This is a genomic window from Cohaesibacter marisflavi (assembly GCF_900115225.1).
Lineage (GTDB): Bacteria > Pseudomonadota > Alphaproteobacteria > Rhizobiales > Cohaesibacteraceae > Cohaesibacter > Cohaesibacter marisflavi.
The window spans coordinates 356703-472045 of the sequence record NZ_FOVR01000003.1 but is presented as its reverse complement, the minus strand read 5'-3'; the positions used below and the strand labels follow the sequence as shown (position 1 = coordinate 472045).

The window sequence follows — 115343 nt, the reverse complement described above, 5'->3', positions numbered from 1 at the left end:
GTCAGCATGTTTGCCGCCTCCCTTCTGACCGCAGTGTCTATCTCGTTTCTCGGTATCATCGGCTTTGTCGGTCTCGTGGTGCCTCATATGGTGCGCAGGGTCATCGGAGCGGATCATCGCTTTCTTTTGCCCGCCAGCCTGATTGGCGGAGCGCTCTTGTTGCTGGTTGCCGATACGGCCGCGCGTCTGGTGCTGTCGCCCAATGTTCTGCCGGTGTCTGTGTTAACCTCCTTTCTCGGCGTGCCGGTGTTTCTATGGCTCATTTTACGCGGAGGACGACATTGATGCTCGACGTTCAGGATATCCATTTTGCCTATCGCAACAGAGCCATTCTCAATGACATCGCCTTTGACCTCAAGCCCGGCCGCATTCTTGTCATTCTCGGTCCCAATGGCGTGGGCAAGACGACCTTGCTCAAGTGCCTTAATGCAATCCAGAAGCCCAAAGCTGGAAGCGTTTTGCTCGATAGCGAAAATCTGCTTTCGCTGACGCCACCACAATTGGCCGCAAAGGTGGGCTATGTGGCGCAGAAATCGCAAACTGCCCGTCTTACGGTGTTTGATGCCGTGCTGATGGGGCGCAAGCCGCATATGGGCTGGCGCGTGAAGGATCATGATCTCGCTATCGTGGGAGAGACCATTGCGCGTCTGGGCCTTGAGGCGCTGAGTTTACGCTATCTCGATGAGCTTTCAGGGGGAGAGTTGCAAAAGGTCTCAATCGCCAGAGCCTTTGTTCAGCAACCGCGCCTGCTGTTGCTAGACGAGCCAACCAGCGCGCTTGATATGCGCAATCAGTTCGAGCTCTTGTCGCTCCTGTTTTCTGTTGTGAGAGAGCGCAAAACGGCCACCGTTGTAACAATGCATGATCTCAACACGGCCCTTCGCTTTGCAGATGAATTCCTGCTTCTCAAAGACGGGCGCGTTCTGGCGCGCGGGGCCGTCGAGGAGATTTCTCCAAAGCTCATCGAGGCGACCTACGATATCCCGGTTAGCATTCACACCATCGATGGTGCTCCCGTCGTCGTGCCAAAACCGACAGAAACCCCTACAGCCACAAGGCCAACCATTTTGGCTGAGTGACGCCGTTATGTGAAAGTTTGATGGAAAGAAAGGAAGAGAACCATGTCAGAACAGCTCCCCCCATTCACCCTGCAACCGATTGGCAAAATATGGACCGGCTTCAAAAGTCGCGAAGAATGCCCGCGCAACAGCCGCTTTAACGAGAGTGAAAGCGTGATCGAGGTCGATCCTGCTTTTGCCGATGCCTTTCTGGGTCTTGAGGTCGGGCGCCATATTGCCGTGCTCTATTGGTTCGACAAGGCCGATAGAACAAAATTGCAGACGACTCCGCCCAATGCTGAAAAGCAATATGGTGTTTTTGCCACACGTTCGCCCCATCGGCCCAACCCGATTGCTCTGAGTGCCGTCAAGATCCTCGCGATTGAAGGCACGAAACTGACGGTCAGTGGGCTTGATTGCATCGATGGCACGCCGCTGCTTGATATCAAGATCTATGTCCCGATGATTGATGCTCCTGAAGGAGCGACCGAGGCTTTGCCATGGGCACATAAGCACTGAGGTCTGGAGTGGCAAGGCAGCATCATTCTCTTATCGCCATTTCTTAGGAATAAGCTGCGAGGCCATTCTATTGGAAGGGCCATTCCTGCCTTTTCCGTTTCTTTCCCGGCAGAAATGCTTCTAAGCGCAATAGAATTTATTGACTAGATCGTTCGTTCTAATTTATGTCTAAAAATTAGAACGAACGATCTAATTGCGTGTAGGAAACCAGATGCCCGATGACCATGAAGCAGAAAAGACCGAAGCACGCCTGTTGCAGGTGGCGCTTAGGCAGTTTGGCGAAAATGGATTCCAAGGGGTTTCCATCCGCTCTCTTTCCAAGGCCGCCAGCAGTAGCGTGTCTGCAATCGACTATCATTATGGTGGTAAACTTGGCCTGTATCTGGCAACCGCAGAATATGCCGGGTCGATTATCGGTGAAAGGCTGAGTGCCGCTCTTACGGGCGCGGTTCCAGCGACCGATTTGACGGTTGATGCGGCATGCAGAGAGCTGGAAACGATTCTTGTCACCTATCTGCGGTATTTTCTTTCCCCCGATAGTGATGCCATGTCGCTGTTTGTCATGCGCGAGCAAATGCAACCGACAGAAGCGTTTGACATTCTCTACGAGCGAACCTTCCGGCCCATTGCGGACCGGATTATTGCATTGATTACGCGCATCTCGAACGGTGCAATCAGTGACGAGCAAGCTCGCATGCGCTTTTTGTTGATGTTCGGTCAGGGGTTGATGTTCCGGGTTTCCCGCCAAAGTGCTCTGCGCATCATGGGATGGAATGCGATCACTGAAGATTATGCTGCCAGCATTGAACAAACGCTGCAAGCCCATTGCAAAGCTATTCTTGATGCTCTGAGGGCGGAAGGCGAAATGCACGCGATATAAGGGCCTGAGGGCTGGTGGTCGGAAAATTCACGAGAGGATGAAGGCATAAAAGCATGACCGAGATGCCTCTTCTCCGACGGATAAGGAAGCTGGAAAAATGAGCGCAGAAAAGTCCCCCGCCGATCCGGCACAACGCGAAGAACGCGCCCCTTCAGGGCAATCAAGGCCCGGGGCCAAGCGACGAACAATTTTCAAGGTCATCGGCCTTGCTGTCCTCGTGGTTGCCGCTTGGCTGGGATATGAATGGTGGACGGTCGGCCGTTTTGTCGAAAGCACGGATGACGCCTATGTGCGCGCTGATATCATCACCTATTCGGCTGAGGTATCTGGCTCCGTCCAGTCCATTCCCATCGAGGATAACCGCCCCGTGAAGAAGGGAGATCTTCTGGTGCGGATTGATGACACGGCCTATCTGGCAAAACAGGATCAGGCGAAGGCGGGTCTGGCATCGGCAGAGGCTGCGCTGGCCAATCTCGATGAACAGATCGGGTTGCAACATACACAAGTGATGTCTGCCGAGGCGGACCTCTCATCGGCAAAGGCGCAGCTCACCTTTGCAAGAGCGAATGCTGAGCGTGGACGCAGACTGCTGGCCAAAGGATCTGCGACCCGGGTGACTGTCGAGCAGAATGACATGAATCTGGAAGCTGCTGAAGCCGCCTTCAACAAAGCCTCCGCAGCGCTCAAGTTGGCCAAGGGGCAATTTGATGTGCTCGCTAGCCAGCGCCAACAAAGGCTGGCGTCTGTTTCCGATGCCCAGGCGACACTCAAGCTTGCCAAAAACGATCTGGCCCATGTCGAAATCCGGGCCGGGTATGACGGCGTGATTGGCAACAGGGGGATTGATCAGGGGGAATATGTAACCACGGGCACCAGGCTGCTCAGTCTGGTTCCCTTGCAGGATATCTATGTTGAGGCCAATTTCAAGGAAACTCAGGTGCGTCATTTCCGAGAAGGCATGAAGGTTTCTGTTAGCGCGGACATGTTGGGAGGCATCGAGTTGAAAGGGCATATCGATAGCCTTTCTCCTGCAACCGGTTCGGAATTCGCGCTTATGGCGCCACAAAATGCGACCGGCAATTTCACCAAGATCGTTCAGCGTATTCCCGTTAAGATCCTCATCGACACACCGGATACAGGCGAGGCCCCTGCCTTACGTCCGGGAACCTCCGTGGTGGTTGAGGTCGACACCCATCAGGATGAGGACTGATGGCCAAGACTGCAGACAAGGCGGCTCCATCTCCCGCCCCGCATGACGATATGGAACCAAAGGGAGGGCTATTTGGCTTTTTCCTGATGGTGATCGGCATGTTCATGGCGATTTTGGATATTCAGGTGGTGGCCAGCTCGCTGCCGCAAATTCAGGCGGGCATTTCCGCCTCGGCCGATGAAATTACCTGGGTGCAGACAGCCTATCTGGTGGCCGAAGTGGTCATGATTCCGCTCTCGGGCTGGTTGGCCCGGGTGATGTCTTCGCGCTGGCTTTTTGCGGCCTCGTCAGCCGGCTTTACCATCATGAGCCTTGCTTGCGCCATGGCGTGGGATACTTCATCAATGCTTGTTTTCAGAGCGATGCAGGGATTTCTGGGAGGCGCCATGATTCCGACTGTGTTCGCCTCCATTTACAAGCTGTTGCCACCCGAAAAACGCATCATGGGGACGGTTGTGACCGGATTGACGGCCTCTGTTGCACCCGCACTGGGACCAACGCTTGGCGGCTATCTGACCGACATGTTTTCATGGCATTGGCTGTTTCTGGCCAATGTTGGGCCGGGGATCCTGATCACCATTCTCGTGCCGATCATTGTCGATTTTGATCGGCCCAATTGGCGCCTTGTCTACAAGATCGACTTCATCGGCATTTTGCTTGTGGCCGGATTTCTGGGCGCGTTGGAATTTGTCCTTGATGAAGGGGCGCGCAATGACTGGTTCGAAAGCCGGATGATCGTGGGCTTTTCCATTCTATCGGCCGTGTCCGGCATCCTGTTGATTTGGCGGGAGACATCCATCGAGCATCCGGTCATAGAGCTGAGGACATTTGGAAACCGGAATTTCACCATTGGCTGCATTCTGTCCTTTGTGTTGGGCATGTGCCTGATCGGGCAAACCTACATGCTGCCCCAGTTCCTTTCCCATGTCCGTGGCTACAGCTCTCTGCAAGTGGGAGAGGTCATGGCTGTAACCGGAACCGTTATGTTCATCGGGGCTCCTATTGCAGGCAAGATCGGGCACACAGTCGATCCGCGCAAGATCCTGCTGGTCGGATTCGCTATTGTCAGCTGTGGTCTCTATCTCAACAGCCACATGACCACCGAGGTTGGCTTTGACCAGCTTGTCTTGCCGCAGGCCACAAGAGGCTTCGGGCTGGTACTCAATCTGGTTACCATTACCGCCGTGGCCTTGGGCACCTTACCCAGACATCTCGTCAATATGGGCTCCAGCTTGTTCAATGTCTTCCGCAATATGGGGGGAGCGGTGGGGCTTGCTCTCATCAACACACAGTGGGATGGGCGCTATGACCGGCATTATTGGTGGATCGTCGAGAAGATGTCCGATACGAACCAGCTTTTCGTGAGCCAAATGCAAAATATGACGCGATATTTTGCACAATTTCCAACCATCGGTGGAACAGCTCAAGAAGCCGCTTTCCGTCAGCTAACTCTTCAGATACAGCAACAGGCATCCATTATGGCCTGGAACGATGTGTTCCTGCTCTTAGCGGCCATTTTCATCCTTATCATGCCCTTGACCTTTCTTTTGGCCAAACCAAGAGCGGCCGTGTCTGGCGGGCATTGAGACGATATAAAGGGTGCTCCTCAGGGCGCCTTCTGAAATGTAAAGCCCGAAGCAATGTCTCGAAGAGATGCAATCTGCTTCGGTTGAACGGAGTAATTGATGTCACAAGTGAAGATAGTCGTTTTTGCCGGTTCCGTTCGAACTGGCTCTTTCAATGCTAAACTGGCCAACCTGGCGCAAAAGCGTCTTGAAGCGAATGGTGCCATTGTCACCCGTGTCGATCTAAAAGATTATGAATTGCCCATCTATTGCGGCGATATCGAGGAACAGCAGGGTGTGCCGGAAGCGGCCAGAAAACTGCACAAGATCATTGCTGATCATGATGGCGTTGTTGTTACGAGCCCGGAATTCAATTCAAGCATTGGCCCGCTTCTGGTCAACACACTGAACTGGTTGTCTCGTGTTCCTGAAAATGGCGGCAAGGCTGCCATCTTTGGCAACAAGGTCTACGCCATCAGTAGCGCTTCTCCGGGCGGTTTCGGGGGCTATCGCGGTCTGATGGCTCTGCGTGGCTTCCTTGAACTCGGTGTTGGAGCTCATGTCTTGCCGGAAATGGTTTCTATTGCCTCCGCCCATGAAGCCTTTGATGAAGAGGGCGAACTGAAGGTGCCATTTGCCGACAGTATGCTGACAACCATGCTTGAAAAACTGGTTGAAAAGTCAGCGAAAACAGCCTGAATTCATGGGCTTGCCGGGGAACTTGGCTGCGTTGCCTGATACTCTGGCAAACGAGCAAGCTCACAAACAGACAGCCCCTGTGGCTTCCGGTTTGGTGGAAGCCACAGGGGCTAGTTATGTCCGGGATCTAGATTTTTTCTCCCTCAACCACCCACATGGTTGCTGGCCAGGAGAGAGGTAGGTTGAGGCCGTGAGTCATCAGGGCGGTGCCGGAAAGGACCAACGCGCCATCAACCAGAGCTGTGTGTCCGCGTGATTGTGGCGGCCGGTCTTCCGGGTTGATGAGGCGCACCCGATAGAGGGCATCAGGGTCAAGGCCAGCCAGCCTCTGGGCAAGTGGCAAAGTGTGACGCGGCGTCGCAAAGCGGCCCGCGAAAAGGACAAAACGCGTTCCGTCATTGGCCATCTGAAGCTCTGAAATGACGGAGTCATCGTCGCTTTCAAGCGGGAGCACATACCCTTTCATGCGCCAGTCGCGCGTTGCCTTCCACCAGTTGGTGACGCGCTGTAGAATGGTAAATTCTTCGTCTGTCAGCTCCCTTGGATCCATTTCGAAGCCCATATGGCGCTCGGCGGCCACCCATGCCCGGAAAGACATCGGCAAGATCCGTCCCGAAGAGTGGCATTTACGCGGGCCGACGTGGCTTCCGGTTACCGCGGGAGGAATGAAGAGGGCGGCCTCATGCTGGATGCGCAGGCGTTCAACAGCATCGTTGGAATCGGATAGCCATACCCGATGGGTGCGCGCGAGAATGCCTGCATCGATGCGACCGCCGCCTGACGCACAGCTTTCTATCTCCACCATGGGGTGAGCAGCCCGAAGCTGATCAAGAAGGGCATAGACCCCTTCGGTCTGGGCAGATGTCACCACGGGTAACAGCCGATTGTGGTCCCATTTGAGATAATCGATTTCGTACGCTTCCAGAAGATCACTGAGTGCAGAAAACAGATAGTCGCGGACCGCTGGTTTGGAAAGATCGAGCAGATGCTGGAAACGTCCGGTCAGCTGATCAGCCGGACCAAGCAGCCAGTCCGGATGGGCGCGATAAAGATCGCTGTCCATATTGACCATTTCCGGCTCCACCCACAGGCCAAAAGCCATGCCTTCGGCATGCACCTTGTCGATGAGCGGAGTAAGACCATCTGGCCATTTTCTGGTGTCGATCGTCCAGTCTCCCAGCGAGCTGGTGTCATCATCCCTCTGGCCGAACCAGCCATCATCGAGCACGAAGCGTTCGGCCCCCAGCGCCGCAGCACGCTCGGCAATCTGGGACAGGGCTTCAAGGGAATGCTCGAAATAGATCGCTTCCCAGCAGTTATAATGCACCGGGCGAGGGCGGTCCGGGTCTGGCCATGTCACCACATGATCCCGAATATAGCGTTGATAGGCGCGGGCTATGCCGGCTTCTCCTTCGCTGGAGCAGGCAAGGATCAGCTCGGATGAGTGAAACTGGGTGCCATATCCTTCTGAGTCCCAGGTTCGGCCCATCTGAAGTTGCCGCCGCCCGTCAGGGAGTTCCTCGGCAATGAAGCGATGCCCTCCGGACCAGGCAAGTTGTAGAGCGAGAACATGGCCTTGTGTTCTGGTGGCGCCACGAAGCGGGATCATGGCAACTGGTGGATGCTCATGGCCTGAGCGGCCCGTTCGGGCCTCTCGCATACGGATGCCTGCCGACCAGGGCGTCTTCTGGCGCTGGAATTCCTTGAGCCATGTTCCATGCCAGTCGAGGATGTCATCAGACATATGTGGCGCTGGCAGAACCGGCGCAGCCAGCCAGTGGCAGAGAACAGGGGCGTCTGACGAGAGAGCGGCCGAAGCAATGATGACATCGCCAATCGGTGCAAACTGCGCGACATAGCGCAACCCATGTATGGCGTCAGAAAAGAAGAGCTGTAACCCTTCGCCGCGCTCGGCCTTTTCAAACCTGAAGCGAGGCAGAATGGTCTTTTCTCCGCTTGAGAGAGAAAGCCCGACCTGACCGGGAAAAGGAGCTCTGGCTTCCGGGCAGATGGAAAGTGGAATGGTTGCATCCAGCATGCCACCGCCCAGATCAATCGCATGGGCCTTTGACAATTGTGCCAGATCCTCTGCGTCGGGCAGGCGCTCCCCCCAATAAATGGCCTCTGCCATACGGTTATCTTCTATACGCAGGACAAGGGTTTGGGTTGGCGTATCCAGTCTATGATGGATGGAAGTCATGGATCAGTCCGCTTTGGTTGCTCTTGAGTATCGGGTTGTCAGGGCGTGTTGGCAGCTAGCGCAGGCGCATGCCCGCAGCGTCGAACAGGAAGGCCTTTTCCTCATCGAAGGCTGCCACTATGGCTTCACCCGTTTTGAACTGGCGGGCATCGGCCAGCTTCATGACGATGCGCTGACCGGTCTGCGTACGGGCGTAAATGTAGGATTCACCGCCCAGATGCTCGACGATGTCTGTGGTGAGCTTTAGCTGCACGGACCCTTCCGGAGAAAGAAACTCAGGCCGGACACCAACGGTCAGCTTGTCTCCCTCAGCAGGCAAAGCCCCTTTAAGTTCCATGGTGAAAGGCGTCGCCTCGACCCCATCAAGGTGAAGCGTTACACGCTGGCTCGTCACGGCCTGCACCGTGGCTTCAAGAAAGTTCATCTTGGGCGAACCTATGAAACCGGCAATGAAAAGATTGTCCGGATCATCATACAGGGTGAGGGGGGCTCCGACCTGCTCAATACAGCCCGCGCGCAAAACAACGATCTTGTCTGCCAATGTCATGGCTTCCACCTGATCATGGGTGACATAGATGATTGTCGTGCCCAGCTCTTGATGCAGGCGGGCGATCTCGACACGCATATTGACCCGCAATTCCGCATCAAGGTTGGAAAGGGGTTCATCGAACAGGAAGACATTGGGCTTGCGCACAATGGCGCGACCGATGGCAACGCGCTGACGCTGACCGCCGGACAAGGCCTTCGGCTTTCGGTCCAGCAGGCCATCCAGTTCGAGCACATCGGCAGCTTCATTGACCCGGCGAGTGATTTCTTCCTTGGGGGTTTTGTCAAATCGCAGACCAAAGCCCATATTTTCGCGCACCGTCATGTGGGGATAAAGCGCATAGCTCTGGAACACCATGGCGACACCGCGCTTGGCCGGATCCACATCATTCATTGGCTCACCACCGATGGCCAGTGAACCGCTTGAAATGTCTTCAAGGCCAGCGATCATACGTAGCAATGTTGACTTGCCACAGCCCGAAGGTCCAACGAAAACGCAGAACTCTCCGGCTTCGATTTTCAGGTTGACGTCGTGAATGATATGGGCTTCGCCATAGCGTTTGTTGACATCCTTGAGTTCCAGACTGGACATGCTCTCCTCCCGGGTTGGCCTGACCGGATTGCACTTCGGGCTCCGGCTGAAATAATGGGGCTGGGTGCCGCCGGACAGAAGGCTATCCGGCCGCGATGGGGCGCAGCGCCGCCCCCAGACGATGCTGCTCCCTGCAAAGATCGAACGATCAGAAAAGGCTGTTAATCTCTTCATTGGCATCGGTAAGGATTTCTTCGGGATTTTCCCGCCCCAGCATGACACTTTCGAGGGCTGCTTTCACGATGGAGGAAATCTCGTTGCCATAGTCGGTAATCGGCGGAGCAAACGTGGTCTCTTCAGTGGCAACCTTGGTGAAGGCAGAGACATCGACGCCCTTGTCCTCGAAGGCCTTGACGGTAGTCTCTATCTGGTCCTGCTGGGCAGGGAAGACCACGCCCGCTTTGGCAACGGTTGTCTGACACGCATCAGAGCCGAGATATTGCACCCACTTCCATGCGGCATCCTTGACTGGGCTGCCCGTCCAGATGGAATCCGCCAGCCCGTTGAACATGGTTTTGCGCCCTTGTGGCCCGGCAGGAATGGGGGCAAAGGCAACCGATGGCTTTGACTGGTGGTAGAGGCCCACAAGCCACGAACCGGTCACTGTCATGGCTCCCTTGTCGGAGAACATCAGCGTTTCTGCCCCCAGGCGTCCCGTCTGCTCCACTGTCGGCATCAGGTGGTGAACGCGAGCAAGATCCCTAATCCATGTCAGGGTTTTGGCGAGGCGGGGATCATCGAAATTATAGTGGGTCGACCATGGCTCATCGATGAATCTCCAGCCCGTGCTGGCTGCCAGATAGGCCCATTCGGTTTCCCCTTGCGGGCTGAGCGGGTTGAGAACGAGGCCAAAGGTGGCAATGGAATTGGGGTCAAAGCCCTCTTCATCTCCGCGCTTGCCGTTGGTGTCGACGGTGAGATGTGCGATGATCTTCTGGAAGCTGCCCCCATCTTCTGGGTTCCAGTTCATGTCAGCCAGATCAGATGGCTGAAGACCGGCAGCCTTCAATTTGTCCCGGTCATAGGCGACAGCGACGGTTGCCCAGTCTTTGGGAAGACCGTAGATTGCGCCATCCTTGGACCAGTTCTCCAGCAAGCCCGGCAGATAGCCCGATGTATCATAGGAGGCGTCAGCAAGAAGCGGAGTGAGATCCTCGATCATCTGGTTGGCGGCAAATTCTGGCAGGCGCATCAGGTGATTGACGAAAACGTCAGGGGCATCACCGGAAATGAAGCTGGTCGTCAGGTTCGTCCAATATTGATCCCAGCCCGTTTGCGTGATCTCGATATGGATGTCGCTGTTCAGTGCCTCGAAGTCATTCGCGCACTGCTGATAGACAGGTGCCTGTTGCCCATCCCACATCCAGTAGCGCACGGTGTCTTGCGCAAAAACGGTTGTCGGAGCCAGAATGGCTGCGGACACAAGAAGATAGTTCGTTAGGTTCTTCATAATTCTCTCTCCCTAGAAAATTCGAATATCGGCCTATTTCATGCCGCTTGTTTGCAAGGATTCCACGATACGGCGACCAAAGAAAACGAGCAGGATCAGCACCGGAATGATCGATAGCATCACGGCGGCCATCAGGCCGGTCCAATCCGGCTGACCTTGTCCGGTCTGGCTTTGATAGTTGGCGAGGGCAACGGCCATCACCTGTACATTTTCTTTCTGGCCCACGAGGAACGGCCAGAAGAAGTCATTCCAGGCCTGAATGGAAAGCAGGATGGCCAGTGTGGCCAGCGGTCCGCGCTGTAGCGGCAGGGCGATATGCCAATAGACCTTGAACCAGCTCAGGCCATCCAGCCGCGCTGCTTCTTCCAGCTCCTTGGGGGTTGAAAGGAAGAACTGACGCAGGAAAAAGACTGCGAAAGGCAGCATCAGGATGTTGGGAGCCACCATGCCCGCAAAGCTGTTGAGCAGGCCCAACTGGCGGATCAGGATGAAATTGGGAATGAACAGCACGATCGAAGGGATCATCGTCGCCGCGATGAAACTGTAGAAGAGCGCATCCCGTCCGGGAAAGCGCAGACGTGCAAAGGCATAGGCGGCCAGTGACGAAAAGAAGAGCTGACCGGTGACAAGAAGGCCGGTATAGACCACGCTGTTTCGAAGGGCGATCATGAAGTTGATTGGCGATCCTGAGTTGGCAGGCGGCGGTACATCACTGGGCAGGCCCAAAACGCGCAGGAAATTGCCGAAGACCGGATTGTTGACCCATAGACTATTCGCCGTGGAAAAGACATCTGAGGGCATGGTGATCGCTGTTTTGAGCGCCATCCAGATGGGCAACAGTGAGATGATGCAGAAAATGGCAAGGCCCGCATAGCCGAACAATTTGGGCAGGTTGAGTTTCTTTGACATGAGGCTTCTCCCTATCCCAGATCCGAACGGTCAGCATGCAGCAGGCGCATCTGCAACAGCGTTACCAAAATGAGGAAGACAAACAGCACCATGGACATGGCTGAGGCATAGCCCATGCGGCTGAACTGGAAGGCATTCTCATAGATGTACCAGAGCACGGCGCGGGTGGAGTTGGCAGGCCCCCCTTGCGTGGTCACGGCGATCACATCGAACACCTGGAAAGACCCGACCACGCTGGTCACCAGCACAAACACCATGACGGGGCGCAACAGCGGCAGCGTGATCATGCGGAACATGGCACTTTCGCTGGCACCATCCAGCCGCGCCGCTTCATAGAGATCGCGTGGGATTGACTGAAGACCGGCATAGAAGAGCAGGGCAGTGAAGCCCACATGGCGCCAGATCGAGATGCCGGCGACAGAAATGAGCGCCTGATCGGGTGAACTGAGAAAGGATTGTGGTGGGATGCCGATGCCGGTAAGAAAAGTGTTGGTCAGGCCGATTAGCGGGTCCAGCATGAGCAGCCAGACAAGACCGGCCACCACGTTGGAAATGAGATAGGGCGCTATGATCACGGCCCGGAACAGAACCGACTTGGCAAGCCTGTCTGCGAGCACGGCAATGATCAGGCCAAGCGCTGTTTGCAAGGGGATATTGTAGATCACATAGAGCAACGTGATCTGCATGGAGTCCCAGAATTTCCCATCGGCCCAGAGTTTGCCGTAGTTATCAAACCCGATCCAGTGCGCCGGGCGCATCAGGTTCCAGTTGGTCAGACTGATTTGCGCGGCCCGGATGGTAGGAAAAGCAAAAAAGGCAATCAGGCCGATAAGGGCTGGCAAAATGAAAAGATAGCCCGTCAGGGCTTCCTTCCTGCGCAGCCTGTTTCCAAACAGACCTGATTCTTTGTCCGCGTTGACCGTTTTATCGGTACTTCGTCGGGTCATCATGCTCCTCCCATCTTGAATGCTGAGCTGGATTGTAGGGTTCCTCTATCCCCAGCCAAGCCATACTAACACGTGTTAGTGTAGTTTTGAATTTGCATCTGTCAATGAAAAAAGTTCGACTAACACGCGTTAGTATGGTATCCAGTTGGAATGAAAGCAAAATCTGTCACCAGCCATGATGTGGCCAAACTGGCCGGCGTTTCCCGTTCGACCGTGTCTCTGGTTCTGAACGGTTCAAATGCCGTCAGTCTCAGCGAAGAAACCAAGGAGCGCGTGCGTGAAGCAGCGCGCATTCTGGGCTATCGTCCCAATTCTGCGGCGCTCATGCTGCGCAAGGGGCGAACGGATACGATCGGACTGGTGATCACGGAAACGCGCTCCATCCGTGTGGATGCCTATATCCCCATATTGCATTACGCGATTGCCGATGTTCTGAAAGAGGCGGGTTACAGCCTGCTATTGGAGACCTTCGAACGGAAGAAGGGCGTCAATCCCTATACGGATCTGGTCTTTTCCCATCGCATAGACGGGCTGATGGTGCTCAGCCCTCATGTCGAAGACAAGGATCTTCATGCCTTGCTGGATAGCGGCTTTCCCGTTGTGCAGATCGGCTCGATCGGACATCCGGAAGAGCTGAGTGTGACGACCTGCACCAGTGACAGCACAACGGAGGCAGTGCGCCATATCGTGGATTTGGGACACCGGAATATCGGCAGCGTTCCCTTTTCGCCCTCGGGCTTTTCCGCGACCGATTCCCGTTTGGAGGAGCTGCGCCAAGAGCTTTTAAAAAGCGGGATAATGCTCGACGCCGATTGCATCGAGTTCGGCGATTTCAGTGCAGAGAGCGGCTATAACGCAACCCTGCGCCTGATGAAGCGGCAGCCACGATTGACGGCCATATTTGCAGGCAATGACACCATCGCGCTGGGCGTGATCGGGGCGCTCAATAGCCTTGGGTTGTCGGTGCCCGGCGATGTATCCGTTGTTGGCTATGATGATCTGCCCTTCTCGGGCTTCATCTCGCCCCCCTTGACGACCGTAAAAATGAATGCGGACCATCAGGGCCGGCTTGCAGCGGACCTTATGGTCAAACGGTTGAAGGGTGAGACGATACCGCAAAAGCGGCTTGTCTTGCCTTCGCAAGTGGTTTTGCGCGCCTCAACAGCCAAAGCGCGAATGCAGGCCTCCGATCTGTAAAAGCCTTTGGCCCCATAGACTGAGGAGCCGGGAGAGGCTGATGGAAAGACCTTCCGACCCGGACTAGATGCTATAGCGCCTTGAGAGCAACCTTCTCGGCATTGATCTTTCGGGCGATCAGATCGCGTAGGAGGCGATTTCGAAGGCGGCATCTGCGATACCCTGACGAATGGCATGGGCCAGTTTCAGGGCATTGGGCGTATCGCTATGGACCAGAATGGAATCGATCTTGACAGGAATGACTTCCCCCGTCGTGAGCTTCAGCTTGCCTGATGACAGGGTTTCGGCAACTCTGAGGCGGATATCTTCAGGCTCATGCAGCAATGCACCAGCTGTGCCACGCGGTGCCAGACGGCCCGGAGCAGAATAACCCCGATCAGCCAGGAAGGAGTAGACAACCTCTATTCCCTCTTCCTCGGCTATGCGAGAGGCCTCGGTGTCGCCCAGCCCGATAAATTTGAGGGAGGGATCGAAGGACTTCATGGCCTTGATGAGTGTCCGCGCAACATCGGCGTCCGCAAAGGACAAGTTCCCCAGTGCCCCATGGAAATTGGCATGGGTGAGCTGTGCACCGCGGTGTGCGGCAATGGCTGCAAGTGCACCAAGCTGGGTGACGGTCATCAACTCAAGTTCTTTGAGCGTCATTGTCATCATCCGGCGGCCGAAATTCTCTCGATCTGGATAGCCAATATGAGCCCCGACCCGCACCTTGTTTGTTTGCGCAAGGGAAACGGTTTCATCCATGATCAGGGGATCGCCAGCGTGGGCACCGCAGGCAATATTGGCCGATGTGATCAACGGCATCAGATCGGCATCTGGCGCAATACGGTAAGGACCGAATCCTTCACCAAGATCGGAATTGACATCAATGCTTTTCATCAGAACTCTCCCTAGTGAAGGCGGGGTGTTGTTTGTTTATTCCAGATACCCGGGGCTGGTCTATATGGTAGTAAAGAGTGGTGCAGAACCGACCAAAGCTGCACAAGCCACTCTTGAAGACAAAGAGCCCGTTGGTTAGGGCGCCAAATGGAATGCTGCGCAGGTCCTGATTTCATCCAGCATCCGATTTTGCTTTTCGGTTGCCGCCTTTGCTTCCTCCAAAGCGCAAGGCACAAAGCGCACTGTGCTGCCAAGCCTTGCCTGTGCCAGAAGTGGCAGGTCTGCTTCAATCACGACACCCAGTTTGGGGTATCCACCCGCTGTATTGGCATCAGCCAGCTGAATGACAGGCTTGCCGGAAGAAGGAAGCTGAATGGTGCCGGGCAAGATACCGTGTGACAACAATTCCTTGCGCTCCATGGGGATGATTTCTTCCCCTTCGAGCCGATAGCCAATGCGGTTGCTGTCCTGTGAAATCTGCCAGGCCTGCTCTGTAAACAGCGTCTGGTTTTCCCGGTCATAATCTCCCCATTCTGCTGCCGGAATGAAGTGTAGGGGCTGAGGAATAGCCGTGCTTTCAAACAAGGATTGCCAGATAGTCGGGCTCAAGCCAAAGGCAAGGGGAGGCGAAAGAGTGGCCTTGTGGAGCGCTGCGAGGCGGTCTCCCCTTTGCAGGGCTCGCCCCTCAAGACCGCCAAAGCCGCCTTTCATATCAGTTGCGCGTGAACCTAGGATTTCAGGAACATTCAACCCGCCCCGCACAGCCAGATAGCTGCGCATGCCACTGGTGCAGAAGCCCATCTTGAGGGTCTGGCCGGGGCGCAGGCTTTGCACCCACCAGCGCGGCAACGGCTTGCCATCCAGCATGGCCTTGCAGTCGGCTCCGGCTAGGCAGATGTCAACCGGTTCCAGAATGCGACATTCAAATCCACCCAAGGTGATCTCTATGCCTGCGGCGGTTTCTTCGTTGCTCAACATGGCGTTGGCAATACGCAACGCCAATGCATCCATCGCACCGCTGCGGCCAACACCGAGTGATCCGAAGCCGGGGCGTCCGAGATCCTGTATGGTTGCCAGCAGACCCGGCGCAGAGATCTCGATCATGCTATCAACTCCTGAACAACGAACCGGATCCTGTCCCCGGGCATGATGAGGGAAGGGCTCTGTTTGGTTTCGTCAAAGAAGGAAAGCTCCGTCTTGCCGATAACATGCCATCCGGAAGGAGATGTCTTGGCGATGACGCCGGCCTGAGCGCCCCCGATCACCACACTGCCTTCTTGCACACTCAAACGGGGCTGGGCACGGCGAGGCGTGGTTAATCTCGAATTCATGCCACCAAGATAGGCAAATCCGGGCTGGCTACCGAGGGCAAAGGCGACATAGTCCGGTTCCGAGTGTAGGGCGACGACCTCATCAACACTGAGGCTGCAAGAGTCTGCCAGTTCGCTCAGATCCATGCCCGTCTCACCGCCATAGATAACCGGGATTTCGACAAGGCGCCCTTCGATCTGGCGCGGCTTTGTCCGCTGCCAAAGCTGTTCAAGCTCAACCTTCATGCGCATCGGGTCGCAGTCGGGTGTCAGATAGACCAGAAGGGAATGCATGCCCAATACGGTCTCAACCACGCCTTCAAGCGCTTTGCAGGCTTGATCATACGCCCAATAGCGGCTTTGTACATCAACCGAAAGAGGGCCGCCTGACTGCACCAGCAAAGCGGTGGCCCCCATATGGGAGATGCTTATGGATACGGAGGACGGCATTGTTTCTTTCACAGAAGGTGGCTTTCGGCTTGGACGTCTGTGCCCGTGTCTGTCAGGCACAAACGCGCTATTGGGGAACCCATTGATTGAGAGCTTTACCAAGGAATCTTAGTGACTTTCCCTACTTTGCATAGGCTCCGGTGTACGTGCCTGCAGCCACGGAAGCAAGAATTTCTTCCTCCTTTTTCTGCTGGGCGCGCGTATTGGCCAGAAGGGTTTCGGCTTCTTGCGGCGCAATGGCTACGACGCCATCGGCATCCCCCATGATGATATCACCCGGATGCACCATCATGCCGCCGATGCTGACCGGAATGTTGATGGCTCCCGGACCGTCTTTGTAGGGGCCCATATGGATAAAATCACGCGCGAACACCGGAAAGTCATTGCTCGAAATATTGTCAATGTCGCGGATCGCACCATCAATCACATAGCCCGCAGCCCCACGCGACTTGGCAATGGCCACCATGATTTCGCCGATGAGAGCCCGGTCGCAATAGCCGCCACCATCGACAACGAGAATTTCGCCCGGTTTTACAATGTCCAGTGCTCGATGGATGAAGCCATTGCTGCCCGGCACAACCTTGATTGTAAGCGCACGGCCGACCATGACGCCAGCCCGATGGAACGGCTTGATGCCCTTGGCGCCTCTCAGACGGTCCAGATTGTCGCTGACATTGGCGACAGCACAGGTTGCAAACTCGGCAATGAGGTGATCCAGTTTGTCTTCACTCGGGACCATTTTGGTCTTGCTCAACGCGGTCATTGGGCCGCCTCCTGATTTGTCGGGTTGTCAGCCAACTGTAGTTTTGACACGGCCTTGGAAATGGCAGTCATGCCCTCGGCGATGACCTTTTCTGAGGCCGCGAAGCTGAGACGCAGGAAGCCGGGAAGGCCATAGGATGTGCCGTCCATGAGGGCGACATGGGCCTCTTCAAGAAGGTAGTTGACCAGGTCCAGATCTGTTTCAATCCGTTCTCCGGCAGCCGTCTTGCTGCCCAGAAGGGCGCGAACATCCGGGAACACATAGAAAGCTGCATCCGGTGCCTTGCAGCGGATGCCGGGGACTGCGTTGAGGCCATCGACAATGGCTGCGCGTCGCTTTGTATAGAGCACCACCATATCGTCAACACAGGATTGATCGGCGTTTAGCGCGACCGTTGCTGCCGATTGAGAGAAGGAGCAAGCGCAAGTGGTGCTCTGTCCAAGCAGCTTGACGACTGCCTTGACCAGTTCAGGCGGGCAGACGGCGTAGCCTATGCGCCATCCAGTCATGGCATAGGCCTTGGACATACCATTCACAATGACGCAACGGTCAGCGACCGAAGGATCAACTGCCATCGGGGAATGGTTTTTTACGCCCTCGAAAGCGATATGCTCATAGATTTCGTCAGTCATTATGCCGACCTGCGGATGCTTTTTGAGCACCTCGATCAAGTCGAGCCATTCCTCGCGGGTATAAACGGCACCGGTCGGGTTTGACGGCGAGTTGATGATCAACCAGCGGGTGCGGCTGGTAATCAGTCCCTCGAGCATATCCGGCGTCAGCTTGAAACCCGTTTCCGGGCCACAAGCGACGATCTTCGGCTCACCACCGTTAAGAGAAACAATGTCCGGATAGCTCACCCAGTAGGGCGCAGGGATAATCACCTCGTCGCCTGGATCAAGAGTGGCAGAAAAAATGTCGAAAATCAGCTGTTTTGCGCCATTTGCCACCACAATTTGGCTCGCCGGAACGTTGATACCATTGTCCCGCTTGAGCTTGTCGGCAATAGCTTGCCGCAGTGCCGGAGTTCCTTGCGACCCCGTATAGTGGGTGTCTCCAGACAGCATCGACTGATGAGCTGCTTCGATAATATGTGCGGGCGTGTCAAAGTCTGGTTCGCCAAGGCAAAAGTCCAGAATTTCGACACCCTGAGCGCGCAGCTCATCCACTTTTTGTTTGGCAGCAATGCTCGCGGAAGGTCGCAGCTTGCGAACTTTTTGCGAAATTGTGATCGACATGCGATTAGACCTCTTAGACAAATTTGCCAAGAAGGTAGGCGGCAAGTCTCAGCAAAAAAAGCGAATTAAAATTATTCGAAAGGATCAATTTTGGGAATGCATAGGAGAATTGCGGATCTGTTGTTTAAAAAGGTAGGATGTGGAAAGACTTATGGATTGCGTTGTCTATGTCGTTGTTGTTCTCGCTTCAGTAGAAAAGTGATAGATCAGTAATTTTCTCACTATCAATTCCTTTTTCTCATGAGAAGAGCCGAATTTAATTCGCTTTCTTTTGTTGCTCAATGTGGCAAGTATGTGATCAAGTCAAAATAACACCAGCACCTGAGGAGACACTCCTATGATTACCCGCAGTAGTTTGGCATTTTTGCTCCTGGCCACTTCTCCCGCTCTGGCAGACAATTGGGATCTGCCTCTGGCATGGCCTGCCGACAACTATATCAGCGTAGGCGCTCAGTCCTTCGCAGACCGCGTTCGCGAAGAAACCGAAGGGCGCGTCGACATCACCTTGCACACCGGTGGCTCCCTTGGCTTCAAGGGCCCGGAAATGCTGGGTGCTGTGCGCGATGGCCTTGTGCCGATCGGCGACATGCTGATGAACCAGCAGATCGGTGATGAGCCAATGCTCGGCCTGACGTCTCTGCCTTACTTCCTGTCTTCGTTTGAAGAATTGCAGGCTTTTGAGAAATATTTCCGCGCCGACCTGGAAGACATCTTTGCGAAAAACAACCAAAAACTGCTCTACACCATTCCTTGGCCACAGCAGCAGATCTGGACCAAAAGCGAAGTGACCGATCTGGCATCCATCAAGGATATGAAGATCCGCTCTTATGACCGCTCTTCCACCGACGTGTTCGCCTCCGCTGACATGACTCCGGTTCAGCTGCCTTGGGGGGAAGTTATTCCGTCTCTCGCAGCAGGCACCATCAACGCTGTGGCAACCTCGTCTCCGTCTGCTGTAGACGGTTCCTTCTGGGAATTCCTGGACTATGGCTTCCCGACACGCCAGACCTGGAACATGAATGCCATGACGGTAAACATGGACAGCTGGAACGGGTTGAGCGATGAAGACCAGAAGGCTCTGACATCCATCGCAAACGAAATGCAGCCAGCTCTTTGGCAGTCTGCGCAGGATGAAGACACTAAAAACATGAAAATCCTCGCAGAACAGGGCATGACCCTTGCTCCGATCTCTGATGAGTTGCGTGCAATCCTGACCGAACGGGCAGAACCACTGCGCGCCGCTGCAATCGAAAAGATGGGTGCAAAAGCCAAGGACGTTGTCGAAGGTTTCAAAGCTAAATAAAAGCCCGGCAACAATAAACCAGCCAATTGAGGCGAGTGCTCTGTCATTCGCCTCAATCCTTATAAAACACTCTCACACCGGGAGTAGCATTGTGAAAATCTTGAGAGCCATAGATCGGTTTTCCATGGGGCTTTCGCTTTTGTCCGGCATTATGCTCGGATGCATGGCCCTGCTGATCGTTGCCGAAATCTTTCTGCGTAAATTTGCAGACATCAGCTTGCACTATGTCTGGGAAGTGAGCGTCTTTGCCCATATGGCGGCAGTCTTTCTGGGCGCTGGCTGGACCTTGCGCACCGGAGGGCATATCCGCGTTACCCTGTTGCTGGGCAAGTTGCCGCGATTGGGGGAATGGGTTGCAACATTGTTCGGCCTTGCCATCTCAGCCTATATGAGCAGTGCTCTCATCAAACTGGCATGGAGCTATTATGCCAGCGGCCGGACGAGCGGTTCAGTGACTGATACCCCGCTTGCAATCCCCGCCACGATCATCGCCTTCGGAGCCTCCATGATGACGCTGCAGATTCTCCTGCGCGCCCTGCGGCTTGTCCTTGGCGAAGCGCCTGATCTTGATACGACAGGCGAAGACGCCCCAGCCCCGATTATGGATTGAAGAGCCCATGCCCGCTTCTGTTATTCTCCCTCTCGTTCTGCTTGTTGTTATTCTGGGGTCTGGCGTCTGGATTGGCCTTGGTCTTGCCGGAATCGGCCTGATTAGCCTTGAGGTCTTCCGCAATGTGCCCGTTGACAAGCTCTTTTCTCAATCCATCTGGAACGGCCTGTCCTCGGCTGAATTGCTGGCCCTGCCTCTCTTCATTCTGATGGCCGAGCTAATCTATCGCTCCAAGTTTATCGATGGCGTTTTTGGTGCTCTCGAACCCTGGTTGCGCAATCTGCCCGGTGGCCTGTTGCATACCAACATTATCGGCTGTGCCCTGTTTGCGCTGATTTCGGGCTCCTCTGCTGCCACTACCAGCTCCATCGGCCGGATCACCGTCGGCGAATTGCGCCAGCGTGGTTATGATGAACGCATGACTATCGGCACACTGGCCGGAGCCGGTACGCTCGGATTTCTCATTCCGCCGTCCATCGTCATGATTATTTATGGCGTGCTGTCGCGCACATCGGTGCTCAAGCTGTTTGCTGCAGGCATCATTCCCGGCATCTTTCTCTGTGTTGCGTTCATGGGCTATGTTGCAATCGTCACCAAGTTGAATCCGGGCATGGTTGGCAAGGCTGAGCCAATGAGCAAGCCGGACTTGTGGCGTGCGCGTTTCAAGCAGCTTCCGCTGTTGTTGCCCTTTCTTTTGCTGATCGCGGCTGTTCTTGGCTCCATGTATGGCGGCCTTGCCAGCCCGACAGAAGCGGCAGCTTTTGCTGTGGTAGCAACCGTCGTTATCATGGCATTTGAGCGCTCCCTGACCATTGCCAACCTCAAGGATGCAGCAATTGGCACCTCTCGCACGGTCTCCATGTTGGGGTTGATCGTCGCAGCGGCTTCCTTCCTCTCTGTAGCTATGGGCTTTCTGGCGATTCCCACCACGATTTCACGTATCGTGACACAGATGGATCTTGCTCCATTTGCCTTGATCCTGCTGCTGATCGTCATCTACATGATCCTTGGAACCTTCCTTGAAGGGATGTCCATGATCGTCATGACCATTCCAATCGTGCTCCCTCTGGTGCAGTCAGCAGGCTATGACAAGATCTGGTTTGGTATTTTCCTTGTGATCATGGTGGAACTGGCCCAGATCTCTCCACCTGTAGGCATGAACCTGTTCGTGTTGCAAGGCATCACCAAAAAGCCACTTGGTGAAGTGGTGAAAGCGGCATTGCCATTCTTCCTGATCATGATGGCTTTTGTTTTGCTGCTGGCCCTATTCCCGCAAATTATCAGCTTCCTGCCCAATCTGGTGATGGCCTGAAGAAGGCGCTGAACAATCCAAAATGGGTAAGCAATGCAAAAAGGGTGGGCCGATTGTCGGCTCACCCTTTTGTTTTGAATAAATGGCTATAGGCAGCTCAGATCGTTGCGCCATAGATCGGCGAGACAGTGAAATCGCAATGGGCCTGTGCCAACTCCACAACTCGCAGTTTGAATTGCGACAGACGGTCATGCCGATAGAGCAGGGCATAGCGTACATGTGGCATCTGCGATTGCATGACCAAGCGCCTCAGACTTCCAGCCTGAATGAGAGAGCGCACAGCAGCGATCGGTAGATAACTCACCCCCAGACCGGACATCGTGAAGCCGATTTGTGCCAACAGGCTTTCGCAGTTGATGGTCTTGGAGGGTGTGATACCCTGACTTGAGAGCCACCTGCCATAAACAAGCCCGGTTCCGGATTTGTTGCCCTGGACGAGCATCGTGAAATTGGCCAGATCCGACAAAGAGAGAGGGGTGTCGGAGTCATCCAGATCGGGAGAGCACATCCATGCATTTTCAACCAGCCCCAGAGGCTCTGAAACGCATCGGGAATCGTTGAAGACATCGGGAATGACGATCATGTCGATCGTGTCTTCCATAAGTCTGTCAAACAGAGCTGAACTGGATTCGACAACAGGCTCGATGTTGATGCCGGAATAGTCTGCCTTGATGCTCTTGACCAGATTGGGCAACCAGGTCATTGCCGTCAATTCGGTTACGCCAAGACGAAATTGGCGGATGAGAACATCCTGCGAGCTGATCCGTTCTATGAACGTGTCTCGCCCTTCCAGCAACCCTCTGGCATAATCCAGCGCTTCGGCCCCCTTTTCGGTGAGGCGTGCAGACCGCTTGCTCCGGTCAAAAATCGCCACATTGAAAAGCAGCTCGAAATCCTGAACCCGTTTCGAGACAGCAGACTGCGTGGTGTTCAACTTGTCCGCCGCAGCGGCAAAGCTTCCAAGTTCAGCGATCCAATAGATTGCTTCCAGCTGCTTGAAGGTAATCAAGGCGTGCGATGTCCTATCGTGTCGACTGCTTGGGGGGGGGGCGATCTGCAAGCAGTGTCATTGTGTCTAAAATTTCTCGACATGATAGCACGAGTTAATAATGAGAATAAGTGATTAAATATGATGATATTGTATCAATAATTGGAATGGTATGCTGGTTTAATAAAGGGATCGCCTCTCGGCGCATCTGCAGCAAAGAGCGTGGCCATTCAGGCTGCGTCTCCTATCGAATTGCTCGCAGAGATGATTGACGCCTTGAGACAATGTGCGTTGTCTCTTGGAGTTTTATCTCGGCTCTCGATCCTCTGGGCATGTGCGGACATGAAAAATCAAGCCCAACAGACCACCCAGAAAAAGCGCCACCGCATGCCCGGGCTTAGGGTAACCCGCGGTCATGAAATCAAGCGCCAATCCGGGAACCAACGAAAAGGCGACCAAAACAGCCCCGCGCATCCGATTGACGTTGCGCTGAAAGATCAAAACGAGAGCAACAGCAGCCAACGCAAAGACGGCTTGAGAGGCTCCGGTTCCCGCGTCCCAGGGCGCCTTTATCCCAATCGGGCTGACATATGTGGCCAGTCCTCCTGCAAATAGCCAAATAGCGAGTGTCCGCAGTGAGCCTAACTTGCTCTCAACCAGACTGCCAACAAGCAAAAGACAAACCGCATTATAGAGCATATGGCCTTGTTTAACATGAATGAGCTGGGCAGTAATCAATCGCCATAGTTCAAGATTTGCAATATCTGCAAAAGTTGTCGCGCCATAGCCCCTGAGTGCAGAAACCCTGACTGTGCTAAACAGGCTTCCAGTTGCGTCATAGGCAACCCAGACTGAAGCTACGATGGTCGCCAAGGATAGCACCATGGATGCAGGTTTGATGGAAAGCTTAAGGATTTGGCGCATTTGAATATCCGGAATGTCTTCAGAGAACCTAGAATGTATATGTGATTTTGTTTGTTTTGAGGTTTGAAACGCAAATCGCGCTCAGAGCGCGTCGCATAGGTGTTGCTCAAGACAGAAAAAGGATAATAAAGCCACTCCGAACCGGATTAGATGGTTCGCAGCGCCTTGAGAGCAACTTGCTCGGCTCTCTTGCGGGCCGTCACATCCGGGCTTCTTATGGCTTTGTAAAGCACGATGGCATGTTCGGTGGCGGACAGTAGTGGCACTTTTTCCGGTTGGGCTACCGTCTCACGGAGCCGGTCTGCAAAATCAGGCAGCAGAAGCTCGATTTTTCTGACACCTCTGGCTTCAAAACCGGCCTGCTGCAACGCCAGTGGTCCCAAAACCTGCCCTCTCAGAAAGCCTAGAAAATCCGTTGCCTCGAAATATTCGCCGCGGCCTATTTTGCCAGCGCAGTAATGAATCCATGTCCAGAATCGGTCTTCGACCCATTGTTCATCAAGCCGTGGATAGGCGCCAACGCCCTTTTTGAGCGCGTCGGAAAGCTGGTTGTCTCTTTCCCATAGGACCGTTGGTTCGTCCACACGATTGCTGGCATCTGCAACTTTGACGAATTTGAAATCCACATGCAGGCCGTCCGGCCCAAAAAGCGCGATGACCAGCCTTGGCTCGCCCACATGCTCCCCTGTGAAAGCGGAGAGGAGATCCCCTAGACGGGCGACAATCTCCAGCCGTTCATTCTCAACGGCGGTATAGCAATCAGGAGCGATGGCAACCACAAAATCGAGATCGCTGTATGCATCAAGGGCATCTTCGCTGTAGGAGCCGGAGCAGGCCAGGCCAACGATGCGTGCATCAGCGCTGAGCGTTTCTATCGCCTGCCGGATAAAGGCGCGGTGTGTTGGGGTTGCTGTACTGGGAAAGTCCATCGTGAAATCCTGTTGCTAGGCTGTCGATTTCTGAGGGCAAATTGGGTTAGGCGGGCGAGGTGCGCTGGGGCATGGTAGCGCACGCGTCTATTCGCTTTTCGGGCTCTTGGTGGAGTCTCGCACCACCAGTTCCGTTGGCAGCGTGATCTGGTTGAACGGGACATCCAGACCGGCGATCATGGCCATCAGCATGTTGACCGCCGAACGACCCATTTGTTGCAGTGGCTGGTGCACGGTTGTCAGGGCCGGATGCATCTGTTCGGAAAGGGTAATATCGTCAAAGCCGACAAGGGAAATGTCCTCAGGCACTGAGAGACCGGCTTCGCGAATGGCAGACATGGCTCCTAGGGCGCTGACGTCGTTGGACGCGAAAATCGCAGTAGGCCGCTCTTTGAGCGCCAGCAGCTGTTTGGCTGCGTCATAGCCCCCCAGCTGCATATAGTCCCCCTCACAGATCAGGGAGGGGTCGGTATCCAGATTATACTGGGCGACCATATCCTGATAGGCTTTTAATCGACTGCGTGCTGAAAGCAGTTTGAGATTGCCGGTGATAAAGCCGATGCGCTTGTGACCCAACTCGATCAAATGGGTCATCGCCTGCCGGCCACCCTGATAGCCATCGGTAATCACGGCAGGGAAGGTGGGTTCGTCAAAAACGGTTTCCACCGTAACCACCGGTAAGGAGGCTTCGCGCAGCTTTTCCAGATAATCGGCTTCATAGGGCAACAGAACAATGATGCCGTCTGCGACCTGTTGCAACAGGTTGACCACGCTGGAAGGCGGCTGGGTGTCATTGTCCGGCAGGGAATAGACAAGCATCTCATAGCCCGCCCCGCGAATGGTGGTGCCTATACCCATAACCATCTCGCCGGTGAAAGAGGTGTGCAGCTGTGCCACGACGCCGATGATATGTGTGCGACCGTTGGAAAGCTTCTGCGCCAGAGGGTTGGCCACATAGCCCATTTCACTGGCAATGCGCTGGATATCTTCGCGCGTCTTGTCAGAAACACCCGGCTTGTCATTGAGCGCACGGGACGCCGTCATGCGTGAAACGCCTGCAACTTTTGCAACATCGGCGAGGGTGGGTTTTGGCATCTTCACTTGTAACCGTCTAGTTCAGCCCGAATTGGCAAATTGATCAAGAGACAACGCTATCGTGTAACGCAACAGCCTTCTCCGATAGGCGACTTTATACTTACACCGCTTGCTTCTCAGAAGCCTGCAGACAGATCACTCTTCGACTTTTGTATAGTTTTTTGTGGTTGTAGTCTCTATTTTCAGGCTACAACGGCAGAAAACAGCCTTTTTGTCGCAGGGTTTGACCTTCATACAGGCTTTTGCACTCTTTTCAAGTTTATTGACACGCAATAACGTTACCGGTAACGTAACATCTGTAAGATTGAAGGATCAAGCCTCGGGTCTGATCAACTCTTGAAATATGGGAGGAAAGGATGCAGCTAAAACTTTCAGGGCGCATCGCCGGTCTTCTGTGCGGTGTTGCCATGGCAGGCCTTCTGCCAATGAGCGCATCGGCTGACGACACAAAAATCATCACATCATGGGATTTGCAAACGCAGGAACGTACGGTTGCCACGATCCGCGACGCAGCGGACCGTTTCGAAGCAGCCAATCCCGGCTTCAAGGTCGAAGATGTGCACATCGCAAACGATGCCTATAAAACCAAATTGAAAATCGCGTTCGGTGCAAACGAAGCCCCTTGTGTCTTCACCAGCTGGGGTGGAGGCCCTCTGCGTGAATATATCAAGGCAGGCAACGTGACCAATCTGACGCCCTATCTGCAAAAGAACAAGGAATTCGCCGACCGGTTCCTGCCAGCCAGTTTCTCGCCAGCCAAATATGATGGCGATGTCTATGGCTTGCCCGTGATGGGCACCTCTGTGGCGGTGATCATCTACAACAAGGCCATCTTCGAGAAATTCGACATCAAGCCGCCAAAGACCTGGGCGGAACTGATGGATGTGGTCGAAACCCTCAACGAGCACAAGATCGCGCCCTTTGCGCTAGCCAACAAGGCCAAGTGGCCCGGCTCCATGTTCTTCGTCTATCTGGCAGATCGCATCGGTGGTCCGGACGTGTTCCAGAAAGCTGCCGACCGCGAGCCGGGTGGCTCCTTTGAAGATCCGACCTTCATCAAGGCCGGCAAGTTGCTTCAGGATCTGGTCAAGGCTGGCGGCTTTGCCCGCGGCTATAACGGGCTCGATTATGACATTGGCGGCTCGCGTCGTCTGCTTTATTCCGGCCGTGCAGCCATGGAACTGATGGGCAGCTGGGAATTCGGCTCTATCGAGAATGAAAATCCCGACTTTGCCAAGAATGTCGGTTTCTTCACCTTCCCGGCAGTGGAAGGGGGCAAAGGCGATCCGAACAATGCCATAGGCACCATGGGAGACAATTATATCTCCATCAACTCCGCTTGCCCCTATCAGGATAAAGCCTTTGAACTGCTGATGTATTCGACCGATGATACGGCTGCCAAACTGAAGATGGAAGACAACAAGATCTTGCCCATCAAGGACGCCGAGGTCGAAGATCCCTACCTCGCCGAGGTTATGGATGCCGTTGCCAAGGCTCCGAGCATCCAGCTCTGGTATGATCAGGAACTGGCACCATCGCTGGCTGAAATCCACAAGGATACCACACAGCAACTGCTGGGGCTCTCCATCACTCCGGAAGAAGCGGCCGCCAAGATGGAAGCCGCTGCCAAGGAACTCGCTGGCAAATAATCTCTCTTGAGAGACAATCCGTCGACATTGTGATCGATCTTTCCGGCCGCTGCCTTCCAGGGGCAACGGTCGGCTGCGGCCAAATGAAGGGATACTCCTCATGTCTGGTGGATCTCAACAATCCATGACACTTCGTTCAAGACAATCCTACCGGCGAGCGCAAAAGCTGGCCCCGTTTGTCTTCCTCGCTCCGGCAATCATCCTGTTGTCGGTCTTCCTCCTCTATCCGTTGATCTACAGTTTCCAGCTGTCGTTCCTGGATTGGAACGGGCTGGGCAATGGTGCCCGCTTCAACGGACTGGACAATTGGGAGCGGCTGCTCTCCGATGCCATATTCTGGCAATCGGCGCTGAACAACATCTATCTGGCGGTCTTCTCCGTGCTGATCCAGCTGCCCATCGCGGTGGTGCTGGCTGTGGTGCTGGATGAAGCGGCCAAGGGATCGCGGATACTCAAGATCCTCTATTTCATCCCGCTGCTCATGTCGAGCGTGGCGCTGGGAGTGCTGTTCAAGAACATCTTTGATCCCAACTTTGGCCCCATCAACGCCATTCTTGCAGAACTGGGTCTATATGACTGGACACAAGACTGGCTGGGCGATCCGGATCTGGCGTTGGGCTCGGTCATTGCCGTTGTCTGCTGGCAGAATGTGCCATTCTACATGGTGCTATTCCTCGCTGCCCTTTCCTCCTTCCCCCGGGAGATTGTGGAAGCGGCCAATCTGGATGGCGCCAGCCAGTCAACCATCTTCTGGCGATTGAAGCTGCCCCATCTGCAAGGCACGTTCCGTACGGCGGTGCTGCTCGCGGTCATCGGGTCCATGCGCTATTTCGACCTTGTCTATGTGATGACGGACGGTGGGCCTGAACATTCCTCGGAAATGATGGCGACCTACATGTACCACACCGTCTTCAACTCCTTTGAGATGGGCTATGGCAGCACCATTGCCTCGGCGATGTTCATCATCATCACCGTGATTGCCGCTATCTCCATGCGTCTATCCAAACGCTTTGAAACGGAGGTCTGAGCGATGCAAAAGAAACCGTTCAAATTCTCGAAAATCGCCTTTCCCGTGCTCGGCCTGTTCTGGCTTCTGGTCACCACGCTGCCCTTCATCTTCGTGGCTTTCACCAGCTTCAAGAGCTTGCAGGAGACCTACACCAATGCGGTCTGGATGCCGCCCGAGCATTGGAATTTTGACAATTACATCCAGTTGCTCAATGGATCCTTCTTGACCTATCTGCGCAACTCGATCTTTGTAATCTCCGTCTCTGTCATTCTCATCGTGCTTGTCAGCTCCATGGCGGCCTATGCGCTGGCGCGGCTCAAATTCCGCTTCAACAATCTGCTGTTTGGCCTCATCGTGGCAGGCATGATCGTGCCGCTGCATGTCACACTCGTGCCCATTTATCTGATGATCAAGAATATGGGCCTGTATGACACCATGTTTGCGCTCATCGGTCCCTATGTGGCTTGCAGTCTGCCGATTTCGGTGTTCATTCTCACCGAGTTCATGCGGCAGGTGCCCAAAGAGCTCGAGGAAGCCGCCTTTCTGGATGGCTGTGGCCCGTTCAAGATTTTCTTCAAGATCTTCTTCCCGCTGTCGGGGCCGGGCATCTCCACTGTGGCCATTTATAACGGCATCATGCTATGGAACGAGTTTGTCTTTGCCTATGTGCTGACCAGCTCGCCCGGCACACGCACCCTGCCGCTCGCCGTTTGGGATTTTCAGGGGCAATATGCCGCCGATATCCCGGCGATCCTTGCCGTGGTCACCCTCAGCACCCTGCCATTGATCATCGTCTATGCCATCGGTCAGGAAAAGATCGTCAACGGCATGATGGCCGGATCTTTGAAGGGATAGGCCATGGCAGAGCATCGACCCAACCAATTGAACCAAGCCTTTTTCCCTCGCCGCTTGACGCATCCCCTTGATGGGCAGGCGCCGCGGCGTACCAAAGACATCTCTGCAAAGAGGATCCATCAGTCATGACAAGCATTTCCCTAGACAATGCAGCCAAACGATTTGGCCGGGTGACCGTGCTGAATGACATCAATCTGGACATCGAGGATGGCAAATTCTGCGTCTTCCTTGGCCCTTCCGGCTGTGGCAAATCCACCCTTTTGCGCATGATCGCCGGCATCGAGACGCTCTCCGATGGCGAGCTGAAGATCGGTGGCCAGCGCATGAACGAGGCCTTGCCTGCCGAACGCCGTGTGGCGATGGTGTTCCAGAATTATGCGCTCTACCCCCATATGAGCGTGTTCGAGAATATGGCTTTCGGCCTCAAGCAGGCCAAGACGCCAAAGGATGAAATCACCAATCGGGTCAATGAGGCAGCTCACATCCTGCAAATTGAAAATCTGCTTGAGCGCAAGCCCAAGGAACTGTCCGGGGGTCAGCGCCAGCGCGTGGCCATTGGTCGGGCCATCGTGCGTCAGCCTGCGGTATTCCTGTTCGATGAGCCTCTATCCAACCTCGATGCCGCCCTGCGAGTGCATATGCGCACCGAGATTGCCAATCTGCATCGCAAATTCCCCGAAGCGAGCATGATCTATGTGACCCACGACCAGACCGAAGCGATGGCGTTGGCCGACAAGATCGTGTTGCTGCGGGCCGGGGACGATGTGATCAAGAAGGGCTCCATTGCCCAGATCGGTTCGCCGCTCGAACTGTATCACCGGCCGCAAAATCTCTTTGTGGCAGGGTTTCTCGGCTCCCCTTCCATGAATTTTCTACCCGTTACTCTTACAGGCGCGTCCAGTGAAGGGGCTACGGTCAAGCTGGAAAGTGGCGAAGAGCTGTTTGTGCCTGTTTCCGCCAGCCATCTGGCTGCGGGTACATCCCTGACGCTTGGCATCCGCCCCGAGCATATGCTGCCCGTTGGTGAGGACGTGAGCGAGCAGGTCTTTTCCCGACCCCTCAACGCGGTCGAGAATTTTGGTGAATATAGCTTCCTTTATCTCTCGAGCAATGCCGAGCAGCCGATGATTGCCAAGGTCTCCGACGAAGCCGTGGTGAATGTGCGCGGCGCCATTCGCTTCCATGTGCGTCCAGAGCTTTGCCATCTGTTCGACGGGGAAGGCGAAGCACTGACCCATCTCAACCCCGCCCCCAAATCTCTCAGCTTCGACGCTCTTTCGCTGTGATGCGTGCTTTCAAGGACTGACCATAATGACTGACATATTCAAAGACGCAACCCAAAGCCCAGAAGCGCGTGCGGATGATCTGTTATCCCGTATGACGCTGGACGAGAAAATCGGGCAGATGCACGCCGTTTGGCTGTTTCTCAACGAGAATGGCGAACATAATGTGCGTAGTGACCAGTTCACCGGCGAAAGCGATGCTGACACCCTGCGGCAGATGCTGGGGCGAGGACTGGGCCAGATCACCCGGCCGCTTGGCACCCGCAGCATAGACCCGGCAGAAGGCGTCCGGGCGCTCAATGCATTGCAAAAATTCATGCTAGAGGAAACCCGCCTCGGCATTCCGGTGATGTCGCATGAAGAATGCCTCTCGGGGCTGATGATCAAGGGCGCGACCCTGTTCCCCTCGGCGCTTGGCTATGGCGCGACATGGAATCCGGAACTCATCGAAGAAGTAGGCAAGATGATCGGCGAGGAAGCCCGGGCCGTGGGCTGCCATCAGGGCTTGGCTCCGGTGCTGGATGTGGCCCGCGACGCCCGCTGGGGTCGTACGGAAGAAACTTTCGGCGAAGACCCCTATCTCTGCGGGCTCATGGCGACCCATTATGTGAAGGGCCTGCAAGGCGAGAAGCGCGATCTGCTGGCCACTCTGAAGCATTATGCAGGCCATTCGGCCAGTGAGGGCGGACGCAACCATGCCCCGGTGCATATGGGCTGGCGCGAACTCAACGACATGTTCCTGCTGCCATTTGAAATGGCCGTGAAACTGGCCAATGCAGGCTCGGTCATGCCCGCCTATCATGACATCGACAATGAGCCGGTGCATGCCTCCCGTCATTTGCTGACCAAGGTGCTGCGCGAGGATTGGGGCTTTGATGGCCTGATCGTGGCCGACTATGTGGGCGTTTCTCTGCTGTATCAGCATCATGGCGTCGCAAGCGATGAAGCAGAAGCAGCAGCCTTGTCCTTCAATGCCGGTTTGGACATCGAACTGCCGGGGGATGACTGCGCCAAAGATCTGGAAGATGCCGTCAAACGCGGTCTCCTCACCGAGGAGACCATCAACGAAATAGTGAAACGGGTTCTCGTTGAGAAGTTCCGCATCGGCTTGTTCGAGAAACCTTACGCAGATGACAGCGCGGTTACGCTGCAAAGCGAAAAGGCCGTGGATGTGGCTCGTGAAGTGGCCGAACAGTCGGTCGTCATTGTGTCCAATGATGGCATCCTGCCGCTCAGCGGTCAGAAGAAAATTGCCGTCATCGGCCCGACGGCGGACGATCCATTGGCATTGCTGGGGGACTATAGCTTCCCGGTTCACCTCATTCATAATGACGAGGAAGAGGAAATCGGCAATGTCATCACCCCGCTTGCCGGGCTTAAGGAGCTCATTGGTGACAAGGTGGAAATCACCTATGCGCGCGGCTGCAACATCCTTGATGAACGCAAGGCCGGAGCGCCGGTCTTCCCCGGCGATGTGGACGACAGCACCAGTCTGGAACAGGCCTCAAGCCTGTCAACGCGGCTGGACATGATCCCCGATGCGGTAGCCGCCGCTGAGGAGGCTGATGTGGCCATCGTCTGCGTGGGCGACCTGTCCGGTATCTTCCAGACCGGCACCGTGGGCGAAGGCTCCGATGTCGACACCCTTAGGCTGCCCGCCGTGCAGCAAGAGCTGCTGGATGCGGTGGTTGCCACAGGCAAGCCGGTCATTGTGGTTCTGTCCTCCGGTCGCCCTTACAATCTGGGTGGTCTTGAAGACAAACTTGCAGCGCAGGTCATGACCTTCTTCTCCGGACAACAGGGAGGCACGGCTCTTGCCAATGTCCTCACCGGGGCGGTGGAGCCATCTGGACGTCTGACCCTGTCCATTCCAAAGAGTGCAGGGGCCGCGCCTTACTTCTATAATCACAATTTCAAAAGTTCGGGCACGCCGATCGCCCGCCACTTCGGCTCGGCTTACCCCTTCGGGCACGGCTTGAGCTATACCGATTTCGCATTCACGAACCTGTCTCTTGCCGAGGATCAGGTGGATTGCGAAAGCGGTGAAATCCGCCTGAGTTTCACCATCACCAATACGGGGCAACGGGCTGGCGTTGCGGTGCCTCAGCTTTATGTGCGAGATGAGCTGGCCAGTGTCGTTCGCCCCGTCAAGGAACTGAAGGCTTTCACGCGCATCGCGCTGGAAGCCGGTCAGACGGGTAAAGTAACCTTTGTGGTGCCAACCGACATGCTCTGCTTCACCGGTCCGCAAGGGCATAGGATCGTAGAGCCGGGACAGTTTGAACTGATGGTGGGCGCATCCAGCGGTGATATCCGCCTCAAGACAAAGGTAGCCCTGACAGGTTCGCTCCATACCCTTGCGCGTGATTGGCGTATGGTGAGCAAGACCGAGATCAGCTAAGACTTCATGAACCAGATGCAGGCGGGCATTGCCTGCCCCTTGTTTGTTCCTGCAAACGAAACCCTCATGGTCTTAAGGCCGTGAGGGTTTTCTGATTCTGAAGGGGCGTGACTTTTCGCGCCGTCACAAACGGGTGCGGTTTCATAAAAAAAAGGCTCCTCTGTTGCCAGAGGAGCCCTTGTAAATTGGACTTCCCGTTCATCCGTGCTGATGACAAACAGGGAAATCACAGCCTCAACACAAAAATAGGTTATAAAATACCACTTATATACACTTTAATCCAAAGTTGTACAATTCGAACGGATGACCTAAGTAAAAGTATCAATATTTGAACATTGTTGAACAAAATCTACATAAATACTCTTTCTGGTCGCCATTCAAATGCCAAAGTTGGCACTTATAAAACTCAATTTAAGCGGGATATTTGTGTTCAAAGTAAACCATAGCGTGCCTTATTTCGAGAGGCGTGTCCTATCGATATCTGAGCGACTGGATTCCACTTATAAAATATGAAACAAATGGAAATAATTGAGCGAACAGCCCTATCTAAAATGGCTGTATTTGCCCTGCGATATTGATAGAATTTAAAAACTGGAGAGAAATGAATGGTTTATCTATATATGGGGTATGGAAGTCTCGCCGCTCTTGACACATTGTTGGGTGACAATTTTTCAGATGCCAATACGAGCACACCTCAAGTCTATAACAATTACTATTTTGAGGGAGCCTACTATCAGTATTTTGCAACCGTATCGTCTTCAGCTTATCTCGGGGAACAACTCTATTCGGCATATCTCGCGATCGGGGGAAGAGATCTTGTCTATCAGGGGAACGTTCTGGAAGATGGTACCCTGCAGTTTTTAGACTTCAGAGTTAGAGAGTTCGGGGAGGCGACAACCGAGACATTGCTGAAGATATCCGGTATCTCCGTTCGGTATTCGGATGTTTATGCAATAGCGCAAACCGCATCGACAAAAGATGACGACGCTTACGTCAAATCAGTTTTGTCTGGCCATGATATTATCGACATTGGTGAATTGCAGCAACCGGTCTCGGATCAGGAAAGCGTGAGCCGGGATTGGGGCACGACGTTTTACAGCTATGCCGGCAATGATATCATCACGACCTACAATGGCGTTGATACGCTCTATGGTGGCCTTGGAAACGATACCATCAAAGCTGGCAACAATGGTGATTTCCTTTACGGCGGTGCAGGATCTGACAAACTCTTCGGACAGGCTGGCGCTGACAAACTCTTCGGCGGCCTTGGCGCGGATGTGCTAAACGGCGGTGCTGGCAATGACCGTCTGTTCGGCAACCAGCATGGTGACACGCTGATCGGCGGTCTTGGCAATGATTTGCTCGATGGTGGCATTGGTGCCGATACCATGTCTGGCAACCGCGGCAACGACACCTATATCGTTGACAATGTGGGAGACAAGGTCAGTGAGGCGGCAGGCCAGGGTATTGATCTGGTCAAAAGCTCGGTAAGCTTCTCCTTAAAGGCCCACAGTCAGAATATCGAAGCCCTGACCCTTTTGGGCAATCAGGCCATTGACGGTACGGGCAACGGCTTGGGCAATGCCATCACCGGCAACATGAAAGACAATGTGCTGAGCGGTCTGTTCGGCAATGATACGCTGACAGGGCGCGGTGGCAACGACACGCTGAATGGTGGCTTCGGCAATGACATTCTCAATGGCGGGTTCGGAGACGATATCCTCAATGGTGGCAAGGGCAATGACAAGCTCTATGCGTCCAACGGCAACGACAAGCTGAACGGCCACGAAGGCGCAGACAATCTCAATGGCGGCCTTGGCAACGATACCCTGAATGGCGGGGGCGGCAACGATATCCTCAATGGTCATGGCGGTAACGACATTCTCATTGGCGCCCTCGGCTGGGACAAGCTTTTTGGTGGCGCCGGGGCGGACAGCTTCACGGGAGGATTCGGAGCCGACACCATGTTTGCAGGCATTGATAATGCCGTTGATCGCTTCCTTTTCAACACAGTCAACGACAGCACGGCTGGCGCGGCACATGACAAGATTGCCGAATTCGATAGCGGCGAAGATGTGCTTGATCTCTCCGGAATTGATGCCAACAGCGCAGCCAATGGCAATCAGGCTTTCGCCTTTGCGGGCAGCTCAGCAGCAGCGCATTCTGTATGGCTGGAAACGGACGGATCGGATCTGCTGGTCTTTGCCGATGTGAATGGCGACGCCGTGGCTGATTTCGAGATCCAGATGGTCAATACCTCCACGCTGGTAGAAGGCGATTTCGTGCTTTAGAGCGCGTTCGGCTATATGTGCCAATCGAGATTGAAAAAGGCAGGATATCTTTCCGATATCCTGCCTTTTTCAGTTTGACATTTGTGCAAAGGATCGCTGCTTACAGCACCTCTTGCAGGAAGTGCTTGAGGCGTTCGTTCTTCGGATTGTCGAAGATCTGCTGCGGGGCACCGGCCTCGATGATGCGGCCTTCATCCATGAAGACCACCTGATCTGCAACCTTGCGGGCAAAGCCCATTTCGTGGGTGACCACAACCATGGTCATGCCACGCTTGCCGAGATCAGTCATCAGTTCAAGAACACCCTTGACCAACTCGGGGTCGAGCGCGCTGGTGACTTCGTCAAACAGGATGACTTCCGGTTCCATGGCCAATGTACGGGCAATGGCCACACGCTGCTGCTGCCCACCAGACAAGTTGGCCGGACGGTGGTTCATGCGCGAAGCAAGGCCTACGTCTGTGAGACGTTCCTCAGCCAGTTTGCGGGCTTCGGCCGTCGACATTTTCTTGACCTTGTTAAGAGCAAGGCTGACATTCTGCAAGGCAGTATGGTCCGGGAACAGGTTGAACTGCTGGAACACCATGCCAATGCGGCGTCTGAGGGTTTCCGGTTGCATGGTCAGCACGTCGCTGCCATCCAGTGTGACCGCTCCCGCCTTTGGCTCAACCAATCGGTTGAGGCCGCGCAAGAGGGTGGACTTACCCGAGCCCGATGGTCCGATCACGCAAGTAACCGACCCGGCGGGTACTTCCAGCGTCACATCCTTCAATACTTCAACCTCACCATAAGCCATCGTCAGGTGGTCGATCTTCAGGCTGCCGCCTTTGAAGGTCGGTCGCGCGTCTGCATTCTTGACGGCGGCCTGCTCGGTGACCTCTTCAAGCCCGGAAACCGGGGCCTGTTTGACGATGCGTCCCGTGCGCAAGCGGTCATCGATATAGTTGACCAGATGGGTCAGGGGAACCGTGATGATCAGATAGAAGATACCGGCCAGCAACAGAGGCGAGAGGTTGCCGGTAACCACGGCCTGATCCTGCCCAACGCGAAACAGATCGCGCTGATAGGTGAGCAGACCAAGGAAATAGACAAGGCTCGAATCCTTGACGTTGCCGATAAACTGGTTGACCAGCGCAGGCAGAATGCGTCGGATACCCTGCGGCACAACGATCAGGCGCATGCCTTGTCCATAGCTCATGGAAAGAGCGCGGCAGGCTTCCATCTGTCCCTTGTCAACGCTCTGGATACCGGAGCGGAAAATCTCGCCAATATAGGCGCCGGCAATCAGGCTGAGGGCGGCAATGCCCAGAGGGAAAGGGGAGGGGCCGAAAAGCTCGCGACCGATACGGGCAAAGCCCTGACCGATCAGCAGGATGGTGACAGTTGCGGGGAGACCGCGGAAGATATCAGTATAGATGCGCGCTGGCAGTTTCAGCCAGGGCGAGCGGGAAATGCCCATGACAGCCAGCACGATGCCGATCAAGACACCGAAAAAGGTTGAAAATGCAGCGAGGATAAGTGTGTTCTTGAGCCCGATGTAAAACATGCTGGGCAGAACGGAGGCCATAGCATCAAAATCCAGAAAACTACGCCGTAAGGTTTCTAACCATTCCATTTATAAAGTTGTCCCGTTAATTACCGTTGGCGAGAAAGCCCCAAAATACGAAAAAGGTGCCGCACTAAATCAGGGAGAGGAGGCTATTCCAGGCTGGACCACGTCTTGAATATGAGAGGTGTTTTCTGCCGGTTTCGAGGGCGGGCTGCGCCGCCCCCGATCTTTGCGGTAAGCTGGTTTTGCTCAATGTGCGAACATTACTCTTTTGGCAGATACTGTTCAGGCATTGGGCTGCCCGGGAACCATTTGGTGTGCAGCTCTTTCCAGGTGCCATCCTGCATGGCTTCGTGGATTTTCTCGTTCAGTGCTTCAAGCAGTTTCGGGTTGTCTTTGCGGACAACAAACCCGGCAGGCGCATCGAAGGAAGCAAAATTCTGCTGAACCTTCAGGTCCGGGAAGTTCTGGCCGAACTGTTTGGCTGCTTCGAAATCAAGGAAGTGCGCATCAATCATGCCATTGTTCATGGCAGCAACGGCGCTGTTGTTGTCCGGGAAACGGACCAGCTGCGCATCAGGGAAGTGCTTTTGGGCATAGTCGTCCTGCAGTGTACCCTGTACGATACCAAGGCGCTTGTCTTTGAGGCTCTCAATGGTGGTGAGCGAGGAATCTGCGCTCAGAACCGAGAGGAAGCCTGCCAGATAGCCATCGGTGAAGTTGGCAACTTCCTTGCGTTTTGCGGTGGTGCCGATGGCGCCGACAGCTACATCGAAGCGGCCGTTGGCAACAGACGGAATAAGGGCGGCGAAGTCCTGACCGACAAAGGTTACCTTGTCTTTTTCAATGCCAAGGCGGCCTGCGATATTCTGGAAAAATTCCACGTCAAAACCGGAGAAGGTACCTTCTGCGGTGACAAAGGCATATGGCTTGGCGTCGGACATGGTGCCAACCATGATGGAATTCGGGTCGAGCAGATCATAGGGATTGTCATCTGCAGCATTGGCGGGGACTGCAATAAAGGATACAAAGAGTCCTGACATTAGCGCCATGCAGGAACGGCGGGTGAGGGTGCCGAGTGTTGTGGTGAGCTTCATGCTGTTCTCCATCGGATCTTTGCCGGTGTCCAAATAATCGAACGAATTTTCCGGCAAAGTCGAATTTTGTTTCGAGTTTGGCGTTTATTAGGCCGATCCTTATTTGTGAGACCGGTCTCAATCAAAGACTATGATGATCTTGACTGCACGTCAACTCATCTGTAGGCATTTAAATTATGGAAAAAAAGAATCTGCATTCTTCATCAGTAACCGTGGCCGATGTTGCCCGGCATGCGAACGTGTCAAAGTCAACTGCGGCACGTGTCCTCGGGGGCTATGGCGTAACGAGCGAAAAAGTGCGCGAACGCGTGCAGGCTTCGGCTAAAGCTCTGAAATATCGGCCCAATGAGTTGGCCAGATCGATGACGACCGGAAAGTCGAAAACAATCGGCGTTGTTGTTGGGGATATTGAGAACTCATTCTTTGGTATTGCTGTGCGCAGCATCACCGATGTGGCCAATGCCCATGGGTTCAACGTGATTCTGGCCAATTCCGACGAAAATTTCGATGTGGAACGTGAAGCTGTGAATGTTCTGGTGGGAAAACAGGTCGACGGTTTGATCGTTACACCCGCCAGCCGCTATGAAATCGGCCATCTGGAAAATCTCAAATCAGAGAATTGCAAGGTCGTGCTTTTCGACCGTGAGATTCCCAGCCTGGATATGGATACGGTGGTCAGTGATGATCAGGAAGCTGCCGCTGCCGTGACCAAACAGCTTCTGGATGCAGGGCACTGCCGTCTGGCCTTTGTGACTGCGACAGAGGAAAAAGACAGCGATGCAGACGGTGCCTTGCATATTCCCACCTCATCGGTCGGGCGTCGTATTGAGGGCTTCCTCACCGCTTGCAATGAGGGCGGCATTGCCAGAGAAGATAGCCTGATTGTGCTCAATTCCGATCCCAAGGCGGGGCTCGGGGTTTCAATCAGTAAAATGCTGGATCAGCCCAACCGGCCCACGGCCATTCTGGCCTCCGATAGTCATGTTGCGCTAGAGATCTTCAAACAGGCTCAGGAGCGCAATATCGAGATGCCGAGCCAGCTGTCCCTGATCGCATTCCACAATGCCGATTGGACCGAGGTCACGCGTCCTGCCATTACGGTGGTGGATCAGCCCGTTGCGCAAATGGGCCGCTGGAGTGCAGAGCAGTTGATCAAGCGGATAGAAGGCTGCACTGAGCCTGCCTTGCGGCATGTCATGAAAATGAAGGTGATCAACCGACAGTCGGTTGTGCCTCCGGCCTGATGGAAGGGGAGAGGCGGCCCTGCATGTGCGGCTTTAACACCACATGCAGGGGATAGCATGCCTTTTCGGGAGAAAATGCCGGACCGATGCGTTGCCCCGCCATTTGAGACGGGGTGTTTTTTCAAGAAACCTTGTAGGGATAGCCGAAAGCTCCGAAGCGGGTGCATGTGTCGGCTGCAAAACTGGCTGCATCATCAAGAGATTGCTCAACGCTATGCCTCATCAGAATGCCGCTTATATAGGCCGCGATAAAGGAATCGCCAGCGCCAAGGGTATCGGTGACTTCAACCGGCTTGATGCCCTGACGATAGCGTTTACCATCTACGCTCCAGAAGGCGCCATCCGAACCACGTGTCACACCCACGGTCGAGACGCCCAGCCCTGAGACGGTGTCGATAAGATCATCAATGCCCTTGTCATCCAGCTCCGAGCCGGAAAAGAAGGCCATGGTGATATATGGGACAACGCTCTTCACATAATCGATATCGAGAAAAGAGGAAAAGTCGAAGGAAACGGAGTTCGCTCTTTCGCGGATCTTGGGCAGTTCATTTTCCAGATAGCTGAAAACCGAAGTATGGACACAGCCATACTCTTCGACAGCCGCAAGGTCTTCCTCTTCCATGCGCAGCGCTAGACGACGCTGGATGCCGCCCTTGTTCGAGCCCAGAAACACCCGGTCGCCCTTGTCATCAAGATGAACAACCGCCTTGCCATTTTCGCCGCACGCCTTACGCAGGCGTTCTATCCAAATGTCTTCAGCGGCAAGGCTCTTGGCGACATGCTCGCCTTCCACATCATTGCCGACAAGCCCTATATATCCAGCTTTCTGGAGGCCAAACCGCTTGGCCAGCACAGCAACATTAAGCGCATTCCCACCGGGGAAGAATTCATTGCGATCTTTATAGAAGTCGACGACGTTGTCGCCGATGCCCAGAAGGGAAGCTTTATTTTCTGAGAGTGTCATTGAAGGGCTTTCAAATTCGGTCTTGTCTTTAGAATTGCTTGCTTTGAGCAAGAAAGTAAAGAACGGGCAGGAGACCAGAGGGGAAAGCCCCCCACCCGAAGGAGATTAATATTCCATGCGCCACATATAACGGCGAACGGTGAGCGGATGACCGCGGCTGTCGCTGAGTTCGACGGCATAGACGCGCAGAACCAGATTGAACATGATCGGCGTCAGATATTCGGCGGCTTCGCCGGCGATGGCTTCAAGGCCGAAATCTTCCGCGTCGAGAACCGTCAGGCGTTTGGAATATTTCTCAGCGAAAGCCAACGCGCGTTCATCCATTTTGCGCGCATTGCCAAGGCCCTTGAGAATGATAATCGGCGTGTCGAAATCGGTGATTTCAAACGGGCCGTGGAAATATTCACCCGAATGGATGCAAGCCGAATGCACCCACTGCATTTCCTGTAGCAGGCAGATGGCGAAGGCATAGGCGGTAGAATGGTTGGAGCCCGAAGCCATGGTATAGATGACCGGTTCGCGCTTGTGGGATTCCCCAAACTCGGACGCCGCGGCGGCGTATTTTTCCTTCAGCTTTTCGCCCATGTCATGCAGAGCGGGCACAGCCTTGCTGACCAGCGCATATTTGCTGTTGCCTTCCAGCTTGTCGAGAATGCCGAAGACCAACAGCAGCAGCATCACCGAATTGTGCTTGCTGGTTACCGCCAGCGGGTCCCATTCATAAAAGACGGTGTTCTCGGTTGCCTTGTCCAGAGGCGAGTCTGCCAGATTGGTCAGCGAGATGGTCAGCGCGCCAGCCTTGCGGGCATATTCGGTGGCTGCGACGGTTTCTGGCGTGTTACCGGAATGGGAGCAGGTGATGACCAGCGAGTCCTTGCCAAGGCGCACAGGCGCCCGCGAAAGGAACTCGGCAGAGCTATAGCCATAAGAGGCGATGGATTTGGCCTCGCGGTCAACGACATACTGGCCTTCCTGCAAAAGAGCATAGGACCCGCCACATGCTACAAAATAGATTTCACGGATGGTGCCGCGCGCAGCAACCGCAGCGATCGCTTCTTCCAGACCGTAGTTCTTGACTTGATCGTTCATACCGAAATCCTTAGTGACATTATATGATGTCTTGTAACTAATCTGCTATTGAGACCGGTGTCAATATTACAAAACCGGCATTTTTTGGCAAGAAGAAAGAAAATTTCATTCACTTGTTAGAAATGGCTCACATGCGGATCACGCTGCCGGGTTCATGCGTCGGGGGCCTGACGCGGGGCACGGGAAGGGAGCTTGACCGCAGCCAACGGGAGATTTGAGCCTACGGATTGCGCTACGGGCAAAAAGAAAGGGGCACAAGGCCCCTTGAGTTTCTGCTATCAGAAGGGCGGGGCGACTGCCTGCTCTTCTTGTGGATCATTGGCCCGAATAACATGGAAGCGGGCCATAGGTTATGTGGCTATTGGGTCAGAACCGTCTGCATGCGTTCAAGGCCATCAAGCAATTGAGCGCGCGGACAGGCCATGTTGAGCCGGATGTAGCCTTCTCCTGCTGCGCCATAGAGGGTGCCACTGTTGACCAACAGGTGGCCCTCCGTGGCGAGTCGTGCCTCGATAGCGTCGGAGGAAAGGGAAAGCGCACGGCAGTCGATCCAGGCCAGATAGGTGGCCTCCTGTTGTGTCAGGCGTAAGGTCGGCATATTGCTTGCGATGAAGTCCGAAACGGTCTGGTAATTTGCCTGCAGGTAGCCTCGCAATTCATCAAGCCAGCTGCCGCCTTCACGATAGGCAGCGATCAGGGCAGCTACGCCGAAGGGATTGACGTCGCAAACCTCGTGAATATTGATCGCCTTGCCGATGCGGCTGCGCAGCTCTTCATCTGTCACAACAATATTGGCGATCTGCAACCCGGCAATATTGAAGGCCTTGCTGGGCGAAATGCATGTCACAGATGCTGCCAGGAATTCCTGCTTGATGGTGGCGAAGGGGTGGTGCGTATGGTCGGGGAAGGTCAGATCGCAGTGGATCTCGTCACTTACCACGGTTACGCCATGCCGTAAGCAAATGTCTCCGATGCGGCTGAGTTCCTCCACGCGCCAACTGCGCCCCACCGGATTATGTGGATTGCATAAAAGCATCACATGCACATCCGGTTCGGCGGCCTTGGCTTCCAGATCCTCAAAGTCGATGCCATAGTGTCCGTCTTCACCTGCAATGAGGACATTTTCCAAAGGAATGCAGCCCATATTGGCGATGGAAGAGTAAAAGCAGTTATAGACCGGCGTCTGGATCAGTACGCGTTCGCCCGGTCGCGTCAGGGCCTTGAGGATCGCCGAGATGGCCGGAACCACACCCGATGTGTAGATCACCCAGTCACGCTCGATCTGGAACCCGTGACGGTTGGCAAACCAGGAGCCCAGAGCCTCATAATAGGCATCGGGCACCTTGGTATAACCGAATACCCCGTGGGCGACGCGGTCGGAAAGCGCTTCGATGATGGCTGGTGCCGTGCGGAAGTCCATATCCGCTACCCACATGGGTAGGCTTTGGAGATCATCCGAGCTGTCCCACTTGTAAGATCCGCTGCCGCGTCTGGGAATGATGACATCAAATTGCGAGGTCATGGCTTACGCTACATCCTGAAGCTCGGTTTCGATGGTGCAGGCCCCCGGAGTGATGCAATTCTCATCGATGATGATCTCGCCGATGCTGCGCGCCTTGATGCTACCACCCTTGGGATTCTTGATGCTGATGATATCGGTCTTGATGTCGGCCTTGAGCGTGGCATATTCAAAGCATAGATCCGTGTCTTCCATACGGCAATTTTCCATCACCAGATCCTGCGCATAGCAAAGCGGTTGCTCGCCACGAATGGTGCAATTAACCAGACGCAGATTCTTCGAGTGCCAGCCGAGATATTCCCCTTCGATTACACTGTCATAGACCGTCACATTTTCTGCGCCCCAGAACGCATCCTTGGAGGCAAGATGGGAATTGCGGATAGTGACATTCTTGGCGTCCTGAAAGGAATAATTGCCTTGCAACGTCATGGCGTCGATCTTGATCTCTTCGCAATTCATGAAGACATAGTCCGCACCCTTCAGCGTCAAATTGTCGAGGGTGATGTGATCGCAGGTCCAAAGCGTTTCTCCGGCATTGGGGAAACAGGTGTTTTCGATGGTGAGATGGGAGACCCGGCGGAACATCTTGGGTGCTTCAATGGTGCAGTTGCGCATGGTCAGGTCCTGTGTGTACCAGATGGCCGCGCGGGCATAAACGGTAAACAGGCTATCCTCGATCAACACCCGTTCGCTGTGCCAGAGAGGATATTTGCCCATGAAGTCGCACCCGCGGATCACGATGTCATGGCTATGCTTGAGGGGAGATTCTCCAGGGTAGAAGCGGACATGGTCGAGTTCGGTTTCGCCAAGGGCATAAAGGGGGCGTTCGCCCTCATAGAAACGGTCTTCAATTCTGTTTTTTGTCGTGATCTTGCTTGTCATTACGGATCTGGTTTCTTGTTTGCGACTGAAGCTGCAATTGACAATGGAAGCCTTGCGGGGTGCTTGGCCGGGCCAGTTGCTCGGTGTCTATGCTTGGGTGGTCCTCATTGACCGCTCCGCTTCAGCGCCTGGGTCCAAGGGTTGGTATGCTGCGAATTTAGGACAGATCCGAATGCCCGTGTAGGTGTCTGGAAGAACAACCAAATATGAATGCAGTTCATCAATCTTTTGTGATCTGCCTCATCGAACTGCCTCATCGAACTGCCCATCTATAGATGGCCCGCAGGCGCTCGGGCGAAGGGTGGGGAAGGGCTGAATATAAAGACACCGCAAAGGCCGTGCCAATGCGGTGTCTTAAAAGCGGATTGCTCAGCAATAGCGCACCCGGGGAAGCGCCAGCCGAAAAGCTTTAGTTAGCTGCTTCAGGATTATACTGGTCATCGGTCACGGCATCCATCCAGTTGACATTCTTGCCTTCCTCGAATTGCTGGATGGCATAATGGGTCACGGAACTGGAATCGGTCGCTCCATGCCAGTGTTTGACATCCGGTGGGCACCAGATAACGTCACCGGCTTCCATCACAAGGCGTTCTTTGCCTTCTTCCTGAACCCAGCCACGGCCTTCGGTGACAACAAGCATCTGGCCTGCTGGATGGGTGTGCCAGTTGGAACGTGCATTTGGCAGGAAGGTTACCTTGCCTGCATTGACGACGAACGGGTCTTCGTTGCTAAAAATCATTTCAACATAAGCCGTGCCGGTGAAATTCTCTTTCGGAGCAATCATGCCCTTGCGGTCGCTACCGGAGAATTTCTCCATGCCTTGGGCGAACGCACCGGTGCTGAGCAAAAGGGCTGTGAGGGTAATGGCTGTTTTCTTGAACATAGGGTGGTCTCCTTGTTGGTGATAATGCGCCAGCAAGGCGATCTTCTCGTCGCCGTTGTCTGAGGCCAGGCCTCCGACGGCGGATGGATGCTCTGCCCAAGCACTCTTCCGTCGTCAGACAACTGGTGTGGCTTTCACGCCAGCTGCCCTTAGAAGATAGGAGCAAGCACCTCTTGAATTAATGACCCACACTTTGCTAACTCCCATGATCAAATTTCATGAATGAAGCCTTAATCATGAGTTCGGTAACGTAATTGTGAACAGCCTCCTTTTCTAAGAGGCGGTCTGGCCAAGCAGACAAAGAAAAACCCCGAGGCCTTGAAAAGGCATCAGGGCTAGACTGCTTGGCCTGTTTTCCTGTCTCGCCCTCTGTTGCCTTCAGGCAAGAGCAGGGAGAAAATCTTATTCAGGCTGAACCGTCGGGCGGAACAGAATTTCGCTGACATCGACATTGGCTGGCTGCGAAATGGCGAAGGAAACCATGTCGGCCATGGTGCTGGCCGGAACGCCGATTTCGCCCACGATATCACGCACGGCATCTCCAAGACCCGGCTCGGAAATATGCTGTGTCAGTTCGGTGTTAACGGCACCTGGAGAAATCACCGTTACGCGGATGTCATACGGTTTGACTTCCTTGCGCAGGCTTTCGGAAAGCGAACGCACGGCGTGCTTGGTGGCACAATAGACTGCGCCATTGGCCACACTGATATGGCCATAAACGGAAGACACGTTGATCACCTGACCAGATTTCTGCTCCTTGAAATAGGGCAGGGCGGCCGCGATACCATAAAGGGTGCCCTTCAGGTTCACGTCGATCATCTGGTCCCATTCGTCGATCTTCTGGCTCTCCAGCGGAGAAAGCGGCATCAGGCCGGCATTGTTGAAGATGACGTCGATCTTGCCATAGGTCTTGACGGCTGTGTCGACCAGAGTCTTCACATCATCCAGTTTGGTCACGTCGGTGGCAACAGCGGTTGCGCTGCCGCCTGCGTCGGTGATATCGGCAACCAGCTTTTCAAGGCGATCGGCGCGGCGTGCGCCCACAACAACCTTGGCACCTTGCGCCGCAAGGGATTTTGCCGTGGCTTCGCCCATGCCACTGGACGCGCCTGTGATGACGATAACTTTGTCTTTAATACGCTCTGTCATTAGTCTTCCCTCCTTGTTGATCCGTTAGCCGGCGATTTCCAGACGGGCCTTGAAGGTGCCGTTCTTGAGCAGCAGATTCATGCTGCCGTCAATCTTGCCCAGACGCACCAATCCGCTGGCACTGGGGAAAGATTTATAAAAGATCGCCAGATTGCCCCATGGGGCATAGTAGGTGATATCGCCGATGGATGCCGCATAGCTGCGCGGCGCTCCGTCCGTGCTCAGCTTTCCGGGCAGGTCGGCTACTTTTTCGGTGCGACTATAATCGCTCAGCGACAGCTCGAGCGGCATCATCGCTGCAAAATCACGTCCTGAGGGCGTGTCATCCAGAACAGCTGTTACAGTTTCAGCGCCAACCGTGATAAGGATTTTTGTTCCTGCTTTGGTGGACATGACGTGCTTCTTTCTTTCAATTGAGGCGCTCAAGGGGAGGCGGACAAATGATCCGGCCAGATTGATTGCCCTTGGGCGTGGTCTTGGTCTGAGGATAGTATAAGCGCTTAGGCCTTCATGACTAAGAGGGGATGATTGATAGCATTCATGAACGAGGATCATTGATTGTCTGAAATCTCAGAATAATCCGTTCGATGCTATCGCTCGGCCCGCCTGACAGGTGTCAGGCGCTTGCTGTCTCTTTTCATTAGTCTTATGAATTCAATTCATCATAGAATTCCATTATACTGCATTATACGGTGATATGAAGCTGGTAGATTCATAAGAAGGCCAAAATGGTTGCCGACTTTCCTCCCAAGCCAGTCTTCTGACGGCACCATGGGCAAACTGCCTTTCACAAGGGATATTTCACGATGCCAGAAACGGGCGATTTCAGTAGCCAACGCGATCTATCGCTGTTGCTTAGAGAAAATATCAATGATCTGATTGCCCTGATGGCAGTCGCCGAAGAGCGCAGCTTCACGCGCGCAGCCGCTCGCCTCAATGTGTCTCAATCAGCACTGAGCCATACCATCAAAGCACTTGAAAAACGTCTCGGCCTGCGTCTTCTAACCAGAACCACCCGTTCCGTGGCGCCCACAATCGAGGGCGAAGATCTGCTGGCGACCCTGTCTCCGGCTCTTGAAACCATCGAAGAGCGGCTGGTCGCGCTGACGGAAAACCAGTCCACGCCAACGGGAACCGTGCGGATCGTCGCCACGGACTATACCATCGAGACATTGCTCTGGCCCAAGATCGCGCCGGTCATCAAAAACTATCCTGCCGTTCGGGTCGAATTCGTCAATGACTATGGTTACACCGATCTGGCCTCTGCCCAGTGTGATGCAGGGGTGCGCTATGGCGATCAGGTCAGTGATGGCATGATTTCCATGCGCATCGGCCCTGATGAGCGCATGGTCTGCATCGGCACGCCGGGCTATTTCGCCGAGCATGGAGAGCCTGAAACCCCTAACGATCTCAGCGAGCATGAATGCATCAATTTGCGTCTGTCGACCCATGGAGCGCTCTATGCGTGGGAATTTGAAGACAAGGACAAGCGGGAGATCCGTGTCAAGGTAACCGGGCAGCTCTGTTTTGACACTATCATGACGATCTACCGCGCTGTGCTTGACGGGCACGGGCTGGCTCTGGTGCCCGAAAGGCTGGTCGAGAAGGATCTTGCCGAGGGGCGTCTCAAGATGTGCCTTGGAGACTATTCGCCCTATTTCGATGGATTCCATCTTTATTACCCCAGCCGCCTGAGAACTTCATCGGCCTTTCAGGTGGTCCTTGATGCCTTGCGGGAAAGGGGTTGATGAAAAGCGTTTCAGCGATTGATCAATCTCTCTCATGACTGTCTTTGGCGATGAGGCTATTAATTTCATGGCTTTCTGAACCAGATCTAACGGGTAACTTCGATCACCTTTGTCAGATCCCAAGGAGATATTTCCATGAAGACAGTCAAGACCATGCTAGCCGCCTCAGCCCTCGCTTTGATGTCCGGCGGCGCATTGGCCGAAGATGCAGCCAAGACCATTCCCGGTGCTGTTGCCCGAGTTTCGCCCGCACTGCAGTCCTATGCCATGGACGATCTCGTCGGCAAAGTTTGGCAGGATGAGGTTCTCTCTGCCCGTGACCGCTCGCTGGTGACCTTCGCTGCTCTGCTCACCCGTCATGAAACCGAAGGGTTGGACAAATTTATCGAGCTGGCTCTGGATTCCGGTGTGAAGCCGCTCGAGATTTCCGAAACCATCACCCATCTTGCTTTCTATACCGGATGGGGCAATGCCACTGCCGCCGCTCAAGCCGCTGCCCCGGTTTTCGAGGCTCGCGGCATTTCGGTCGACGATCTGGCTCCGGTTGATCCCGAGCTGTTGCCGCTGGATGAAGAGGCGGAAGCCAACCGTCAGAATTTTGTCTCCAGCACCTATGGCAATGTCAGCCCCGGTGTCGTTCGTGATACAGAACAGCTCCTGTTCCTTGACCTCTGGCTTCGCCCGGGCCTTGAGCCACGTGACCGCAGCCTGATCACCGTGGCAGCTCTTATTGCAGCTGGCCAGCCTGAACAGATGACTTTCCATCTTAACAAAGCAATGGATAATGGCCTCTCAAAGGATGAGGCCGGCGCGGTTCTTTCCCATCTCGCCTTCTATGCGGGTTGGCCGAAAGTCTTCTCCGCAATGCCTGTCGCCAAGGATGTATTTGAGTCCCGCGCAGACTAAACTGGAAAGACCGGCAAAGGGTGGAGGCACTCCTGCCCTTTGCTGATCGTCTGATCCAAGAGAAAGGCTGGCAATAGTGTCAGCTTCTCAGCGTGAAAGGAGAGCCATAAAATGAAAATTGCCATCGTGGGGACGGGCAATATGGGCGAAGCCCTCGGACGCATCTGGGCGCAATGCGGCCATCAGGTTGCCTTCTCCTTTAGCCGGGATGAGCAAAAGCTGCAAAAACTGGCCCAGGAACTGAACGCCAGTTGGGGGGCTGTGACAAATATTGTTCAAGAAGCGGAACTTGTTCTGCTGGCTGTGCATTGGTCTCATATAGAAGATGTTTTGGCAAAAGCAGGGTCTCTGGAAGGCAAGATTGTCCTCAACTGCTGCGTACCACTCGACCAAGACAATGAAAATCTGGTGTTGGGCACAACGACGTCTGGCGCGGAACAACTTGCCGCAGCCCGTCCGAAAGCCCGATGGGTTTCAGCCTTCAACACAAGCCCATCAGAGAGCCTGCCGGTGGTCTTTGCAAAGCGTGAAGAGGGCAAACGGCCCCAGCACATGCTGTATGGCGACGATGCTGGTGCCAAGCAAATCGCCAGGCAGCTGATCTTGGAGGTCGGCTTTGATCCGGTTGATCTTGGGGGGCTGAAGAATGGGCGCTTTGTTGAGCCCTTCGCTATGGTGACCGCCGTTTTGGCTTATGAGCATCCGGGCGGAGAAGCTTTTACCTATCATTTCGAAAAGCTGCAGCCGTGAGCCTGCATGCTTTTCCTTTTTGACATTGAAATACAGATATTGAAACACAAGGAAAGGATAAAGCTATGAAAGTTATTCGTGGCGGTAGTGCCCCATCATTTGCTGGGCCTGAAGATTGGTTCACCGGAACGGTTCGCGTCGATCCGCTTTTTCAGGCGGAAGAGCCGGGCCGCACGGGTGGTTCTCATGTAACCTTCGAGCCGGGCGCTCGTACCGCATGGCACACCCATCCGGCAGGTCAGACTATTATCATCACCTTCGGTCGTGGGCGCGTTCAGCGCGAAGGCGGCGAAATCGAAGAAGTGACGCAGGGCGATGTCGTCTGGTTCCCTGCTGGCGAAAAGCACTGGCACGGGGCCTCTCCGGAAACCGCCATGAGCCATATTGCCGTTCAGGAAAGCATTGATGGCAGCCCGGTTACATGGATGGAAAAAGTCTCTGATAAAGACTATGAAGGCAAGTAAGCCCACCGTTCTTTCGTGTCTGGTGACAGGATCGCTCTGACGCAATGATGGCAAGACGCGCTTGGCCGGTCGCTTGGAAAAGCACCGGCCAATGCATTTGGAGCAAGGTTGTTCGGTGAAGCCCGGAAGGAGGGCTTAGTCATCCAGCATGTCGCCATGGCGGAAAACAAAATCGCGGTCTTCTGCGCTGGCATGGCAGGATTCACAACGCTGCAAATCTTCCGACAGGTTTGGCTGGCCATCGGGCCAATAGACACCGAAGCGCCAGCCGCCCGGAAGCGATTGGCTTTCCCATTCGGCGCGCTTTTCCATCACCAGAATGCGATAAAGAGACCCTTCGCGAAAATCTTCCATGGTGACGACTGTGCCTTCTGGAAAGGGCTCTCCGGCGTTGGCTGCATCTATTGCCTCTTGCGCGGTGAACAGCTCCTCGGTGATGCCTCCTCGCTTGAAGGTCGAGAAATGAATTCCACTCTTATAATCCGGAGGCAGGGCGACATGGTCAGATGCGGCTGACTGGGCAAGGAGTGGTGTGCTCATCGTCAATCCGATGAACAGGGCTGCTACAGGATATACTTTCAATGGTCCCTCGTTGGTTCGGCTTTGAGCAAGCTTTGGCTTGGGCAATTGAAAAGCAACCCGCCGCAAAGAGTAAGAGGGACAGACTAAAAGCAATAATGACCAAGGTTCATGAAAGTTTGGCAATGTTTCGGCTATGGACGCAAACATAAGGGCATTATACTACAGCGCTTTTGCTTGTTGATGCGCGAAATCCGCCCTTTGCGGCTAATTTATTATTCCTGCTCATGATGGCATTTACACTTGCCGGGATAGTATTTTTACGCGGGAAGCATTATCTCGATCACAAACAGTTGAACGCTTATGGGCGCGCCGGTCGATAAGAAGCCAACAAGACCAATTAAGAATGCAAGGACTGACTCGCTATGCCAAGACCCCGCATCATATGCCACATGGTTGCGTCCCTTGACGGGCGCCTTTTGACCGAACGCTGGAACGGATTGCCCGAGACAGCACTTGATCTTTATGAAGAGATTGCCGATCGGCTGGATACTGATGGCTGGATCGTGGGGCGAACCACCATGGCGAGCTTTGTGCCCGCCGCAGAAGCGCATCTGGATTCCGGTCCGCAAGACAATGGTGCCATCACCGCCAGCGACCATCTCGGCGCCTCCAGAGGGCGGAGCCTTGCCATTTGCTTTGATCGCAAGGGCAAGCTGATGCCCGAGACGGATGACGTGGAAGGCAGCCATCTGGTGCTTGTCCTCTCGGATCATGTTGGCAAAGAGCATGTGGCCTATCTGGTTGAAAGAGGCGTTTCGGTCTTCTTTGCCGGACCGGAAGGCAACAATATTGCCAGTGCGATTGAGCGGATCGGCGTTGCCTTCGATGTCAAGGCGTTGCTACTTGAGGGAGGAGGCATGCTAAATGGGGCCTTTCTGGAGCAGGGGCTGATTGACGAAACCAGCACATTGGTTATGCCGGTGCTGGACGGCCAGTCGGGAATTCCCTCGATTTATGATTATCAGGGTCAGTTGCAGGGCCGGCCTCTTGAGTTGTTGGGCGTGGAAACCCTCGACTATGATGCAGTGTGGATGCATCACCGCATAAGTGGCGGCTAAGGCCCGATCCGATCAGTTTGTCTATTTTTATGCGTTTGCAAACGCACCCATGACTCATTCAAGGATTGCCCATGCCCACTTCTCCAGAGCGTGATGCGCGGGCGGTAACGCTGACGCTCGTCGCCATTTCAACCGCGCTGTCACTGATTATCTTCACCATACCCTTGACGACAATCAACGCCGTGACCCAGGACTTGCGTCTTACTGCCGGTGAGATCGCGTGGATCATGAGCGGCATGCCACTGGGCTGCGCCGTCGGCTTGCTCACCTCTGGCGCATTGGGCGATACCTATGGGCGCAAGAAGGTCTTTCTCGGCGGGCTGCTGATAACAGTGGTCGCATCTATCGTGGCGGCGTTGGCTGAAAGCGGACTGGTGCTTATCCTGGCGCGCGTGGTGCAGGGGTTGGGCAATGCCGGAGTAATGGCCTGCGGCCTCGGGCTGCTCGGGCAGGTTTATCATGGTGAGGAGCGCGCTCGCGCAACGGCCATCTGGGCCGCATCTCTGGGCAGTGGTGTCGCCATTGGACCGATTCTGGCCTCCATCTGCCTGTCCCTTGGTGGCTGGCAGGCCATTCAGTGGGTTGCCGCGATTGCGTCTGGTGCACTGGCTCTGGCCTCTCTCAAGCCCTTGCCGAAAAGCGAACGCATTCCCGAGCGGATCGATCTGCTGGGCAGTATCCTGATGATGGCTGGTATGGCCTTTCTTCTTTCCGCACTGACACAGCTCAGAATGGGCATCTCTGCCGAACCGGTCCTAATGTTGCTCGCGAGCGCCGTGCTGATTATCGCATTCTGTTTTCTGGAGCTGCGGGTACGCAATCCAATCATTCAGTTGGACCTTTTTAGGCGGGCCGACTTTGTTGGTGCAACGCTGGCCGCCTTCGCCTCGGGTGCCGGTGTGCTTTCCATCATGACCATGGTGCCCACGGTATTGGAGCGCAGCTTGGGGATCAGGCCTCTGTTTGCAGCTACCATACTTCTTGCTTGGTCTGCCATCACAGTAGTCGCCGCGCTGGCCGCGCAATATCTGCCTCGCAGTCTTTCCGCTCGCAATCGAGTGGTGCTGGGCATGGTGGGGTGCATCTTCGGACAGTTGCTGCTGTTGCTGATGAGTGGCGATTATATCTGGCCCATCGCGTTGCCCGGGCTTTTCGTTTCCGGTGTGGCCAATGGGATTCTCAACGCCTCGCTCGGACATGCCGCCGTGGAAAGCGTGCCGGTCGAGCGGGTGGCAATGGGGTCGGCGGCCAACAATACTGCGCGTTATCTTGGCTCTGCCATCGGCATTACCGTCAGTGCTGTGCTTATATCTAATGCCGGCCCGTACGCCCTGTCTCTTGGCTGGCAAGAAGCCGTACTGGCGACAACGGGTTTCAGTGTGCTGGGGCTTCTTGTCATGCTTTTGCTGGACCGCCGGTCTGCGCGTAAATCTATGCCAACCTAGACTCGCGATGATCAGGAGAGCAGATTCTTTCATGAACCGCACCAATAAGTCAGATGAGATATCGGTATATTAACGCATCCGGCCTTTCTGACTAGACTTGTCTTTATGCAGGGAAAGGTGCGTCGACTTTCGCCCGATGAAAGTAACCCTGCATCTGATGTAACGCGTTGGGCTCTCCCATCCCCTTTGATGCAATAAGGGCCGATAGGCCAAATTATTTTTCTACTGATACTCATGAGGATATACGATGTGTGAAAAATGCAAGAATGGCCATGTGCACGATCACTCCGAGGTAATTGACCACGGACGCCGCGATATCATGATTGGCGGAGCCGGTCTGGCCGCCGGTGCCGCGTTCGGCTCGGTCTTTTCAGCGGGTAGCGCCATGGCGCAAGGTGCAGATCCCATGGCAGCGGAATCCGTCGAGGCCTTTGCCTTTAACAAGGCACACGGTCCGGCCAAAGCCATGTCCATCACCCGTCGCGCTGTTGGACCGAACGATGTGAAAATGGATGTCATGTTCGCTGGCATCTGCCATTCCGATATCCATACCATCAATGGCGACTGGGGGCGTGCCGGTCCGTTCCCGCTGGTGCCTGGCCATGAGATCATTGGCCGCGTAACGGCCGTGGGCAGCAACGTGACCCGCTTCAAGGTTGGCGACATCGGTGGCGTTGGCTGCATGGTGGATTCCTGCGGCGAGTGCGAGAACTGCCTCAATGATCGCGAGCAGAACTGCCTGAATGGCACCACATGGACCTATGGCGCAGAAGACAAGGTCTCCGGCGGTCTGACCTATGGTGGCTATTCCCGCAAGATCGTGGTCAAGGATCATTTTGTGGTCAATGTACCGGATAATCTGGATCTGTCCCGCGCAGCCCCTCTGATGTGCGCCGGTATCACAACCTATTCCCCGATGCAGTTCTGGAAACTTGAAAAAGGCCAGCGCGTTGGTGTGGTCGGCATCGGTGGTCTCGGTCATATGGCAGTCAAGCTGGGCGTGGCCCGCGGCGCAGACGTCACTGCTTTCACCACCTCTGAATATAAAATGCCGCTCATCAAGGCCATGGGTGCCACGCCGGTGCTGGCCAGCGATGCGGACACCATGCGCGGCATGATGAACAGCTTCGATCTGATGATCGCCGCCGTGCCCTATGCCTTCGACATGCAGCAGTTCATCAACCTGCTGAAGCTTGATGCGACCCTCGTCAATGTTGGACAGTTGGCACAGATCGATGGTCTCTCGGGCATGATGATGGGTTTTGGCCGCAAGAGCCTTGCTGGCTCCATGATTGGCGGTATGGCGGAAACACAGGAACTGGTCAATTACTGCGCCAGCCACAATGTTCAGCCAGACGTGGAGATCATCAAGCCAAACCAGATCACCGAGGCCATTTCCCGCGTGATCGATAAGGATGTGAAATTCCGCTTCGTCATCGATATGCGTGAAGCCTGATTGGCTTTGTGATGACGATACCAACCCCGATAACAGCTCTGAGGCTCCTCCAAAGGAGCCTCTTTGCCATGTTGGTGATAGCGAGCGTTGGCACATCTGGTGCCAAAGCTGAAGAAGGCAAGACAAAAGCAATGGCTACTGAGACTAGAATAACACTGACTATCAAGGGAACGGTCATCAACGCCGTACTCAACGACAGCAAAACTGCCAAGGATCTGTTGGATAGATTGCCGCTTACACTGCAGCTGCAAGGCTATGAGTTCGATTTTTGCGGTGTGATGCCTGAAGGCCTTGCCTATAAGGAAAGCGACGCCACGACCGGTTGGAAAAATGGCGATATTGCGTTCGGACCGGGCGCCAACTGGTTCACCATTCTCTATGGTGGTGAGGAGCAGTCAGGAGACAGCGGACCGCTGGTAAAATTCGGCAGGATTTCGGATCCGCTTTCGCGTCTCGACGCGCTACCCCGCAGTATCTCGGTAACGCTCGCCAAGGCTGACTGAGAGCTTGAGTGCGATAGCATAAGGGGCTAGGGGCCTGATCATAGGGATCTTAGCTCTTGATGAATACGCCGCAGGACCACTCCTGCGGCTTTATTCACTTTCAAGATCTGGCTATTACTTGATTGCCTCAATGCGGGCCTTGAGCGATCCGGATTTTGAAAGCGCCTTTATCGCCCCTTCATCAAATCGCCCCAGCCTGACAAGCCCTGCTGAATAACGGAAATCGCGATAGAAAAGCGCCACATCCCCCCACGGGGCATAATAGGTGATATCCCCCGGCTCAGGGTCTATCCCGTCTGGCACATCCGTCGTAGATAGCTTTTCTTCCGGATAGAAGATCTTTTCGTTGCTGGCATAGTCTTCCAGTGTCACGTCGACAGGCAGCATGGCCAGAAAATCCCGGCTGGCGGAGTTGTCTTCCAGCGTCGCTGTTAGCGTCGTATTAGCAAGGATAAAACGCACGCGGGCGCCTTCTGCAGATGCTGGCAGGGCCATTGATGGTGCGGTAAGTGCGAGCATCATCGCAAAGCCGATGCCAAGCGCCGAGCCATTGCGGGAAATGAAACTGATCGATGAAGCGGTCAAGACGTCTCTCCTGATTGGGGCATGCTTTATGCAGGATGCCGATATTCTGCCCTTGGCGCAATTCACGAGTTGCTCAACTCACTCATGAAGCCGGTGCAACAATTCCGGCTTTGCTGGGGGGGCGTTAGCAGTCATAAAAAAGCACCGACCGCGAGAAAACTCGGGGCCGGTGTCTATAGGATTGTTATTATTATTATTTTGGTTTCTTATCCTTGACTATTGACAGCTGTAGCTGTCGATTTTGGTTGGGTCTCCCCCTTCATAGTGGGCTTCTTGCGGGTAGGCGCAGATTGGTTGGGTGGTGCCTTTAAAGCTCTTGCCCCTCGCGGCCATCTGTTCAGGAGCTTCGTTGCTATCCATCCATTTTTCCATCACCGTCAGCGGGTCGAAATCGTCCAGAGCCGGACCGCCGCCGCAATGGGTCATGCCGGGTACCATGAACAGGCGTGAGAAATCCTTGTCGCCGGTGTTGGCTTCGGCCTTTTCATACCAGCGCATCAGATCGCTGGCCGAGAAGACCGGATCGGACATGCCATGGAAAACCAGCAGTTTGCTGCCGCGTTGGGCATAGGTGGTCATGAAGGTGGAATTGGCATCAAAATAACCGCCAACCTCACGGACAGCCTGTTCGGCTGCGCCAAAATCGAGTGTCGTCAGATCAACATTTGGTGTTGGCGGTGTCAGGAAGAGCTGTGAGAAGGAGGCCATGCCAAGCACCACATTGAGTGCGTTTGACTGGCCAGTCTCGGAGGTGCCGAGCTTCCAGGCACGCCAGCCCGGCGCGTTGATGCCCGCATCCACTGGCCAATCGCTATAAACCGATTGGCCATCCGCATCCACCGGTCCGGCCATGATGGTCTTTAGTGCGTCCAGCTTCTTGTCTTCAAGCTTGCCGCGCAGGCTCTCCAGATCGAACGTACAGCTTTTGTAGGCATTGATCAGGCCGTCTTTGAGGCCGTCCAGATCATCACAGGCATCAAGCACGGCTTCGGAAACCAGATCAAGATCCTCTTGCGTCAGGGCCTTTGCCAGAATTCTCGCGCCATTCTCTTCCGGAGCGATGGCCATGAGATGCTTCACATCCCAAAGTTCCGCGAGCGGTGCATGGGAAAGGTGAAAGCCGGGGTTGCCTGCCACCACGCCATCAAATTCTAGCGGGAAGCGTTGGGCTGCCATCAAGGCTTCGCGCCCTCCGTTCGAACACCCCATGAAGACCGATTGCTCGGGCTCGTTGCCGTAAAAATCACCGATCAGCGCCTTGGCCACATTGGTCACCTTGCCGATGGAAGCAAAGCCGAGATCAAGCCGTGCTTGCTGGTCTTGCGCAAAGGAGGCGTCTCGTCCGTTATGGCCGCCATCCATGCTGATCACCGCGTAGCCGCGGGTAAGGGCAGGGGTGGCTGTGGTGGTATTCACCGGAACGGAGCCGATTGCCGGAGCAATGAAGCCATCCATGCCACCGCCGCCCTGAAACAGGAAACGGCCATTCCAGTCAACCGGAGCGCGGAATTGGAAGCGGATGCCATATTGCCCGTCAACACCGGCGCGATCTTCGATCTTGCCTTCCACAAGGCAGTGAGTGCCAACTGCGAGCGCGCGCGGAGAACCGCCGGTCATGGCCGAGTTGGGGTCGGCAGGCAATTCTCCGGCCTGCTGAAGGGACGCTGTATCAATGCGGACATTGCGCATGCTCAGCCCTGACAGTGCTTCGCATTGGCTTGCCATGCTATCAGATTGTGCCGTCGCAGGCAGGGCGGTGCTCGCCATGAGCACAAGGGAAAGACCTAGAAAACGCAGGGACATCGGATTGTCTCCAAAAAAGGGAAACGGGAATTCGGCTTCGGGTGTTGAGGGCACTATAACAATGTATTTTTCGAATGAATAATGCTAATATTCGCGGTAATTGAACAGAAAATCAGTTTAATTGGGCATAAATGTCAAGGAAGGGCGCTGTAGATTTATGCAAATTCCCAGAACGACGATAGAACAATGGAGTGTTCTCCAGGTCGTGGTGCAGTCAGGCTCTTTTGCCTTGGCCGCAGAAGCCCTCAATCGCAGCCCCTCCTCCATCAGTTATACGGTCAACAAATTACAACAGAGCCTGGGGGCTGAGCTGATGAGGGCAGACGGGCGCAGAGCTGTGCTAACCGCTCTTGGCCGTGAATTGCTCGATACAGCAGTGCCCCTGATTGAAGATTTCATAGAATTGGAAGCGCAGGTGCGCAGCCGGGACGCGGAGTTTTCCCAACGGCTCAGCCTGAATGTAGACAGTCTGTTCCCCTCGCATTTGCTGTTTGAGGCCCTGTCGCATTTTTCGAGGCACTATCCAGACCATCGCGTGGATCTGCAAGAGCATGTACGTCGTGCGGTGGTGTCTGAAGCTGGTGCAGATTGGGATCTGGCCATCTCCATGCCATCGCCCAATCTGCGCAGCATTGCCCGGCTCTATGAAAGCCGCTTCCTACAGGTGGCCCGCGCGGACCACCCCCTGATCCAGAGAAAACCCACGCGGTCTGCCATGATGCGTCATACAAGGGTTGTTGTGGAGGGAGACGAGGTGATCGCCGGAACCGCTTCACCCAAAGAGGGACGGTTCTGGATTGTTGAGAGTGTGGCAGCCATCAAGGCCGCCATCCTGCAAGGCAATTGCTATGGCTGGATACCGCAGGAAGAGATCAAGGAAGAGCTGGCGCGCGGAGAGGTCGCTATTCTGGATCTCGGGCCGGTGGCTCAAGGCTCCATCCCGCTTGAACTCTATATGCGCGAAGCGGTGGAGGCCAGCGCGCCCATCCGCTATCTTGTTGAGTGCCTGATAGAGGTGGCCGAACACCATCAACAAGCCGAAGCTTCAGCATTGCCCTCAGGCCGGCTTGATGCGGATTAGTTCGTCAGTTTTTTCGCTGTTATGGTGCCATTCATAGGCTTGATCTGATCAATACCGGACAGGCCGATGCCGAGCCGGTGCATTTCATCCCCCGCATAGAAATCCTCATAGAGCATGAAAACATCACCCCATGGGGCGTAATAGCTCAACTCCCCCTTGATGCCGTCATGATAGGCCTCGCGATCCGTAACCTCCAGCTTGTGCGGCGGGTAGAACATCCATTGCGCATTGCGGAAATTGGAGAGCGGCAGCTGCAGAGGCAGTTGGGCGTAAAAATCCTTCGCCGCTTGCGTGTCATAGAGCTGGAAGGTGGCCCTGTTGGTGCCGGATGTGATTTCCACCTTCATAGCGGATAGCGAAAAGCCTTGCGCGACGGGTAACGGCCCTGCATGCGCATCGTCCGCAAATGCATTTCTTTGGCCGGTAGGCAACAGACTAGCAAAGAGTATGGCTGCAAGCCCAAGGGCCGCCGGAATGGTTGGTCGGTATATTGCCATTGTGAAAACTCCTCTGCTCTGCCTTTACGGTCTTGAATGGCAGTAGTCTACAGGGATCTGACAAAGGGAAAATCCACGTCATGACGCAGCCAGTCATGAGGCTCTTTCATGTGTCAAAGCCCCCCCTGACTTCGGTTTGAACCGAAGTGTTGCTTCCCACTTTGCGCTTCATCTATGAAACCACCCCATGAATGCTATGTCTGTTTGGCTCATGAAACGAGCCTCCAAAAAGGCCAAGTTGAAGGCAGGCATTTAAAAATGTTTAAAAGCGCCGCACGAAAGAGACGCTATGTGTTCCTTTCGTGAGCTTGTGCTTGGTTCCATTTAACAAGGAGATATTGCAATGGCTGAACAGAATCCCGTCTGGTTCATCACCGGTTGCTCAACCGGCTTTGGACGCGAAATCGCCAAACTGCTGCTCTCGCAAGGCATTCGTGTGGCAATGACTGCGCGCAAGCTGGAAAGCATTGCCGATCTGGTTGAAGGCAACGAAAAGATTGCCCTGCCGCTGGCTCTCGATGTGACAGACAGCGCCCAGATCGATGCTGCCGTGACCAAGGCTGAGGACCATTTCGGTCAGATCGACGTGCTGGTTAACAATGCGGGTTACGGATATTTCGCCGCCATCGAAGAGGGCGAAGAAGACGAAATCCGTCGCCAGTTTGACACCAACGTCTTTGGTCTTGCCGCTCTCACCCGTCGCGTTCTGCCGGGCATGCGCAAGCGTCGATCGGGGCACATTTTCAACTTCTCGTCCATTGGTGGCCTGACCTCTCACCCGTCGCTTGGCTATTATTGCGCATCGAAATTTGCCGTGGAAGCCATTTCCGAAGCCTTATCCAAGGAAGTTGCGCCACTAGGCATCAAGGTTACCCTGATCGAGCCATCAGGCTTCCGCACCGATTGGGCCGGTCGGTCTTCGGTCGATCCGAAAGTCACCATCGACGACTATGCCGAAACCGCCGGTTATGTCCGCAGCTTGCAGCATGACAATTCCGGCAATCAGCCCGGTGATCCGGAACGTCTGGCCAAGGCGATTGTCGATGTATCCAGAAACGAAAATCCACCTCTGCGCCTGCTGATGGGCTCTTATGCCTACAATCTGGCGATGGAACGGGTTGAAGAACTGCGCCAGACATTCGAGGAATGGAAAGAGGTCACCTGCGGTGTCGATTTCCCGGATGCTGAACTTTCTGACATGTAGGCGTAAAAGGCCGGTTTGAATAAACCGCCGGAACGCAAACGTGAAAAGTACGCAAACGTGAAAAGAAGACAAATGTGAAAAATCAAAAGCCGGTAGGAACCAATCCTGCCGGCTTTTCCTTTGCGCATTTCTCATCTGTGCATAAAGGGCGAGCGAGTTGGAGACGCCAGAATATGGCAGCAAGCATCAGGCAAAATAAAACCGGGCCCCGTGGGGCCCGGTGTGATGGCAATGTTAAAGCGATGCGCTCGCAAAGGTGGAGGCCTTACAGGAACTGACCATTGTCCACCTGAATGACCTGTCCGGTTACGGCACGGCCCATTTCCGAGGCGAGATAAAGCGCTGCATAGGCCTGATCGATCGGCTCGGTGGAAGGCACACTGGTGTTGGTGTATTTATCTGAAAATTCCAGCATCTCGCCGCCGCCTTCCTGTTCTCCGGCTGCCCATGCGCGGGCGGCGTCGGTGTCTGTTACGCCCGGCGCAATGGCATTGCAGCGGATCTTGGTGCCCGAAAGACGCATCGCGATATTCAGCGTCATGGTGTTGATGCCGCCCTTGGTGGAGGTGTAGGCAACGCCGCAGATCGGTGTGGTACCGTTCACAGAAGAAACGTTGATGATACGGCCTTCATTGCGCGGCATCATATGATTGACGGCTTCGCGACAATAGCGGAACGGGCCTGCAAGGTTGATCTGCATGATTTCGTCAAAATGCTCGGTGGAGGTTTTTTCAATGGCGAACATTTCCCCAACACCAGCATTGTTGACCATGATGTCAACCTGACCGAAGGTGTCGATGGCTTCCTTGAAGACGCGAGCAGGCGCTTCCGGATCGGCATTGTCAGCGATGACACCGATGGCCTGGCCGCCCTTGGTCTTGATGGCTTTCACGGCCTTGTCGAGGCCTTCTTTGCCACGTGCCGTCAAAACCACATTGGCACCTTCTTCTGCATAAAGATCGGCAATGGCAAAGCCGATGCCCTTGCTTGCACCTGTAACAATGGCAGTTTTGCCTTCCAGTAATTTTTTCATTTCAAAGTCCTTTCTTCTGTCAATAGGATGCCCGAACGCAGCCCGAGAGATGCGCCGGGAAAAGCGAGCCGGAGCAAGGCTCCGGCTCGTTCAGGAAAATTGGGAAATCTGGGGCGAGGGGAAATCCCCTCACCGAAGAGCAACAGATGTCTGATCAGGCCTGCTGAGAGGCTGTCTTGGGAGTGACCTTGACGGTTGCTGCTCGCGCCCTGTCCGAAATCATTGAGGAGAGATAACGGCTGTGGGCATATTTTTCTTTGTAGGCTTCATCAATTCTGTCGTTGATTTCGCCTTCGACAGGGTCAAAGTTGACGTCATGAACGGCGGCTGCGAGGGTTAATTGTCCTGCTTTTTGTTGTAAGGCAGCCTGATACCAACTGGATCTCGTTCCGCTGTAAGCTCGGACGAAAAGCGCGTCCTCCACTACAACAGACCAGATAAATGTCGGTGTGCCGCAGGTTACCCCGTCTTGGCGGAATGGGGCGATGCGGCAATCATCGGCTCTGGCAAAAGCTTGTAATTGTTCTGTTGTCCAAGCCATTGGAACCTCCGTTCTTATTCTTATCAATCTGTCGTCTGCGGCTGGTTATTCTGTGCTGGTTTTCGCATTTGGCAGATCGTTTGACCGTCTGTCCCTTAGCTATGTGGCGCCTTGGAGCGAGAAATTAATGCGGGCATTTTCACTGACAGTCATGAGCCTGCTTCATTAGCCCTGTTTGCAGCCTGAATAGTCCCGTTTCATACACTGGCCAAATGGTGCAGTCTGGCCAAACTGATTTGGACGCGCATTGACACAAAGTATATGGTTGTATATACAACTAAAGATGCAGAAGCTTTATGACATAAAGAATTCCATGGGCCATCTTACCGGGCTGGCGAGCCGGTTGTTCAACAATCTGTTGGCATCCCGTTTTCACGCAGCCGGCATCGACATGACGGCAGAACAATGGGGGGCGATCGTCATCCTCATGAATATGGAACCCTTGTCGCAAGGCCAGCTTGGCGAGCAATTATATCTGGACAAGTCGAGTGTCAGTCGCCTGACAACCGGTCTCGAAAAGCGTGGTTGGGTTATGCGCTCGAAAGATCCTGATGACAATCGCAAGAAGGTTCTGATCGTGACGCCGAGCGCTCGCGACCTTGTCGAGCGCTGTTCAGACATAGCCCGATCTGTCTTGCATGATGCAGAGCAGGGGCTTCAGGCCGATGCTTTGGCCGCGCAGAAAGCAACACTGACCCAAATCATTTCGAATTTGAGAGGCGCAGCCCCATAGGATTGCACATTTTCACCTTATCTGACCCAAATCCGAGAAATCGGAACGCTTACTCACCATGACAATCGGAGAAGATCTATGACAAAACGCAATGCACTGGTAACGGGAGGAGCTCGAGGCATTGGCGCAGCTGCGTCAAAGGCTCTGGCGGCTGACGGATACCGGGTTTTCATCAACTATGTGAACAGCACCGCCGTTGCTGATGCTCTGGTAGAAGAAATCAAGAGTGCCAGTGGCGAAGCCGTGGCTTTGCAGGCAGACGTGCGCGATGATGCTCAGCTCAAGGGCATGTTCGACAAAATTGAAGCAGAGTTCGGTGGCGTGGATGCTCTGGTTTCCAACGCCAACATGAACTTCACGGCCAAGCCATTTATCGAGCAGACCTGGGAAGAATTCGCCCAGAAGCTGAATGACGAAATGCATGCGTCCTATCAGGCTGCAAAATTCGCCATTCCTTCCATGCAGAAAAAAGGCTATGGCCGCCTGATCTTCATTTCAAGCACTCTGTCTGAAGCTCCGGCTCCCAGTTTCATTGCGCATGGTTCGGCCAAGGGCGCTCTGGACAGCTTCTGCAAATATCTGGCGCAGGAACTCGGCCCACTCGGCATCACCGCCAACATCGTGGCTCCGGGCCTTGTCGAAACCGACGCTACCAAGAATGCTCCGGACGAGTTCAAGGAAATGATCCGTAACTTCACGCCGACGCAAAAAATTGCAACGCCGGAAGATGTTGCCAACACGATCCGCTTTCTCGCCAATGAGAAGAGCGGCCATGTAACCGGCACCTACAATCCGGTTTGCGGCGGTGCTTACCTGCCTTGATGCAAGGCTGAACAGGCCAATGGCAAGCATGGCAATCTAGTATGAAAAAGTGGGGCGGAACAGTGCAAGGCACAGGCCAAGCTGCAGTTCTGCCCCATTTTGTATTCTAGCGGCAGGGAGCGTCCTTGCTAAAGCCTGGATCGCGCGAGGGCGCAACGCCGAATGTTCGGGAATATTCCCGGCTGAACTGGGACGGGCTTTCATAGCCCACATCAAAGGCAGCCCGGCTGACATCCGTACCAGCCAAAATGGCGCGCCTTGCTGCCTGCAAACGCAGTGTCTTCTGATATTGCAGAGGACTCATGCCCGTCGCCACCCGAAAATGGCGTCTGAAAGAGGATTGGCTCATGCCTGCGCAGGTTGCCATATCGGCAATCGGAACGCTCTTTTCCAGATTCTCTCTTATCCATATCAGTGCCCGTCGGACCTGCTGGATTTTGGGATCGGACAACACGATCTGATGGATCGCACCGGCCTGTGGGCCACGCAGCAGACGATAGAGCATTTCCTTGCGGATCATCGGGCCCATTACCGGCACGTCTTCCGGTCTGAGCGGAAGCTGTAGCAGGCGGTAACAAGCCTCCAGCAACTCTGGCGAAGCGGGCCCGAGCGCATAGCATTTGCCCTGTTCGGGGGCATGATCGAGCGCCTCGGCGATGAGATCTGCCAGACTGTCCCGTTCCAGCTGCACGTGAATGGCCCGATAGGGGCGCTCCGCGCTGGCGGTTGTGATGCGACTGGTGATTGGCAGGTCGATGGAACCGACAAAACATGTGCCCGGATCATAGTGCAGCAGCGCTTGCCCGATGGATACTTCCATGCTGCCCTGAAGCACAATGCTGGCCATGGGGGCATAGACATCGGACAAAGTGGTCTGAGGTGTGCTTGTGGTGATCAACTCGACCCCGTTGATGATCTGCCTGCTGGCCAGCGTGGCTGGGGCTGTTGATTGAATGTCATCAACAAGCATGCGTAGATCGTCGAGCAATCCGTTCATGGAATTTTGGAGCTTGAGCATCGGGCCTCCTGATGGCTGCACGGGATCTATGCGGAAGAATGATCAAACTAGGCAAGCCTGAGATCAAATAATGCAAGGGAGTGTCCCTTCAATTCCCTATATCTGAAGCAGAAAAGGCAGGATCTGGTCAAGCCTTTCTAGCGTGGGTGCCTGAGCCATTGCGCATCTCGACGGTCTTTTTAGGCAATTCGTCGCCTTGGTGAACACGTCCTGACACTGCTGCTCTCGGGCAAATCCTATGCCGCAAAGCTTTTAATGAATGCCAACCATTTTCAGATTTGAGGAGACTCTTCTATGACTACAACGCCAATTCGTGTCGGCTTCATCGGTCTGAACCCGGACAGTAATTGGGCCTTTATGGCCCATATGCCCGCGCTCAAATCCCTTGGAGACCGTTTCGAGATCATCGGGGTAGCCAACAGCTCTGCAGAAAGCGCAAAGCGGACGGCAAAAACGCATGGCTTGAAATATGCCTTTGAAACGCCCGACGCGCTGGTCGCGTCCGATGAAGTCGATCTTGTGGTGGTAACAGTCAAGGTGCCTTATCATTTCGAACTGGTCAGCAAGGCTCTCGATGCTGGAAAGCATGTCTATTGCGAATGGCCTCTGGGCAACGGACTGGAAGAGGCGCGCAAGCTGGCCGCTCTCGCCGAGGAAAAGGGCGTTGTGGCCGTCGCCGGTACGCAAGCCCGTGCTGCGCACGAGATCCTGCATCTCAAGAAGCTTATTGCAGATGGCTATGTGGGCAGGGTGCTCTCAACCAGCGTCATCGGTACTGGCGGTAGCTGGGCCAACCAGACCAGCGAGGCGCTCTACTATCTCTTTGACAAGAAGAATGGCGCCACCATGGAAGATATTCCCATCGGTCACACTCTGGCTGCAATCAAGGATGTGCTGGGCGATTTTGGCGATCTGGATGCGACCAAACTGTTCAATTTCGATACGGTGGCCGTCACCGAAACTGGAGAGAAAAAGCTAAAGACTGCACCTGATCAGGTTATGGTTCAGGGGGCTTTGGCGAGTGGTGCAGCCTTCTCGCTACACTATAAAGGCGGCACCAACCGTGGCACCAATTTCCTTTGGGAGATCAATGGCACTGAAGGGGATATTCAGGTTACCGCAGGGCTTGGTCACGCCCAGATGGTTCAGCTTACCATAAAGGGGGCCAAGGGTGAGGAAACCGAACTGGTCGACCTGATGCCGGACGCATCCGTTTATGAAGGTCAGCCGGAATTTCCGGGCGCGCGCAACGTGGCTGGCATCTATGCGCGCCTTGCCGAAGATATCCAGAATGGCACCAAAACTGCGCCCACCTTTGCCGACGCCGTTGTTCTGCATGAGATACTGGATAAAATCGAAAAGTCGGCCGCAGCAAAAGGGTGATAGGCTCCCATTGCGGTGTCTCTGGCTAAAAGTAAAAAAGCAAGGCAGGCCGCCTATCTCCGGCCTGCTTTCTTTTCTCTCCGGTGTACTCAGGCGAGGAGACAAAGGGTCAGCTCTTACGCTCCAGCAACAGGCTGAACCCAATCGTGCCGACACCGGAAAAAGCAATGAGCAGGCCGAGAGGCCAAGCAGTTCCGTCTGCGCACAAGCCCACCAGTCCGGAGCCGAAAATGCCGCCGCCATACTGAATGGCCCCACACAGCGCAGAAATCGCCCCCGCATCATTGGTACTGCTCTCAAGCGCCCCCGAAAGGGCATTGGGCAGGATCAGGCCAGTGCAGGAAACGAACAGGAACATGGGCACAAAGAAACCGAGCGCACCGCCCAGATCAGACCACGCGCTGATCGCCAGCCACAGCCCGAACAGACAGGCGCCCGCTGAGCCGGCCCGCAAGCTTGTGAGCCGCCCGATACGCATCACAAGGCGCGAATTGATGAGGTTGCCGATCGTGATGCCAACAACACAGGTCGTGAAGATCAGACCATAGAAGCTGGGAGGAAGCTGGTGATAGTCGATAAAGACGAAGGGAGACCCGGCCACATAGGCAAACATGCCAAAATAGTAGAAGCCGCAAACCAGTGCATGGCTCATGACAGCTCGTCTTTTGAGAAGGTGTCCATAATCAAGCATGGCTGCACCGAGCTCTGAGAGAGCTGCTCCCCTGCTTGAGCCTCCTTCCCGTCGGCTTGGCAAGGTTTCCGGCAGCGTGAACAGGGCGATGAGCGTGACCAGTCCGATCACGACCAGCAGGGCGAAGATCATACGCCAACTGGAGAGGGACACAATCAACGCACCGGCGTTGGGGGCGATGAGTGGTGAAATCGTCATGACAGCCATCAGGAGCGACATGACCTGCGCTGCCCTGTCGCCTTCATAGAGATCGCGCACCATGGCCCGGGATAAAACAATGCTGGCTGCTGCGCCGATTGCCTGGATTACCCGCCAGACAATAATGCTCGAAACGCTTTGGGCAAGGCCGCAGCCTGCTGAACCGATGATGAATAGAACAATGCCGATGGCAACAGGCAGACGGCGCCCGACGCGATCGCTGATCGGACCCCAGAAGAGCTGCCCCAGAGATATGCCGATGAGGTAGCCCGAAATTGTCAGTTCAATGCGTCCGGGTGCTGCTGCCAGATCTTTAGCCATTTCCGGCATGGCGGGAAGGTAGAAATCAGTTGAGATCGAGGCAAAGGCCATAAGGGCCGACAACACCGCTCCTGCATGCCATAGCGCAGGTTGCGTTGGCCGTGATCGGAGCGTCTGGTCCGCCATATTGTCTGAAGTCATGGAAGGATGGGTGTCCTTTATAATGGTCACCGATTTATAGGGCCGACAGGCAGCAAAATCCAGCTCGGTTTGATGTCGATATCGCGATGAGAGTCATGAAACAGGCTCAAGAAAACATCTTCCGTTGGCATGAGGGCGCTCAGTCAACCTCTCATTTCTTTGCAGAAAAGGCGCGTAGAAGGGAGAAACTACAAGTTATAAGTTAGTAATTGCAGCATGTAATATTCGAGAAATTACTTATCTGTGGTTGTTTAAGTCAAGAGTAGAATATGACGAAGGTGAGTCTTTTGGCATTTGTTTGTTGATAATTTTGCCCATTTATATAGTTCGGTGAAGGAAAATTATTCAATTAAATTATTAGCATAGACTCCATGACACAATTTGGTTGCAATTTTTCCTCTTGTGTTTCAAGAAGAATATAAAATTCAATTAGTGGTTTAATAAATTTAAAATTGTGGGCTGGTTGTTTGCGACTTAGTCCGTGGGGGCGAATTCCGTGAGTGGGCAGCACACCTTCCTAAAAAGCAACAGATACAGCAGCGAAGAAGAAATCAGATTTCAGGGCACGCCGATTCTGGACACCTATGATGAGGGGCTGGACTATCTGGCGGCTCACATGCCGCGCTATGTAAGACTGTTTGCATCTCCGGCGGTCAAGAGAGATGGAGATGATACTCTTCTGACTGTGGCGTGGTATGGCGACGATGTCGGCCAGATGCAGGTTTGGGAGAGCCTCGACCAAACCGGAAAAGTGCGTGTTGCGGCCATGTTGCGCGGCTTTTTGAGCGATCTGCTCAACCGCATTCATCGCTTCGATGATCCGCAGGCCCGGATGATATTGGGTTGGCTCAATATCCTGTCCTTTGATGCAGACATGCTCGTTATCAATGGCCAGCCGGTCATCACCAATTGGGGCATAGTGCCTGCAGGTGTGGTGTCCAGTGCAGATCGAATGGCGCATCACCTGTTGCATGGCGTTGGCCAGTTTCTGCCTGAAAACTATGATCTGACTGATTTTGCGCAATTGATGCTGGACGTTGCCGAAAGCCCATCGGATGCTGATGAGGAACGCGATCAGCCATCTTTAAGTGGAGCCGCGGCTGGTTTGACAGCCGGAGCTGGCGTGGTTGCCGGTGCGGGTGCAGCCGCTGCGGTAGCCTCTCTTGGAGATGCTGTGTCATCAGATAGCTCTACGGCTGAAGGCTTCGAAGCGGCCCATGCCTCCTATCAGAGTGAAGGGGTGGAAGGGGCTGCCGCTATTGATCCGCTGAAGCTCAAGCGGTCCGACGTGAATTTTGCCTCCGATGGCGCGGAGACCGGAGCGGCCGGAGCTACGGCCAGCGCGGCAGGTGCCTATGGCGGCAGGGGAGGAGATTTTCCCGGCGGCAGACGAGGCGAACAGGACCAGCCTCGGGGCCGGATCTGCTGGGTGCCGGTTCTGATTGCCTGCATCGTGTCGCTGCTTCTCTTGTTGATCGCTCTCATCCCCGGTGTTCTGATCTACCCTTACGGCTCTTATTCCGCTTCTCTTCTCTCCCAATCGACAATCCGACAATCCGAACAGGCGTTGCGCACCCGCATCGCCGATTTGCGCAGCCAGCTTTCGCAAAGGCGCTGCGTTGCCGCGCCGGGACTGCTGGGCCCGGACGGCGCTTTGCTGCAAGGGGGCTCTGGGGCTGAAGGTACTGATCGGCCCGTCGCTACCCCAACAGGCCCTGTTGCGGCGCAATCGCCAACGGATCTGGTGCCGCTGCTTGATCAGGCGACTGTGCTCGTTCTGGCGACTGGTGCCAAGGGGCAGGTGAGCAGCGGGAGCGGCTTCCTGATTGCGCCCAATCAGATCGTCACCAACCGCCATGTCATAGAAACAGCCGAGGGCGGACAGGTCTTCGTGATCAATGAAACCTTGGGGGACGTGCGCAAGGCAAATGTCGTGGCCACCAGCAGCACAAGTGAATTGGGCGACAAGGATTATGCGCTGCTTGCGATGGAAGGAACGCCTGCTAATCGCTATTTGCAGCTTACCCGCACCATCGGCAAGGGACAGCAGACCTACGCGGCAGGCTTCCCGGGCTTTTTCATGGAAACAGACGCCAAATTCCGCGAGTTGCTTGCAGGCGATGCCCATGCCGCGCCGAGCATGGTGTTGACACAAGGCATCGTGACGGTCTTTCAGGACAGTCCGTCAGGCCTGAAGCTGGTGCTCCATAGCGCCGATATTTCGCCGGGCAACAGCGGCGGACCGCTGGTGGATGCATGCGGTAGTGTTGTCGGGGTCAATACCTTCATCAAGACCAGCGATGAAGCCCAATTGCGCCTCAACTTTGCGCTCAAGAGTGATAGCTTGCTCGATTTCCTCTCCCAGAATGGTGTCGAGGCAACAACTGCGAGCGCGCCTTGTCCGTTGGCATCAGCAAACGAGCAGGCAGGGTCGTGACATGGCGAGAAGCATTAAAATCGCCACGACACCTTCTGCCGAACTGACCCCCATTGGCAGCGCGCAGGAGCGCGACTATGACAGCATCGTGGACTATGTTGCTGTAACCCTTGGGGATGAGGTTGCTGCGCTGTTTGCCGAACCGGTGGGGAGCATGGATGGCGCCCGCATCGACTGGTATGTGAAGGCCTTTGGCCGCATTGAGGCGCTTGAAGCGCTTGATGAGCCAGAGCAGGCAAACCTGCTCGCCGAGCTGCATGTGGCCGAAGAGAAGATCGGCCGTCTGGCGCATGAGCTGCAAGGGGCATCAAACCCGGATGATCGTGCGCTGGGAAAGGCATTGGCCAATGCGACCTGCGTGCCGAGCCGCAAGCATATCTATGCCCTCAATGGCCATCCGGTGCTGGTGGCCTGGGGCTATCGCCTCAATGATCACAAGCCCATGCGGGGCGGTATCAGCAAGGTTGCGCCGGTCGCGGCCAAGGCGAGTCCAAAGGCGCCGCCTCAGATCGTCGAGCCCCATGTGGCAAAGCCGGAAGACGCGCTGGATATTGCTGCCCAAACGCAGCAGTCACCTGTCCATGAGAAGAAGAACCATAAGCGTTGCTGGCTGATTGCCCTTTTATGGGCGCTTCTGGCTCTGCTCATTGCGGCGATCTTGTATGTGTTGCTGAAGGCCTGTTCCATCTCGGCCTTTTTTCCGTGGATCGACTATTGCCCGGGCCGCTACCAGACCGATCTGGTCAGCCTGCAACAGGAAGTGCGCCTTCTGGAAAATGCGCTCGCCTTCAAAAACGAGAATTGCGACGTCGCAGGAACACCTGAAGAGCCTATCGCCAATGAGGAGCTGGACAAGCGCCTTCTGGAGCGCAACGCAGGCGATGGCGCCTTGCAGATTTCGCTGGCATGGAATGGCGGCACGGATCTGGATCTGATGGTCAAATGCAGCAACGGCCTCATCTGGTTCAAAGAGAAGAATAAGTGCGGGGCAAGTCTTGATACGGATTCAAACGGTCGCTCCAAAATCACGATGACTCCGGTGGAGAATATTGTCTGGCAGACCGAGGATGCCATCCCGACCGGTGATCTGCCGATCTTCGTGACCCTGTTTGATTATCGCGGCCAGCCCCAGCAGAATATCCCTTACACCGTCCGCGTCGTCAGGCGGCAGAATGGTGCCATCACATCGAATTACACAATCAACGGCGTAGCGTCTCGCTCACAGGTGAAACGACCGATCTTTATCGGTCTCGCCAACAAGCAATAGCGCTGCAATAGGCAACAACATGACTATATTCGCTGATATCACTCTGGTTCCTTTCTCTGGCATTCAATTCGTTGAGTATGGATTCGACCTCAATCAGCTGAACAGCTTTCGCCGGCATTTCATCGAGCGCCCGTTTCCTCAGGAAGCGACCGAAGAAGGCGTTCCGTGGAAGCTGCTGGAATCCAATCCCAATGACGATGAGCCAGAACAGGAGCAGATGGATGACATCAGCTACGACATCAACAAGATAGCGGCTCTCGAGCCCTTCCTGGGCAAGTGGGTGCCAGTGCCCTATTTGCGCCGATTGCCCGGGCGCGGGGCCAATGGCGAGATGATGTTCGATAAGGGCCCGACCAACTGGGCCCGCGCCATGGTCGTGCGCGATTATGAGAAAAACGGCGATGAAGGGCTCTGGTACAAGGTCATCTTTTCCTTTGATACCGCTCTCGCCATGGATGACGCGGACAATGTCACGGTCAATGCCGCCGATGATAGCAGCCAGCTCTATGTGGCTCCGCGCAAGCTCGATGTCGAAAATCCGTGCGAGTTCAGGATGGTCTCTTCCATGGCCAAGAATGGCTGGTTCCTCTCCAATCCGATTTCAATTGATGGCAGTGACGCACAGCAAGATTATCAGATCTGGGTGGCCGAATGGCTCGATGAGCTGTTTGAGGAGTATCTGACGAAGCGCTCCAAGGGACGCCAGCCGCAGCGCAAATATCACCTCGAGCATGCCGCCCGCTGGATTGCCCTTTTGCAGCTGCTTGACCAGCTGGTTCAGCCCGGCGTGGTGCATTTCGTGGACACGATTTCCGACGCCCGCTCGGTGCGTCCGGTGAATGTGGATCTTATCCTCGACGTTGGCAACAGTCGCACCTGCGGCATGCTGATCGAGAATTATCCCAACGAGGATTCTGTTGAGCTCAACAATTCCATGAAGCTGCAGATGCGTGACATCCAGCGCCCCTGGCAGACATATGACGAGCCGTTTGAAAGCCATGTAACCCTGTCGCAGGCATGGTTTGGAAAGGAAAATCTGTCGCGCATGTCTGGCCGCAGCGATGCTTTCTTCTGGCCGACCATGGTGCGCGTCGGGCCAGAGGCTTCCCGCATCAAGTCCACCCAGTCAGGGCTGGAATCCATCATCGGTATGTCCGCCCCGAAACGCTATTTGTGGGATGTGGCTCCGGTCAATCAGCCATGGCGCTTCCCGCAATCTGACTATTCCGATGAGGGCGAATTGCCACCCGTCGGCAAGGTGGCGCGCCGCTATCTCAATGCCCATGGCGATGTGCTCTCGCAAGTGCGCAAGGAGAGAGACCTCTTCACCGCGCTCTACCCCAAAAGCAAACCGGCCGAATATCTGCGGCCCAGCCAGCAACTGACCTATTCGCGCTCGTCCTTCTACAGCTTCATGCTCTCGGAGATCTTCTTTCAGGCCATGGTCATGATCAATGACCCGGCGGTACGGGCCGATCGTCGCCAGAGCGAAGCGCCTCGCAGCCTTCGGCGCATCATCCTCACCTTGCCCACCGCTTTGCCGGTGCGCGAGCAGCAAATTATGAAAATGCGCGCCGAGGCGGCCATCAGCTTCCTGTGGGATATCATGAAGTGGAACGAAAACCCGCCTCCGGGTCTGGTGCGTCCTTCCATTCATGTGGCGTGGGATGAATCCAGTTGCGTGCAACTGGTCTGGCTTTATGGCGAGATCAGCTGTCGCTTCGGGGGGCGCATCTGCGAATTCTTCACCATGATGGGCAAGCCGCGCCAGCGTTTCCTGCCCGATGAATTACCAAATCCAGACACACCGGAAGAGCCATCCCTGCGCGTCGCTAGCCTTGATATCGGCGGCGGCACGACGGACCTGATGATCACCACCTATTTTCAGGATGATGACCGTGCCATCGTGCCGGTGCAGACCTTCCGGGAAGGGGTGCGGATCGCTGGGGACGACATCACCAAGGCGGTGATCGAGCATTGCATCATTCCTGTGCTGGAAGCCGCGCTCACACAACATGGCGTCCGCGATGCGGTGGTTATGCTCAGAGACCTGTTCCATGGTGATCGAGCCAACATGGCCGAGCATGAAAAGCATGCAAGACGCCAGTTCGTGCAGCAGATTCTGGTGCCCGCCGCGCTGGGCATTATGGAGCGCTACGAGAATTCCGGCGAAGACCGCTATGAGGTCATCCATTCGGCAACCATGGCAGAGCTGATCAAGGATTCGCTGTCGGTCTATCCGTCCGTGCAGCAATATCTTGTCTCCGGCTTGGGCCAGTCCGGCGATGAGCCGTTCGACATCATGTCCATGGCCGTGCCGCTCAACTTCCATTTGGTCTCTGATGCCATTCAGGAAGTGATGGATGTGGTGTTCGAGCCGGTGGCTGAAGCCTTGGCCCATTTCGATTGTGACTATGTTCTGCTGTCAGGGCGACCGTCGAAACTCTCCGCCATTCAGGAGGGGCTGCTCAATCGCCTCGTTATCGGTCCGGACCGGCTGTTGCCAATGGGCGACTATCGCGCAGGCAACTGGTATCCCTTCAGAAGTCGTGACAACACCCGCATCGGCGATCCAAAATCCTGCGCAGTGGTTGGCGGCATGCTCTGTTCTCTGGCTGAACACAGCATCACGAACTTCACGCTCTATACCCACATGCTGCAGGGCCGCTCGACCACGCGCTATATCGGCGAGCTGGAAAAGGACATGAAGCTGAAGAATGACAATGTGCTCTTCACCTTCGATGAGTTGGATGATGCCAATGCCGACAATGAAAAGGTGCTCAAGCTTTATACTGAGAGCCTCGTCGGCTATCGCCAGCTGCCCTTTGAGCGCTGGGTGACCTCGCCACTCTATCACATCAAGCTCGAAGACAATGGTCCGGCCAAGCCGATCTCCGTCACGCTGGCGCGCGAGATGATGCTCGAGCTGGATGAGGATGAAATGGATCATCCCGATGTGAAGGCGGCAAAGCTGATGAATTACGAGGCGACCAAGGAAGATCTGCGCATCGTCGATGCCGTGGATGCCAATGGCGGCGACGTGCAGCGCGTGGTGTCCATTTCCTTCCGGACCTTCCCATTGTCCCAGAGCGAATATTGGCTCGACTCTGGCATCTTGAACATTTAGCGGGGCCGAAAAATGATGATTGTAAACGAGCAGCTGCTTGAAAAGACAAAAGAAACCGCCAGTGCTGCGCAGGAAGGCGTCGACTGGCTCAAGATGCCCGCCAATGTGGAGCGTATCGGGGAGGCGGCCAAGTCGATCGAGCGCGAACTCAAGCGCGGTGTCGTTGATGCCCTCCGGCTTTCCGAGGCAGCCACCCGCCCCATGGCGGTTGCCGTGTTCGGCGCCAGTCAGGTTGGCAAGTCGCATCTGATCTCGGTGCTCGCCCGTTCGAATGATGAGCTTTATGCGGTCTTTGATGGTGTCGATGAGCCGGTCAGCTATATCAAGCAGATCAATATCGACAAGGAAGGGGAATCCACCGGCCTTGTCACCCGCTTTACGATCAACAAGGAGACGACGCCCGTCGGCTTCCCCGTCTGCCTGCGCTGGCTCTCCCATGCGGATCTGATCAAGATTATCGCCAACGCCTATTTCTTTGATGGTCGCCCCAACAGCTTTCCTGAAAGTGCCGAGATTACCGAGCATGTCAGTCGATTTTTAAGCGCTGGCACCGGTGGTCAGAATAATGGCCTGAAGCCGGAAGATGTCTGGGATCTGCAGGACTATTTCACCCAATATATGAGCGCCTCGGCTCTAACCGCCAAGCTGGATGCCTTCTGGATGGCGGCTGCGGACATTTGCCCCAACCTGTCCATTGCTGATCTGGGCAAGTTCTTCTCGATCCTCTGGGGCAAGGAAGAGCCGATCACCAAGCTCTATGTGGATCTGGTCACGGCTCTGCAGCGTCTGGATTTCCCAAAGACCGCCTATGTGCCTTTGGCTGCCATCGATGCAACCAACCCGAAGATTACCAGCATCATCACGGTGGCCGGTTTGTCTGACATCTCCCAAGGCTCAAGCGAGCAGATCGAGGTCAAGACAATGAGTGGCGCCTCGGCCTCATTGCCGCGCTCTTCGGTGGCGGCCCTGACTGCTGAGATCCTCATCACCATTCAGGACAAGCCTTGGGATTTCTTCGACCATACCGACCTGCTCGACTTCCCCGGCTATCGTAGCCGTGGCCTGAAAGCGGCCGATTTCGAAGAAGATGATGACGACAGCAACCTGAAGGGCATCGCAAAATATCTGGCACAGAATCCGGACAAGACCCTGCAGACGCTGTTGCTGCGCGGCAAGGTGGAATATCTCTTCCAGCGCTATGTGGCCGAGCAGGAGATCACCTCCATGCTGCTCTGCGCCCAGCCCAACAATCTCGACGTGGACCAGCTGCCACAGGTGGTGGCCAAATGGATTACGGCGACCCACGGGCCAAAGCCTGAAAACCGGCTGAACAAAGAAGTTCTGTTGTTCTTCATCTTCACCAAGTTCGATTTGCATTTCACCCGCAAGACCAGCGACAGCTCCTTCGGGCTGGAAGGGCGGCTGGGTGGGGCCATCGAAAACCCGCTTATCCAGTCCTATGGCGGCAGCGCCGACACATGGGTGAAAAACTGGACGCCGGGCCAGCCCTTCAAGAATTGCTACCTGATGCGCAACCCCAACATTCTGAACCGCGAGATATTTGATATCGATGGTCAGAGTGAGACTGGTGTGAGGGAGAGCGAAAAGGGATTTCTGGGGGATCTCAAGAACACCTTCGTCAGCGTCGAGCCGGTACAGGAGCATTTCAGCGATCCGGCCGAAGCATTTGCGCAGATGATGGAACTCAATGACGGCGGCGCGTCGCACATAGCCAGAAATCTGTCACCGGTCTGCAACCCCGAGATCAAGAAACGGCAGATAGAAGAGCGCCTCAAAAAACTGCGGGAGCGCCTGTCCGAGCGCCTGTCCGCCTATTATGTCAGCTCCGATTCCTCGGTTCGGCTGGACGAACGGCTGGCGGTGGCTGATCAGGTTTTGCAGGAGCTTTATGTATGTGACGAACGGATGCGCTTTGGCTCCCTGTTGCGTGGCCTGATGCTGGATCCGGGCATGCTGGCCAGCCGATTGCATGAAGCCAGTCTCAGCCGCGCCATCGAAAGCCGGTCTGATGATGACAGCGACGCTTCGCAGGCCGTGGCATCGGTTGCCCCCTCACGTCCTCGTCCGGGGGCAGGGCGCGTGCGACCAAGGCCGACACCAGGTGGAGGTCGGGCTCCGGCCAGTGCAGCTGCGGAGGCAGCATCTGAGGCAAAGGCGATCCAGCCGCCCTCAAAGGCGCCTACCAAAAACCGGCAGCGCCTGTTGGCTGAAGCGGCCATCGTGACGATGATCGAAAATCTGTTCGAACAGGCTGACAATCCAAGCCTTGCTGCGCTCACCGGAGTGTCGGCGGACGCCTTGCGCGAGATCGCCAAGGAAATCGCGCTGGCCGTGCGTCGGGTCAAGCTGACGGACAGTCTGGCCGAACAGATCGCCCGCATCGCCTTTGTGGATCGTCGCGACGAATTGCTCAACAAGGCCACGCTGGCCGCCGAGCACATGACCAACGGCTTTATCGCCGATCTGGGCATGTCGCTGCTACCGGAGGAAAAGCGAGCCGTGATCGAATATGAGACGGGTAGCCAGCCGGTGTTCAAATCCAGAGCGGTTGCCTTTGATACCAGCGGCATCTCCGACGAACCCGATGCCTTTACCACCCGCTATGTCGACAGCTGGCTGCATGCCTTCTTCAAGGTCGTACAGGATAACGCGTTGGGCGACACGCTTGATGTTGATCCTGAACTCAATGCGCGACTCGGCGGCATTCTGGAAAGGCTTTCAAGGTAACGCATCCAAAGGAACGCATCAGTGGTGCGCGGTGCGCCCGCAACAGATAGCCAGCAATGAAGAGCATGGCACGCGAGAATTTATCGGAAAGTGAGCAGGAAATGAGAATACTTTCGGCGCATAAGGAACACGGTCCCGGGCATGCCTGGTTGAGCATGGACCATGCCGTAACGCCCGAGACGGCCTTGGTCATTGAACGCGAAACAGACAAGGATCGTTATCTGGGCAGCAGTGGCTGGCAAAGCGTGCCGGAAAATCTGCCCGTCGATGCCGTGGATGGGGGGCGGATGCTGCTTGGCCCGACCATTGTCGATCATCTTGGCGAAGGGGATTTCATCAAGATTGCCATCGCAGGTACAGGCTATTTCGAGGAAGATTTCTGGCCTGTCGTTCCCATTTCCGGTCGCAAGTCATCCGGCTTTGGCATCGTCTCTTCCAAGCCATCTGCGGATGCTCACCAGAAGGCAGGGCCAAGTGATCTGGCGGTCAATGTCAAAGGGGGCGGCGCTAGGCAAAGCGCAGCGCCTACAGACAATGAAGACGGTGACGAGGCCGCCGGTGCAGGGGCGGCAAAAGGCAGACACTATATGCCGGGGGAAACCATTTCGATCGACCCCAGTCTCATAGCCTTTGCCGATCCGTCCATAACAGAGAAACCGTCCACCCGTATCAGCCGCAAGACTATTGTCGGGCTGGCTGGCTTCTGGGTTCTGATCGCGGTCTGCCTGCTGGGCTGGTATTACAGCCCCTATTTGCTGGCCGGGTTGGATTCCTTCTCCCAACAGGCCGAGCAAACGCCAGTTGAGGAGCCGGTTGTCACGCCTGCGCCGACACCAGCTCAGACGCCATCTGCAACACCGGCCCCAACGCCGCAAGAGCCGCAGGTGGCCAGAGGCCGCAGTTATTGGCAGCAGCAGATGATGAGCGGGCAGATGTCCGGACAGCAGCTCTACGAGGCCTCCGAGGAAACGGCAGACAATGCCGATCTGAGCGACATGTCTGCCGAATTCCTGCGCCTTGCCTCCAACAAGGGCTATGCGCCAGCTCTTAGGTCCTATGCCGAACGCTATGACCCCACCAAGCCGGATGCGGCAGGCGCATCGGTCATCAAGAATGCCAATACGGCGCTTGACGCCTATACGCGCCTCAAGGCTGGCGGAGACGCCAATGCTGCGGCGGATATCCAGACTCTCTGCCAGTTCCTTGAGCCGAAATATTATCAGGATGCAGAGGCCCGCACCGCTGTCGACGACTATTGCAGATAAGCTTGAAAGGTTGGCTCCATGAAGAAATTTGCTTTTATTCTTGTTCTATTGATTGCAAACCTGACGCTCATTCCCCTGGTCGGACTTGAGCAGTCTGCCTTCGCGCGTGAAGCGCTGCTCATGCAAGGCAAAAAGACCCTTTACCGCAGGGTCGTGACCAAACCGGGCAGCCAGTTGCTTTCTGCTGCCTCGCCCAGTGCGCAGGTGATCAAGGGCAATGTGCCAGCCTTCGCCGTCTACTATGTCTATGGCGAGCAGAATGGCTACACCGAGGTTGGCATCAACAGTCGGGGAGATGCGGCAGGCTGGATCGCTTCGGAAAAGCTGGTCGACTGGAAACAGTCTATCGTTGTGGCCTTCAACAACCGGGCTGAAGCCGGTCGCGTGCGGCATCTCTTCTTTAAGGATTTCAACACGCTCGCCGATGACATTGAGGCCTATCAAACGCCTGATGAGTTCGCCAACAGCCCCGACATCGTGGCTGTAGAGCCGGAAAATGCCATCAACGACAACAACAATTTCTATCTGCTGCCCATTCTCGATCATGAATCGATCTATTTCCCCGATGACAATGAAGGCAACATGCTGCAAGTGGGGTCGGTGACGGCGGCCAGCGCGCGGCGCACCACTGAGGATTTCAGGGCAGGGGTCGTCTTTGTTATTGATACCACCATTTCCATGGGGCCCTATATCCGCCAGACCAAGGAAGTCGTCGAACAGATTGGTGTGCAGCTTGAGAATTCCCCGCTGTCAGGCAAGGTTTCCTTCGGGCTGGTGGGCTATCGCCAGTCGACACTGACCAATCCGGGCATTGGCTATAATGTCAAAAATCTGTTGCCGCTGGACGCGCATTCAGACGTCAACCAGTTCCTTGCTGCGATTGACAATATGGATGTTGCCAAGGTGCCGACCGTCGGCTTCGATGAGGACGCCATCGGTGGCATCGCCTTTGCCAGCAATGATAACAATTGGCAGCCCTATGCCGCCAAATATATGATCCTTGTTACCGATGCCGGGGCTAAATCCCCCGAGTTGGGCGATAACTACGCCCACGAGTTGGACATCCCCGAACTGGCCGGAGACCTCAATGACAAGGGGATCCGCCTTCTGGTGATGCATCTGAAAACTCCGGCCGGCAAGAAGGACCATCGCACCGCCGAGCTGCAATATCGTCAGGCGTCCCGCCTCGTAGGCTCTATGAATGATCTTTATACCGATGTCTCCGAGGGCAGTGTGCGTGAATTTGGCAATGGCGTCAGCCTGATTGCCAGCCAGATCGTTACCACTTCGCAGGATATCCAGAAAGACAAGGAGATCGCTGAGCCCGACGCGAATGACAATTCCACTCAGGCCAATCTGCGTCGCGCCGCCAAGGCCTTCCAGCTGGAATATCGTGGCAATCAGCAGGGCGAACAGGCGCCGGAATTCTATCGTGCCTGGACCATCGACCGTGCCTTCGCAGCCTATGCCCGTCAGGCGCTCGATATCCGCATTCTGCTGACCAAGAACCAGCTTTCAACCATGGCGCAGAATCTGCGCGAAATCGTGGATCAGGCCAACAGGCCCGGCGGCATCATCGATGCCAACGCCTTCTTCCGCAGCATTCAGGATCTGGCGTTGCGCACCTCGAACGATCCGACCCAGATCCGCGATGATCAGAGCCTTGGTGATGCCATTGCAGAATATCTGGATGATCTGCCCTACAAGAGCCAGACCACAGCCATGACCATGGCCGACTGGGTGACCCTCAGTGCGCCCGAGCAGCGGGACATCATGAATGGTCTGGAATCCAAGCTGCGCTATTACGAGCGGGTGCATTCCGATCCGGACCGCTGGTTCGACCTGCATGAGAATGCCGCGCCGGGAGAAGCCGTCACGACGATCTCGCTGGACCGCATGCCATGATCGCACTCACTGTTCGCAACATACGCAAAAGCCTGAAAGACCCCGACCGGGCGTTCGATCTGCACATCCCCGCCTTTGATGCAAAGGGCGGGGAGAAGATCGCTGTTGTCGGCACGACGGGATCAGGCAAGACGACAGCCATGGATATTCTGGCCATGGCCAGCCAGCCCAGCATATGCGAGCAGTTTGACCTTGTTGTTGATGGCAAGACCCACGACCTCAATGCCGCCTCGAAAAACCGGCGCGAGAGCGCCCGCCTGCGTGCCAGCTATTTCGGCTATGTCATGCAAAAGAGCCCGCTCTTTCCCTTTCTGTCGGTGCGGGAAAATGTCCTGCTGCAACAGCATATTTCAGCCCGTCCCGATGCCGCGTTCGTCGAGCAACTGTTTGACCGACTGGGCATAGCGATGATCGCCGATGCCATGCCTGATGAAATCTCGGTGGGACAAAAACAGCGCACGGCCATTGCCCGTTCCTTGGCCCATCACCCGTCCATCATTCTGTGCGACGAGCCGACGGGGGCACTGGACCCGCGAACCGCACGGGACTGCATCGAAACCATCATCTGGGCGGCTGAGCGCGCCGGTGCCATTCTCATCATGATCACCCATGACTGGGATCTGGCAAAAGCCTATGGCTTCGACTTCTACGAAATCAAAACCAGAATGCTTGCCGACAATGCCATGTCTGCAACACTTGCCCATCAATCCGGCGCGGAGAAACGCAGAGCATGATTGCACTGGATCTGGCCATAAAGAGCATCCTGCGCTCTCCGAAGCCCAATATCGCGGCGATGATCGCCCTCATTTCGGTGCTGGTGCCCACAATGCTGCTCTGGAGCATGAAGGTCGGCTTCATCCAGTCGATGCTTGATGAATTGCGGACATCTCCGGCGAGCCTAGAAATCCGGGTGAAGGGGGACTATGTCCTGACGCCCGATAAGCTCAGGGAAATCGAAGCCCTCGATGGTATCGGCTTCATCATGCCGACAGCCCGCTATCTCGCCTCCCGTGCGTTCGCAAGTCATGACAATGGTCGGGATAGAACGCCCATATCCCTGTTGCCGACTGGCACCGGCGATCCGCTTTTGCAAGCAGGCGAGGGATTGGTTGGAAACGGGGACGCCATCATTACCCGCGACCTTGCTGAAAAAATCGGGCTAGGGGTGGGGGATGCATTCGAGATTTCCACCAATCGCAAGAAGCAGAGAGAGCTGCTGCGCATTCCGCTGACCATTGCCAACGTGATCTCGCGGGAGACGGTCGTTGGTCAATGGGTGATGGTCACCCCCTCGGTCATTCAGGAGGTGGAAGCCTTCATTGATGGCTTTGCCCTGCCTGACAGGGGCAAGGAGGGCAAGCCCCTTGCTGAGCGTCCGGACGTTTATTCCGGCCTGCGCCTATATGCCGACCGCATCGAACATGTCGCGCCGCTGGCCAATGAGATGACACGTCTGGGCTTTTCGGTGCAGAGCAATGCCGCCCGCATCGAGGCCATACAGCAGCTCGATAAAATTCTGAGCGGAATCGTTCTGGCAATCGGTCTGGTGCTGTTTGTCGGGCTTACCCTGTCTGTCTGGTCGGGCATGGTCATCCAGCTTGAGCGCTTGCGGCCCCACGTCGCCCTTCTGGGGCTTATGGGGCAGGGCCTGTTTGGCGTTTCCATGTTCTTTGTCTTTATCGGCCTGTTCAACGCCTTGGGGGGCATTCTACTGGCCGATGGCCTGACATTGCTGCTGGCGTGGTTGGGGAATATGCAGTTTCAGGGCGTATATGGCAATTTCGCGGCCATTTTCGCGCTACCCGTTCGCCATATCGCATTGATCGACGCAGGGGCCTTTCTGCTCCAGCTCATACTCGCATCCTTTGTTGCTTTAAAATCAACCTATATTCGTCCGGGGGACCTGTTCCGTGGCTATTAGATATTCTCGTGCTTTTGGGCGGGCCATCGCTGGCCTGTCCCTGTTTCTGTTTTCCGCTGGTGCGACTTTGGCGCAGGAGACGTGGGACGCCAACTATTACAATCCGGCTGGCGATCCCGATGTCCTGCTGCTGCCCATCCCATGCGGGGGCAAGATTGCGCTCAAAAAGGTGGTGACCATCACCGAAGATCCTAGCTCACCGGTCGGTCCTTTGAGTGACCAGCGCATCGTGATCGGTCGTGATGCCGGACGGACGCGTGGCTATATCGAGGAAAACCACCATGAATATATCTCCGGCACCCTCATGGATGACGAAACCCACGAGCGCTATTATCTGATCGGGGCATATGAGGTGACGCAAGGCCAATATGATGCCGTGATGAAGGGGCCCGATGTCTGCCCCAGACGCATGAGCCGCAAACTCAATGTGCCCGTTACCAATGTCAGCTGGTATGATGCGATTGATTTCACCAGAAAGCTCAATATCTGGCTCTACAGCAATCCTTCCAGCATGATGGCAACCCTCTCCCAGATCGGAGCAGCCAATGGCTTTGTCCGTCTGCCAAGCGAGGTGGAGTGGGAATTTGCGGCCAGAGGCGGCAGTGCAGTTCCCGCTGCCGTGCGCAATGAGCCGGTCTTCTTCAGCGAAGGCACCATCGACGATTACGCCTGGTATAATGGGGCGATGTCCTCCTCGGGTAAGGCTAAGCCGATTGGCAAGAAAAAGCCAAATCCGCTGGGGCTCTATGACGTCTACGGCAATGCTGCCGAAATCGTGCAGGATTCCTTCCGCATGACCCGCTCGGATCGCCTGCATGGGGCGATTGGTGGCTTCGTGGTGCGCGGCGGCTCATTTCTTGATAGCCCCGATCTGATCACCTCGGCGCGGCGCGATGAAAATCCCTTCTTCGATGCGCAGGTGGGAGGCGAGTTCAAGCGCCGCTCGATGGGCTTCCGCATCGCTGTCAGCACCTCGTCCATCCCGCGTGATGTCTCCGAGGTTCCACGCCTGGAGACGGCCTTTGAAGAAACCCAGCGTCAGGTGGATGGCCCCCTAGATCAGCAGCCGCTCCAGCAGATGGAGGCCGTGGCCGATCAGGTTCAGAATGCAGAATTGCAAACCAAGATCAGGGAGTTGCAGGGGCAGTTGCAAGACGAGTTTGCCCGCCGCAATGAGCTGAAGGCCCGCAATGTGCGCGTCATGCTGTCCAATGGCGGGCTGCAGGCGATGGAGGTGTTCCTCAGTGCCCGGGCGATCAAGAAATTCAAGGCGGCCTACAAACAGGCCAAGCTGACCAATACCCACCCCGAATTCTACGCTCCGCGCATCGAGGCGGAATATAACCATTACACCCTGATTTCAAACGCCTATTACGAGACGGTGGACACGCTGGCCGATTATGCCGCGCCGGAAATCCGCACACAGTCGGGCGTCGTCAAGCAGGCGCTTTCCCAACGCAACGACACGGACATGATCCGCTTTGTCGAGGCTCTGGAAACCTCCATTGATAAATTCCGGCACGCGCGCAACCAGCACAGCGTGCTGCATTTCCTCGATGAAATTCCAACCCCATCCATTGATTGATTGAGATTTATAGAGACACAGGAAAGTCAGTATCATGTCGCAGAAATACGTTTTGGTCGCAGCGCTCGCCGCTTCGCTTGCCCTTGCAGGCTGCGTGACCACGCAACAGCCAACCGGCCCTCTCAGCCCCACCGAAATGGCCATGCGCCAGAAACAGAATGAGAATGTGCGCATTCTTCAGGGCGTAGCCACGGGCGCAGCCGTGGGAGCCATCGTTGGCGGTGGGCTCGGTCTGCTGCTCGGCGGGGATGAAAAATCCATGGCTCAGGGCGCTATGATTGGCGCTCTTGGCGGTGGTGTACTCGGCGCGGCCGATGCCCAGCGGGTCAACAAGCAGGCTGGCGCTCAGGCAGCCCAGCAGGATCAGCTCAAGGGCGTTATCGCCAATGCTGAAAAGAATATCGCCCACTATCAGGAAATGGCGAACTTCACGCGTCAGCTGGCCGCCGAAGAACAGGCCGAGATTGATCGTCTTAATGCCCAACTTAGCGCCGGGCAGCTCGCGCCTGACGCCTATCGTGCCCAGATGTCCAGCGCCCGTGGCAACGTGCAGATCGTGAATAGCCAGATCTCTAATGTTGACCGCGATATCACCGATCTGGAAGGGGCTGCCAACAACGGCATGGATGTCAAAAAGCAGATTTCCCAGCTCAAAGCCCAGAAAGCCTCGCTGGAAACCCAGCGTGACGCCCTCGTTTCCGCCTATTCCCGCGTTCCGTCCGAAGTCGGCGTAACCATTTAATCCCAGTGTGAAAAGAGAGATGACATCATGACAAAGTTTCGGACAAAGGCTCTGGTTCCCGGTATTGCGCTGGGTGCTCTGTTGCCCCTTCTGGCTGCCTGCCAGACAACGTCATGCACGGGGGATGCCCGCTATGATGATTATTGGTGCGCACGCAGCAATCTCAATAATGGCGTCTATCAGCAGCAGACCAACCAGTTGCAATCCATCGCATCCCATCGCCAGTATCAGGCCGCCAATGCGCAGGCCAATATGTATGATGAAAAGGCCAATCTGTCTGCGCGGCAAGCCGAGTTGAACAGGCTGCGTGCAGCACTTGCCCAACGGCAGCAGCAATTGTCTTCGGCCCGCGCCAACAATGGCACCGCCGAGCAGATCTCGCGTCTTGAAGCCGACGTGGCCGCCTTGCGGGCACAGGTCGAAACCCTGATGCAAACGCAGTAAGAAGACGTCACATGAAGGGCATTCGTCTGGCTGTTCTGGTCATTTTGTGGGTAGGATTCGTGGGACTGGTTGCGCTGCTGGCGGGCTTGTCGCTCAAGGCCTGCGGCGTTCGGTTTCTGGGCTACGAACTAAGCTGGTGCGCGGCGAGCCACCGGCCTGATGTGTCGCGGCTAAATGCCCTGCAGCGTGAGCTGCACAGCCTGATCGAGATGAACGGCCAGATGGGCGCCCAATGTGGTCCCGTTGCGCCCGTGCCTCGGTCCGGAGCGAGGCCATCGCCCGTTCCTGGGCAGCCGGGTGCTCTGGGTATCGGTCCGGCTGGTGGCAATGGGGCCGTGGGGGCGGTAGGAGAAGGTGGTGCAGGTCCGCTTGCCTCCGATCCCGCTTTGCCTTCGGCTGATCCAGCTTCTGGCGCAACTGGGCCGACGGAAGGAGAGGTCTCTCCGTCTCCCATGTCGACACCAGAGACGGATATGGACGGAGATATGCCAGAAGCCGACGCCGAAGCTGACATGCCTTCCGCCGAGGGTGCCATGCCATTGCCCGAACCTGCACCGCATAGACTGGATGCCAGCGGTGATGGAGCCGGTGGAGCTGGTGCTGCGGCGTCTGGAGGAACTGGCGAAGGAGGTGCAGGAGCAGGTGGCGCTGGGGGTGCAGGAGCAGGAGCAGGAGCAGGAGCAGGAGCAGGAATCCCTCCTGCGGGTGCTGGTGGGGCTGGCGGTACACCTCCCTCTGGCGGTGGAGGCGGAGGCGCAGCTGCTTCGGGAGGCAATCCTCCTCCGGCAGGCAGTCAATCGCCAGAAACTCCGCAACAATGCGCCGATGGCAAGCCGAAGCTTGATTATGTGGTGCTGGCCCTTGATCATTCCAAAAGCATGGGACTGCCAGTCAACATGGACAGCGCATTGGCAACCGAGCTTGAAAACACCATCGAGGGCGGCGGCCCCGACGCTTGGCAAGCCTCCAACACCTATAATGCCTATATCGCCCGCCCCGGTCGTAAGCGACTTGACGAGGTCAAATCCTCCGTCGGGGAAGTAACCCGACGCCTGCCTCCGGAAACCAGAATTGGCGTGGTCACCTTCGCCGGATGCAATGGCGTGGTGGATATGGGAGATTATGATGAAGGCAGACGCGAGCGCCTGATCAGCAAGATCAAGCAATTGCAGACCAAACCGGCAACGCCAGCAGCAGATGCCCTCAAAATAGCCATGGAAAAGGCTGCCCGTGTGCCTGGCGGGCGGGTAATTTTCGTCAGCGATGGTAAAGATACCTGCGACGCCGACCCATGCGCCGTGGCCAAGCAAAGCTCAGGCGTTCAGGTCGATGTCATCTCTCTTGGTGGTGGGCAGGCACTCTCCTGCGTGGCAAGGGCCACCGGCGGAAAGCTGGTCGAACCAGCCAAAGAAGCGCAGAGCTTGCAGCAAATTCTTGTTGAACTGGGGCTCAATGGCGCAAGAGGAGGCTGCTGATGAGAGCTCTGCGTCTGATCGGATTTGTGCTCTTGTGGCTGATTTTTATCGCGCTGCTGGGCTATCTGGGCCATCTGTCGCTGAAGTCTTGTGGCGTCAGGATTTGGGGCTATCAATGGAGCTGGTGCTCAGCTGAGGCCGCACCAGATCTCGCAAGGCTCAACGCGCTTCAGGACCAGTTGCACATGCTGATGCAAATGGCCGGTGAACAAGAGAAGGCCTGTCCTCCGCCGCCGCCAGAGATGCCGGTCGCGAAGGCGCCTCCACCTGAACCCGAAGCGCCAGAATCCCCTTCAAAGCACTGCGCCCGTCCCGAAGATCGCAGCTATATTGTTCTTGCGCTTGATCATTCAATCAGTATGGGCCTGCCTGCTGATGTTGATAGCGCACTGGCCACGAAGCTGGAAAAGCGCATGGGGGCTGGTGGGCTTTCAGGCAAAACGGCACAAGTTATTTATGCCGGTCTGATAAAGAAGCCCGGTCGCAAGCGTCTTGATGATCTGAAAAGCGCCGTTGAACAGGTCGCTCGCCAGACTGATAAAAAGACGGAGATTGGTGTTGTATCATTCGCTGGTCGCTCTTTTGTGAGGGATCTGGGAGACTTCGGTCCAGCAGAGCGCTCAGGCCTTATCGCGAAAACCAACGGATTGAAGCTGAAGTCCTCCACGGCCGTGGCCAAGGCGTTGAAGTTGGCGCTTCGAAAAGTACAGAAAAAGGGTGGGGGACGCATCATTCTGGTGAGTGATGGCAAAGATACAAATGGTGGTGATCCATGCGCCGTGGCACGATCGCATCCGGAAGTGGAGATTGATGTGGTGTCCCTTGGTGGAGGCGACGCCCTTGCCTGCGTTGCCAAGGCCACAGGCGGCAAATGGATCGAGCCTGAGCAGTTGGGTGCCAATCTTCAATCCATCATGGTCGATCTTGGGAACAATGGCGCCCGCGCTCTTTGCGAATGAGGGGTCAAGGCTTCCAGCTTTCAAGGCAAAAGCCTGACTGGGCGCAAAGCCTGTTACGGGCAAGATCTGGCAGCCTCTTTAGCACCAGAAGGCAAGCGGCTTCGCGTTAGGGCACACGAAGCCGCAAGGGAGCGTGCCGGTTACTCCGGGGTAACCCGCATCAGGGCTCCGTTATTTGCATCTGTCAAAAGCATGATGGCACCGTCCTTGGCGTCGACATCCACGTCTCGCACGCGGCTACGCCCTTCAAGATAGCGCGCCTCGCCCACGACCTTGCCGTCTTCCAGCTTCAGCCGCACAAGCGCCTTGCTGGCCAGTCCGCCAATGAGGGCATCACCCTTGAAAGAGGGGAACATCGCGCCGTCATAAAAGACCATGCCCGCCGGAGCGATCACAGGGTCCCAATAATAGACCGGCTGCTCCATGCCTCCCTTGGCGGTGATGCCTTCTCCCACTGGCGTGCCGGAGTAATTCTCTCCGTAGGAGATGATCGGCCAGCCATAATTCTTGCCCGCTTTGGGCCTGTTCAATTCATCGCCTCCTTTGGGGCCATGTTCCACGGTCCATAAATGCCCATCCGGCCCCAGTGCTGCAGACTGAATGTTGCGATGGCCATAGGACCAGACCTCGGGCAAGCCGCCTGCCAGGTCAGGATTACCCTCCGCCGGGCCACCCATCGGGTCGATGCGTAGCACCTTGCCAAGATGGGTGCCAACATCCTGCGCCAGTTGGCGCGACTCGGTGTAGTAGCGTTCGCCTGTCGTCACGAACAGGGCGCCGGACGGATCGAACACCAGACGCGAGCCATAATGATTGGTCGAGCGCCAGGCAGGATTTTGCTGCAAGATGACCTCCACATGCTCCATGCGGCTGTCATCATCGGAAAGAATGCCCGTGGCAACGGCGGTTCCATTCAGGCCATCGCCGCGCGGTTCGGCAAAGCTCCACCAGACGCGGCGTGTCTGTGCAAAATCGTCTTTGACAACCACATCCAGCAAGCCGCCCTGACCGCGCGCGTCAACCTCTGGCAAACCGTCGATTGCGTGCGATTTATTGCCGTCTGTATCGATGATCCGCATCCGCCCTGGCCGCTCGGTAACAATCCAGCGCCTGTCCGGCAACTGGTCCATCCCCCACGGATTTTGCAGGCCGTTGGCGATGGTCTCCCGTTTTACCGAGACATCATCAGCAAGATACGGTGCGCGGGTCTGACCTTCAAAGGCAGGCGTTTGTCCCTCGCCATTGGGGGGCGCATCGTTGAAGGTCTGGGCAGACGCCGTTGCTGTGCCCGCAAGCAGGCTAAGGGCAACAAGGCCGGTTAGGGGAAGGGCATGCATTGCGTGTCTCCTCTGGTCTGTCGCTACACCAGAGACTGGCTCTGGCGAAACGGCTTGATGTCCAAAGGCTAACTTTTGGTCTGTGATGGGGAAGTGCAAGCGTGTGACCTATCACAAATGCTTGAGGGCCTTGAAATGGTGAGCTGAAAATCTGGATTGAGAATCGAAAAACCCCCGAAGAAGGGGGGCTCTTCGAGGGTAAGGTCTGGGAGGAGGAATATTATTGTTATGATGCCTTAGCGCACGAGGCAGGGGCGTTTATTGTCAAAGGTCCAGTTGGGAATGAGAAACTGCATCCCCAGAGCATCATCACGTGCGCCAAGCCCTTTCTTCTTGTAAAGGTCGTGCGCAGCCATGATGGCATCGATATCCGCTTCGATACCAAGGCCGGGACGCTCTGGCACGGCGATCTCGCCACCCTCGATCAGCAGTGGCTCCTTGGTCAGGCGTTGCCCATCCTGCCAGATCCAGTGGGTGTCGATCGGTGTGATGTGTCCCGGAGCCGCTGCTGCCGCGTGGGTGAACATCGCCAGCGAAATGTCAAAATGATTGTTGGAGTGGGAGCCCCAGATAAGGCCCCAGTCACGACACATCTGCGCCACCCGTACAGTGCCCTGCATGGTCCAGAAATGTGGATCGGCCAGCGGAATATCAACCGATTGCAGCATGACCGAATGGCCCATTTGTCGCCAATCCGTGGCAACCATGTTGGTGGCGGTCTGAAGGCCTGTGGCACGGCGGAATTCGGACATGATCTCCCGGCCTGAATAACCATTCTCAGCCCCGCATGGATCTTCTGCATAGGCCAGAATATGATCTTGCCCTTTGCAAAGGGCGATGGCTTCATTCAGTGACCAGGCCCCGTTCGGGTCAATGGAAATGCGCCCTTCGGGAAAGCGCTGCTTGAGGGCTGCGGCGGCAAGCATTTCTTCTTCGCCCGAGAGAACGCCACCTTTGAGTTTGAAATCTTCAAAGCCATAACGTTCATAGGCTGCTTCGGCTAGCTGCACGATTGCCTCAGGCGTCATGGCTTCTTCATTGCGCAGGCGCAGCCAATCATCCTTGGCATCAAGCTCGGATCGATAGGGCAGATTGGTCTTGTTCCGGTCGGCGACATAGAAGAGATAGCCCAGCATACGCACTGTGTCGCGCTGTTGGCCTTCTCCCAGAAGAGCGGCCACTGGCATATCCATAAACTGCCCCATCAGATCCAAGAGGGCCGCTTCTACTGCGGTGAGAGCATGAATGGTGATGCGCAGATCAAACGTCTGGGTGCCGCGCCCGCCTTTGTCTCGGCTGGCAAACGTTTCGTTCATGGTTTTCAGAATGGTATTCATGCGCGCAATAGGCTGGCCCACAACGAGCGGGATTGCGTCTTCCAGCGTCTGGCGGATCTTCTCACCACCAGGCACTTCGCCCAGACCGATCCGGCCGGTTTCATCTTCCAGCAGAACGACATTGCGCGTGAAATAGGGTGCGTGGGCTCCGCTCAAATTCAGCAACATGCTGTCTTGTCCCGCAACGGGCACGACGCGCATGGATGTGACTTTCGGCGATCCTGTCCCGAATCTATCTGGCGCTACCATCTTGTTTTTCCTCCAAATTGTTGCAGCCTCGCGCTCCGTTCCTACCCGCACGGGGACCTTTATGCTATTTCGCCAAACAAAGAATGGAAGCGCAACCATTTTGTCGTGTTGATGTGCTTTTTGTGGAAAGAAAACGCATTTATTAGACTAATATCTAAGCTTTTCTGCCGAATATATCATAAAACTGTGTGCTCCACTTCGCATGCTTGACAGAAGAATGAATGTGAACTTACTATGAAATGACAGCGTTTTCATTTGGAGGAAACTTGAGGGCGCTGGGCACCAGCGGAGCTGCTGTTTGTCTGAGGAACAAACCGCGTTTGGTTGGGGTGTCAATAAAAGGAGGAAAGGCGGACGCAGAGCGACGCCGAAATCAGAACGTCTGGTTGAACAGCAAGAAGCAATAGGGAAGTGTTTCTGGAGGTTCTCGAACCGGCGTTCCATTAGGGAGAGAAAAAATGAAGTTTCTGAAAAGCGGGCTGGCTGTCGCAATGGCTGCCTTCATGGGCTTGGCTGCTTCGCAGGCCAGCGCTGCGGATGTCGAGCTTGCCAAGAATTTGCGCATCGTCATCGGCTCCAAATCCACCGGTGGTGACACCTATCAGAACTCTGCCATCGTAGCGCAGGCTCTGGCCGATAAGCTCGGCATCAACGTCAAGGTTGACGCTGTTGGCTCAAGTGCAGCCTTCAAGACTCTACGCCGCATTTCCAACGGCAGTACGATCATGATTTTCCATGATCAGTCCTATCTGGGCTACCTGTATGGCGTAAAGGGCTACTTCAATATCTTTGAAGATTTTACCGTAGGGCCGACGGTCGCCATCAATCCGGGTAACTCCTATCTGGTTCCCAAGAGCTCTCCATATCAGTCTATTGAAGACATTATTCAGGCTTGTGCAAGCGACAAGAAAATCCGTGTTGCCATTCAGCCCGGGGGTGTTTCGGAAATCGGTTTCTCGGCTCTGAAAAACGCCATTAAGCTGCGTTACCCAGGTAAGGAAGCCAACCTTGTTGCTGTTAATACCGGCTCGCAGTCCGACAAGAACCAGCTGCTGTTTGATGGTCAGGCTGACCTGATCAACGGTTCGGTACAGGCCAACGAACAATATACCCAATTGCCCGCAGAAGATCAGAAAGCCATGCGCTTTGTTTGGCTGACCGCACGCCCGGAAACCATCAAGCAGACCAAGCCGGAAGGCTTTGGCGACACCTCTCAGGAACATCTGCTTGACTTCGTCTCCCCGAAAGCATCCGTAACGCAGGATGGCGAAAAAGACTTCACGTTCGATAAGGAATTCTTCTTCATCTACAACAAGAAGATGGATCCTGCGATTGTCGACGCTCTGGATGAAGCGCTTGGCGAAATCTATGCAGAAGGCAAAATTCAGGAAACCCAGAAGAAATCCTTCTTCATTCCTAACTTCAAACCATCAGCTGAAGCTGCGGCTTATCTGAAAGACAAGATGGGTCAGTATGAAGTGATCATCGATAGCATCAAATAGACTTCAGACATCCTTCAGACCCGGCCATCTCACCCAAGGGAAACCGGGTCTGGCTCTCCGCAACAAAACCGCATCCTGAGGGCTCCTATGCCCTGCCAACAGGATCACCCCGGAGAAACCGCAATGGCAGATGGTAGTTCTCTTTTCAAGGTGTCGATCGACTTTGATCAGTCGCACCTGTTCTTTCCCAATATCATTCACTGGATCCTTCTGATCCTTGCCCTGCTGATCGCCTTGACAGAAGGACCAAAAGTCCTTCGCAAGATGCGCGCGCGGGCAGAGGAAAATAGAGGGCCTGAAGCTTCGGGAGAGAAAGACCAAACACGCAAGATAGACTGGCTGCGCCTCCTGGGCATGCTTGTGCTGACCATTCTCTATTTTTACGTGATGGAACCAGTAGGAGAAATCTTTCCCAACACGGGGCTCGGCTTTCTGCTGACTTCCATTCCATTCATGTTCCTGCTCTCGACCTTGTTTGTGCATACGCCGGGACGTCGCGAATTTATAACCATCACGCTCAGTTCGATCATCTCGCCAACTGTCGCCTGGTATGTGCTGGCGCAGATGTTCAACATCACGCTGCCCTGACCTTTGAACCGATAGGCTGACCCATGGAATTTCTAAGTTATCTATCGCCCATGTTTTTCGCTCTGGTTGGTTTCGGCGTGATCGTTGGAATCATCTTTGGCGCCATTCCCGGCATGACTGCGACCATGGCAGTGGCCGTGTGTCTGCCCATGACCTATGCGCTCGACCTGATCAATGGGCTGGCCCTGCTGCTGGGGCTTTATGTAGGCGGCATCTCGGGTGGGCTCGTTCCGGCCATTCTGCTGAAAATCCCCGGTACTCCCTCCTCGATAACCACCACCTTTGATGGCTATCCGATGACGCAAAAGGGGGAAGGAGAGCGCGCCCTTAAAACCGGCATCACGGCGTCGCTGTTTGGCGGTATCTTCAGTGCGGTTATCCTGTTTCTGTTCGCGCCAAGCCTTGCGGACTTTGCGATCAAATTCTCCTATGTCGAGAAGTTCCTGATCATTCTGTTTGCGCTGACGGTGATCGCATCTCTGTCGCGCAACCTGCTACTGGGCATCTTTAGTGGCGTGCTGGGCGTCTGGTTCAGTCTGATCGGCTCCTATGACATTTCCTACGGTGGCAATGGCGAATATCGTCTGATGACAGACGCCATGGTACCCTATCTGGAAAGTGGCTTTTCGCTCCTGCCGGTTCTGATAGGCCTGTTCGGGCTTGGAACCATCATGCAAGAGGCCGAAAAAGGCATCCGGGAAGAGGTTGGCAAGGGCAAAAAGCTCGATCTCAATGGCGGTACTCCCTTCAGCTTCTCGGTTTTCAAGGGTGAGATGATCAATCTGATCCGTTCGAGTAGCCTTGGCACATTTGTCGGCATGTTGCCCGGTGTGGGCGGCAGTGCGGCGTCGGTCCTGTCCTATACGCAGCAGAAGAACTTCTCCAAACATCCAGAGAAGCTGGGTAAGGGAGCGCCAGAAGGTGTCATCGCATCAGAGGCCGCCAACAATGGTCTCACCGGCGGGGCACTCATACCACTGCTTTCGCTTGGCATTCCCGGCGATTCAACAACGGCTGTGCTCATCGGTGCCTTTACGCTGCAGGGCATCCAGCTGGGGCCACTCTTCATCGGCAACAATCTGGATACATGGAACACCATGATGGTGGCGCTGCTGTTTGCCAACCTTGTCATGTTCTTTGTGATGTTCTTTGCCATCCGCACCATCGTCAAGGTGATCACGATCCCGAAATATCTGCTCTATCCTGGCATCATCATGATGTGCGTAGTCGGGGCCTATGCGATCAATTTCGGTATCATGTTCGATGTCTGGACGCTGCTGTTCTTTGGCCTGTTCGGTTATCTTGGCCAGAAGGTCGGGCTTGAGGTGGCTCCGTTCATCATTGGTTTCATTCTGGGCAAGCAGGCCGAAGTCTATTTTGTCAAAAGCTTGGAATCCTTCGGTTCCCTGACGATCTTCTTTACCAAAAGCCCGATTGCCATGGTCCTTTGGGTGCTGATCCTGATATCAGTTGTCTTCTCGATCTACGGCATGATCAAGCAGAAGAAAAACAACAACAAACATGCGTGAGGCTGCCATGAATACCGCCGTTCCGAGCCTGAAGGTTCACTCTGATGACAATGTCTCCATCGTTCTGACCGCCGGAGGGCTGCCTGCCGGAACAGAGCTGGATACGGGTGCTGTCCTTAAAGAGGATGTGCCCTTCGGCCATAAGGTAGCCTTAGCCGATATTGAAAAAGGCGGCGCGGTCATTCGCTACGGGGTGACGATCGGGCTGGCCCTGCAGCCGCTCGAGAAAGGGGCTTGGGTCAATGAGCATATGATCATGCTGCCAGAGGCTCCCCACCTCGAAAGCCTCAAGGCGCCTGCAGTTGCGCCCAAGTCTCTGCCGCCGCTGGAAGGCTACACCTTCGAAGGCTATCGCAACGCGGATGGCAGCGTCGGCACGCGCAATCTTCTGGGCATCTCCATTAGCGTCCAATGTGTGGCCGGTGTCGTAGAGCACGCGGTCAAGCGCATTCGTGAAGAGCTGCTCCCCAACTATCCCAACGTGGACGATGTGGTGCCGCTAACCCATTCCTATGGCTGCGGCGTGGCCATCAACGCGACCGACGCCTATATCCCCATCCGGACCATCAAGAATATCGCGCTCAATCCAAACTTTGGTGGCGAAGTGATGGTGGTGGCGCTTGGGTGCGAAAAGCTTCGCCCTGAAATGATCATGACCAAGGGCGATGACAAGGCAACCAGCATGTATCTTCAGGATGAAGGGCTTTCGGGCTTTTCGGCTATGGTGGATGACATTCTGTTGCAGGCGCGCATGCATCTTGAGCGGCTCAACAATCGCCAGCGGGAAACCTGTCCTGTGTCCGATCTTGTCGTCGGCATGCAGTGCGGTGGTAGCGATGCCTTTTCCGGCATCACTGCCAACCCGATGCTTGGGGCGGCTGCCGATCTTATCGTGCGGGCTGGGGGCAGCGTCATGTTTTCTGAGGTGACGGAGGTGCGGGATTCGGTGCATCTGTTGCCACCAAGGGCTGCCTCGGCCGATGTGGTTGAAAAGCTCGTCAGCGAAATGGCTTGGTATGATGCCTATCTCGACAAGGGCGGCGCAGATCGGTCTGCCAATACCACGCCGGGCAACAAGGCAGGGGGCCTTTCCGGTATCGTGGAGAAATCTCTGGGGTCTGTAGCCAAATCCGGTTCGAGCCCGATTGTCGACGTGATTGGACCCGGTGAGAGGCTTCGGCGCAAGGGGTTGACCTTCGCAGCCACACCAGCGGGCGATTTTGTGTGTGGAACTTTGCAGTTGGCAGCGGGAATGAACCTGCATATATTTACGACCGGACGCGGAACCCCATATAATCTGCCAACGACGCCAACCATCAAGGTGGCTACCAACAGCACGCTGGCCGCGCGCTGGTTTGACATTATGGATGTCGATGCGGGCCGGATTGCGTCTGGTGAGATTTCCGTTGAGGAAGGTGGCTGGGAGCTGTTCAGGCTCATTCTCGATATCGCCAGCGGGCGATGCAAGACAGCAGCTGACAAACTGGGTATTCGGAATGACCTTGTTCTGTTCAATCCTGCGCCAATAACATAGGATTGCGCGGTTTCCTTCGTTGCGGCTAGTCAACGGCTTCGTGTGAAGGGGCCGTAATGAAGGAAATATGGACGTGGCAGACCTACCTGACGAGCAACTGTTAACTTCAGAGCCAAGACGAGCGCGGCAGGGATCGCAGCGGGTCACTCTGGAAAGTGTGGCAAGGCTTGCCGGAGTAGCGCCAACCACGGTTTCTCGTGCCCTCAACTATCCAGACAAGGTGGCCAAAAAGACACTCGACCGGATCAACGCGGTGATCGAGCAGACAGGCTATGTGCCCAACATGCTGGCCGGAGGGCTTGCGTCCAACAAGAGCAAGCTGGTGGCCGTCATCGTGCCCAGTCTGGTCAATATCGTCTATGCTGAGACAGTGCAGCATTTTGCCAAGCCGATGAAAGAGGCCGGTTATCAGGTTCTGCAAGGGGAGGTTGGCTACTCTCTGGAAGAAGAAGAACAGCTCGTAACAGCCATTCTCAGTCGCCGCCCCGATGGTATTTTTCTTACCGGCATCCAGCATTCCAACAATTGTCGCCGTCAGCTTCTGGCTGCCAATATTCCCATTGTCGAAACCTGGGATGTGACGCCGACGCCGCTCGATATCGTTGTCGGCTTTTCCCAGCAAAGTGTAGGCAAAAAGACCGCCAACTATTTCTACGATAAGGGATACCGGAACTTCGCCATCGTGTCCGCTGAAGACCAGCGCGCCCTGATCCGAAATGACAGCTTTCTGAAAACGCTTGCTGACAAGGGCATTACGAAGGTGCCGAAGAGCATTGTGCCGGGCATTTCCAATTTGCAATTGGGCAGGCAGGGTGTTGCAAAACTGCTCGATGAGGGCCTGCATGACAGCCTCATTTTCTGTAGCTCTGACACGCTTGCGCACGGGGTTCTAACCGAGGTGCAGGCACGCGGCCTCTCCATTCCTGATGACATTGCCATTGTCGGCTTCGGGGATCAGAATTTCGCCGCTCACACCTATCCGGCGCTTTCAACGGTGCGGATTGATCGGGCGACCATGGGGCGAGAATCGGCAAGTGCCCTGTTGGCGCGGCTGGCCGATCTACCCGTTGCGCAACCCGTGCTGGATGTCGGCTTCGAGATCATAGAGCGGGACACGGCTTGAACGGGGCCGCTGCGTTATTTCCTGTCAAATCATCAGATTTTTTACCTCGGATTGCACCTGTTTAAAGGGTGGATTGTCCTAGGTGTGCATTCTTTGCATGGCTGTTGTGGCAGTCTAGTTCTTTTCACATTGATATCGGCAGGTATATTGTCTCAACTAAAGTATAACAACAAACCGAGACATCCCCATGATCAGCGAAATTTTCGAGTCTACGCGTCATCTCATCTCTTGCCTGCCTGCAGCTTCCCGCGTTGCCAATGATGTAGAATGTGGCCGTCAGCCTTCTCACGCAGATTTGCAGAAACTCGACATCGACGACGTATTTCATCTCTAGTTTTGAGGCGCTGCGTTAAGCGTTGACAAACCTAGCGCAGGGCCGTTTTGGCCTTGATCATGCTGTGATAACGATCACGGCTTAAAGAAAGATGTGCGCGCATGGCGTTGCGGGCAGCCTCCGGGTCCTTACCTGAGATGGCATCCAGAATAACGCGATGTTCATCTTGAAGCTGGGCCAGATAAGCGATGTGTTCTTGGTGCGAGGCTGGGAGCGGGCGCAGCTTGTTACGCGGAATCATCGCGTTGCCCAACTGGGTCAGAAAATCGACGAAGCGTCGATTGTTCGTTGCCTCTGCAATGGCAATGTGAAAAAGCGAATCCTCCGCTTCGCCCGTGCCTCCCAGCTCCATAACCGCTTCAATCGCCTCATAGGCCTCATAAATGCGCGACTCTTGCGCCATGGAGTGACGCTCGGCAGCAAGCCCGGCAGCTTCCACTTCGACGGCAAGGCGCAATTCAAGAATTTCCACGACAGACGAGATCTGAGACAGATCGCCAAAGAACAGGCCACGATTGTCTATGGCGCTGGGTTCTGCGACAAAGATGCCTGCGCCTCGGCGTGTGTGAAGCACGCCCCCTGCGCGTAGCGAAGCAATGGCTTCGCGCACGACAGACAGGCTGACTCCAAGCCTGCGGCTGAGATCTTGCACAGTGGGTAGGCGATCTCCCGGCTTCAGGGAGCGCTCGGCGATCATTTGTTCTATCTGTCTGGCAGTCCGGTCCGTGAGTGAGCCGCCTGACGCTGTGTTTGCTTCTTCAACCGACATTGCTTTCCCGTTTCATGCTACTCAGATTTTCCATTGCCCCAGTCCTGCCGCGCCCCAGTCCTGCAGTCTTTAGACCGTCTCACGCAAGGCTTCGCAAGGAAAAGAGTCGACTCTTGGTGTCGAAATGCAAAAAATTAATCAGGTTAATTATTTATTTTGTGATTGATTTTTGCAAGTCCGTTAGACCAGTTCCGCCAAGTTTCCACATAAAGTCCGCTGATTTTGGACATTTTCTCTGTAAAATTTAAAAAATATGCGATTTTCTCTTGGAAAATTAAACAGATTAATTAATATGGTCAATATCGAGATTGTGATGGACAAAGTGTGTGATTTGGGAGGAGTTACCCACACGGTCTTTCTGCCTTTCCTCCAGCTAAGCCGATGGCGCTTGGTGAAGGGCGTGCGTGATTCCGTGTGTTGTTTCGGGCGCAATGCCCATTTCCTCTGTCTATCTGGTTGTCCTGTCACAAGCATTGTTGCCTTGATCGCTGCCCTTGCGTCTGCTCGGGAGCGATGGGCCGCATAACGGGGAGGAACCGGAATGACAAATCTGATTAACCCACCAGAAAATCGCTTCATGGAAGCCATCAAGAAGGGTGAAACCCAATTCGGGCTTTGGCTGGCTCTGACCAGCAATATTGGCGCAGAGGTGATCGGCGCGGTCGGATTCGACTGGCTCGTCCTTGATGCTGAGCATGCCCCGAACGAGCTGACCACTCTGATACCTCAACTACAGGCCCTCCGAGGCTGTGGGAGTGAGCCAGTCGTTCGGGCTACCTGGAACGATCCGGTGCTGATCAAGCGCTACATGGATATTGGCTTCCGCACCATTCTCTTTCCTTATGTGCAGGATGAGAAAGAGGCCGAAGCTGCCGTTGCCGCCATGCGCTATCCGCCTGAAGGCGTGCGCGGGGTTGCGACCATGCATCGATCCTGCTCCTACGGGGCCGAGGCTGGCTATATCCAGTCTGCCAACGAGCGCGCCTGTGCACTGGTTCAGGTGGAAACGGCCAGTGCTGCCGAGCGCATCGAGCAGATTTGCGAAGTGGAAAATCTGGGCGGCGTCTTTATCGGCCCATCCGATCTGGCGGCCAGCATGAATCATCTGGGTGATCCGGGCCACAAGGACGTGCAGGGTATGATGAAATATCTCTGTGACGAGTGCAAATCCAAGGGTGTTCCCATTGGCACGCTGGCGCCTGTTACCGCAGATGCACAGCGCTATCTCGAATGGGGCTACAGCTTTGTGGCGCTTGGTGCTGAAGTGGCGCTCATGCGCAATGCCGCCATGGCAAAACTTGCGGAATTCAAACAGGCCTGAGGCGGTTCGTCTCGCTCAATAATCAACCCAATTGAACTGGCGCCCTCGGGCGCACCAGACAAGGAGCTTTTCTTATGAGCAAAGTAGGTTTTATCGGCACAGGCATTATGGGTGCACCAATGGCAGAGCATCTGCTGGATGGAGGCCACGAACTGGTCGCCTTTGACGTCATCGGGGTGCCTGATAGCCTCAAGGCCAAGGGCGCGAAGGTAGCAGCATCCTCGAAGGACGTGGCAGAACAATCTGATATCATCATCGTCATGGTGCCTGATACACCTCATGTGGCCGCTGTGCTGTTTGGCGAAAATGGTGTAGCTGAGGGATTGGCTGCAGGCAAGACCGTTGTCGATATGAGTTCGATTTCACCAGTCGACACCAAGGAATTTGCAAAAAAAGTCAACGAGCTGGGCTGCGAATATGTCGATGCGCCGGTCTCCGGTGGTGAGGTGGGGGCCAAGGCGGCGTCTCTCACCATCATGTGTGGTGGATCCGAGGAGGGCTTTGCGACGGTCAAGCCTCTGTTCGACTTGATGGGCAAGAATATCACGCTTGTTGGAGGCAATGGCGATGGCCAGACCTGCAAGGTCGCCAACCAGATCATTGTAGCACTCAATATCGAAGCGGTGAGTGAAGCGCTGCTCTTTGCCTCCAAGGCCGGGGCTGATCCTGCCAAGGTGCGGGAGGCATTGATGGGTGGATTTGCCTCTTCCAAGATCCTCGAGATCCATGGTGAACGCATGATCAATCGCACCTTTGATCCGGGCTTCCGCATTGAACTGCACCAGAAGGATCTAAATCTGGCGCTTTCCAACGCACGCGCCATGGGCATCAGCCTGCCCAACACAGCCACCGCGCAGGAGTTGTTCAATGCCTGCAAGGCCAATGGTGGCTCCGCATGGGATCACTCCGCCATGGTCAAGGCGCTTGAAATGATGGCCAACCACACCGTGGCATGAGGGCTGTCGCATCAGCCCGGTTTCAGTGGGGAGCCCCTGACACAAATGGACGTGAAGAACCCCGCAGTTGGAGGCATTCTCCGGCTGCGGGTTTTTGTTTTGAGTAAAAATTAAGCATGCCCAATCCCTCATCAAGGGCGATTGATTCTCCTTGCCTCTATACTGTTGTCGCCCGAATTAGCTTGGGTTTGTCTTGGTTTAAACTTGCGCGTCATATGGCTTGTCGAAAATTTTTGAAATATAATTAAAGAAAAAAATTTTAAAATAGATGCTGTAATAAGTTTTCAATTATAGAATAAACGTATAAAATACGACCAATAGAATAGATTTGTTTTAAGAAATAGGATTTTGGTGAAATTTGACATGGAGCCATTAAAACTATATTTTCCATTTTTATCGAGTTTTCGGGCTTGGAGCCACAAATAGTCACGTCACAAAAATTTATTCAAAAAATTTTGAAACCAAATCCATTTTGGCGCGTTGACCAGTTGGAGCGATCCGCTGGCAGGCAATCATGAGATGTTTCTCAAGCAAAGACATGTCCTGATTTTCTACCAGACCAAGACCGTACTTTTTCAAAGGCCCCGAGCTTTGTGGTTTGCTGAAGGGGCGAAACCTAAAAACAGAAAATACGAGCGAATTTGCGATTGATGATGTTTGTTTTACGGAGAAATAAAGTGCTGGATGGTGTAGCAGTTCGAACTCTTTGGGATTCTCTTTTTGGAGGGTGGCAGATGGGCGGACGGCAGGTTCCTGTCGCTGAATTTACGCCCGCGAGCCCGATAACTCCCTCAGATGCAGAGGAAAAAAGCTCGCGCCCTGAAACCTCTTTGCCGGAAAATGATGAAACCCACGCGCACCCCTTTTCGTCGCTAACGGTGGTTGGCGCGGGGTCGTGGGGCACGGCTCTTGCCGCAACGGCAGCGCGCGCCGGAACGAAGACGATCCTCTGGGGCCGCTCTGAAGAGGTGGTCAACGAAATCAACGAGGCGCACACAAACTCTGTGTTTCTGCCCGACTGCGAATTGCCGCGCACCCTCAAGGCGACCTCAGATCTACAAGCTGCGCTGGCTGATGCCGACGCTGTAATGATCGTTGTGCCGTCCAGCGCCATTCGCGCCGTTTCCGAACAGGTCGCTGCCCATATTCCCGAAGGTGTGCCTATTGCTGTATGCGCCAAGGGGATTGAAGCGGATACAGGCCTTCTTATGACCCAGGTTGCCGAGTCCGAACTGGCCAATCATTCGGTTGGTGTCATTTCCGGGCCGACCTTTGCCCGCGAAACCGCGATAGGCCATCCGACGGCTGTCGTGTCGGCCTTTCCTTTCAGTTATGCGGACAGATTGACACCGGATGAAAGCCCGGCCGTACGCTTTGCCATGACGCTCAGCACAGAAGCCTTTCGCGCTTATGTCTCTGACGATCTGGTGGGCGTTGAAATCGGCGGGGCTGTCAAAAACGTGGTCGCCATCGCTTGCGGCATGATGCAGGGTGTTGGCTTTGCCGAAAATACCCGCGCAGCGCTGATCACCCGTGGCATCGATGAGATGATGGTGCTGGCCGAGAAGCTCGGCGGACGCCGCGAAACCGTCGCCGGTCTGTCTGGCGTTGGTGATTTGACGCTGACATGTTCCTCGCCGACATCGCGCAACATGTCCCTTGGTCTGCAATTGGGGCAGGGGATCGAGCGGAAAGACTGCTTTGAGGGGCGCCATATCGTGGTTGAAGGCGAGGCCAATGCCCGCTCCATCACCGATCTGGCCCGTCGTCTTGGCGTTACCATGCCGATCTGTGAGGCCGTTCGCCGTATTCTTTATGAGGGTGCCGATATTGAACAGACCTTTGCTGCGCTCTGGTCACGCCCTATCGAGGCCGAACCGAGCGCCATGGATCTTTCCTATTCGCATCCGGCGAGTCAGGAAGCGCAAGAGGCTCTCGCCCGCGCTGCCGAGAAAATGTCCTGATCGCATCCCGTTAGCCGTTTTGAATAGCAATTTATTGGAGCCGACATGAACGAAATGAGTACAGATATCAAGGTAGACATCGCCCAGAAGCGATTTGTGCTGGCAACCGATCTGGACGGGACTTTTCTGGGGGGCAGCGATGAAGATCGCAAGGCGCTCTATGACTGGATCGAAGCCAATCGCGACAGCGTCGGCCTTGTCTTTGTCACAGGGCGCGACCCGGAATTCATCGTGGAACTGACCTCACGCCAAGGGGTGCCGCGTCCGGAATATGTTGTTGGTGACATCGGAACGACCATAGCCAAGGTGACGCCCGAAGGGCATGTGGAGCCTATCCCGGCTCTGGAGCATGACATTGCCGCAGCCTGGAATGACAGTGGCGACAGGGTGCGTGACGCACTGGTCGATATCAAGGGGCTGACCCTTCAGCCAACCGGGTTCCGCTATCGCGTGAGCTACGATATGGACCCGGATCTGTTTGACGCCTCCGCCTGCAGCATCGTGGATGCCATGGGCCTTGACTGGATCATTTCCGCGGACCGTTATTTCGACGTGCTGCCCAAGGGCTTTTCCAAGGGGCCATCCCTGCTCAAACTGATTGATCATCTCGGTCTGGATGCCAAGCGCGTTCTGGCCGCAGGCGACACGCTGAATGACCTCTCCATGCTGCAATGTGGTGTCCCGGCTGTGGCCGTTGGTGGCGCCGAGGAGCCGCTGCTGGAAAAGGTGCATTTTCTGGATCATGTCCATGTTGCCAAGGCCATTGGCGCGGCCGGTATCGCAGAAGCCATTGGCGCGTTCGGCCTGCATCCGGGCATGAATCTCAAGGTCTGATGCCCCCGCGGCCCAGGCCCAAACCCTGAATTACCAAAGTAAATTTCGAATTTTTGTCAAAAGGAAATAGAGCTAGACCCATGTCTTCTGATCTTGTCATCGTTTACCATCGCCAACCTTATGAAGAAGTTGAAGTCAATGGAAAGACCGAGCTTCGGGAAAACAAAAGCCCGAACGGCATCGTTCCGACCCTTAAGAGCTTCTTTGGGGCCGTCGATCACGGCGCCTGGGTGGCCTGGAAGTTGGCAGAAGATCCTGCCAATCCGGATTTTGAGCAGGTGATCGAAGTGGAAGACGATCATGGCAAATACTCCGTCTCCCGCCTGCCTTTGTCAGCCCATCAGGTGAAGGAATTTTATCACGTCACCTCCAAGGAAGCCTTCTGGCCGATCCTGCATGGTTTCCGTGAACGCTACAACTATGACCCGGTGGACTGGCCAAACTTCCGCGAGGTCAACTGGGCCTTTGCTGAAGCGGCTGCCGCAGAGGCTGCCGAAGGCGCCATGATCTGGGTGCATGATTATAACCTGTGGCTGGTGCCCGGCTATCTGCGCAAGATGCGCCCTGATCTGCGCATTGCCTTCTTCCATCACACGCCATTCCCGTCAGCAGACATGTTCAACATTCTGCCATGGCGTAAGGAGATCATTGAAAGCCTGTTGCAGTGTGACGTGGTCGGTTTCCATATTCCACGCTATGCGGCCAACTTCGTTTCCGCCGCCAGCAGTCTTGTGGATGTGGATGTTCTGCGCCGCGAGCTGGTTAGTGATGATCTGATCTTTGAAGGCACAGCTCTGACAGAACGCCGCGTGCCTACGCTCCTGAACTGGGAAGATCGCGAAATCGGTATTTCGGTTGCCCCTGTCGGTGTTGATGTCGATTACATTACCGAGTGTGGCAACGATCCGGAAAATCTCAAGCGGGCCCGAGCCATCAAGGAAGAAATGGGGGATACCCAGTTGATCCTCTCTGTTGGCCGCACCGACTACACCAAAGGTGGCGTCGAGCAGCTCGACAGCTTCGAGCGCCTGCTGGAGAACAACAAGGAGCTTATTGGCAACGTGCGCCTGATGCATGTTTCCGTGAGCGCCAACCGCAATATGAGCGCCTATGAAGAAATCCAGAATGACATTGAAGCCGCCGCTGGCCGCATCAATGGGCGTTTCGGTACGCTCGATTGGCAGCCGGTGACCTTGATTTCCCGCGCCATTCCTTTCTCGGATCTGGTCGCCTACTACCGCGCCGCCGATGTGGCATGGATCACGCCGCTCGTTGATGGCATGAACCTTGTGGCCAAGGAATATGTGGCCTCCCGCGTTGATGGCGACGGAGTTTTGGTGTTGTCCGAATTCGCCGGTGCTGCCGTTGAAATGGGCTCGGCCGTGATCGCCAACCCATTCTCGCATCGCTCTATGGATGAGGCCATCCTGACGGCCCTCAATATGCCAGAAGAAGAACGTCGCACCCGCATGAAGCTGTTGCGCGATGCGGTGTCTCGCCGCGATATCAAGGCCTGGGGCGATCAGCTCGAAGCGGAATTCTCTGCCCTCAAGGCCGCCCAGCGTCGCCGCACCTTCCACTCGGCCTTTAAACCGGGTGCCCAGAGCTAAAACGCAGAGCGTTTAAACGATAAAATGATAAAAGCCGGGCTTTCTGCCCGGCTTTTTTGTGTTGAGAGGATGCCTGCAAATGAAACAATGCCACTTTGGTCAAGGCTCTCCTCCTGCATATACAACGCCCATCCAGCAGAAGATCTGCAAACAACGATTGCTTCATCTCCTGTATTCAGGCTGGGCAAGCCATTCATCGTGCTGCACAAACAGTGCTTTCTGATCCGTTGGCGATGGCGCGACGGGCTGATCCTGTTGGAGGGATTAGTAGGAATGGAACGCCTGTTATTTATCTCATTGTTGTAAAGTTTTTTGGGGAGAGGCAGTAGAAACGTCTATGACCTCGCCAAATTACACGCGCTTCGTCCACTGGTGCCAGGGTGAATAGGCAAAATGGCAAAAGAAAAGGGGCGCCCAGTGGTGCCCCTTCGGTAAGCTTATTGCTTTTCTCGTGATTAGCAGATCGCTGATCAATTCGGCAGGGCATAGACTGCGATCTGATCACCCACCGTTGGTTTCAGGATCGAGTTACCGCCCGATATAAAGGCGACATACTGCTTGCCCTGATACTCATAGACAGCAGGGTTGGCCACAACGGGTGCCTCAAGCTGATCGGACCAGAGGACTTCACCTGTGCTGAGGTCATAGGCGCGGGCCTTGGCATCCATGGTTGCGCCAATAAAGACCAATCCGCCCTTGGTGACAGCGGGGCCGCCGATGGTGGGAGAGCCCATGCTTTCTGGCATGAAAAAGCCATACCGCTGGGATTCCCCGATTGGTCTGCGCCATTTGACATCACCGGTATGCATGTCGAGCGCGACCAGTTCACCGAACGGCGGTTTCCAACATGGCATGCCCAACCAGTTCATGGCATTCATCAAGCTCATGCCATACGGGGCGCCTTCCTGCGGATAGAATCCGTTCTCGTTGCCAGAGCCATCATTGATCTTGTCATAGTCTTCACGCGCAAACAGCTTGATATATTGCACGATATGAGAGGTGTTGACGATAGCCGTCTGGCTTTCTGGATCAAAGGCCACGCCGCCCCATTGAACGCCACCGGCGCTGTCCGGATAGGTTAGGACGCCTTCGCCCTTGGTGGTTGGCGGGGTATACATGCCCTCATAGCTGAGCTTGTCAAACAGCGCCGAGCAAGACCCTCCGCCGACGATATCGGCAATCTTCCAGATTTCCGGCTTTTTCGACTGGTCCAGCAGAGGAGCCGGTTTGGTCGGGAAGGGCTGGGTCGCGGCATAGACTTCGCCGTCAATCGTGCCATCGCCCTGTGGCACCGGACGCTCTTCGATTGGCCAGACATCTTCACCCGTCTCGCGGTTGACCACGAACAGGAAGCCCATCTTGGTACCCTGAACGAGAGCCGGGATGTCTTTGCCGTCAACCGTGATGTCCATCAGGGTTGGCGCGGAGTTGATATCATAGTCCCAGATGTCATGATGGACCCACTGGCGCGACCAGACAACTTCGCCGGTTTCCAGATCGAGAGCCGTGGTGGACGTGGCATATGGGATCTGCTGTTTGCGGTTGCCGCCCCAATAGTTGGGAGATGGCGAGGCAATCGGCAGATAGACAAGCCCCAGATCCTCATCCACGGACATCGCAGTCCAGACATTGGCCGTGCCTGTCTGACGGCGGATATTTTCCGGAATGGTGTCAAAGGCCCACTGCAAATCGCCGGTCTGAGGATCTACCGAGAAGACGGCTCCTGGAGGGGCTTCGGAATATTCCCAGTCCGAACCGGCCCAGCCCATGATCAAATGGTTGCCGGTAACAGTGGGTGGCTGCAACAGCGAAAGCGGGAAGCGGTCCGGGCGCGTGTTCCACTGGTTCACGTCCAGTGCGCCATTGTCCCCGAAAGCCTCGCAGGCTTCACCACTATCCGCGTCGACTGCAAACAGGCGCGCATCCATGGTGCCGATATAGACGATCTTCTGGCAAGGTTCACCGGCAACCGGATTGTCAGCTTCCCAATAGGCAACGCCGCGGTTCTTGAGCGCTGGCTGCGTCAGAGCTTCCAGCCTGGACTTGGTGTCGAATACCCATTTCTGTTCACCCGTTGCCGGATCAAGTGCCAGAATACGATAGAAGGGCGTGCCGATATAAAGCGTATCATTGGCAAACACCGGCGTTGCAGACCATACGGTTGCGGGCGTGTCGCCACTGCCGTCTGATACGTCTCCGGTATGGACTTCCCAGACCTTTTCGAGTTCGCTCACATTGTCCTTATTGATCTGGTCAAGCGGCGCATATTTCTGGGCATTCAACTGGCCATGGAAGCTGTTCCACGTCGCCTGTTGTGGCACCAGCGGAATGCCCTTGCGTTGGCGAGGAGTGGTGTTGAGAATGGGTGCCACGATACTGTCATCGACATCCTGAACGGGGGCAGGCGCAACATAGCCCCCGGTCTCGTCTTCGCCATCGGGGGCTGGGCCTTGGGCCATTCCATCGGTATCTGTGGGGCGCGCCCCATTGCCACCTTCCGCCGTGCCCGGTGTCTCGGCCTGGGCTTCAGGCAAGGTGACATCAGCGGTGCTTGCCGGGGCATCGGCCTCGCTATTTTCCTGCGCCAATGCCAGCGTGTTGGTCATGGAGAAGCAAAGGGCGCTGCTTAATAAAATTCGTGTGAAAGTTTTCATGCTGTTGCTCCCTGTGTTTTCTGGCTGGACGCGGATTTGCCGCCGCCAGTTGCCGAGCCGGTAAAGGCGCTTATCACAGCGCCAATGAGGGCAATAGCCATGGCGACCATCAACAACCACTCATGCAGGAAATAGCCCGCAGCCATGGTGCAGACGGCATCGACCAGAATGAGGAACATCACAGTTTTGCGCATGACGCCGGAGGGCAGAATGGGATGGATGAGGGCGGCGACCAGCATGATACCGGTCGAAAAGACGACCAGTCCGGCACCGATGGTCTCTGTTACGCCCGTAAGGGGGGCCATATAGTGATAAAGCGTGATAGCTAACCCTGCGGCCGCGCTCACCACAAGCAGCAAAGGCCCCGAAGAATATCGATCGGGTAGAATCTTCATGTTTTATCCTCTCAATAAGATATGCTGCGTGCCTGGAAGAAGCAGATCGCTGCAAGCGATCCTATTGGCCTTTATGAGGCAAGATGCAGAGCCGGAAGGCAGGCGCAGCTTTAAGCTTTGAGGAGCGCCTGTCTATGGAAAGGCAGCGCTCGCCCTACATGAATTCAACGTGCGAATTTTATGAAAGTTCCTTGGAGATTTTCGTGCATCTAGCGCCGGGCAGGGAACGGACTGTTCGGCCATGGTTGCCGGTTTTCAGCGCAGAGAGTTTTTCAGTGCAGAAGAAGGGTTTGCCACCCATTTCCATTTTACGCACCCTTGTTTGAAAGGTCTTCGGCTCTCACAATAGCATATGAACATGGGCGAGTAGGTCTCCGCTTTCTTGATCGGAGCCGTGATAAGCTCCGTGATTGGGGGACCAGCCTGCTCGCCCGGATATCTTGAAAGGAGACCTGATCAGATGGAAAAGAAAGCACTCGGTAAAACCGGTTTTGACATCGCCCCGATTGTCTTCGGCGGCAATGTCTTTGGCTGGACGCTCGATGAGCAGGAGAGCTTCCGTATTCTTGATGCCTTTATTGACCATGGCTTTGATGCAATCGATACGGCTGATGCCTATTCGCGCTGGGCCGAGGGCAACAAGGGAGGTGAATCCGAGACCATTCTGGGTAAATGGTTCAAGGCGCGCCCGGGGATGCGCGACAAGGTCAAGCTGTTCACCAAGGTTGGTTCCGATATGGGGATCCCCGGCCACAAGGGGCTGAAGGAAGAATGGATCCTCAAGGCCGTTGATGACTCCCTTTCCCGGCTTGGTGTAGACTATATCGACCTCTATTTCTCCCATTGGCCTGATCCGGATGCTTCCCATTCGGAAACATTGGGTGCCTATGACAAGCTTCTGAAAGCCGGAAAGATCCGCACCATTGGTGCCTCCAACTATGATTTGGAGCTGATGACGGGGGCGCTCGCAGCATCGCAAAAGGAAGGGCTGCCCTTCTATCAGGTGCTACAGCCGGAATTCAATCTCAATTCCCGTGAGAAATTCCCGGCCCCGCTCAAGGATTTCTGCGTTGAGAAGTCCATTGGCGTCATCACCTATTTCAGTCTCGCATCGGGCTTCCTGACGGGCAAATACCGCACGGAAGAAGATTTTAGAGGCCCGAAACGGGGCGAGATGGCCAAGCGCTTCTACAATGAAAAGGGCGTGCATGTGCTCAATGTGCTGGACGAAGTAGCTGCAAACCATGATGCCAAACAGGCCGAAGTTGCTCTGGCTTGGATCATCAGAAGCGATGGGATAACCGCGCCGATTGCCAGCGCAACCAGCTTTTCCCAGATTGAAAGCTTCGTGAAGGCTGTTGAGCTCGATTTGACACAAGATGAAATGGACAACCTGACAAAGGCCGGCCTCTGAAGATTTGATGGTATATCCGCAGAATGAAACAACAAGAAGGCACCGCCCGGGAGGATGGACGGTGCCTTCTTTCATATCTGTCACATCACGCGAACCAGTCAGATCCTGATGCGATTAGAGGGTGGCGATAATTCTTATTGGTTTTATTTCAGCGCCTTGCCCTTGCTTTTTTTCGTTTCCTAGAGGCGTTATTTCAGCCAACTGATCTGCTCGTCTTCAGCTTCATAAGCCGGCATGCTTTCGAGCTGTGCCTGAGTGAATGGGGTATAAACATGCAGGGCACCCTGTGCATCAGCATAAACATTCAGCTTGTCTGCTTCCAGTTCAACTGGCTTGGCGTTGATGCCAAGGAAGCCGCCTACGTCAACGATATAGGCTTCAACCCGCTCGTTGTTATCAAGGATGACGTCACCGACTTCACCGATCTCGTTCAGCTCTTCACCATAAACAGAGGTGCCAATCAACTGATCGGTGCTCAGCTTGTTCTGATCGATCACCAGCATGTCTGCATTGGCCAGGGTAGTCACGCCATCACGGCTAAACTCTGGCGCAGCTTCCAGCTCGGCCTTGGTAGAGGCCATGACCAGATGGCGCTCATTATCCCACGTCATCCATTGCAGGCGGCTGAAGTCAACGGCGACATCTTTTTCACCGAGACCGACAAAGCCACCAACGCCGACGACGGCAGCTTCAACAGAACCGTTCTTGTCCAGTACGATATCGTTGATGTCACCGATAATGGTGCGCACGCCGTCCACATCCTTGACCGAGGAGTAGATGGTTTTGCCCATCAGGCCGCTGGCAAGGATCTGGCCGGGCTTGGCAGACAGATAGCCGTCTTCACTCATAGTGGCGTCGGCGGACACATCTTTCGCAAAGATGCTGAATTCCATAGTAGCGCGTGGCACCAGCTCTTCACCGGACTGTTCAGACTGCGCATTCATTTCGGTCTGCGCCTTGGAGTCATTCATCTGGGAGGTCTTGTTTGAATTGTCCATGGCAACGGCGCCAGTAGACATAAGAGCAACCAAAGCAGTCGTAGCAATAAACTTGTAATTCATAATTCCTCTCCTCGTAAATTTTCTCGTTAGTTGAAAGGATACTATGTTCATTAAAGAATAAACGGTGTATCCTTTCTGCTTGCAGGAGTAAAACGAGTGGGAATTAGGTTTGTTCCGGATTTTTTATAAAAATAAGAATTCTGCAACCAGAGAATTATTGGGTGGGCATATCGATTTTGGCGATAATGCCGGATTTCTCGTAATCTATATGCACATTGCTACCAATAATTTTGTTCAGGCTATGCTCGATCAGAATTGAGCCAAAGCCTTTGCGTCTTTCCTCACTGAGCGCCGGGCCCCCGGTCTCTTTCCATAGGATCGACAACATTTTCTGACCATGTATGGCGGGGGAGGCGGTAATCGAAATCTCGAGACGCCCCACTCGCTGGGAGAGTGCACCATATTGCATCGCATTGGTGGCAAGCTCATGGATAACCAGCCCTAGGGCAATGGCTGCATCGGCATTGATGGCGATGGGCTCGGCCTCAATGGTCACCTGCTCTGCATAGTGGCTGGCATAGGGTTTGACCTGTGTCTGGATAAGGCTCACCAGATCAATGTCTTCCCATTCCTGATCCGAAAGCAGACCATGAGAGGTGGCAAGGGCTGCCAACCGCCCCGAAAAGGCACGTGTGAAACGCTCTGGTGATTGGGAATGGCGCAAGGTCTGGCTAGCAAGAGACTGCAGAATGGCCAGCATATTCTTCACTCTGTGGTTGACCTCGCGCAGCAACAGGCGCGTCTTGTCTTCGCTGCGTTTGCTTTCTGTGAGGTCGATGGCCACGCCGAGGATCTTTTTGGGCTTGCCTTCATTATCCCGTTCGAACACATGCCCCAGAGCGAGCACATATCTCCCCGTACTGCGGGCGCGGAACTCGACACTGACATCCTCGTCAGAGGCAACCATAGTGGAGACTTCATACTTGATGCGGGTCAGGTCGTCTGGATCTATCTGGCGAAACAGGCGCGATCCGGTCACGGTGCCGACATCCTGAAGACCCAGCAACTGACGCATCAAAGGGTCGCATTCGATGATCTGTTCATCTTGATCCCAGCTCCAGGTTGCCACCTGACCGGCCTTAAGAGCCAGGGCATAGCGAACATTGGCGCGTGACAGGTCAAATTCGGACATGCTGCGCGCCCGTGCCGACTGCTTCAATTCAAACATGGAGGCAATCAATTGGGCAGAGCGCTCCAGCAGATCATCATTTCTGGCGGCCCACACGGCGGTGCGGTCGGTCGCGTCCATCAGGCAAAGGCTGCCGATTGCATGATCTGAGACCATAATGGGAATACCCCAAACACGGCCATGATAGTCTCTTTGCTTTAATACGGGCGGTAGGGGAGAAAGAGACCAATGATCCCGCTCAATGAGACATGAAATGGAAACCGCATCCGTCACATCGGTGCGTGGGGTTTCATCACATGAACAGGCTTGATACAGCACTTCTCCGTTTTTCACCACTGCGATGAAGGCGGTATCGGCCCCGGTCTGGGCTCTGATCATGTCTATGAGGGTATTAAAATCCGAGTCCGGCAGAATGCCCAGGCCGCAAATCTGTTCAACAGCTTTCAGGCGTCCTTCATCCTGCACCAACGCAAGCAACTCTTTGTGCATGAAATTCAAATCGATCATCTCAACTTAGGCCTCAAGAGAGAAAATGACCCTTTTTCTCGGTGTCGGTTTTTTCCTTTTCAACGAGCGTATCGTTGCTTTTTTATCGGGCTTGCTTGCGACCATTCAGGAAAGAATAAAGGAACACGCACGCGAGCGATTCATATTTTTAACGCATGGAATGTCGAATGGTTCCGAAAAATTCGAAATAAAAATATTAAGAAAATTCAGGAACAAAGGGCGGTTCGTGTGCATTGGTTAGGTGTCTGACGAACACAAACATCGAAACAGGAGATTGCGTTATGGCTGTTGCCAACAACAAAAGCGAATCCACCAAAGATGCTGACCTGAACAAGCAGATTGAAGAGCTTCGCAGCGACATCGCAAGCATTACGGAACTGCTAGCCAAACGCGGTTCTGAAGATGTGATCAATTTGCAGGATCGTGCCCGAGGCGCAGCAAAAACCGCCGTAGAAAAGGCACAGGAAAAGCTGACCGACCTTAACGATGACGCTGGCCGCGCTGAAGCACGCATGATGCTTGAAATTCGTAAAAAGCCGCTGGCCGCAGTTGGTCTGGCCGCTGGTGTCGGCTTCCTGGCTGCCTTGATGGTTCGTAAATAACCCATGGGCGCTCTGGTCTCCATATTGGCCGATCTGGCTGGCCCCGGCATAAAGCGAGAGCTTAAAGGGGGGGCTGAGGACGGGCTGCTGATTTTTGCAGCCTTCCTCGCCGGCCTCATTGGCGCAGGCTTCGGGTTGCTGGCACTGTTCATCGTGCTTGAGCGCTATCTTGGCGCCTTGGAGGCGTCGATCATTCTGGCTGCTCTGGCATTTCTGTTCAGTGCACTGGTGCTCTACTTGCTTGCGCGCCGCCGCAAGCGTCGAGCGCGGATCAGGGCGGCAGCACGAGCTGCATCCAGCTCCGATCTGGCAACGGTCCAGGCTGTCTTTCAGATCGTAAGTGCTTCTCCGTTGCTGATGATGGCACTCGGGGCCGGCATTACGGCTGCAGGCTACGTCACGCGCGAGCGCTCATCAGAATAATAGGGCGCTCTGCGTCATGAATATGAGCGACTGGATGCCCGTTGAGCGGGTACGCCAGCCTGACAGTGTGCCCTATTGACGAAACGATTTTAGAAAGGACTCTTCATTATGACTGTACAAGCTGTATTGCAAACCGCTCCAGGAGAAGCCGGAATTAACAACGGCCTGGATGAAACCTATCGTAAAGACATGGCAGAAGCCCTGTCAGATATTCTGGGGGCGACCTACAAGCTTACCGTGGTAAGTCATATTTACCACTGGAACGTCGTCGGTCCGCTTTTCAAATCGCTACATGAGCTGACAGAAGAGCATTATAACGACCTGTTTGCGGCTGCCGACGAAATTGCCGAGCGTATTCGTGCACTCGATGCCCTTGCGCCTGTCAAAGGAGCCAATTTTGGCAACTTCATGCCCGAGCGCGGCGACGTGAAAGATCTCAAGGCGCAGGACATGGTGGAAGACCTGATCGCCATGCATGAAGAACTCGTGCGCACCATGCGCCGTGCTGGTGAAGCGGCCGGGGATGCAGGTGACCTGGTGACCGAGGATATGCTGACCGGACGCCTGACCTTCCATGAGAAAGCCCTCTGGATGCTGAGAGCGATCGTCAGCGATTGATCGCGCGGGTCTTTTACAGACCTGAGTTTGAATATTAATCCCTCCTCATTCGTTTCGAATGAGGAGGGGTTTTTTGTGCGCAGCTCCCTATCACTAAAGCGCAGTAGAGAGTGCCTTAGCAGCGCAGGGCAAAACCTCTTTACATTCGACAGCACATGTATACAGGAAGTGAAAGGGTGCAAGGGGAATAGCGATGGCAGGAAAAGAAAAACCCGACGTGCCGCAGAGGCACATCGGGTGAATGGAGACAGTAGCATTTGGTTCTAAAGAAAATTGAACGTCAGAAGATGGGGAATTAGCTCACAAATGCCTGAGAAACGACTGAGGCTGCAGAATTGTCCGGATGGTAGTTACCGTCCTCTTCCAGCGACAAAAGTTCCTGAAGGTGAGCGCGTGCGCGATTGACACGGCTTTTGATTGTTCCGACCTTGCAGTCACAGATCACAGCGGCTTCCTCATAGGACATGCCTGACGCTCCCACCAGAACAATCGCCTCGCGCTGATTATCCGGCAGCTTGGAAAGCGCCTCGCGGAAATCCTGCAAGTCCATCTGTCCATGTTGGGCAGGTTGAATGGAAAGGCTCTCCGTGAAAGTGCCTTCACTATCCTGAATCTCACGGCCGCTCTTGCGCATCTGGCTGTAGAATTCGTTGCGCAGAATGGTGAAGAGCCAGGCACGCATATTGGTGCCCGCCTCGAAGCTGTCCTGTTTGGACCAGGCTTTCATCACCGTATCCTGAACCAGATCGTCGGCGCGGTCATGCTTGCCGCACAGCGACATGGCAAAGGCACGCAAGCTAGGAAGCACGGAGAGCATCTCGCGCTTGAAACTGTTGTCAGCATTTTGCATCTTGAGCGTTTACCTCTCACCAAGGCTGTTGGCAGCACGTTCGGCTTCGTCCAGCTGCTCGAGCAAATCCAGAAAACGATCCGGAATGGCTTGCTGTTCGGTTTGAGTATATAGCGCCTTTAGCTTTTGGGCGATGGCGCCGTTCGGATCCAACTCTTCATTTGGCTGAACGGCTCCCCCCAACATGTCGGACGCGCTCAGAATGCCCGATTTTTTTTCATCATTTATCATTTAGAACACCTTTAGAGGCCAAGGAATTGTCTCGGTCTTGCTACAAAAACGCCCCATTTTCAAAAAAGTTCCGCAAAGTTGGAACTTTTTTTTTGCTGGCGGATTGTATCGATATACTACATTCTCGATTTTACGATCGATACTATCAAGGAGAGGATTATAGATGACGCTTTCTACTCGTGTTGCCGCGCATCTTCCCTATCTTCGTCGCTACGCACGCGCTGTGACAGGATCTCAAACATCTGGTGATGCCTTTGTGGCCGCCACTCTGGAAGCGTTGATTGCTGACGTTTCCGTTTTCCCGAAAGCCAGCAGTGATCGCGTTTCGCTCTATAAGCTGTTCTCTGATCTCTATCGAAGAGCCAATGTGGAAGTTCCGCCCGCCAAATCCCCTTACGGATGGGAGAGCCGCGCACAGACAAACCTGCAGAATGTGCCACCGGCTCCGCGTCAGGCCTTCTTGCTGGCATCTGTCGAAGAATTCACTTCTGAAGACATCGCTGTCGTTCTGGGTGTGGAAGAAGGGACTGTGCCAGAGCTGCTCAATGAAGCATCAGAGCTCATTTCCAAGCAGGTGGCGACCGACATCATGATCATTGAGGACGAACCTCTGATTGCGATGGACATCGAGCAAATGGTCGAGAGTCTAGGGCATCGGGTTACAGGCATTGCGCGGACCTATGACGAGGCGATCGAGCTTTACAACAGTGACAAGCCCAAAATGGTGCTGGCAGACATCCAGTTGGCTGATGGGTCTTCGGGGATTGATGCGGTCAACGACATTCTCAAGGATAGCGATATTCCCGTGATCTTCATCACCGCTTTCCCGGAACGTCTGCTGACGGGCGAACGCCCCGAGCCGACCTTCCTTGTTACCAAGCCATTCAACGAAGACATGGTCAAGGCATTGATCAGTCAGGCTCTGTTCTTTGAAAGGACATCATAAGAAAAAATGCTAATAGAGCATGGAACAAACCTTTGGCATGAATCGTTTTAGTTGTGTAGTGCAAAGGAGAAATGACATGCTTTATTATGCTTTGGTGTTCTTTATTGTCGCAATTGTTGCTGGTGTACTTGGGTTCGGTGGTATTGCTGGAGCGTCGGCCGGGATCGCTCAGATCTTGTTCTTCCTCTTCTTGGCATTCCTCGTCATCTCCCTGTTGATGCACCTGGTACGCGGTCGATAGAGACGACAGGCCAACACATCTCTCAAAAAAAGCGGTCCTGCCAGAGCGGGGTCGCTTTTCTTTTTGCCAAGTGGCACTGTTCGTCACGAGTGGCACTGTTCCGCCAAAGGAACGCCTTATCAAAGTCTGCACGAATGAGCCTGTTCAAGTCTGGAGGCCTCCGGAAAAAACATAAAAAAACGGAGCCCGCTAAGGCTCCGCTTTATCCCGATAGGGGTAGGTCAGTGCGATCAGTGACGCGCAATCCATTCGTCGATTTCACGTTCCACTTCCTCTTCCTGCTTGCCATACAGCTCCTGCAGCTTGCCTGCCAAAGCTTTCCGGTTGCCTGCGATCACATCAACATCGTCATTGGTCAAGCGGCCCCACTGTGCCTGCGCATTGCCTTTAACCTGTTCCCAATTGCCTTCAATCTGATTCCAGTTCATAGCGTCTCTCCTGATTTGATTCGTCGTAAGATCGCTTTGCGATCCTCACCTAATCAACGTGTGGGGGCAGAGAACGTTCCGAAAAATGGAGGAGATTCAGATAGAAATCGGATCTTGGCGCAGCCTTTGCGACAGGTAAATTTTTCCTCAGAAGACATAATTAATAGGTTTTTGTTTGGCCTGTATTGTTTTCGGGGATGAAGTGTTTTTCTGCTGCCAAATTTTTGTAAGCTTCCTATAATCAAAAAGTTGCCTTGAAAGGGCGCTATTCCGTTCTTCAGAACATTCAAACTCACTATGGTATGTGTATGCACCGACTTATCGCTCCGATTGTCTTTTCAACAGTCATGATCATTGGCACTGGTGCATCACTGATGCTCTATAACAACGCGGAACTGGCAACGGAAAGGCGAGCGGAAGATCTGGCCGGACAGGTCGTCGACCGCGTATCCCTGCGTCTGTCACAGCATTTTGCGTTGCTCAGGGCGACCAATGCTTTCTTTGCGGCAACGCCCAATCGCATACGGCATACACAGTTTGACAAGATTATCGCCGGTTTCGATCTTGAGGACAATTATCCCGGTC

At 54.9% G+C, this 115343-nt stretch carries 103 protein-coding genes (2 of these 103 cut by a window edge); 62 read left to right on the top strand and 41 right to left on the bottom strand.

Features of this window, described 5'->3' with window-relative positions:
- The 7 genes from BM258_RS08875 to BM258_RS08845 all read left to right on the top strand — a co-directional run.
- On the top strand, positions 1 to 285 hold the 3' portion of the coding sequence (locus tag BM258_RS08875; RefSeq protein WP_210186703.1) for a FecCD family ABC transporter permease. 789 nt of this gene lie to the left of the window's left edge; only the last 285 of its 1074 coding nucleotides appear in the window; the start codon falls outside the window, past its left edge; the stop codon is at positions 283 to 285.
- Positions 285 to 1079 carry an ABC transporter ATP-binding protein gene (locus BM258_RS08870; protein WP_090071209.1) on the top strand — a complete coding sequence of 265 codons (795 nt, stop codon included), beginning with the start codon at positions 285 to 287 and terminating at the stop codon, positions 1077 to 1079. Before BM258_RS08875 ends, BM258_RS08870 begins: the two co-directional genes overlap by 1 nt.
- A 42-nt stretch (positions 1080 to 1121) precedes the next feature.
- Positions 1122 to 1577 (top strand): tRNA (N6-threonylcarbamoyladenosine(37)-N6)-methyltransferase TrmO, encoded by a 456-nt coding sequence (tsaA, locus tag BM258_RS08865; protein WP_090071207.1) that lies wholly within the window; start codon positions 1122 to 1124, stop codon positions 1575 to 1577.
- A 211-nt stretch (positions 1578 to 1788) separates the two neighbouring features.
- Entirely contained in the window at positions 1789 to 2457 is a 669-nt protein-coding gene (locus BM258_RS08860) for a CerR family C-terminal domain-containing protein (RefSeq protein WP_090071205.1), read from the top strand.
- Between the two features lie 97 nt (positions 2458 to 2554).
- Positions 2555 to 3667, top strand: a complete 1113-nt coding sequence (locus tag BM258_RS08855; RefSeq protein WP_090071203.1) for an HlyD family secretion protein — start codon at positions 2555 to 2557, stop codon at positions 3665 to 3667.
- The gene (locus BM258_RS08850; RefSeq protein WP_210186702.1) at positions 3667 to 5253 is read left to right on the top strand and encodes a DHA2 family efflux MFS transporter permease subunit; all 1587 of its coding nucleotides are present in this window, start codon (positions 3667 to 3669) and stop codon (positions 5251 to 5253) included. Before BM258_RS08855 ends, BM258_RS08850 begins: the two co-directional genes overlap by 1 nt.
- Positions 5254 to 5352: 99 nt before the next feature.
- Complete coding sequence (locus tag BM258_RS08845) at positions 5353 to 5931, top strand: NADPH-dependent FMN reductase (protein WP_090071202.1); 579 nt, start codon at positions 5353 to 5355, stop codon at positions 5929 to 5931.
- Positions 5932 to 6058: 127 nt separating this feature from the next.
- Here BM258_RS08845 and BM258_RS08840 read toward each other — a convergent pair whose 3' ends face one another.
- The 5 genes from BM258_RS08840 to BM258_RS08820 all read right to left on the bottom strand — a co-directional run bounded on the left by BM258_RS08840 (position 6059) and on the right by BM258_RS08820 (position 12575).
- On the bottom strand, positions 6059 to 8131 hold the full coding sequence (locus BM258_RS08840) for an alpha-galactosidase (RefSeq protein WP_090071200.1): 2073 nt from the start codon (positions 8129 to 8131) through the stop codon (positions 6059 to 6061).
- A gap of 55 nt (positions 8132 to 8186) precedes the next feature.
- On the bottom strand, positions 8187 to 9269 hold the full coding sequence (locus BM258_RS08835) for an ABC transporter ATP-binding protein (RefSeq protein ID WP_090071198.1): 1083 nt from the start codon (positions 9267 to 9269) through the stop codon (positions 8187 to 8189).
- 148 nt (positions 9270 to 9417) lie between these two features.
- Entirely contained in the window at positions 9418 to 10719 is a 1302-nt protein-coding gene (locus tag BM258_RS08830; protein WP_090071196.1) for an ABC transporter substrate-binding protein, read from the bottom strand.
- A 33-nt stretch (positions 10720 to 10752) separates the two neighbouring features.
- Positions 10753 to 11628, bottom strand: coding sequence for a carbohydrate ABC transporter permease (locus BM258_RS08825; RefSeq protein ID WP_090071194.1), 876 nt, complete (start codon positions 11626 to 11628; stop codon positions 10753 to 10755).
- 11 nt (positions 11629 to 11639) lie between these two features.
- Positions 11640 to 12575, bottom strand: a complete 936-nt coding sequence (locus BM258_RS08820) for a carbohydrate ABC transporter permease (RefSeq protein ID WP_090071343.1) — start codon at positions 12573 to 12575, stop codon at positions 11640 to 11642.
- A gap of 150 nt (positions 12576 to 12725) precedes the next feature.
- On the opposite strand from BM258_RS08820, the gene BM258_RS08815 reads away from it, so the two are divergent.
- On the top strand, positions 12726 to 13772 hold the full coding sequence (locus BM258_RS08815; RefSeq protein ID WP_090071192.1) for a LacI family DNA-binding transcriptional regulator: 1047 nt from the start codon (positions 12726 to 12728) through the stop codon (positions 13770 to 13772).
- Between the two features lie 117 nt (positions 13773 to 13889).
- Here the strand turns inward: BM258_RS08815 and BM258_RS08810 are convergent, their stop codons facing one another.
- The 5 genes from BM258_RS08810 to BM258_RS08790 all read right to left on the bottom strand — a co-directional run bounded on the left by BM258_RS08810 (position 13890) and on the right by BM258_RS08790 (position 18412).
- Positions 13890 to 14651: a LamB/YcsF family protein gene (locus tag BM258_RS08810; protein ID WP_090071190.1), complete on the bottom strand. Its 762-nt coding sequence runs from the start codon at positions 14649 to 14651 to the stop codon at positions 13890 to 13892.
- Positions 14652 to 14786: 135 nt separating this feature from the next.
- A complete protein-coding gene (locus tag BM258_RS08805) occupies positions 14787 to 15755 on the bottom strand; it encodes a 5-oxoprolinase subunit C family protein (RefSeq protein ID WP_090071189.1) in 969 nt (322 codons plus the stop codon).
- Entirely contained in the window at positions 15752 to 16411 is a 660-nt protein-coding gene (pxpB, locus tag BM258_RS08800) for a 5-oxoprolinase subunit PxpB (protein ID WP_090071187.1), read from the bottom strand. Before pxpB ends, BM258_RS08805 begins: the two co-directional genes overlap by 4 nt.
- Positions 16412 to 16532: 121 nt before the next feature.
- Positions 16533 to 17174 (bottom strand): RraA family protein, encoded by a 642-nt coding sequence (locus BM258_RS08795; RefSeq protein ID WP_244544644.1) that lies wholly within the window; start codon positions 17172 to 17174, stop codon positions 16533 to 16535.
- The gene (locus BM258_RS08790) at positions 17171 to 18412 is read right to left on the bottom strand and encodes a pyridoxal phosphate-dependent aminotransferase (protein WP_090071185.1); all 1242 of its coding nucleotides are present in this window, start codon (positions 18410 to 18412) and stop codon (positions 17171 to 17173) included. Before BM258_RS08790 ends, BM258_RS08795 begins: the two co-directional genes overlap by 4 nt.
- A 337-nt stretch (positions 18413 to 18749) precedes the next feature.
- On the opposite strand from BM258_RS08790, the gene BM258_RS08785 reads away from it, so the two are divergent.
- The 3 genes from BM258_RS08785 to BM258_RS08775 all read left to right on the top strand — a co-directional run bounded on the left by BM258_RS08785 (position 18750) and on the right by BM258_RS08775 (position 21637).
- Positions 18750 to 19715: a TRAP transporter substrate-binding protein gene (locus BM258_RS08785; protein WP_090071183.1), complete on the top strand. Its 966-nt coding sequence runs from the start codon at positions 18750 to 18752 to the stop codon at positions 19713 to 19715.
- 91 nt (positions 19716 to 19806) lie between these two features.
- On the top strand, positions 19807 to 20325 hold the full coding sequence (locus tag BM258_RS08780) for a TRAP transporter small permease subunit (protein ID WP_244544643.1): 519 nt from the start codon (positions 19807 to 19809) through the stop codon (positions 20323 to 20325).
- Positions 20326 to 20332: 7 nt separating this feature from the next.
- Positions 20333 to 21637 (top strand): TRAP transporter large permease, encoded by a 1305-nt coding sequence (locus tag BM258_RS08775; RefSeq protein WP_090071180.1) that lies wholly within the window; start codon positions 20333 to 20335, stop codon positions 21635 to 21637.
- 97 nt (positions 21638 to 21734) lie between these two features.
- On the opposite strand, the gene BM258_RS08770 is transcribed toward BM258_RS08775, so the two are convergent.
- The 4 genes from BM258_RS08770 to BM258_RS08755 form a co-directional block, all read right to left on the bottom strand.
- The gene (locus BM258_RS08770; RefSeq protein WP_090071178.1) at positions 21735 to 22646 is read right to left on the bottom strand and encodes a LysR family transcriptional regulator; all 912 of its coding nucleotides are present in this window, start codon (positions 22644 to 22646) and stop codon (positions 21735 to 21737) included.
- 285 nt (positions 22647 to 22931) lie between these two features.
- Complete coding sequence (locus tag BM258_RS08765; protein WP_090071176.1) at positions 22932 to 23549, bottom strand: rhomboid family intramembrane serine protease; 618 nt, start codon at positions 23547 to 23549, stop codon at positions 22932 to 22934.
- A gap of 146 nt (positions 23550 to 23695) precedes the next feature.
- The gene (locus tag BM258_RS08760; protein WP_090071174.1) at positions 23696 to 24478 is read right to left on the bottom strand and encodes an oxalate:formate antiporter; all 783 of its coding nucleotides are present in this window, start codon (positions 24476 to 24478) and stop codon (positions 23696 to 23698) included.
- An 87-nt stretch (positions 24479 to 24565) separates the two neighbouring features.
- Entirely contained in the window at positions 24566 to 25573 is a 1008-nt protein-coding gene (locus BM258_RS08755; RefSeq protein ID WP_090071172.1) for a LacI family DNA-binding transcriptional regulator, read from the bottom strand.
- Between the two features lie 356 nt (positions 25574 to 25929).
- Between BM258_RS08755 and BM258_RS08750 the strand changes: the two genes are divergently transcribed.
- The 6 genes from BM258_RS08750 (at position 25930) to BM258_RS08725 (ending at position 35061) form a co-directional block, all read left to right on the top strand.
- Positions 25930 to 27222, top strand: coding sequence for an extracellular solute-binding protein (locus BM258_RS08750; RefSeq protein ID WP_210186701.1), 1293 nt, complete (start codon positions 25930 to 25932; stop codon positions 27220 to 27222).
- 100 nt (positions 27223 to 27322) lie between these two features.
- Positions 27323 to 28249 carry a carbohydrate ABC transporter permease gene (locus BM258_RS08745; RefSeq protein WP_210186700.1) on the top strand — a complete coding sequence of 309 codons (927 nt, stop codon included), beginning with the start codon at positions 27323 to 27325 and terminating at the stop codon, positions 28247 to 28249.
- A gap of 3 nt (positions 28250 to 28252) precedes the next feature.
- Positions 28253 to 29086, top strand: a complete 834-nt coding sequence (locus BM258_RS08740) for a carbohydrate ABC transporter permease (RefSeq protein ID WP_090071170.1) — start codon at positions 28253 to 28255, stop codon at positions 29084 to 29086.
- A gap of 125 nt (positions 29087 to 29211) precedes the next feature.
- Entirely contained in the window at positions 29212 to 30372 is a 1161-nt protein-coding gene (locus BM258_RS08735; protein ID WP_090071168.1) for an ABC transporter ATP-binding protein, read from the top strand.
- A 25-nt stretch (positions 30373 to 30397) separates the two neighbouring features.
- Positions 30398 to 32770: a glycoside hydrolase family 3 N-terminal domain-containing protein gene (locus BM258_RS08730; protein ID WP_090071166.1), complete on the top strand. Its 2373-nt coding sequence runs from the start codon at positions 30398 to 30400 to the stop codon at positions 32768 to 32770.
- Between the two features lie 605 nt (positions 32771 to 33375).
- Positions 33376 to 35061, top strand: coding sequence for a calcium-binding protein (locus BM258_RS08725; protein ID WP_090071164.1), 1686 nt, complete (start codon positions 33376 to 33378; stop codon positions 35059 to 35061).
- A gap of 100 nt (positions 35062 to 35161) precedes the next feature.
- Here the strand turns inward: BM258_RS08725 and BM258_RS24935 are convergent, their stop codons facing one another.
- On the bottom strand, positions 35162 to 36673 hold the full coding sequence (locus BM258_RS24935) for an amino acid ABC transporter permease/ATP-binding protein (protein WP_090071162.1): 1512 nt from the start codon (positions 36671 to 36673) through the stop codon (positions 35162 to 35164).
- 197 nt (positions 36674 to 36870) lie between these two features.
- Positions 36871 to 37659, bottom strand: coding sequence for an ABC transporter substrate-binding protein (locus tag BM258_RS08715; RefSeq protein WP_407062709.1), 789 nt, complete (start codon positions 37657 to 37659; stop codon positions 36871 to 36873).
- A gap of 221 nt (positions 37660 to 37880) precedes the next feature.
- Here BM258_RS08715 and BM258_RS08710 point away from each other — a divergent pair, with 221 nt between their 5' ends.
- Entirely contained in the window at positions 37881 to 38948 is a 1068-nt protein-coding gene (locus tag BM258_RS08710; protein ID WP_090071160.1) for a LacI family DNA-binding transcriptional regulator, read from the top strand.
- A 121-nt stretch (positions 38949 to 39069) separates the two neighbouring features.
- Here the strand turns inward: BM258_RS08710 and BM258_RS08705 are convergent, their stop codons facing one another.
- From BM258_RS08705 to BM258_RS08675, 7 genes are all read right to left on the bottom strand, one after another.
- A complete protein-coding gene (locus tag BM258_RS08705) occupies positions 39070 to 39912 on the bottom strand; it encodes a PfkB family carbohydrate kinase (protein ID WP_090071158.1) in 843 nt (280 codons plus the stop codon).
- Between the two features lie 105 nt (positions 39913 to 40017).
- Positions 40018 to 41001 (bottom strand): SIS domain-containing protein, encoded by a 984-nt coding sequence (locus tag BM258_RS08700; RefSeq protein ID WP_090071156.1) that lies wholly within the window; start codon positions 40999 to 41001, stop codon positions 40018 to 40020.
- Positions 41002 to 41359: 358 nt separating this feature from the next.
- Positions 41360 to 42523 (bottom strand): MalY/PatB family protein, encoded by a 1164-nt coding sequence (locus tag BM258_RS08695; RefSeq protein ID WP_090071154.1) that lies wholly within the window; start codon positions 42521 to 42523, stop codon positions 41360 to 41362.
- Between the two features lie 3 nt (positions 42524 to 42526).
- Positions 42527 to 43402, bottom strand: coding sequence for a DUF3737 family protein (locus tag BM258_RS08690; RefSeq protein ID WP_090071152.1), 876 nt, complete (start codon positions 43400 to 43402; stop codon positions 42527 to 42529).
- Positions 43403 to 43811: 409 nt separating this feature from the next.
- Positions 43812 to 44285: a (R)-mandelonitrile lyase gene (locus tag BM258_RS08685; protein WP_090071150.1), complete on the bottom strand. Its 474-nt coding sequence runs from the start codon at positions 44283 to 44285 to the stop codon at positions 43812 to 43814.
- Between the two features lie 402 nt (positions 44286 to 44687).
- Complete coding sequence (locus tag BM258_RS08680; RefSeq protein WP_090071149.1) at positions 44688 to 45434, bottom strand: SDR family oxidoreductase; 747 nt, start codon at positions 45432 to 45434, stop codon at positions 44688 to 44690.
- A 24-nt stretch (positions 45435 to 45458) separates the two neighbouring features.
- A complete protein-coding gene (locus tag BM258_RS08675; RefSeq protein WP_090071147.1) occupies positions 45459 to 45827 on the bottom strand; it encodes a cyclophilin-like fold protein in 369 nt (122 codons plus the stop codon).
- Positions 45828 to 46285: 458 nt separating this feature from the next.
- Between BM258_RS08675 and BM258_RS08670 the strand changes: the two genes are divergently transcribed.
- The 4 genes from BM258_RS08670 to BM258_RS08655 all read left to right on the top strand — a co-directional run bounded on the left by BM258_RS08670 (position 46286) and on the right by BM258_RS08655 (position 49302).
- The gene (locus BM258_RS08670) at positions 46286 to 47182 is read left to right on the top strand and encodes a LysR family transcriptional regulator (RefSeq protein WP_090071333.1); all 897 of its coding nucleotides are present in this window, start codon (positions 46286 to 46288) and stop codon (positions 47180 to 47182) included.
- Positions 47183 to 47317: 135 nt separating this feature from the next.
- Positions 47318 to 48088, top strand: a complete 771-nt coding sequence (locus BM258_RS08665) for a carboxymuconolactone decarboxylase family protein (RefSeq protein ID WP_090071144.1) — start codon at positions 47318 to 47320, stop codon at positions 48086 to 48088.
- Between the two features lie 111 nt (positions 48089 to 48199).
- Entirely contained in the window at positions 48200 to 48838 is a 639-nt protein-coding gene (locus BM258_RS08660) for an NADPH-dependent F420 reductase (RefSeq protein WP_090071142.1), read from the top strand.
- Between the two features lie 65 nt (positions 48839 to 48903).
- Positions 48904 to 49302: a (R)-mandelonitrile lyase gene (locus BM258_RS08655; protein WP_090071140.1), complete on the top strand. Its 399-nt coding sequence runs from the start codon at positions 48904 to 48906 to the stop codon at positions 49300 to 49302.
- A 135-nt stretch (positions 49303 to 49437) separates the two neighbouring features.
- Here the strand turns inward: BM258_RS08655 and BM258_RS08650 are convergent, their stop codons facing one another.
- Positions 49438 to 49884, bottom strand: a complete 447-nt coding sequence (locus BM258_RS08650; RefSeq protein ID WP_175528003.1) for a cytochrome P460 family protein — start codon at positions 49882 to 49884, stop codon at positions 49438 to 49440.
- A gap of 362 nt (positions 49885 to 50246) precedes the next feature.
- On the opposite strand from BM258_RS08650, the gene BM258_RS08645 reads away from it, so the two are divergent.
- From BM258_RS08645 to BM258_RS08630, 4 genes are all read left to right on the top strand, one after another.
- Positions 50247 to 50942, top strand: coding sequence for a dihydrofolate reductase family protein (locus tag BM258_RS08645; protein WP_090071136.1), 696 nt, complete (start codon positions 50247 to 50249; stop codon positions 50940 to 50942).
- 71 nt (positions 50943 to 51013) lie between these two features.
- Entirely contained in the window at positions 51014 to 52387 is a 1374-nt protein-coding gene (locus BM258_RS08640; protein WP_090071134.1) for an MFS transporter, read from the top strand.
- A gap of 247 nt (positions 52388 to 52634) precedes the next feature.
- Positions 52635 to 53843: an NAD(P)-dependent alcohol dehydrogenase gene (locus BM258_RS08635; protein WP_090071132.1), complete on the top strand. Its 1209-nt coding sequence runs from the start codon at positions 52635 to 52637 to the stop codon at positions 53841 to 53843.
- A gap of 68 nt (positions 53844 to 53911) precedes the next feature.
- Positions 53912 to 54346 carry a cyclophilin-like fold protein gene (locus tag BM258_RS08630; protein ID WP_175528002.1) on the top strand — a complete coding sequence of 145 codons (435 nt, stop codon included), beginning with the start codon at positions 53912 to 53914 and terminating at the stop codon, positions 54344 to 54346.
- A 114-nt stretch (positions 54347 to 54460) separates the two neighbouring features.
- Here the strand turns inward: BM258_RS08630 and BM258_RS08625 are convergent, their stop codons facing one another.
- Both BM258_RS08625 and BM258_RS08615 read right to left on the bottom strand, forming a co-directional pair.
- The gene (locus BM258_RS08625) at positions 54461 to 54931 is read right to left on the bottom strand and encodes a cyclophilin-like fold protein (protein ID WP_244544642.1); all 471 of its coding nucleotides are present in this window, start codon (positions 54929 to 54931) and stop codon (positions 54461 to 54463) included.
- Positions 54932 to 55147: 216 nt separating this feature from the next.
- Positions 55148 to 56734, bottom strand: coding sequence for a tannase/feruloyl esterase family alpha/beta hydrolase (locus tag BM258_RS08615; protein ID WP_090071126.1), 1587 nt, complete (start codon positions 56732 to 56734; stop codon positions 55148 to 55150).
- Between the two features lie 157 nt (positions 56735 to 56891).
- On the opposite strand from BM258_RS08615, the gene BM258_RS08610 reads away from it, so the two are divergent.
- On the top strand, positions 56892 to 57815 hold the full coding sequence (locus tag BM258_RS08610; RefSeq protein WP_090071124.1) for a LysR family transcriptional regulator: 924 nt from the start codon (positions 56892 to 56894) through the stop codon (positions 57813 to 57815).
- On the opposite strand, the gene BM258_RS24455 is transcribed toward BM258_RS08610, so the two are convergent.
- Positions 57812 to 58312 carry a cyclophilin-like fold protein gene (locus BM258_RS24455; protein ID WP_175528001.1) on the bottom strand — a complete coding sequence of 167 codons (501 nt, stop codon included), beginning with the start codon at positions 58310 to 58312 and terminating at the stop codon, positions 57812 to 57814. The two genes, BM258_RS08610 and BM258_RS24455, sit on opposite strands and share 4 nt — an antisense overlap.
- Before the next feature lie 343 nt (positions 58313 to 58655).
- On the opposite strand from BM258_RS24455, the gene BM258_RS08600 reads away from it, so the two are divergent.
- Entirely contained in the window at positions 58656 to 59516 is an 861-nt protein-coding gene (locus BM258_RS08600; RefSeq protein ID WP_090071122.1) for an oxidoreductase, read from the top strand.
- Between the two features lie 265 nt (positions 59517 to 59781).
- Here BM258_RS08600 and BM258_RS08595 read toward each other — a convergent pair whose 3' ends face one another.
- On the bottom strand, positions 59782 to 60549 hold the full coding sequence (locus BM258_RS08595; protein ID WP_090071120.1) for an SDR family NAD(P)-dependent oxidoreductase: 768 nt from the start codon (positions 60547 to 60549) through the stop codon (positions 59782 to 59784).
- 154 nt (positions 60550 to 60703) lie between these two features.
- Positions 60704 to 61090: a DUF2255 family protein gene (locus BM258_RS08590; protein ID WP_090071118.1), complete on the bottom strand. Its 387-nt coding sequence runs from the start codon at positions 61088 to 61090 to the stop codon at positions 60704 to 60706.
- Between the two features lie 313 nt (positions 61091 to 61403).
- On the opposite strand from BM258_RS08590, the gene BM258_RS08585 reads away from it, so the two are divergent.
- Both BM258_RS08585 and BM258_RS08580 read left to right on the top strand, forming a co-directional pair.
- The gene (locus BM258_RS08585) at positions 61404 to 61823 is read left to right on the top strand and encodes a MarR family winged helix-turn-helix transcriptional regulator (RefSeq protein WP_210186699.1); all 420 of its coding nucleotides are present in this window, start codon (positions 61404 to 61406) and stop codon (positions 61821 to 61823) included.
- A 78-nt stretch (positions 61824 to 61901) separates the two neighbouring features.
- Positions 61902 to 62645, top strand: a complete 744-nt coding sequence (locus BM258_RS08580; RefSeq protein ID WP_090071114.1) for an SDR family NAD(P)-dependent oxidoreductase — start codon at positions 61902 to 61904, stop codon at positions 62643 to 62645.
- Between the two features lie 106 nt (positions 62646 to 62751).
- On the opposite strand, the gene BM258_RS08575 is transcribed toward BM258_RS08580, so the two are convergent.
- Positions 62752 to 63663 carry an AraC family transcriptional regulator gene (locus BM258_RS08575; RefSeq protein WP_210186698.1) on the bottom strand — a complete coding sequence of 304 codons (912 nt, stop codon included), beginning with the start codon at positions 63661 to 63663 and terminating at the stop codon, positions 62752 to 62754.
- 294 nt (positions 63664 to 63957) lie between these two features.
- Between BM258_RS08575 and BM258_RS08570 the strand changes: the two genes are divergently transcribed.
- Positions 63958 to 65046, top strand: coding sequence for a Gfo/Idh/MocA family protein (locus BM258_RS08570; protein WP_090071112.1), 1089 nt, complete (start codon positions 63958 to 63960; stop codon positions 65044 to 65046).
- Positions 65047 to 65155: 109 nt separating this feature from the next.
- Here the strand turns inward: BM258_RS08570 and BM258_RS08565 are convergent, their stop codons facing one another.
- Complete coding sequence (locus BM258_RS08565) at positions 65156 to 66397, bottom strand: multidrug effflux MFS transporter (RefSeq protein WP_244544641.1); 1242 nt, start codon at positions 66395 to 66397, stop codon at positions 65156 to 65158.
- A gap of 496 nt (positions 66398 to 66893) precedes the next feature.
- On the opposite strand from BM258_RS08565, the gene BM258_RS08560 reads away from it, so the two are divergent.
- The 13 genes from BM258_RS08560 to BM258_RS08495 all read left to right on the top strand — a co-directional run bounded on the left by BM258_RS08560 (position 66894) and on the right by BM258_RS08495 (position 86272).
- Positions 66894 to 68834, top strand: a complete 1941-nt coding sequence (locus tag BM258_RS08560; RefSeq protein ID WP_090071108.1) for a S1 family peptidase — start codon at positions 66894 to 66896, stop codon at positions 68832 to 68834.
- 1 nt (position 68835) lies between these two features.
- Positions 68836 to 70101 (top strand): hypothetical protein, encoded by a 1266-nt coding sequence (locus tag BM258_RS08555; protein WP_090071106.1) that lies wholly within the window; start codon positions 68836 to 68838, stop codon positions 70099 to 70101.
- Between the two features lie 19 nt (positions 70102 to 70120).
- Positions 70121 to 73228 (top strand): virulence factor SrfB, encoded by a 3108-nt coding sequence (locus tag BM258_RS08550; RefSeq protein ID WP_090071104.1) that lies wholly within the window; start codon positions 70121 to 70123, stop codon positions 73226 to 73228.
- 12 nt (positions 73229 to 73240) lie between these two features.
- Entirely contained in the window at positions 73241 to 75976 is a 2736-nt protein-coding gene (locus BM258_RS08545) for a virulence factor SrfC family protein (RefSeq protein WP_090071103.1), read from the top strand.
- Positions 75977 to 76077: 101 nt separating this feature from the next.
- On the top strand, positions 76078 to 77241 hold the full coding sequence (locus BM258_RS08540) for a hypothetical protein (protein WP_139229240.1): 1164 nt from the start codon (positions 76078 to 76080) through the stop codon (positions 77239 to 77241).
- An 18-nt stretch (positions 77242 to 77259) separates the two neighbouring features.
- Positions 77260 to 79146 carry a vWA domain-containing protein gene (locus BM258_RS08535; RefSeq protein ID WP_090071099.1) on the top strand — a complete coding sequence of 629 codons (1887 nt, stop codon included), beginning with the start codon at positions 77260 to 77262 and terminating at the stop codon, positions 79144 to 79146.
- Positions 79143 to 79880: an ABC transporter ATP-binding protein gene (locus BM258_RS08530; protein WP_090071097.1), complete on the top strand. Its 738-nt coding sequence runs from the start codon at positions 79143 to 79145 to the stop codon at positions 79878 to 79880. The genes BM258_RS08535 and BM258_RS08530 overlap by 4 nt, the downstream gene beginning before the upstream one ends.
- Positions 79877 to 81067: an ABC transporter permease family protein gene (locus BM258_RS08525; protein WP_090071095.1), complete on the top strand. Its 1191-nt coding sequence runs from the start codon at positions 79877 to 79879 to the stop codon at positions 81065 to 81067. Before BM258_RS08530 ends, BM258_RS08525 begins: the two co-directional genes overlap by 4 nt.
- Positions 81057 to 82652 carry a formylglycine-generating enzyme family protein gene (locus BM258_RS08520; protein WP_090071093.1) on the top strand — a complete coding sequence of 532 codons (1596 nt, stop codon included), beginning with the start codon at positions 81057 to 81059 and terminating at the stop codon, positions 82650 to 82652. Before BM258_RS08525 ends, BM258_RS08520 begins: the two co-directional genes overlap by 11 nt.
- Before the next feature lie 34 nt (positions 82653 to 82686).
- A complete protein-coding gene (locus BM258_RS08515; RefSeq protein ID WP_090071091.1) occupies positions 82687 to 83394 on the top strand; it encodes a hypothetical protein in 708 nt (235 codons plus the stop codon).
- A gap of 27 nt (positions 83395 to 83421) precedes the next feature.
- Positions 83422 to 83838: a hypothetical protein gene (locus BM258_RS08510; protein WP_090071089.1), complete on the top strand. Its 417-nt coding sequence runs from the start codon at positions 83422 to 83424 to the stop codon at positions 83836 to 83838.
- An 11-nt stretch (positions 83839 to 83849) separates the two neighbouring features.
- Positions 83850 to 85313 carry a VWA domain-containing protein gene (locus tag BM258_RS24450; RefSeq protein WP_175528000.1) on the top strand — a complete coding sequence of 488 codons (1464 nt, stop codon included), beginning with the start codon at positions 83850 to 83852 and terminating at the stop codon, positions 85311 to 85313.
- Positions 85313 to 86272, top strand: a complete 960-nt coding sequence (locus tag BM258_RS08495; protein ID WP_090071083.1) for a vWA domain-containing protein — start codon at positions 85313 to 85315, stop codon at positions 86270 to 86272. Before BM258_RS24450 ends, BM258_RS08495 begins: the two co-directional genes overlap by 1 nt.
- Positions 86273 to 86412: 140 nt before the next feature.
- On the opposite strand, the gene BM258_RS08490 is transcribed toward BM258_RS08495, so the two are convergent.
- Positions 86413 to 87609: a PQQ-dependent sugar dehydrogenase gene (locus BM258_RS08490; RefSeq protein WP_090071081.1), complete on the bottom strand. Its 1197-nt coding sequence runs from the start codon at positions 87607 to 87609 to the stop codon at positions 86413 to 86415.
- A gap of 236 nt (positions 87610 to 87845) precedes the next feature.
- The gene (gene gudD, locus BM258_RS08485; RefSeq protein ID WP_090071079.1) at positions 87846 to 89195 is read right to left on the bottom strand and encodes a glucarate dehydratase; all 1350 of its coding nucleotides are present in this window, start codon (positions 89193 to 89195) and stop codon (positions 87846 to 87848) included.
- 458 nt (positions 89196 to 89653) lie between these two features.
- Between gudD and BM258_RS08480 the strand changes: the two genes are divergently transcribed.
- From BM258_RS08480 to BM258_RS24445, 6 genes are all read left to right on the top strand, one after another.
- On the top strand, positions 89654 to 90697 hold the full coding sequence (locus BM258_RS08480; RefSeq protein ID WP_090071077.1) for a type 2 periplasmic-binding domain-containing protein: 1044 nt from the start codon (positions 89654 to 89656) through the stop codon (positions 90695 to 90697).
- A gap of 123 nt (positions 90698 to 90820) precedes the next feature.
- On the top strand, positions 90821 to 91285 hold the full coding sequence (locus BM258_RS08475) for a tripartite tricarboxylate transporter TctB family protein (protein ID WP_090071076.1): 465 nt from the start codon (positions 90821 to 90823) through the stop codon (positions 91283 to 91285).
- 23 nt (positions 91286 to 91308) lie between these two features.
- Positions 91309 to 92814 carry a tripartite tricarboxylate transporter permease gene (locus BM258_RS08470; RefSeq protein ID WP_090071074.1) on the top strand — a complete coding sequence of 502 codons (1506 nt, stop codon included), beginning with the start codon at positions 91309 to 91311 and terminating at the stop codon, positions 92812 to 92814.
- Positions 92807 to 94348 carry a galactarate dehydratase gene (garD, locus tag BM258_RS08465; RefSeq protein ID WP_210186697.1) on the top strand — a complete coding sequence of 514 codons (1542 nt, stop codon included), beginning with the start codon at positions 92807 to 92809 and terminating at the stop codon, positions 94346 to 94348. The genes BM258_RS08470 and garD overlap by 8 nt, the downstream gene beginning before the upstream one ends.
- 73 nt (positions 94349 to 94421) lie before the next feature.
- On the top strand, positions 94422 to 95471 hold the full coding sequence (locus BM258_RS08460) for a LacI family DNA-binding transcriptional regulator (RefSeq protein WP_244544640.1): 1050 nt from the start codon (positions 94422 to 94424) through the stop codon (positions 95469 to 95471).
- Positions 95472 to 95658: 187 nt separating this feature from the next.
- Positions 95659 to 95805 carry a hypothetical protein gene (locus BM258_RS24445; RefSeq protein ID WP_175527999.1) on the top strand — a complete coding sequence of 49 codons (147 nt, stop codon included), beginning with the start codon at positions 95659 to 95661 and terminating at the stop codon, positions 95803 to 95805.
- Between the two features lie 31 nt (positions 95806 to 95836).
- Here BM258_RS24445 and BM258_RS08450 read toward each other — a convergent pair whose 3' ends face one another.
- On the bottom strand, positions 95837 to 96574 hold the full coding sequence (locus tag BM258_RS08450; protein WP_090071068.1) for a FadR/GntR family transcriptional regulator: 738 nt from the start codon (positions 96572 to 96574) through the stop codon (positions 95837 to 95839).
- 541 nt (positions 96575 to 97115) lie between these two features.
- Between BM258_RS08450 and BM258_RS08445 the strand changes: the two genes are divergently transcribed.
- From BM258_RS08445 to ggpS, 5 genes are all read left to right on the top strand, one after another.
- Positions 97116 to 97895 (top strand): aldolase/citrate lyase family protein, encoded by a 780-nt coding sequence (locus BM258_RS08445; RefSeq protein ID WP_210186696.1) that lies wholly within the window; start codon positions 97116 to 97118, stop codon positions 97893 to 97895.
- A gap of 74 nt (positions 97896 to 97969) precedes the next feature.
- Complete coding sequence (gene glxR, locus BM258_RS08440; RefSeq protein ID WP_090071066.1) at positions 97970 to 98851, top strand: 2-hydroxy-3-oxopropionate reductase; 882 nt, start codon at positions 97970 to 97972, stop codon at positions 98849 to 98851.
- Between the two features lie 734 nt (positions 98852 to 99585).
- Entirely contained in the window at positions 99586 to 100815 is a 1230-nt protein-coding gene (locus BM258_RS08435; protein ID WP_090071064.1) for an NAD(P)H-dependent glycerol-3-phosphate dehydrogenase, read from the top strand.
- A gap of 45 nt (positions 100816 to 100860) precedes the next feature.
- Positions 100861 to 101649, top strand: coding sequence for an HAD family hydrolase (locus tag BM258_RS08430; protein WP_244544639.1), 789 nt, complete (start codon positions 100861 to 100863; stop codon positions 101647 to 101649).
- A gap of 80 nt (positions 101650 to 101729) precedes the next feature.
- A complete protein-coding gene (gene ggpS, locus BM258_RS08425) occupies positions 101730 to 103259 on the top strand; it encodes a glucosylglycerol-phosphate synthase (RefSeq protein WP_090071062.1) in 1530 nt (509 codons plus the stop codon).
- 470 nt (positions 103260 to 103729) lie between these two features.
- Here the strand turns inward: ggpS and BM258_RS08415 are convergent, their stop codons facing one another.
- Both BM258_RS08415 and BM258_RS08410 read right to left on the bottom strand, forming a co-directional pair.
- A complete protein-coding gene (locus BM258_RS08415; RefSeq protein ID WP_244544638.1) occupies positions 103730 to 105913 on the bottom strand; it encodes a pyrroloquinoline quinone-dependent dehydrogenase in 2184 nt (727 codons plus the stop codon).
- Positions 105910 to 106308, bottom strand: coding sequence for a hypothetical protein (locus BM258_RS08410; RefSeq protein WP_090071058.1), 399 nt, complete (start codon positions 106306 to 106308; stop codon positions 105910 to 105912). Before BM258_RS08410 ends, BM258_RS08415 begins: the two co-directional genes overlap by 4 nt.
- A 460-nt stretch (positions 106309 to 106768) precedes the next feature.
- On the opposite strand from BM258_RS08410, the gene BM258_RS08405 reads away from it, so the two are divergent.
- A complete protein-coding gene (locus BM258_RS08405) occupies positions 106769 to 107722 on the top strand; it encodes an aldo/keto reductase (protein ID WP_090071056.1) in 954 nt (317 codons plus the stop codon).
- A 188-nt stretch (positions 107723 to 107910) separates the two neighbouring features.
- On the opposite strand, the gene BM258_RS08400 is transcribed toward BM258_RS08405, so the two are convergent.
- Positions 107911 to 108783, bottom strand: a complete 873-nt coding sequence (locus BM258_RS08400; protein ID WP_175527998.1) for a PRC-barrel domain-containing protein — start codon at positions 108781 to 108783, stop codon at positions 107911 to 107913.
- A gap of 154 nt (positions 108784 to 108937) precedes the next feature.
- Positions 108938 to 110419 carry a sensor histidine kinase gene (locus BM258_RS08395; protein ID WP_090071052.1) on the bottom strand — a complete coding sequence of 494 codons (1482 nt, stop codon included), beginning with the start codon at positions 110417 to 110419 and terminating at the stop codon, positions 108938 to 108940.
- Between the two features lie 281 nt (positions 110420 to 110700).
- On the opposite strand from BM258_RS08395, the gene BM258_RS08385 reads away from it, so the two are divergent.
- From BM258_RS08385 to BM258_RS08375, 3 genes are all read left to right on the top strand, one after another.
- Positions 110701 to 111021, top strand: coding sequence for an ElaB/YgaM/YqjD family protein (locus BM258_RS08385; RefSeq protein WP_090071048.1), 321 nt, complete (start codon positions 110701 to 110703; stop codon positions 111019 to 111021).
- A 3-nt stretch (positions 111022 to 111024) separates the two neighbouring features.
- Positions 111025 to 111444: a hypothetical protein gene (locus BM258_RS08380; RefSeq protein ID WP_090071046.1), complete on the top strand. Its 420-nt coding sequence runs from the start codon at positions 111025 to 111027 to the stop codon at positions 111442 to 111444.
- A gap of 108 nt (positions 111445 to 111552) precedes the next feature.
- Positions 111553 to 112062, top strand: coding sequence for a Dps family protein (locus tag BM258_RS08375; RefSeq protein WP_090071044.1), 510 nt, complete (start codon positions 111553 to 111555; stop codon positions 112060 to 112062).
- Positions 112063 to 112357: 295 nt separating this feature from the next.
- Here BM258_RS08375 and BM258_RS08370 read toward each other — a convergent pair whose 3' ends face one another.
- Positions 112358 to 112912, bottom strand: coding sequence for a sigma-70 family RNA polymerase sigma factor (locus BM258_RS08370; RefSeq protein WP_090071042.1), 555 nt, complete (start codon positions 112910 to 112912; stop codon positions 112358 to 112360).
- Between the two features lie 9 nt (positions 112913 to 112921).
- On the bottom strand, positions 112922 to 113143 hold the full coding sequence (locus tag BM258_RS08365; protein WP_090071039.1) for a NepR family anti-sigma factor: 222 nt from the start codon (positions 113141 to 113143) through the stop codon (positions 112922 to 112924).
- Between the two features lie 163 nt (positions 113144 to 113306).
- Between BM258_RS08365 and BM258_RS08360 the strand changes: the two genes are divergently transcribed.
- Together BM258_RS08360 and BM258_RS08355 are read left to right on the top strand one after the other, a co-directional pair.
- Positions 113307 to 114089 (top strand): response regulator, encoded by a 783-nt coding sequence (locus tag BM258_RS08360; RefSeq protein WP_090071037.1) that lies wholly within the window; start codon positions 113307 to 113309, stop codon positions 114087 to 114089.
- Positions 114090 to 114165: 76 nt separating this feature from the next.
- Positions 114166 to 114330, top strand: coding sequence for a DUF1328 domain-containing protein (locus BM258_RS08355; RefSeq protein WP_090071035.1), 165 nt, complete (start codon positions 114166 to 114168; stop codon positions 114328 to 114330).
- 230 nt (positions 114331 to 114560) lie between these two features.
- Here the strand turns inward: BM258_RS08355 and BM258_RS08350 are convergent, their stop codons facing one another.
- Complete coding sequence (locus BM258_RS08350) at positions 114561 to 114758, bottom strand: CsbD family protein (protein ID WP_090071034.1); 198 nt, start codon at positions 114756 to 114758, stop codon at positions 114561 to 114563.
- A 308-nt stretch (positions 114759 to 115066) separates the two neighbouring features.
- On the opposite strand from BM258_RS08350, the gene BM258_RS08345 reads away from it, so the two are divergent.
- Positions 115067 to 115343, top strand: the 5' end (the start) of a protein-coding gene (locus tag BM258_RS08345) for a CHASE domain-containing protein (RefSeq protein ID WP_175527997.1). It continues 1430 nt past the right edge of the window; the window shows 277 of its 1707 coding nt (coding positions 1-277); the start codon lies at positions 115067 to 115069; its stop codon lies beyond the right edge, outside the window.

Coding starts and splice junctions, on each gene's coding strand:
- BM258_RS08870 (WP_090071209.1), top strand. CDS start 285: ATGCTCGACGTTCAGGATATCCATTTTGCCTATCGCAACAGAGCCATT.
- tsaA (WP_090071207.1), top strand. CDS start 1,122: ATGTCAGAACAGCTCCCCCCATTCACCCTGCAACCGATTGGCAAAATA.
- BM258_RS08860 (WP_090071205.1), top strand. CDS start 1,789: ATGCCCGATGACCATGAAGCAGAAAAGACCGAAGCACGCCTGTTGCAG.
- BM258_RS08855 (WP_090071203.1), top strand. CDS start 2,555: ATGAGCGCAGAAAAGTCCCCCGCCGATCCGGCACAACGCGAAGAACGC.
- BM258_RS08850 (WP_210186702.1), top strand. CDS start 3,667: ATGGCCAAGACTGCAGACAAGGCGGCTCCATCTCCCGCCCCGCATGAC.
- BM258_RS08845 (WP_090071202.1), top strand. CDS start 5,353: ATGTCACAAGTGAAGATAGTCGTTTTTGCCGGTTCCGTTCGAACTGGC.
- BM258_RS08840 (WP_090071200.1), bottom strand. CDS start 8,131: ATGACTTCCATCCATCATAGACTGGATACGCCAACCCAAACCCTTGTC.
- BM258_RS08835 (WP_090071198.1), bottom strand. CDS start 9,269: ATGTCCAGTCTGGAACTCAAGGATGTCAACAAACGCTATGGCGAAGCC.
- BM258_RS08830 (WP_090071196.1), bottom strand. CDS start 10,719: ATGAAGAACCTAACGAACTATCTTCTTGTGTCCGCAGCCATTCTGGCT.
- BM258_RS08825 (WP_090071194.1), bottom strand. CDS start 11,628: ATGTCAAAGAAACTCAACCTGCCCAAATTGTTCGGCTATGCGGGCCTT.
- BM258_RS08820 (WP_090071343.1), bottom strand. CDS start 12,575: ATGACCCGACGAAGTACCGATAAAACGGTCAACGCGGACAAAGAATCA.
- BM258_RS08815 (WP_090071192.1), top strand. CDS start 12,726: ATGAAAGCAAAATCTGTCACCAGCCATGATGTGGCCAAACTGGCCGGC.
- BM258_RS08810 (WP_090071190.1), bottom strand. CDS start 14,651: ATGAAAAGCATTGATGTCAATTCCGATCTTGGTGAAGGATTCGGTCCT.
- BM258_RS08805 (WP_090071189.1), bottom strand. CDS start 15,755: ATGATCGAGATCTCTGCGCCGGGTCTGCTGGCAACCATACAGGATCTC.
- pxpB (WP_090071187.1), bottom strand. CDS start 16,411: ATGCCGTCCTCCGTATCCATAAGCATCTCCCATATGGGGGCCACCGCT.
- BM258_RS08795 (WP_244544644.1), bottom strand. CDS start 17,174: ATGACCGCGTTGAGCAAGACCAAAATGGTCCCGAGTGAAGACAAACTG.
- BM258_RS08790 (WP_090071185.1), bottom strand. CDS start 18,412: ATGTCGATCACAATTTCGCAAAAAGTTCGCAAGCTGCGACCTTCCGCG.
- BM258_RS08785 (WP_090071183.1), top strand. CDS start 18,750: ATGATTACCCGCAGTAGTTTGGCATTTTTGCTCCTGGCCACTTCTCCC.
- BM258_RS08775 (WP_090071180.1), top strand. CDS start 20,333: ATGCCCGCTTCTGTTATTCTCCCTCTCGTTCTGCTTGTTGTTATTCTG.
- BM258_RS08765 (WP_090071176.1), bottom strand. CDS start 23,549: ATGCGCCAAATCCTTAAGCTTTCCATCAAACCTGCATCCATGGTGCTA.
- BM258_RS08760 (WP_090071174.1), bottom strand. CDS start 24,478: ATGGACTTTCCCAGTACAGCAACCCCAACACACCGCGCCTTTATCCGG.
- BM258_RS08755 (WP_090071172.1), bottom strand. CDS start 25,573: ATGCCAAAACCCACCCTCGCCGATGTTGCAAAAGTTGCAGGCGTTTCA.
- BM258_RS08750 (WP_210186701.1), top strand. CDS start 25,930: ATGCAGCTAAAACTTTCAGGGCGCATCGCCGGTCTTCTGTGCGGTGTT.
- BM258_RS08745 (WP_210186700.1), top strand. CDS start 27,323: ATGTCTGGTGGATCTCAACAATCCATGACACTTCGTTCAAGACAATCC.
- BM258_RS08740 (WP_090071170.1), top strand. CDS start 28,253: ATGCAAAAGAAACCGTTCAAATTCTCGAAAATCGCCTTTCCCGTGCTC.
- BM258_RS08735 (WP_090071168.1), top strand. CDS start 29,212: ATGACAAGCATTTCCCTAGACAATGCAGCCAAACGATTTGGCCGGGTG.
- BM258_RS08730 (WP_090071166.1), top strand. CDS start 30,398: ATGACTGACATATTCAAAGACGCAACCCAAAGCCCAGAAGCGCGTGCG.
- BM258_RS08725 (WP_090071164.1), top strand. CDS start 33,376: ATGGTTTATCTATATATGGGGTATGGAAGTCTCGCCGCTCTTGACACA.
- BM258_RS24935 (WP_090071162.1), bottom strand. CDS start 36,673: ATGGAATGGTTAGAAACCTTACGGCGTAGTTTTCTGGATTTTGATGCT.
- BM258_RS08715 (WP_407062709.1), bottom strand. CDS start 37,659: ATGGCGCTAATGTCAGGACTCTTTGTATCCTTTATTGCAGTCCCCGCC.
- BM258_RS08710 (WP_090071160.1), top strand. CDS start 37,881: ATGGAAAAAAAGAATCTGCATTCTTCATCAGTAACCGTGGCCGATGTT.
- BM258_RS08705 (WP_090071158.1), bottom strand. CDS start 39,912: ATGACACTCTCAGAAAATAAAGCTTCCCTTCTGGGCATCGGCGACAAC.
- BM258_RS08700 (WP_090071156.1), bottom strand. CDS start 41,001: ATGAACGATCAAGTCAAGAACTACGGTCTGGAAGAAGCGATCGCTGCG.
- BM258_RS08695 (WP_090071154.1), bottom strand. CDS start 42,523: ATGACCTCGCAATTTGATGTCATCATTCCCAGACGCGGCAGCGGATCT.
- BM258_RS08690 (WP_090071152.1), bottom strand. CDS start 43,402: ATGACAAGCAAGATCACGACAAAAAACAGAATTGAAGACCGTTTCTAT.
- BM258_RS08685 (WP_090071150.1), bottom strand. CDS start 44,285: ATGTTCAAGAAAACAGCCATTACCCTCACAGCCCTTTTGCTCAGCACC.
- BM258_RS08680 (WP_090071149.1), bottom strand. CDS start 45,434: ATGACAGAGCGTATTAAAGACAAAGTTATCGTCATCACAGGCGCGTCC.
- BM258_RS08675 (WP_090071147.1), bottom strand. CDS start 45,827: ATGTCCACCAAAGCAGGAACAAAAATCCTTATCACGGTTGGCGCTGAA.
- BM258_RS08665 (WP_090071144.1), top strand. CDS start 47,318: ATGAAGACAGTCAAGACCATGCTAGCCGCCTCAGCCCTCGCTTTGATG.
- BM258_RS08660 (WP_090071142.1), top strand. CDS start 48,200: ATGAAAATTGCCATCGTGGGGACGGGCAATATGGGCGAAGCCCTCGGA.
- BM258_RS08655 (WP_090071140.1), top strand. CDS start 48,904: ATGAAAGTTATTCGTGGCGGTAGTGCCCCATCATTTGCTGGGCCTGAA.
- BM258_RS08645 (WP_090071136.1), top strand. CDS start 50,247: ATGCCAAGACCCCGCATCATATGCCACATGGTTGCGTCCCTTGACGGG.
- BM258_RS08640 (WP_090071134.1), top strand. CDS start 51,014: ATGCCCACTTCTCCAGAGCGTGATGCGCGGGCGGTAACGCTGACGCTC.
- BM258_RS08635 (WP_090071132.1), top strand. CDS start 52,635: ATGTGTGAAAAATGCAAGAATGGCCATGTGCACGATCACTCCGAGGTA.
- BM258_RS08630 (WP_175528002.1), top strand. CDS start 53,912: ATGTTGGTGATAGCGAGCGTTGGCACATCTGGTGCCAAAGCTGAAGAA.
- BM258_RS08615 (WP_090071126.1), bottom strand. CDS start 56,734: ATGTCCCTGCGTTTTCTAGGTCTTTCCCTTGTGCTCATGGCGAGCACC.
- BM258_RS08610 (WP_090071124.1), top strand. CDS start 56,892: ATGCAAATTCCCAGAACGACGATAGAACAATGGAGTGTTCTCCAGGTC.
- BM258_RS24455 (WP_175528001.1), bottom strand. CDS start 58,312: ATGGCAATATACCGACCAACCATTCCGGCGGCCCTTGGGCTTGCAGCC.
- BM258_RS08600 (WP_090071122.1), top strand. CDS start 58,656: ATGGCTGAACAGAATCCCGTCTGGTTCATCACCGGTTGCTCAACCGGC.
- BM258_RS08595 (WP_090071120.1), bottom strand. CDS start 60,549: ATGAAAAAATTACTGGAAGGCAAAACTGCCATTGTTACAGGTGCAAGC.
- BM258_RS08590 (WP_090071118.1), bottom strand. CDS start 61,090: ATGGCTTGGACAACAGAACAATTACAAGCTTTTGCCAGAGCCGATGAT.
- BM258_RS08585 (WP_210186699.1), top strand. CDS start 61,404: ATGGGCCATCTTACCGGGCTGGCGAGCCGGTTGTTCAACAATCTGTTG.
- BM258_RS08580 (WP_090071114.1), top strand. CDS start 61,902: ATGACAAAACGCAATGCACTGGTAACGGGAGGAGCTCGAGGCATTGGC.
- BM258_RS08575 (WP_210186698.1), bottom strand. CDS start 63,663: ATGCTCAAGCTCCAAAATTCCATGAACGGATTGCTCGACGATCTACGC.
- BM258_RS08570 (WP_090071112.1), top strand. CDS start 63,958: ATGACTACAACGCCAATTCGTGTCGGCTTCATCGGTCTGAACCCGGAC.
- BM258_RS08565 (WP_244544641.1), bottom strand. CDS start 66,397: ATGACTTCAGACAATATGGCGGACCAGACGCTCCGATCACGGCCAACG.
- BM258_RS08555 (WP_090071106.1), top strand. CDS start 68,836: ATGGCGAGAAGCATTAAAATCGCCACGACACCTTCTGCCGAACTGACC.
- BM258_RS08550 (WP_090071104.1), top strand. CDS start 70,121: ATGACTATATTCGCTGATATCACTCTGGTTCCTTTCTCTGGCATTCAA.
- BM258_RS08545 (WP_090071103.1), top strand. CDS start 73,241: ATGATGATTGTAAACGAGCAGCTGCTTGAAAAGACAAAAGAAACCGCC.
- BM258_RS08540 (WP_139229240.1), top strand. CDS start 76,078: ATGAGAATACTTTCGGCGCATAAGGAACACGGTCCCGGGCATGCCTGG.
- BM258_RS08535 (WP_090071099.1), top strand. CDS start 77,260: ATGAAGAAATTTGCTTTTATTCTTGTTCTATTGATTGCAAACCTGACG.
- BM258_RS08530 (WP_090071097.1), top strand. CDS start 79,143: ATGATCGCACTCACTGTTCGCAACATACGCAAAAGCCTGAAAGACCCC.
- BM258_RS08525 (WP_090071095.1), top strand. CDS start 79,877: ATGATTGCACTGGATCTGGCCATAAAGAGCATCCTGCGCTCTCCGAAG.
- BM258_RS08515 (WP_090071091.1), top strand. CDS start 82,687: ATGTCGCAGAAATACGTTTTGGTCGCAGCGCTCGCCGCTTCGCTTGCC.
- BM258_RS08510 (WP_090071089.1), top strand. CDS start 83,422: ATGACAAAGTTTCGGACAAAGGCTCTGGTTCCCGGTATTGCGCTGGGT.
- BM258_RS24450 (WP_175528000.1), top strand. CDS start 83,850: ATGAAGGGCATTCGTCTGGCTGTTCTGGTCATTTTGTGGGTAGGATTC.
- BM258_RS08495 (WP_090071083.1), top strand. CDS start 85,313: ATGAGAGCTCTGCGTCTGATCGGATTTGTGCTCTTGTGGCTGATTTTT.
- BM258_RS08490 (WP_090071081.1), bottom strand. CDS start 87,609: ATGCATGCCCTTCCCCTAACCGGCCTTGTTGCCCTTAGCCTGCTTGCG.
- gudD (WP_090071079.1), bottom strand. CDS start 89,195: ATGGTAGCGCCAGATAGATTCGGGACAGGATCGCCGAAAGTCACATCC.
- BM258_RS08480 (WP_090071077.1), top strand. CDS start 89,654: ATGAAGTTTCTGAAAAGCGGGCTGGCTGTCGCAATGGCTGCCTTCATG.
- BM258_RS08475 (WP_090071076.1), top strand. CDS start 90,821: ATGGCAGATGGTAGTTCTCTTTTCAAGGTGTCGATCGACTTTGATCAG.
- BM258_RS08470 (WP_090071074.1), top strand. CDS start 91,309: ATGGAATTTCTAAGTTATCTATCGCCCATGTTTTTCGCTCTGGTTGGT.
- garD (WP_210186697.1), top strand. CDS start 92,807: ATGCGTGAGGCTGCCATGAATACCGCCGTTCCGAGCCTGAAGGTTCAC.
- BM258_RS24445 (WP_175527999.1), top strand. CDS start 95,659: ATGATCAGCGAAATTTTCGAGTCTACGCGTCATCTCATCTCTTGCCTG.
- BM258_RS08450 (WP_090071068.1), bottom strand. CDS start 96,574: ATGTCGGTTGAAGAAGCAAACACAGCGTCAGGCGGCTCACTCACGGAC.
- BM258_RS08445 (WP_210186696.1), top strand. CDS start 97,116: ATGACAAATCTGATTAACCCACCAGAAAATCGCTTCATGGAAGCCATC.
- glxR (WP_090071066.1), top strand. CDS start 97,970: ATGAGCAAAGTAGGTTTTATCGGCACAGGCATTATGGGTGCACCAATG.
- BM258_RS08435 (WP_090071064.1), top strand. CDS start 99,586: ATGGGCGGACGGCAGGTTCCTGTCGCTGAATTTACGCCCGCGAGCCCG.
- BM258_RS08430 (WP_244544639.1), top strand. CDS start 100,861: ATGAACGAAATGAGTACAGATATCAAGGTAGACATCGCCCAGAAGCGA.
- ggpS (WP_090071062.1), top strand. CDS start 101,730: ATGTCTTCTGATCTTGTCATCGTTTACCATCGCCAACCTTATGAAGAA.
- BM258_RS08415 (WP_244544638.1), bottom strand. CDS start 105,913: ATGAAAACTTTCACACGAATTTTATTAAGCAGCGCCCTTTGCTTCTCC.
- BM258_RS08410 (WP_090071058.1), bottom strand. CDS start 106,308: ATGAAGATTCTACCCGATCGATATTCTTCGGGGCCTTTGCTGCTTGTG.
- BM258_RS08405 (WP_090071056.1), top strand. CDS start 106,769: ATGGAAAAGAAAGCACTCGGTAAAACCGGTTTTGACATCGCCCCGATT.
- BM258_RS08400 (WP_175527998.1), bottom strand. CDS start 108,783: ATGAATTACAAGTTTATTGCTACGACTGCTTTGGTTGCTCTTATGTCT.
- BM258_RS08395 (WP_090071052.1), bottom strand. CDS start 110,419: ATGATCGATTTGAATTTCATGCACAAAGAGTTGCTTGCGTTGGTGCAG.
- BM258_RS08385 (WP_090071048.1), top strand. CDS start 110,701: ATGGCTGTTGCCAACAACAAAAGCGAATCCACCAAAGATGCTGACCTG.
- BM258_RS08380 (WP_090071046.1), top strand. CDS start 111,025: ATGGGCGCTCTGGTCTCCATATTGGCCGATCTGGCTGGCCCCGGCATA.
- BM258_RS08375 (WP_090071044.1), top strand. CDS start 111,553: ATGACTGTACAAGCTGTATTGCAAACCGCTCCAGGAGAAGCCGGAATT.
- BM258_RS08370 (WP_090071042.1), bottom strand. CDS start 112,912: ATGCAAAATGCTGACAACAGTTTCAAGCGCGAGATGCTCTCCGTGCTT.
- BM258_RS08365 (WP_090071039.1), bottom strand. CDS start 113,143: ATGATAAATGATGAAAAAAAATCGGGCATTCTGAGCGCGTCCGACATG.
- BM258_RS08360 (WP_090071037.1), top strand. CDS start 113,307: ATGACGCTTTCTACTCGTGTTGCCGCGCATCTTCCCTATCTTCGTCGC.
- BM258_RS08355 (WP_090071035.1), top strand. CDS start 114,166: ATGCTTTATTATGCTTTGGTGTTCTTTATTGTCGCAATTGTTGCTGGT.
- BM258_RS08350 (WP_090071034.1), bottom strand. CDS start 114,758: ATGAACTGGAATCAGATTGAAGGCAATTGGGAACAGGTTAAAGGCAAT.